The sequence below is a fragment of the Streptomyces sp. NPDC093591 genome, from assembly GCF_044764885.1.
Classification (GTDB): Bacteria; Actinomycetota; Actinomycetes; order Streptomycetales; family Streptomycetaceae; genus Streptomyces.
In genome coordinates, this window is record NZ_JBIWIY010000009.1 from 283,932 (window position 1) to 395,963 (window position 112,032).

The following is a 112,032-nucleotide window of genomic DNA, read 5'->3' on the forward strand; positions in this document are numbered from 1 at the left end:
CGCGCCGCCGGACTGCCGGTGTCGTTCGAGGTGACGGGGCATCATCTGTCGTTCACCGACACCGACACCCGGCGCCTGGGTGCCCGGACCAGGCTGTCGCCGTCGATCCGGGCCCAGAGCGACCAGGACCGGCTGTGGCAGGCGCTGGTGGCGGGCGACGCGGACACGATCGGCAGCGACCACGCGCCCCACACGGTCGAGGAGAAGACCCGCACGGTCCAGGAGTCCCCGCCCGGCCTGCCCGGTGTCCAGGAACTCGCGGTCGCGGTGTGGACGGGGATGCGCCGACGGCGGCCCGAGGAGCATCCCGATGTCGCCGTGACACGTCTGGTACGCCATCTCTCCGAGCGGCCCGCCGAGCTCTTCGGCCTGCCCGCCAAGGGCCGGATCCGCCCCGGCGCCGACGCCGACCTCGTGTTCTTCGCCCCCGACGACACCTGGATGCTGTCGGCGCACGACGTACAGGCGAAGTGCGGCTGGTCGGCGTACGAGGGCTGGACGATGACCGGCCGAGTCAGCAGGACGATACGGCGGGGGGAGACCGTCTGGGACGCGGACAGCGGGACGTTCGGCTCGTACGAGGGCAGGTGGATCCGATGACCGGCGCACGTACCGTCGTGATCGCGGGCGGCGGCATCGGCGGCCTCGCCGCGGCGGCGGCGCTGGCTCACTCCGGGCTCGCGGTCACCGTGGTCGAACGGGCCTCGCGCATCGAGGACGTCGGCGCCGGACTGATGCTCTATCAGAACGGCATCGCGGCCGCCGACGCCATCAGCACCCGGCTCGGCCAGGGCATCCGGGCGGCCGGACATGTGGTGGGCTCCGACGACGTACGGGTCCTGATGGACTCCACCGGCCAGGTCCTGGCCAGGGAACCGATCGGCGAGGTGGGCCGCCGCCTCGGCCTGCCTCAAGTCCCCATCCTGCGTACGGCGCTGCAGAACCTGCTGTTCCGGGAGGCGGTCGCGGCGGGGGCGGAGGTACGCCTCGGGACGGCCGTCGAGGGATACGACCAGGACAGCGCCGGTGTGACGGTGTCCCTGTCGGACGGCGGCGCGTTGGACGCCGAGGTGCTGGTGGCGGCGGACGGCCTCAACTCCGTTGTCCGCGCCGCCCTGTTGGGGGACGGTCCGCCGCGGTACCTGGGGTACACCTCGGTGCGGGGCCGGGTCGTGGACAGCGCGCTGCACCCCATGTCGTTCGTCGTCAACGGGCTCGGCGTGCAGATCTTCGTGGCGCCGGCCGATGCACGGACCCTGTACTGGACCGCGAAGATCACCGCCCCGCAGGGTGTCTGGCCGGCCATGGGGCAGGCGGCCGCGCTGTCGGTGCTGGCCGACCAACTCGCCGACTGGCACGAGCCGGTCGTCCAGATGATCCGTGACACGTCCGTGGCGGACGTCTCGGTGACCGACATCCACGACCGGGACCCGATCTCACGCTGGGTCGACGGCCGGGTGGCCCTCCTCGGCGACGCGGCCCACCCGATGGCACCGGCGATGGGGCAGGGCGCGAACACGGCGTTGGAGGACGCGGTGGTGCTCGCGCAGGCGTTGCGCTCGATTGCCGACCCTGGCGAGGCGCTGCTGCGTTACCAGTCCCTGCGGGTCGAGCGGACCACCGCGATCGTGCTGCACTCGCGCAGGCAGGGCGCGGTCGATCAGGGGGCGAGCCGGGAGGAGGCGGAGTCCCGGGACAGCGTCATGAGGTCGAGAGGGCGGAAGGACGAGGCGACGTTCGATGTCGTCGACTGGCGGCCTGATGAGGGCAGTTGCGGGGCGGAGACAGACGCCCAGGACCGGACCGATTCCCGCCCCCAGACGGACACTCGCGACGTCGCACTGGCCCACGGAACACGTCTCGGCGAGGCCCGCTCATGACATCGACGGAGGTTCTCGCAGTAGTGGACATACCGAACATCGTGCTGATCAGCGGCTCGCTCAGAGTGGGCTCGACCTCGGACCGCGTGGCGCACTGGTGCGCACGACGCTGCATGGAACAGGGCGCCGACGCCCGGGTGTTCACCGGGGCCGAGTTGCAGTTCCCCTTCTATCGGCCCGGCCTGTCCGAAACCGACGAGGTGATCGGCGAGTTCGTACGCGCACTTGAGCGCGCGGACGGGGTCGTACTCGTCTCCCCCACCTACCACGGCACCGTCTCCGGGCTCCTCAAGAACGCCCTGGACTACGTCAACGACATCGTCGCGCCCCGGATGTTCCTGGAGGGCGTGCCCGTGGGGTGCGTGGCGGTAGGTGCCGGCGCGCAGGGCATGGCGTCCACCCTGACCACCCTGCGTACGGTCAGTCACGCCCTGCGTGCCTGGCCGACCCCGCTGGGCGTGACCGCCCGTGTCTGGGACGACGACACGGGCCCGGCGGCGGTGGATGCCCTGTCGCCCGAACAGCGGCAGGCCCGCGAGCAGATGGCCGTAATGCTCACGCAGGTGCTCTCCATGGCATCCGTGAACGCCACCACCGCGGCCGAGCAGCGCCTCGCGCCCAGCCGTGGCTGACCGTCAGCAAACACCAACCAACAGGAGGAACCCCATGTCCGAGCAGCAGACCACCACCTTCACCGCCGGCCCCATCTGGCGGGACGCCAACGTCCGCTCCGGCCCCTCGCTGAACAGCCCCATCCTCCAGCTCCTGCTCCCGGACGACGGCGTGAGCTACGAGGCGGTCGGCTGGGCGCGTGGTGACGAGGTCATCGAGGGGACGATCATCAGCGACATCTGGCTGCTGCTGTCTCCCGGCCGCTGGTGCAGTGCCGTCAACTTCAACCAGGACACGATGGCCGGCATCCCCGCGGACGCGGAACTGGCCGGCTGATGAACGCCGTTGACAAAGATCGCTTGCCAAGCCGGGCCTTCGCTCGTACGCTGACGCTGACCAATATTCTAAAGATCAGCGGAATTAGAGAATGTGGGCGGGGGTTGGGGCGGTGAGTCGGTCACGCACGCTGCTGCGGACGCTCGGCGAGGATCTGCGGACCGTCGTCGAGCGGGACCCGTCGGTGCGCAGCCGTACGGAGGCCGTGTTGCACCCCGCGCTGCCCGCTCTGTGGAGCCACCGGGTCGCTCACCGGCTGCACCGGCGTGGACTGCGCGTCCCCGCGCGGGCGTTGATGGGTGCCGTCCGCGCGGTCACCGGCGTGGAGATCCACCCGGGCGCGGAACTCGGCCGCCGCGTCTTCATCGATCACGGCGCGGCCGTGGTCATCGGCGAGACCGCGCGGGTCGGCGACGATGTGACGATCTATCACCAGGTGACCCTCGGCGCGGTCGGCTGGTGGCACGACAACGCCCGGGCCGAGGGCGAGCGACGCCACCCGGTCGTCGGGGACGGCGTGGTGCTGGGCACCGGCGCGACGGTCCTCGGACCGGTGACCGTAGGGGCCGGCGCGATCGTCGGAGCCCAGGCGCTGGTCGTCAAGGACCTGCCGGAGAAGGCGCGCGCGCTGGCCCCGGCCGCGACGGTCACACCGCGCCGCGACAGCCCCCAGTACGCCATCGAACTGCTGCGTCACACCGCCTCGGCGGGCTCCTGGTGACCGGGTCCGCAGGGACCGAGAGATTGGAGAAGAACCCCATGCCCGAGTCACCGCCGAAGGTGCTGCCCGGTGCCCGGCCCCGTATCGCGGGCGACATCGGGGAGTTGATCGGTCATACGCCCCTGCTGGAGATCCCCGTTCCGGACGCGCCGGACGCCGCGCGGGTCCTCGCGAAGCTCGAGTCGGCCAACCCGCTCGCCAGCGTGAAGGACCGTGCCGCCCGGTGGATGCTGGACTCCGCAGCGGCGACAGGGCAGTTGGCTCCCGGCGGCACCGTCATCGAGGCGACGTCGGGCAACACCGGCATCGCGCTGGCCGCCCTGTCCGCGGCCCGCGGCTACCGCTGTGTGATCGTGCTGCCGGACAGCGCGACCAGCGAGCGGATCGGACTGCTGCGGGCGCTGGGCGCCGAGGTGGTGCTGACCGATCACGAACTCCGCTTCCAGGGCGCCATCGACCGCGCCGAGGAGATCCACCAGTCAACCCCGGGCTCCTGGTACGCCCGTCAGCACGAGAACGACGACAACGTCCGCGCCCACCGCGAGACCACCGGCCCGGAGATCTGGTCCGACACCGAGGGCCACGTCGACCTCCTGGTCTGCGGCATCGGCACCGGCGGCACGCTCTGCGGCACGGCCGGCTTCCTCAAGGAGCGCAATCCGCGGCTCAGGGCCGTCGCCGTGGAGCCGGAGAGCTCGCCGGTGCTGTCCAAGGGCTACGCCGGTACGCATGCCATTCCCGGGCTGACCGGCGGGTTCGTCGCCCCCACCACCGACCTCGACCTGATCGACGAGGTGCTGACGGTCACGGACGACGAGGCGATGGACACCGCCCGCTGGCTCGCCCGCGGCCTCGGGGTGCTCGCCGGTGTCTCCTCCGGCGCGGCCGTACACGCGGCGCACCGCCTCGCCCGGCTCCCCGAGAACACGGGCCGGACCATCGTCACGGTCCTGCCCGACACGGGGGAGCGCTACCTCAGCGTCTGGTCCCCGAGCACGGAAGGGTGAACCACCGCCCGCACCCGCCACTCCCCTGATCACCCCTGCCGCACATCACTCACAGGAAAGGAACGGCCGCTTGAACCCGGACACCACGCTGCTGCTCGTAGGAGCCAACGACGAGACCGTGCAGAAGGCGAAGCAACTCGGCCTGCACGTACTGCTGTTGCAGCATCCAAGCAAGCTCAGTGCCGAACAGGAGCGACTCGCGGATGTCGTCCGGGTCCTCGACTACACCGAGTGGGGCGAGGTGGAACCGGTTGCCCGGGAGCTGCGGCAGTCACCCGGGTTCGCGGCCGCCCTGTCCATCACCGAGGCGGGGCTGGAGAACGCGGGGCGGATCAACGACCTGTTCGGCCTCGGCGGCACCGGCTACGAGGTGGCCCGGCGCATCCGCGACAAGGTGGCCATGCGCCGGCACCTGGCCGAGCGGGACCCGGCGGCGATCGGCGCGGCCCCGCTCACCGCACGCGAGGACCTCGACGCCTTCGCGGCCCGCCACGGCTACCCGTTCATCGTGAAGCCGGCCGACGGCACCGCAAGCCTGGGTGTCTTCCGGGTCGGCGCGCCCGCCGACGCCGACCGGGTCTGGGCCGAGGTGGAGCGGCTGCGCGGCACCCGCACCGACCGGGTGTCGACGCTGTTCGTGCTGCGGGACTTCCTGATGGAGGAGTACATCGACGGGCCCGAGTTCAGCGTCGAGTCGTTCAGCTTCGCCGGCCGGCACGTCATCGTGGCGATCACCGAGAAGTTCGTCGACCCCGACCGCTTCGCGGAACTCGGCCATGCCGTGCCGGCCCGCGTGGACGCTGCCGTGGCCGACGAGGTGCGGGCACGGGTGAGCGGGTTCCTGGATCTGATCGGCATCAGGGACGGCGTCTGCCACACCGAGGTGCGGATCGGGGCGCGCGGCCCCGCGATCATCGAGAGCCACAACCGCATCGCCGGTGACGCCATCACCGACCTGGTGGAGGGGGCATACGGCATCGACCTGGTGACCTACGCCCTCGGCTGGCCGTTCGGTCTGGTGCCGGAGCTGCCGGACACGCCCGAGGCCAAGGGCGGGGCAAGCACCCGGTTCCTGGTCGGCGATCCGGGGCGGGTCGCGTCGGTGGCCGGGGTCGAGGAGGCCCTGACCAGCCCGGACGTCCTTGTCGTCCGGCTGAGCGTAAAGCCGGGTGACGAGGTGCGCGCCCTGAACGACAACTGGGACCGGCTGGGTTTGGTGGCCGTCACCGGGCCGGACGCCACGGCCGCGATACGGCGGGGCGCGGAGCTGATCCGCGACACGGTCGAGATCCGGATCACCGACGCCGACGGCAACAGCAGCCGCGGCCGGGTCGCCGAGGTCGAGAACCTCGCGTTCGTCACGGGGGGCACGGCATGAGCGTACTGATTCTGCACCGGAACCCGTTCGAGCCGTTCCCGTACGGGCGTTGGCTGCACGACCACCCGGGCGACATCGTGGTGCTGGCCGCCCGCGACAAGCTGACGGCGTTCGGCGAGGAGGTGCCGACCGGGGATCACGGCTTCACGCATCTGGAGGTCCTGGACGACTTCGAGGACGAGGACCTGGTGCGGGCGCGGGCCTTGAAGCTCGCGGCCGAGTTCGAGGTCCGGCATGTCGTCGCGCATCACGAGGGCGATGTGATCCTGGCGGCCTGGCTGCGCGAGTGCCTCGGGCTCGAGGGTGCCTGGACCGCCGATGTCCAGCCGTTCCGGGACAAGGCACTGATGAAGGAGCACCTGGAGCAGGCGGGCATCGACATCGCGCCCTACACGGTGCCGCAGAACATCACGGAGGTCCTGGCCTTCGCCGAGCAGCACGGATTCCCGCTGGTGCTCAAGGACCGGGCGGGTTTCAACGCGATCGGCCTGCGCATCCTGCGCGACCGGGACGAACTGCTGCGGGCCGCCGCGGAGGCCTTCGGCGGCGCGCCGCGCGACGACCTGATCCTGGAGTCGTACGTGCCGGGCCGGATGTGCCACGTCGACGGTCTCGTCCTCGACGGCCGCACCGCGGTGGCCTGGCCGTCCCAGTACCAGTACGACCTCGCCTCCTACGGCTCGGACCCGGGCGCCCGCGTCGATCTGACCCTCGACCCGGACGACCCGCTGACCGAGCGTCTGCTGTCCCTGACCAACCGGGTGCTGGCCGCCCTGCGCCGGCCCGACAGCAGGCTGCAGGCCCATGGCTTCCACGCGGAGATCTTCCACACCCCGGACGACCGTCTCGTGGTGTGCGAGATCGCCTGCCGGCCGGGCGGCGCCAAGGTCCGTGAGGTCTTCCACACGCTGTTCGGCTTCAACCTCGGCGAGTACGCGACCAGGGCGGGCCTCGGGCTCCCGCTTCCCCTGCTCGAACCGAGCCTGCACGGCGGCACCCGCCCACGGCCGCGGTCCATGTCGGGGCAGGTGCTGATGATGAAGCGGCCGGGCCACGTCCGCTCCCTGCCGGCCGTCCCGGCCGACCCCTGGGTGGAGCGCTTCTGGCTCTACGGCCAGGTGGGCCAGGTCATTCCGCCTGCCTCGGGCTCGTCGGACTTCCTGACCTGTGCCGTCGCGTCGGCACCCACGCGCGCGGAGTGCGAGCGCAGGCTGCGGGAGCTCGGTGCGCGCTTCGAGGCCCAGACCGAGATAGCGACGACGCCGTGAAGCGCCTCTCCGTGCAGACCCGCTACATGCTCGGCATGGTGGTCGACGCGACCGGTAGCGGCATGTATCTGCCGCTGTCGCTGCTGTACTTCCACCACGTCACCGGGCTGTCGGTCACCCAGGTCGGCGCGATCATGACCACCGCGGCGCTGCTGGGCCTGGCGGGCAACCCGATCACCGGCGTCCTCATCGACCGCTACGGCGCCCGGACCGTCGTGGTCGGCGGATATGTGCTGCGGGCCGCGGGCTTCGCCGCCTATCCGCTGGCGGACTCGGCGGTCGCGATGTTCGCCGTGGTGGCCGTGGTCGCCTTCGGCGATGTCTCGTTCTCGCCGTCGATCCAGTCGTTCGTCGCGGAGATCGTGCAGGGCAGCGCCCGGGACAAGCTGCTCGCGGCCCAGCGCAGTCTGCGCAACGCGGGGCTCGGCGCGGGTGGTCTGATCGCGGGTGCCGCGCTCGCGCTGGGCGCCGGCACCGCCTTCCAGGCGATCGTCGTCGGCACCGCCGTGGCCTATCTGGCCGCCGCCGCGCTGATCCGCTCGATCCCGCTGCCCCCCAAGCCGGACGGGCCGCCGCCCGCCCGCGCCAAGCGCGGCTACCGGCTGGTCGCGCACAACCGCCCGTTCCTGGGGCTGACGTTGCTGAACGTGCCGACGGCGTTCGGGTACATGGTGCTTTCGGTCAGCCTGCCGGTGTACATCACGCAGGAGTTGGACGCGTCGGACTCGCTGGTCGGTGTCCTGTACGCCACCAACACGGTGGGGATCGCGCTGCTGCAGATCCCGGTGACCCGGCTGCTCACCCGCTACCGGCGCACCCGGGTCGCCGCGCTCGGTGGCGGGGTGTTCTGCGTGGCGTTCCTGTCGTTCGCCGCACTGGGCCTGATCTCGGCCCGGACGCCGATCCTGATCGGCGTCTTCGCCGCCACCCTGCTCTTCACGCTGGGCGAGCTGATGCACGGGGCGACCGCGTCGGCGCTGGTGGCCAGTACGGCACCGGAGGCCACCCGGGGCCGTCATATGGCGGTCTACCAGTTGTCCTGGGCGATCCCGACCGCGCTGGCCCCCGCCGTACTGACCGGGCTGCTCCAATTGTCCCCGGCGGGCATGTGGCTGCTGCTCGCGGCGGGGGTCGCCGGTTCGGCACTGGCCCTGGTCCGTCTCGAACCGCGGCTGCCGGCGCAGGCGGTGCGGGCGGGGACGGCGGCCGAGCCGGCTGTCGTCAAGGAGGAGGCGGGGCCGCGGGCCCCGCAGTCGTGACGAGTTCCGGCCGCGGGAAGCGAGAATGACACCCATGGGAGAGTTCATCGAAGCCGAGGTCTACTCGCAGCTGGCCCGGATCGGGAAGGCCCTGTCGAACCCGGTACGGCTGCGGCTGCTGGACCTGCTGGAGAACGGCGAGAGCGATGTGGAGGGCCTCGTCACCGCCTCCGGCGTCGGCCTGAAGAACACCTCGGCCCAGCTCCAGCAGCTCCGCGCCGCCAACCTGGTGAGCACTCGGCGGCAGGGCACCCGGATCTTCTACCGGCTGGCGGGACCCGAGGTGTCACGGCTCCTGGGCACCCTGCAGTCCTGCGCGGAACTCCGGCTCGCGGATCTGCGCCTCGCGATAGACGAGCTGCTGGGCAACGCCGATGAACTGAAACCGGTCACGGTGGACGAACTGCGAGCGCACATCGACGACCCACGGATCATGGTGGTCGATGTGCGCTCGGCGGCGGAGTACGCGCGGGGCCACGTGCCCGGCGCGATCTCGCTGCCCGCGGCGGAGCTGAGAGAGAAGGTCGACAGCTTCCCGCAGGACGTGGAGGTCATCGCCTACTGCCAGGGTCCGTACTGCGTCCTCTCCCCCGACCTGGTCCGCCTGCTACGCGGACACGAGATCCCGGCCCGGCCGCTGGAGGGCGGGCTGATCAGATGGCAGCGCGAGGGTGGGGCGCTGGAAACGGACGAGGAGTCCGCGGACACGGCTGCGCCCTGACGGATTCCGGCGCACCACCGGTGAATTATTGGGCCTCTTCGTCGGTGAGCAGGAACGCCGGTTTGGTGCGGTCCCAACTCGGCACGTTCAGCTCATTCAGCGCCGAGACGATCCGCTTTTCCTCGTAGGTGAAGTGAGTCTCGATGAGCGCGGCGAGACTGTCCAACTCGCGCTGGAATTCGGTGGGATCCGTCTCCCGGTTCAGTTCACGGACGAGCGTCTCGAGCCGTTGCAGGGAGTCGTCCACGAGTTGATGGTCGCGCCGCAATTCGTCCAGCACGGGACGCAGTTCCGGGAACTGTTCGGCGACCTTGACGAAGGCGAAGTCGTTTTCACCGTTGTGGTGTCGGTCCAATGCCGAACAGAAGGTCAGGCAGTGGGTGCGCAACTCGCGGACTCGGGTGCCGCCGGCGAGATAGGCGTCGACGTCCTGGCGCAGCGCTGCGAGCTCCTCGCGGAGCCATAGGTGTACTTCGATCAGCTGGTTGCCGAACGCGGTCAGACGACCGTGGGATTTAACCAAGGTTGTTCCATAAGCTTCGACGCCTCCATGCCCTCGACGGTCTCTTCGCCGGGTGCACGCGACGCTGATCCAAGGTCCTATCAACGCCACAAACGGTCTGTCAATCGCAATGGCTCGAAACAGACGCCGACCTGAAGCCGTCCGAACCCGCCTTGAGCCATTCTCCGGCGCGTTCTGTGAGCCTCCGCAGCGACACCGACAACGTCACTCACGGGGGCTGGCATGCAGAACACGGCACTCACTCGGCGAGGGTTCCTCGGGCTCGGCGCGGCCCTCGGTGGCGCCGCCGCGCTCGGCACCGTAGGCGGGACGGCGCGGGCGGCGGCAGGGCCCCGGCGGGACCCGTGGCCCACCACGCTGCAGCTGCCAAACGGTTTCCATCCGGCCGGTATCGGCCTCGGCCGCGCACCGTACGCGTACTTCGGGTCCCTGCTCGGTGGCGCGATCTATCGCGTGAGCCTGGCGACCGGCGAGGGCAAGGTCATCAACCCCGGCCTGGGTGAGGGCCACAACGCCGTAGGACTGCAGGTGGACCCGTATGGGCGGCTGTTCGTCGCGGGCGGCTGGGGGCGGATCATCACCGTCATGGACGCGGCGACCGGCGCGGTGCTGAAGACCTACCAGGTGGGCACCACCAACACCGCGGTCAACCACGTGGTCGTCACGGCGCGGGCGGTGTGGTTCACGGACGCCTTCAACGGGCTGCTGTTCGGGGTGCCGTTCGGTCCGCGGGGTGAGCTGCCGGCCCAGGACGAGGTCATCACGCTGCCGCTGTCCGGTGACTGGATCCAGGAGACGCCGGAGCAGATCACCGCCACTGGCATTTCGGAGACACCGGACAAGAGCGCCCTCCTCGTGGTCAATGCGTCCGCCGACGGTGGCACGCTCTTCCGCGTCGACCCTGCTGACGGAAAAGCGCGCCGCGTCGAGCTCGGCGGGCTGAAGCTGCCGACCACGAACGGAATCGCCGTACGGGGATGCACGTTGTACGCGCCCCGTCAGTACGACCTCGCAGTGCTTCGCCTCGGTCGCACCGGTGAGAGCGGCAGGCTGGTCCAAGAGGTCTCCGACCCCCGGTTCGACGTACCGTGTGCGGTTGGGGTATACGGCAACAGGTTGTACCTGCCGAACTCGCGATTCCCCCTGAATCCGACACCGGATACGAAATACACCGCTGTCGCCATACCGGTTCCCGCGCAATAGAATAATCTCGCTCGAATCTCACTAGAGGCGGCAGGTCGCCAATTGGTGTGACCCCGGTCACAGTCTATTCGAGCATCCCTCGGGTACGATCCCGGACCGGGGATCGATTCGATTCTCAAAATATGGCTGGCTGATTTCAACGGTGACTTTCGACCGATTTCACCGAGCATTGGCCGGGATTTCATTCCGGCAGCCAGAAGGGGGAAAAATGGCAGGAGTGTCTGCCGCGCAAATTAATAGCGTGCCCATTGCCGCAGAGGCGAGGGAAGTGGCGGCGCGTCATGCCGTATCGGCCGAAAAGGAGTGGCGTCCCGCTCCCGAATCCATCGAGGCCGTGGTGGCCGCCGGCTTCGCCCGGCACTTCGTGCCCCTCGACTGCGGTGGCAACGCGGGTTCCTTCACGGCGCTGAGCCAGGCGGTCGCCGAGCTCGGCGAGGCCTGTCCCGCGACGGCCTGGTGCGCCTCGGTCACCGCCCATCTCGCGCGGATGGCTGCCTATCTGCCGGTCGAGGGCTTCCGTGAGATCTGGCGGGACGGCCCGGACGCGGTGGTCGTGGGCTCGCTGATTCCCGGCGGTCACGCCGAACCGGCCCCCGGCGGCTGGCGGTTGACGGGGCGTTGGTCGTACGTCAGCGCGGTCGACCACTCGGACTGGGCGCTGCTCTGCGGCATGATCCCGACCGAGGAGGGGCCGCAGGCCCGGATGTTCGCGGTGGCACGCGCGGACTACACCGTGGTCGACAGCTGGTCCGACATCGGCATGCGGGCCACCGGGAGCCATTCCCTGTTCGTGGAGGGCGTCTTCGTGCCCGAGCGGCGGGTGATGGACCGGAACATCCTGCTGAACGGGCGCTCCGCCGGCTCCCCGGCGCCGTGCCACGCGGTACCGCTGCGCGCGGTCAACGCGCTGTCGTTCGCCACTCCGGCACTCGGGGCGGCACGCGGCATGCTCAAGCTGTGGCAGGACGGCGTCGCGGCGAAACTGCGCAAGCCATCGCCCGGCCCCGGGGTCTCCCGGGCGCCTTACGAAACGGCGCTGGCGCGCGCCGCGGGTGAGATCGACTCGGCGGAACTGCTGCTGGACCGCGCGGCACGGATCGCGGACGGGACGAGCGAACTGACCGCACTGCTCGAGGCGCGCAACCTCCGGGACTGCGCGCTCGGGATGGACCTGCTGGTGACCGCGGCGGACCGTCTCTTCAGAACCGCGGGCACCAGCGCTCATTCCGTTGACGCGCCTTTGCAGCGTTACTGGCGCGACGTCCACTCGATGGCCTCACACGTCGTCCTGCAGTTCGATGCGGCGGCAGGCATTTACGCGAGGGAAGTATGGGAGACATCCGCAGGTACTCCGCTCGCCACTTAGTGGCCTGAGTCGGAGAATGTTTGTGCTACGGGGGAGGGGCGGAATGCCGATTATCCATTGACTCGCACAGTGTCCTCAGGAATTGGAACGCTGATCGCCGGAATTTGATTCCGGAAAAGTCGAGAAATGGTGCAGAATTGCATTCGATGGAAATTGATGTCCTGGGATCGGTATCGGTTCGCTGGCAAGGCAAGTCGATAGTCCCGACCGCGGGAAAGCCCCGGCAGTTGTTGCTGCTGCTGGCCCTGCACTGCGGCAGCGTCGTACCGGTGTCGACGCTGATGGAGGAGCTCTGGGGCGACGCGATACCCCGCAGTGGGTCGACCACGCTCCAGACCTATGTGCTGCAACTGCGCAGGCTGATCACGGAGTCGCTGCCGCCCGACTCACCGCACACCGCGAAGGAACTCCTGGCCACGCACTTCAACGGGTACCAGCTGACGGTGGACCCGGGCTGGTTCGACCTGAGGGAGTTCGAGCGGATGGCGGGCCGCGGTGACGCGGCGCTCGAGGCCAGCGACGCCGAGGGTGCCTCCCGGTACCTCTCGCAGGCGCTGAACCTGTGGCGCGGCCCGGCACTCATGGACGTGCCCGCCGGCCGGGTGCTCGCCATGGAGGTGATCGGTATGGAAGAGGCCCGGATGCGCGTGCACGAGCAGCGGATCATCGCCGATCTGAGCCTCGGCAAGCACGGGATGCTGATACCCGAGCTGTGCATGCTGGTCGCCCAGCACCCGATGCACGAGAACTTCAGCGGTCTGCTGATGATCGCCTTCCAGCGGTCCGGCGCCTCGTGGCGCGCGCTCCAGGTCTTCCAGCAACTGCGCAAGACGCTGATCGAAGAGCTGGGTGTGGAGCCGTCCGGCCGACTGCAGCGGCTGCACCAGGCGGTGTTGTCCAACACCCCGAACCTGTCGCTCCCGCAATTCAGCCTGTCCTGACCGGCACCGACCGCATCACGAGCAACGAGGAGATTCCCATGACCCCGACACGAAGAACGGTCGCCGGTGAACCCGTGCTGCAGGAAGTGGCCGACGGTGTCTTCGCCTACGTGCAGCCCGACGGCGGTTGGTGTGTGAACAACGCGGGACTCATCGTCTCCGGCGAGGTGTCCGCGCTCGTCGACACCACGGCGACCGAGGCACGTTCACGAAGGCTCAGGGAGCAGGTGCTGGCACGGGGGCGTCGCGCGCCCGCCATGCTGGTCAACACGCACTCCCACGGCGACCACACCTTCGGCAACTACCTCTTCCCCGAGGCGACGGTGTACGCGCACGCCGAGGCGCGGCGGGAGATGCAGCAGGCGGGACTGCATCTCACCCAGTTGTGGCCGCAGGTCGTCTGGGGCGACATCGAAGTGGCCCTGCCACAGGTGACGTACGAGGGCGGGATGACGCTGCACGTGGGCGAACTCGCGGTCGAGCTGCTGCACCCGGGGCCCGCGCACACGGTCAACGACACCGTTGTCTGGGTGCCGGAGCGCGGGGTGCTGTTCACCGGGGACATCGTCATGTCCGGCGTGACGCCGTTCTGCCCGCTGGGCTCGATCACGGGGTCCCTGAAGGCCATCGAGCAGTTGCGCGGCCTGGAGCCCGTCGTCGTCGTGACCGGGCACGGTCCGGTCGCGGGGCCCGAGGTCCTCGACGTCGCCGAGGACTATCTGCGCTGGGTCCAGGGGCTGGCCAAGCAGGGCCTGGACGCGGGGCTCGCGCCGAAGGAGATGGCCCGCGAGGCCGACCTGGGCGCGTTCGCCGAACTCCTCGAGAAGGAACGGCTGATCCCGAACCTGCACCGCGCCTACGCCGAGGAGCGCAACGCGGCACACGGCGAGGCCTTGGACATCGGCGCCATGATCAAGGAGATGGGCACCGTCTTTCAGGAGATGGTCGCCTACAACGGTGGCCCGCTGACCTGCCACGCGTGAACCACCGCGGTGCTCGCCCTGCCGAAAGACAGGGCGAGCACCGCTTTCACGCGCCGGCGGACAGCAGATGCTCGCCCGCCCGCCGCAGGGTGGTCAGGCTGTTGCCGCTCAGCAGCTCCGTTGTCCTGGCACGGGCCTGCTCGGGCGTGGTGCCGGCGCCGAAGACGTCCTCGAGAGCGGCCGGGTCCAGGGCAACCTCATGACGCGCGACCACGGTGACACCGCCGTCGGTGGGGACGAGCCGCCATTCCCCGCTGTGTGCGCGCAGCGGCCGCGGCACCGCCGTCTGCTTGTAGACGATGCGCTCGTCCGGGAAACACAGCCTGATGGATCGCGTGCTGTGCGTGCTCCCGTCCTTGCCCGTCGTCTCCATCGTCATCGTCTGCACCTCGGCCCCGGCGGTCAGTTCCGAAGCCGCGGCCGTCTCCAGATCCAGCGCCGCCACGTGCGGCAGCCGCTCCGGCCACAGATCGGCCCGTTGCAGGAAGTCGTAGACCGCCGACGCGGGGGCGGCGATGTGGACCTCCTCGCTGAAGCCGAAGACCAGGCTGTCGAAGTCGTCGCCGTACTCCGCCCACTCCCGCACCGACGCCGTCTCGGCGTTGCTGTTGCGGTCCAGGGCCTCCTTCGCCCACCGCTCCGACTCCGGCGTCGGGTCGCTCAGCGCCCAGGTGTGCGCGAGGACCAGCCGGGCACCGTCGTCCACCCGCCAGTGCCCGCCCATGGAGGCCAGCGGCGGCCGGCTGTTCTCCTGCTCGAAGTCGACCCGTGCGGCAGCGGCGTCCAGCCGCCGCCGGGAGGTCCAGCTGCGCACCGAGTCCCCGGTGATCGCCCACAGCCGGATACGGTCCGCGCCGGGCTCCCGTTCGAGGACCTCGGCGTGCACACACGGCGCGAACATCAAGGGCCAGCGCGTCACATCGGAAATCAGCTCGAAAACGCGGGAGGACGAGGCGTCGAATTCGATGTCGTGTTCCGCGTAGTGGCTTCGGGATTCAGTAGACGTCATGGTCGCCGAGCCTTCCGGAAGCAACTCGAGGCGACCTCAAGGTTCTGTCGAGCGGCGCCGGTCACAGTGGGCCGAGTTCCCTGACCTCTTTTATCCAGTGGAGACCGCGTGCCCATTCCGTCAACGCCGCAGAACGGTACTTTCACCGATCTCTATGTGGAGATCCAGCAGTTCTACGCCCATCAGGTGCACCACCTCGACGCGCTGCACGCCGAGGAGTTCGCCGCCACCTTCGCCGAGGACGGCGTCTTCCACCACTCCGTGGGCGCACCGCCGGCGAAGGGCCGGGGCGAGATCGTCGCGGCGATCCGCGCCCATCAGGAGCGTAAGTACGGCACCGATCCCGCGCAGCGCCGCCACTGGTTCAACATGCTCCAGGTGATGCCGCAGGACGACGGGTCGATCGTCACCGAGTACTACGCGCTGGTCCTCGTCACCCGGCCCGGCGAGCCCGTCGCGGTGACGGCGCCGAGTTGCTTCGTACGGGACGTACTGGTGCGGGAGTCGGGGCAGTTGCTGAACCTCGAGCGCACCGTCGTCGCCGACCACACGCTGTGAGCGTCGGGGGACGGCCATGGCTCACGGCCGTCCCCCGCCTCTTGAGCTACGAGCCGACGCCGGACAGTTCGAGTGCCTCGGTCGCCTGCCGCAGGATCTGCAGGCGGCCGTCGAGGGTGGTGTCGTTCGCCGTGACCAGGATGCTGAGGGTGGTGACGCCCGCCTCGGCGAAGGCCCGCATCCGCTCGGAGATCCGCTCGAGCGGCCCGATCAGCGCGGTGGCGTCGATGAACTGCACCGGGATCGCGGCGGCGGCGCCCACTCGGTCACCGGCCAGGAGACGTTCGCGGAACTCGTTGATCTCCCGGCCGAACCCCATTGTCCTGGCAAGCGCGCAGTAGAAGTTGTCCGCGGGGTCGCCGACGCCGAGCAGCAGCGCGTAGTGCGCACGGAGCCGGTCGGCGGCATCAGCGAGATCGTCGCCGACCTGCATCGGTACGAACGGGACGACCTCGAAGCCCGTCAGGTCGAGACCGGCCCGCTCACGGCCGGTACGGATCTCGGCCACCGATTTGGCCACCTGGTCCGGGGTGGTGAAGCCGCTCAGCCAGCCGTCCGCGATCTCCCCGGCGAGCTGCAGGCTCTTCGGGCCCACCCCGGCCAGATAGAGCGGGATACCCCGGTTCGGCCGCTCGGTGAACAGGTGCAGGGGCGCGCCTTCGCGGCCGTGCGCGGGCAGCGTGAAGTGGTCGCCGGTGTACCGCACGGGGCCACCGTCCAGGGCCTGCCGGACGATCTCCACGTACTCGCGGGTGCGGCCGAGCGGCCGGTCGAACCGTACGCCGTACCAACCGTCCGAGACGTGCGGGTTGGATACCCCGAGGCCGAGCCGGAACCGCCCGTCGCTCAGCGCGTCCAGCGTGGCCGCGGTGAGGGCCGCCGTGCCGGGCGGCCGGGCCGGGATCTGCATGATCCCGGAGGCCAGGCCGATGCGCTCGGTCTGGCCGGCGACAAGTCCGAGCACGGTCGCGGCATCCGAGCGGAAGCCCTCGGAGGCCAGCGCGAGGTCGTATCCGAGGCGCTCCGCCTCCCGCGCCAGCTCTCCGGCGCACTGGTAGACGAGGTTCACTCCGAGACGCATGAAAACCCTTCCTTGGTGGGCGGAATCTGGGGGTTGGGCCGGTTCAGACCAGGTGCGCGCCACCGTCGACCAGCAGGACCTGACCCGTGGTGTACGTAGCCCCGATCAGCGACTCCACCGCCTCGGCGACGTCCTCGGTCTGGCCCACCCTGCGCAGCGGCGTCAGCGCCTTGACCTGTTCGGCGATGGGCGCGAAGAAGTCCTTGCCCTGGGTCCACGGTGTCTCGACCAGGCCGGGCGCGACCGCGTTGACGCGGATGTCCGGGCCGACGGTCTTCGCCAGCAGCCGCGTCATGTGTTCCAGCGCGGCTTTGCTGACGGCGTAGGGGATGGAGCTGCCGGCGGGGCGGCTGCCCGCGATGGACGAGACGTTGACCACGACACCGTTGCCGCTCTTGCGCAGCGCGGGAACAGCGGCGACGGTCGTCTGCCAGGTGCCGAAGACGTTGACCGCGAAGATCCGCTGCCATACGGCGAGATCGGCGGCGTCGAGGTCGCTGTGCGGGATGGGCTGGGACACGCCCGCGTTGTTGACGAGGACGTCGAGGCGGCCGTAGTGCTCCACGGCCGAGGCGACCAACTGCCTGGCCTCGTCCTCGACCGCGATGTCGGCGCGCAGATACACCGCGTCGGGCAGCTCGGAGGCCAGTTTCTCGCCGGCCTCCACCGACCGGGCGGAGTTGATCACGATCCGCATGCCCCGGCCGGCGAGCCTTCGGGCCACTTCCGCCCCGATGCCCGACGAGGATCCGGTGATCAGGGCGACGCGCTTCTCGCTCACAGCACTCCTTGGGTGCTCGATGCCACTTCGGACAGGGGGGATTCACTGGACAGGCCCTCGTCCCGCAGTACCCGCAGGCAGCGTTCGACGGCGGCGCGCTCGGCCTCCGGGGTGCCGGGGCGGGCGGGCAGCAGGGCGGTCACCGCGCTGCGCCCGGCCTGGACCTCGGGGTGACGCCGGGCGAGCGTGGCCAGGCCCTGTCCGGGCCCGACGTCGGCCAGCAGGTAATTGCCGGTGCCGAGCAGCTTGTCCAGGGTCGGCCAGAACAGGACCGGTGCGGCGGGCTGGTCCGCCCACATGCCGGGGTCGATGGAGTCGACCGGCCCGGTGGTGAAGGCCGACCAGAGCGGGATCCGCGGGCTGCCCAGTCGGAACTCCGACAGGGGCCGCGGATCGGTGAACAACGGGGCCAGTACGGGGCTGTGGAAGGCCGTGGTGGCGGCCACCCTGCGGACGGTGAATCCCGCCGCGCGCAGGTCCTCCTCGACGGCCAGCAACGGACCGTCGAGCGCCGCGAGGGCGATCTGCCGCGGGGCGTTCACCGCGCCCACGGCGACGCCCGGATGCCGGGCCAGTACGGGCGCCACATCGTGCTCCGCCGCGGAGACGGTGAGCATGCCGCCCGGCGGGGTCGCCTCGAGCCGGGTGACACGGTCGCGCATGAGCGTGACGGCGTCACCGACACCGAACACCCCGGCCAGCGTCGCGGCTACGAGCTCACCGACGCTGTGGCCGAGCAGCGCGGCCGGCCTGGCCCCGCGGCTCAACAGCATCCGCCCCAGCGCGTAGCCAACGGTGAACAGCAACGGCTGCGCCAGGCGTACGTCGTCAATGGGCACCGACGGCCGCTCGGACAGCCAGTCCGCGCGCATCCGTTCGGCGTCCCCGAACCGCTCGAGTACCTCGTCCACGGTCTCGGTGAACACCGGATCATGAGCGTACAGCCCCGCTGCCATACGGACGTGCTGGGCCCCCTGGCCCGGAAAGAGCAACACCAGTTGCCGGGTGCTTGATCCCATGCGCCGAGGCTGACGGTCCCGCTTCGAGGTTCACTAGAGCGCAGCTCTAGCCGGGTTCCACACCGGACGATCAACCTGGGCCGTCGGCGAACCTGGGAGGACCGGCGTGCGGTGGGAAGATGTCTATGTCCGTTCTTGTGCGACCTGGCTCCCGCCGGTGATGCCTGCCGAAGAGGCCGTCGCCGAGGGTCTGGTCGAGGCCGAGATCGTACGGCGGGCGCAGGTCACCGGCGTCACGGTGGCCGATCGGTCGGCGCCGGACATGGCCGTGGACGCCGCGCGGGAGGCGATGGCGAGGTCCGGCTGCGCGCCGGACGACATCTCGCTGCTGCTGCACGCGTCGTCGTACTACCAGGGCCACGACATGTGGGCGCCGGCCTCCTATGTGCAGCGCCTCGCGGTGGGCAACCACTGCCCGGCCATGGAGCTGCGGCAGACCTCCAACGGCGGCATGGCATCACTGGAGTTGGCGGCGGCCCACCTCGTGGGGACCGGTGGCACGGCGGCGCTCCTCACCACCGCGGACCGGTTCAGCCTGCCCGGCATCGACCGGTGGCGGTCGGACGAGGGCACGGTGCTCGCCGACGGCGCGACCGCGCTGGTGCTGGCCCGCGGCTCGGGGTTCGCGAGGCTCCGTTCCCTCGTGCTGCTGAGCGAACCGGAGTTGGAGGAAATGCACCGGGGCGAGGACCCGTTCGCTCTCGCGCCGCTGTCGGTCCGCAGCCCGCTCAGCGTGGGGGAGACGACCAAGGCGTATCTGCGCACCCCGGAAGGGCAGCGGTCCGTCGTCCTCATGGCGGCCCGGCAGCGCGAGTCGGTCGCCCGCGCCCTCGAAGAGGCCGAGGCCGAACTCGCCGGCATCGACTGGTTCGTCCTGCCCCACTTCGGACGGCGTCGACTGGACGTCAACTACACCCGGCGGATGGGCATCGACCCCGCGCGCACCCTGTGGTCGTGGAGCCGGGGTGTGGGGCATCTCGGGGCGGGTGACCAGTTCGCCGGGCTCACTCATCTGATCGAGACCGGTGCCGTACGGCCGGGTGAGCGCTGTCTGCTCCTCGGGGTGGGCGGCGGCTTCACCTGGTCGGCCGCGGTGCTCGACATCGCGGATGTGCCGGAATGGACCTCGCCCTTTTCTGCCGGAACTCGAGTGGATCTTTAGCCCTGCCGAGCAGAGTCGGCCCGAACCGCTGGAACTGGAGGGGAATCCCATGACGATCGATGATCTCCGCAGGATTCTGACCGAGTGCGCCGGAATGGACGAGGGCGTGAATCTGGACGGCGACATTCTCGACACGTCGTTCACGGATCTCGGTTATGACTCGCTGGCGTTGATGGAGACCGCGAGCCGCATCAAGGAAGAGTTCGGAGTGCGGATCTCCGACGAGGAGATCGCCGTGGTGGAGACGCCCCGGCTCCTGCTCGAGGCCGTGGCACAGGCGGCATGACCCGACAGCGCACAGGCACCGTAGGGACCGGTGCGACCTCAGGACGGAGAGGACGGTCGTGGCACGACGCTCGGTGATCACGGGAATCGGGGTGGTGGCCCCCGGCGGAGACAACACCAAGGCGTTCTGGGAACTTCTCACCGCGGGGCGCACCGCGACCCGCCGGATCACCGCCTTCGACGCGGACGCGTTCCGTTCGCAGGTCGCGGCCGAGGTCGACTTCGACCCGGCGGCGCACGGTCTGACCCACCGTGAGATCCGCCGGATGGACCGGGTCACCCAGTTCGCCGTCACGTGCACGCGTGAGGCGCTCGCCGACAGCGGGCTGGACCTCGACGCGGTGGACCCCGGCCGGCTCGGGGTGAGCGTCGGGAGCGCGGTCGGCGCGGCCACCAGCCTGGAGCGGGAGTACCTGGTGCTGTCCGACACCGGGCGGGACTGGCTGGTCGACCACCGCTATGCGACGCCGCATCTGTTCAACCACCTCACGCCGACCACGATCGCGACGGAGGTCGCGTGGGAGGTGGGCGCCGAGGGGCCGGTGGGACTGCTGTCCACCGGGTGCACCTCCGGGATCGACTCCGTCGGTTACGCCCATCAGCTGATCAGCGAGGGCAGCGCCGACATCATGGTGACCGGGGCGACCGAGGCTGCGGTGTCGCCGCTGGCCGCTGCCTGCTTCGACGCGATCAAGGCGACCACCCCGCGCAACGACGACCCCGAGCATGCGGCCCGCCCGTTCGACCGCACCCGTAACGGCTTCGTACTGGCCGAAGGCGCGGCCATGTTCGTCGTGGAGGACTACGAGCACGCCCGTCGCCGCGGTGCCCGTATCTACGCGGAGATCGGCGGCTATGCGACCCGCTGCAACGCGTACCACATGACCGGTCTGAAGGTGGACGGCCGGGAGATGGCCGCGGCGATCACCGCGGCGCTGGACGAGGCGCGCATGCCGGTCGACGCGGTCGACTATGTCAACGCGCACGGTTCGGGCACCAAGCAGAACGACCGGCACGAGACCGGGGCGTTCAAGCGCGCGCTGGGCGACCACGCCTATCGGACGCCGGTCAGCTCCATCAAGTCCATGATCGGGCACTCGCTGGGCGCGATCGGCTCGATCGAGATCGCGGCGTGCGCGCTCGCCATCGAGCACGGGGTCGTGCCCCCGACGGCCAACCTGCACGAGAAGGACCCGGAGTGCGACCTGGACTATGTGCCGCTGGTCGCCCGTGAGCGCCGGGTCGACGCCGCGCTCACGGTGGGCAGTGGCTTCGGCGGTTTCCAGAGCGCGATGGTCCTGCGCAAGGGGCGAGGAGGGGACGCATGAAAACGGTCTTCACCGGGCTGGGCGTGATGGCGCCCAACGGGACGAGCGCGGAGGCCTACTGGGCGGCGACCCTGGAACAGCGCAGCGGCATCACCGAGCTGGAGCGCTTCGACGCCTCCGGGTATCCGGCCCGGCTCGCCGGGCAGTTGCGGGACTTCAAGGCCGAGCAGTTCCTGTCGAGCCGTCTGCTGCCGCAGACCGACCGGGTCACCCGGCTGGCGCTGATCGCGGCGGACCAGGCGCTGCAGGACGCCGGCGTGGACCCGAAGTCCTTCGACGACTTCGACATGAGCGTGATCGGTTCGAACGCCACGGGCGGCTTCGAGTTCACCCACCGCGAGATCCAGAAACTGTGGACGCACGGGCCCGAGCGGGTCAGCGTGTACGAGTCCTTCGCCTGGTTCAACGCGGCCAACACCGGCCAGATCTCCATCCGGCACGGCATGCGCGGCCCGGGCAGCGTGCTGGTGGCCGAGCAGGCGGGCGGACTCGACGCGATCGCCCACGCCCGACGGGTCGTACGCCGCGGGGTCCCGCTGTCCGTCACCGGTGGCGTCGAGTCGTCGTACGACCCGTGGGGCTGGGTCTCCCATCTGGCCACCGGCCGGATCAGTACCGTGCCCGACCCGCAGCGGGCCTACCTGCCGTTCGACGCGGCCGCCGGCGGCTACGTCCCCGGCGAGGGCGGTGCCTATCTGATCCTCGAGGACGAGCAGGCGGCGAAGCAGCGAGGTGCCGCCCGCATCTACGGTGAGCTGGCCGGGCACGCGTCCACCTTCGATCCCCGGCCGGGCTCCGGTCGCCCGCCGGGGCTGGCCCGGGCCATCCGCCTCGCGCTGGCCGACGCCCGGCTCGAGCCCGGCGACATCGACGTGGTCTTCGCCGACGCCGGCGGCATCCCGGAACTGGACCGGGCCGAGGCCGAGGCCATCGCGGACGTGTTCGGCCCGCGCGGTGTCCCGGTCAGCGTGCCCAAGGCCCTGGTCGGCAGGCTCTACGCCGGTGGCGGCCCGCTCGACCTGGTGTGTGCCCTGCTGTCGCTGCGCGACGCCGTCATTCCGGCCACCGCGCACGTCCGGGACGTACCCGCGGACTACCGCATCGACCTCGTACGGGGCGAGCACCGCAGCGCCCCGGTACGCACCGCTCTCGTGCTCGCGCGCGGCAACGGCGGCTACAACTCGGCGATGGTCGTACGTCGATAACACGTCGGCCAGACATACGTGAGGGAAGAACAATGGCTGTTTCCTTGAGTGATTCCTCGATTCGGGAAGAACTGCGCGTGCATCTCGCGGAGGTCCTCTATCTGGAGACCTCCGAAATAGACGACGAGGCGACCTTCGCCGATCTCAGCCTGGACTCGGTGCTGGGTGTCGAGCTCGTCTCGGTCATCAACACCAAGTACGGGCTGGATGAAAGCGTCGACGCGGTCTTCGAGCACCCGACGGTGACGAAGCTCGCCGACTACATCCGCGAGCGGGTGGCCGCACAGACATGACCTCGCCTGTGACCCTGCGGGCGCCGGTGCTCCTGGACGGCAGCTGCGTGGCCCGGCACGTGACGGTCTCTCCACACATGTGCGGCGGCAGCTCGTCGATCTTCGCGCAGCTGGGCGACTGGACCTGGGAGACGGTCGCCGCGACCTGCGAGACGAACGTCTACGACGCGCACACCGTCGACGGGCTGCCCGCCTACCTGTCGTTCTACTACTTCCATGTGCGGGGCAACGCCGAGGTCCACCCGCATGGGCTGACGTTCGGCGACGAACTGACCGTCACCTCGCGGGCGTTCGACTTCGGAGGGGAATCCGTGCTCACCCTGCACCGGCTGTCCAAGGCCGACGCGGCGCTCGATGTGCTGGACCCCGTGGAGTTCTACGAGCGGCCGCGGGCCGACAGCCTGTATGTGCAGAACTTCAACCGCTGGATCTCCCGGGGCCGGCCGGACAGCAACGAGGCGCTGGTCCAGTCCTCGCCGCCGGATTTCCGCCACGACCATCTGCCCGTACTGCCGGAGCGGTACTCCCCGCGCGGGATCGCCTCCCGCGCGCGGAAGAACGGGTCGTTCCACCCCGACGGCATCGCCGGATACGTCGCCGGGGAGGAGTTCACCACCGAGTACGACCTCGATGTGGTGCATGACTTCAACGGGGTGGGCCTGCTCTATTTCGCCTCGTACTTCTCCATCATCGACACCGCGCTGTTGCGGCTGTGGCGGGAACTCGGCCGCACCGACCGGGAATTCCTGGCCAGGCGAATCCTGGACCACAAGCTCGGCTACTTCGGCAACGCCGATTTCGGTGCCCGGCTCACGATCAGTGTGCGGCTCTGGCACAACAGCGACGCACCCGGTGACGAGATGGCCGATATCGCCGTGCGTGAGGCCCGTTCGGGGCGGCTGCTCGCGGTGTGTGTGATGCACCTTCTCAGGGAGCGGGCATGAGCCGTCGCAGTCAGGTCGAGGAGACGGTGCGGGCGGTGATCGGGGAGATCCTGCCGGACCTGCCCGCCACCGACGTCACCTTGGACAAGAACCTGCGCGACCTCGGCGCGGACTCGGTCGACCGGGTGGAGATCATCTCTCTGCTCATCCACCGGCTGGCGAGCAAGGAACCGATCTCCGACTTCGCCGACATCCCGCACATCGGGGCGCTCATCGACCATCTGAGCAAGGGGAGCGAGTGATGCGGCCGATCGGCATCGAAGGGCTGAACGCCTACTGCGGGCTCGCCCAACTGCCCGTGCCCGCCCTGTTCGAGGGCCGTGGCCTGGACCCGGACCGGATCGGCAACCTCATGGCGGACCACCGTTCGGTGCTCCTGCCGTGGGAGGACCCGATCACCAACGCGGTCAACGCCGCGAAGCCCCTGGTGGACGCGCTCGGTGCGGACGCGGAGCAGATCGAGCTGCTCGTCACCTCCACCGAGTCGGGAGTCGACTTCAGCAAGTCGATCGCGTCGTACGCCCACCGGTATCTCAACCTGTCGCCGCGCTGCCGGATCATGGAGGTCAAGCAGGCCTGCTACGGCACCACCGGGATGCTCCAGCTCGCCGCCGGATATCTGGCGGGGCAGCCGAACCCCGGTGCCAAGGCCCTGGTGATCGCCACTGACATCAGCCCGATGGACGAGCGCGCCCGGTACGCCGAGCCCACCATGGGCAACGGCGCGGTCGCGGTGCTGGTGTCCGCCGAGCCCCGGGTGCTGACCCTGGACCAGGGCCGGTCGGGTCTGCACACCTTCGAGGTCATGGACACCGCCCGGCCGGCCCCCGACCTGGACTTCGTCAACCCCGACCTGTCCCTGCTCAGCTATCTGCAATGCCTGTCGGCCAGTTACCAGGACTACGTCCGGCAGGCCCCGGAGACGGACTTCACCGGCACCTTCGATCACCTGGTGATGCATACGCCGTTCCCCGGCATGGTGAAGGCGGCGCACCGCAAGCTGATGCGCGAGGTCGCGCCGGCGAAACCGGCCGTCGTCGAGGCCGACTTCACCCGTCGCGTCGTCCCGTCGCTGACGTACGCACGCACCGTCGGGAACCTGTGCTCCGGGTCCATCTATCTCGCCCTGGCGAGTCTGATCGACCACGGGTCCGACGTCGAGGGTGCGCGGGTGGGGCTGTATTCGTACGGCTCCGGCTGTGCCTCGGAGTTCTTCAGCGGGGTCGTCACGCCCGGCGCCCCGCGGGTGCTGGCAGCGATGGGCATCGGGGACCGGGTGCGCGCCAGGCGGGAGATCACCTTCGAGGAGTACGAGAAGCTGCTGCCCGCGGCCCGCTCCTGCCTGGTGCCCCAGCAGGACCGCAGCGTCGACCTCTCCGCCTGCGACGAGTTCCTGGAGCCGTTCCGCTCGCACGGGCCGACGCTGGTGCTGACGGGGGTCGACAACTTCCACCGGGCCTACGCATGGCGCTGAGCCGCATCGCCGTCGACCGGTCACGGCCCCCCGTCGTCCGCGTCACCCTCGACAGCGAGGCCACCGGGAACCGGCTGGACGAGCCCATGCTTGCGGAGCTGACCGCCGTACTGGACGAGGCCGAAGCCACCCCGGGCGTCCGGGTGTTCGTCCTGGACGCCGTCGGGGACACGTTCTGCGCCGGCTGGGCGCTGGACGCCCTCGAATCGGCCTGGCGCGAGCGCATCGCGGCGGTCGGCGGGCTGCTCACCCGGCTCATGGCGTCGCCCCTGATCACCATTGCGTCGGTGGACGGAGCCGCCCTCGGCGGTGGCGTCGGGCTGGCGGCGGCCTGCGACCAGGTCGTCGTCGGGGAGCACGCCACGTTCCGGATGACCGAGGTCCTGCTGGGGCTGATCCCGGCGGCGATCCTCCCGGTGGTGGCCCGGCGCGTGGGCGGGCATCGCGCCTACGGGCTGGCGCTGACCGCGCGGGAACTGTCGGGGCCTGAGGCCGTCGAGGCCGGGCTGGCGGACCGTCAGGGCGGGAAGGCCGGGCTGCGCCGGATCCTGCTCGCGCTGCGTGCCGCCGATCCCGCGGCGCTGGTGGCGCTCAAGCAGTACTACGCCGAACTGGTCCCGGCCCCGGCACAGCAGGAAGAACTTTTCATCGAGGCCCTCGGCCGGCGGCTCGCCGATCCTCAAGTGCACCGCAGGCTGGCCGAGTTCCGGGAACAGGGGTTGATAGCGTGACCGCCACTGCAGCAGTCGTCCTCGAGGTGGACGGGCCCCTGGCCACCGTCCGGCTCGGGGACGCGGCCGGACACAACCGGCTCTCCGCCGAACTGCGCACGGGAATGACCGACGCGCTCCGGGACGCGGCTGCCGATCCGCGGGTGCGGGTCGTCGTCCTCGAAGGGCTCCCCGAGATGTTCTGCGCGGGCGGCTCCATCGACCAGATGCTGAGCCCCCATGAGCAACGCATCGTGCCCGTATGGCAGTTCCTGCGCGCCGTGGTCGACTGCCCGGTGCCCGTGGTCGCCGCCGCGCAGGGCCACGCCCTGGGGGGCGGGTTCCTGCTCGCGCTCTACTGCGACGTCGTCGTCCTCAGCGACCGGTCCCGCTACGCCGCGAACTTCCTCACCTACGGCTTCACGCCCGTCCTCGGCGCCACCTATCTGCTGCCCGCCAAACTGGGTGCCGCGCTGGGCTCCGAGATGCTGTACTCGGCCCGCAGCTACCGCGGCCGGGAGCTCGCCGAACGCGGCGCCGGCGTGGCCGTGACGGCTCATGACAAGGTCCGCGCCGAGGCGCAGCGGACCGCGCTGCGGATCGCCCAGGCACCGCGGGACGCTCTGGAGCGGCTGAAGGCACAGCTGCGCGAGGAGACCCTCGGGCGCGCGGAGGCGGCGCTGGCCCGGGAGATCCCGGACCACGAGGCCACCATCGGCGGCGCCGAGGCCCGCCGCCGCATCCGGACCCTGCACGGCGAGCGGATCGGCGCAGGCCAGGGGCCGTCCTGATGCGCACCGCCCCCGACAATCCCATCCCGTTGACCCGGCAGGCCTCGTGTCGCCGTACCCAGGTTGGTGGTCCCCGATGAAAGACGATGACCTCGTACCGATCGCGATCATCGGCATGTCCTGCCGGGCGGCCGGCGTCGAAACGCCGGCCGCGCTGTGGGACATGCTGGCGAAGGGCGAGCGGCGCTTCATGCCGGTCCCCGAGGACCGCTGGCACGGTCTCGACCCGGGGATCGAGCTGCCGACCCCGCCCGCCGCGTCGCTGCTGGACCGGATCGACACCTTCGACGCCCGGTTCTTCGGCATCGCGCCCCGGATGGCGGCGTGGATGGATCCGCAGCACCGGATGATGCTGGAACTGGCCTGGCACGCCGTGGAGAACGCCGGCATCGATCCGGACCGCCTCGACGGCGAGCCGGTCGCGGTGTTCGTCGGGTCGTTCATGTCCGACTACCGCGAGCGGATCAACGCCCGCGGCCTCGCCGACAGCGCGGCCTTCCCCGGCGGGATGACGGCGTTCAGCGCCAACCGGGTCTCCTACCAGTTCGGCTGGACCGGGCCGAGCATGGTGATCGACTCGGCCTGCTCGTCCAGCCTGACCGCCCTCGCCCTCGCGGTGCAGGGACTTCAGCACGGCGCGTACCCGATGGCGCTGGTCGGCACGCCGAGCGTGATCAGCAACGGCTTCTACGCGAACACCGCCTACCGCGGCGGTGCCCTCTCACCCACCGGGGACTCGGTTCCGTTCGGCACGGAGCGGGACGGCTATGTGCGGGGCGAGGGCGGCGCGTGCGTCCTGCTCAAGCGCCTCGACCAGGCGCTCGCCGACGGTGACCCCGTGCACGCGGTCATCCGGGCGGTCGACACCGCGCACAACGGGCGGGGTGGCGGGCTCACCGGCACGGACATCGACTCGCAGGTGCAGTTGCTGCGCCGGACCGCGGCCGCCGCCGGCCGGTCGGTCGCCGACATCGGCTACCTCGAGGCACACGGCTCGGGCACGCCCAGCGGTGACGCGGTCGAGGTGGCCGCGCTCGCGGAGGCACTGACCGGCCCTGATGGGCGTACGGCCACACCGGCCGGGCCCGGTGGCAAGGTCTGGGTCGGCTCGATCAAGGCCAGCATCGGCCATCTCGAAGCGGCCGCCGGTCTGATGGGCCTGGTCAAGACGGTGCTGGTGCTGCGGCACGGCCGTATCCCGCGGATCGCGGGCCTGACCGAGGCCGATCCGGAACTGCCCATCGCGGGCACGGACGTCGCCATCGCCGTGGACGACGTGTCCTGGCAGCGCGGCGACGTGCCCCGGCTCGCCGGGGTCAACTCCTTCGGCCTCGGCGGCGGGATCTCCCATGTGCTCCTTGAGGAGGCCCCCGTGGTCCGGGAGCCCGAACGGCACGGGCGGTATGTCGTGCCGCTGTCAGGCCAGGACGAGGCATGCCTGAAGGAGCTCGCCGACCAGCTGCTCGCGGAGCTCGACGGCGCCGAACCGCCGAGCCTGGCCGCGGTGGCGCGGTCCCTGCAGAGCGGTCGCCGTGCGCAGGCGGTGCGGGCGGTCGTCGTCGCCGAGGACCTGTCACAATTCCGCGACGGACTGCACGAGTTGTCGGCGGGCAGGGTCCCGGACGGTGCTGAGGACCCGGTGGCGCAGGCGTGGCTGCGGGGGGAGCAGGTGGACTGGGAGACCTTGTGGGAGCCGGGCGAGTCCCGTGCGCGCGCGCATCTTCCGGGGTCGCCGTTCCGTCGCCGGTCGCACTGGTTCGACAGGATGCCGCCGGGCGCTGCCGCCGGGTGAACCAGAGCGAGTGAATCCCCTGTGAATCCAGACATTCTGAGTGATTTCAGCCAGTGGGTGGTCGCGGAGTTCCGGGCGAACAGGGGCCGTGTGGGCCGCCCGTTCGCCCATGAGCACCTGATCCTGCTCACCAGCGGTGGCCTGCGGACCGGTCGGCCGCGCACGACGCCGCTTCTGTACGTCCCGGACGGCGACGGGATCCTTGTGGTCGCGTCGGCGCCGGGTACGTCCGGCCATCCGGACTGGTATCTCGACCTGGTGGTCGATCCGCGGGTCACCGTGGAGGCCGGCGTGGAGATCTACACCGCGCTCGCCACGGTCATGGAGGGCACGGAACGCGACCGCTGTTTCGCCCTCGTGGTGGCGAGCCTGCCCGGCTTCGCCGAACGCCGGACCGGGAGTTCGCGTGTCCTGCCCGTGGTGCGGCTGCGTCCGGTGGAGCGGGACAGCTGCGTGCCGGGGACCTGGACCCGCGGCGACGAGGTCCTGCTGTGCTGCGAGCGGCAGCGCCGTACCGCGCTGGGCGTCTGCGTCGCACTCGCCGGGGTGGTCGCCGCCGAGGGTCCCGCCGCCCGTCCGGGACCGGACCTGCTCGCCTCCTGCCGGGCCGTGTGCGACACCCTCCGCCAACAGCAGCTGAGCCAGGACGCCGAGTGGTACGCCGAACTGGAGCAGCGGCTCCCGGAGTTCGCGCCGGTGCTGGACCGGCTGCGCCGGGAGCGCCAGGTCATCGAGGTGATCCTGGACGAGCTGCAGCAGAGCCTGAGCCTGCCGGGCGGCTGCCCCGCCGCGGCCGCGAAGGCCGGGTTCGACCGGCTGTGGGCGGTGCTGGCGCATCACCTCGCGGTGAAGGAGGCGCATCTGGTGCCGGCGTTGAACGCGCTCGACTGACGTCTGTAGCGGCACGCCCCGTGTGATGGGCGTGCCGCTCCTCTGCGTCTCAGGGGTTCACGCGTCCGCGCGGTTCCGCAGAGCCAGATCCACCGCGATCCTGTCGAACACCGCCGCAGGGCTCGGCTGCCCGGCGATCTCCGCCCGCACCTCCGCCGCCGCGTCCGCGAACGCCTTCTCGGAGAGCAGCCGTTCAACCGCCGTACGCACCGTCGGGACGTCCACCTGGGACGGCTCGATGGACAGGCCCACCTTCCGGTCCACCACCCGCTGCGCGCACAGCGCGTTGTCCGCGCCGCCCGGCACGACCAGCTGGGGCACCCCGTGGTGCAGGGCCGCCGCGGTCGTACCCGAGCCGCCGTGGTGCACGACCAGCGAGCAGTCCCGCAGGATCCCCGACAGCGGCACGAAACCGGCCGGGTGGAGGTTGTCCGGGAGCGTGCCGAACTGGCTCAGGTCCGTCTCGCCGTCGGCCAGCATCACATCGGCGTCCAGGCCGGACAGTGCCTCGATCAGCAGGCCGAGCCCTCCGCCCCCGGGAAGCAGCGGCGCGACGGTCCCCAGGGTCAGGCAGATCCGCGGCCGGTCCGGCCGGCGCATGGCCCAACTCGGCAGTACCGCGCCCCCGTTGAAGGGGACGAAACGCATGGGGCGCCACGGCACTCCGTCCGAGACATCCGGTTCCTCCTGGGCCAGGCCGCCCATGCTGGGCGCACGGGGGTCGATGCGCGCGACCAGGTCGGGCACGGTCTCCCGCAGCCCGAGCCGCTCGCGCAGCGCCGTCACCACCGGAGCGTCGTCGGGCAGGATGCCCGTACGGGCGTTGTGCTCGCGGCCGTCACGGAACTCCTCGTCCCGCATGGACCAGGACACCCGGTTGCCGACCTCCAGCGCGGGCACTCCCAGTGCGATCGCGGCCAGCTTGCCCGCCATGTGGTCCGAGCAGTAGACGACCAGGTCGGCGTCGAACTCACGGCCCGCGGCGATCGTGCCCTCGGTCATGGCCAGCGTGAACAGCTCGAAGGGCCGTACGGCGCTGACCAGTTCCCAGTAGCCGGGCGGGGCGTCGTCGGTGGCCTCCGCGGTGCCGGCGGCGCCCGCGACCAGGTCCGAGCCGATGTCCCGCGCCGGGAACACGTCGGCGACCGCCAGGCCCGATTCGGCACCGACCTCCTTCATATGGGCCGTGGTGGCGAGCAGTACCTCATGTCCGGCCGCGCGTGCGGCCCAGGCGAGCGGGACGAGCGGGAGCATGAGTCCGTATCCCGGTGCAGCGGTGAACAGGACGCGCATGTCGGAACCTTTCTGGGGGTGCGGGCCGGCGTTCGGTCACAGGACGCCGATGCTTCGGTAGGTGGCTTCGACGAGGTGGCGCGCACGGTCGTCGATGCGGCCGATCACCTGCGTGCCCGCGTTCTGGACATAGGCGAAGGCGAGTTCGTTCTCCGGGTCGGCGAAGGCGAAGTTCCCGTTGGCGCCGCCGAGTCCGAAGGCACTGCCCAGTCCCGACGAGGCGGGGAACATCGGTCCGTCGGGCAGCATGAGGCCGAGGCCCCAGGTGCTGGGCAGCAGCGTCGTACGGCAGGTGCCGGTGGAGTGGACGGTACGGAGCTGCTCGGTGGTCTCCGGCTTGGTCAGCCGGAAGCCGCCGATCTCGCCGATGAACGAGGCGTGGAAGCGGGCGAGTGACTGTGCGCTGGCCAGCCCGTCGTACGACGGGTTCTCGACCACCGGGTCCGGTGTGAGATCCAGCGACATGCTGCCGAGCACGGCCCGATACGTCAGGGACGTCGGGTCGCCCAGCGCGACCATCATGGCCATGCCGTCACCCGGGTCGGCGCCCGCCATCAGCTCCTCCGCCCTGGACTCGAGCATGGTCGCCAGGTGGGCGGCGTCAGGGTCCTGCAGGCCGATGTGGCAGTCCAGGCCCAGCGGGGTGGCGATCTCCTTGGCGAAGAAATCACCGACGGTGTGGCCGGTGCGGCGGCGCACCAACTCGCTGATCAGATGGCCGAAAGTGGTCGCGTGATAGCCGTGCGCGGTGTCCGGTTCCCACTCCGGGCGGGCGGCGGCGAGGGCCTCGGCGATCGGGGTGTGCGCGCGCAGATGTTCCTCGACGATCGGGGCGTGGTCGAGACAGACCACCCCGGAGCGGTGGGCCAGCACCATGCGCAGGGTGATCCCCGCCTTGCCGTGGGCCGCGAACTCGGGCCAGTACTCGGCGACGGGCGTGTCGAGGTCCAGCAGGCCCCGGTCGACCAGCAGCAGGGCCGCGCCGGTGACCAGCGCCTTCGTGGGGGACGCCAGGATGCCCATGGTGTCGGGGCGCCAGGGATCGGTGCGGGCCTCGTTGGCGAAGCCGCCCCACACGTCCACCACCGGCCGGCCGCGGTGGTAGACGCAGACGCCGGCGCCGACTTCGGCGCCCGAGTCGAAGTTCTCGCGGAAGGCCTGGGCCACTTCGGCGAAGGAGGGCTCCGCCGTCCCCCCCTGCGGGAAATCTCTCACTGGGTGTGAACCTCCATGTCGCGTACCTACTCATCAAGAGCTTCTGGCCTGTGCGCTCGGCGCCCGCTCGAATTTCGCTCATGCCGTACTCGGGTACGTACGGAATCCGGCAGGAGAGGGCAGACCGGACGCCGCACATCTGGCAAGGTCATCTCCATGCGGATCCGCCGGCAGGCCAAATGCCCGGAAGCGTACGGGAAGCCGATTCCGTCGCTGGAGGTGACCAAATGTTCTCCGCGATAGCGGATTTTCATGTCTGGTACCGGAATCGGTGCCGGGCCCAGCAATACCGCACGACCAAAATTCCGTTGGAGGAACTCGACGGCTGGGCGGCCGATCCCGAATCGGGCAATCTCGTCCATCGCACGGGGCGGTTCTTCGCCGTGGAAGGCCTCGATGTGTCCCGCTCCGGGCGGGGGGTGGAGGCATGGCAACAGCCGATCATCGTCCAGCCGGAGCAGGGCGTACTGGGCATCCTGGTGAAGGAGTTCGACGGCGTCCCCCATTGCCTTCTGCAGGTCAAGATGGAACCGGGCAACGTCAACGGATTCCAGCTGTCCCCGACGGTCCAGGCGACCCGGAGCAACTTCACCGGTGTGCACGGCGGGAAGCGGGTCCCGTACCTCGACTACTTCACCGCGCCGCGCAGCGGGCGGACCCTGTCCGATGTGCTCCAGTCGGAGCAGGCGTCCTGGTTCCTCGCCAAGCGCAACCGGAACATGATCGTGCAGGTCGAGGACGACGTCCCGGTGCTGGACGACTTCTGCTGGCTGAGCTACGAGCAGATAGCCGGGCTGCTGCGGGAACCCAATCTGATCAACATGGACACCCGCACGGTCCTGGCGGGCCTGGCGTCACAGCGCTACGACGACGCCGAGGAGCCGACCGGTGACGGGTTCCGTGCCGCCCTGGCCCGCTCCTGGTCGCCCCAGGGTCGTGCGCTGCACTCCACCGTGGAACTGCTGAGCTGGTTCACCGAGGCCAAGGGCCGCTGCACCCTGACCCGGCGCGGTATCCCGCTGGCCAAGGTGGACGGCTGGTCGTGGGTCGACGGCGAGATCGTGCACGACCGGGGCCAGCACTTCGCGGTCATCGGGGTCGACGTCGAGGCCAGCAGCCGCGAGGTGACCGGCTGGCAGCAGCCGATGTTCGAGCCGACGAGCCAGGGCGTCATCGCCTTCCTCAACCGCCGTATCGACGGGGTGCTGCATCTGCTCGTCCAGGCCCGGATCGAGACCGGCGCTCTCGACGGCGTCGAAATGGCGCCGACCGTGCAGTGCCAGCCGGACAACTACCGCTTTCTGCCCGATGAACAGAAGCCGCTGTTTCTCGATGAGGTTCTCGGCGCACCGCCCGGGCGTATCCACTTCGACAGTGTCCATTCGGAGGAAGGGGGGCGCTTCTACCATGCGCAGAACCGATATCTGCTCGTGGAGGTCGCCGATGATTTCCCCCTCGAAGTCCCGGAGAACTACTCGTGGGTCACGCTGCGCCAGCTCGCGGAGTTCGTGCGCTACGGCAGCCACCTCAATGTGGAGGCCAGAAGCTTGCTGACATTTCTCGGTTTCCACAAGGAGGACGACAGGTGACCACCCACGTCTGGGACTACCTCGCGGAGTACGCGGCGGAGAAGGCGGACATCCTCGATGCGGTGCAGAAGGTCTTCGGCTCCGGCCGGCTCGTGCTCGGCGAGAGCGTGCGGGGGTTCGAGGCCGAGTACGCGTCGTATCTCGGTGTGTCCCACTGCGTCGGCGTGGACAACGGCACCAATGCCGTGAAGCTGGCCCTGGAGGCGGTCGGTGTGGGCCCGGGTGACGAGGTGATCACCGTCTCCAACACGGCCGCTCCCACCGTCGTGGCCATCGACGGGACCGGGGCCACCCCGGTGTTCGTCGACGTCAGGGCGGAGGACTACCTGATGGACACCGACCTGGTCGCGGCGGCCGTCACCCCGCGCACCAAGGCCATCGTTCCCGTCCATCTGTACGGGCAGTGTGTCGACATGGCGCCCCTGGAAGCGCTGGCCGCGGAGCACGGTCTGACGATCGTGGAGGACTGCGCACAGGCCCACGGAGCGCGCCGGAACGGCCGGCTCGCCGGGACGATGGGCCGGGCGGCCGCGTTCTCCTTCTACCCGACCAAGGTGCTCGGCGCCTACGGCGACGGCGGCGCCGTGGTCACCGACGACCCCGACGTCGACCGTGCGCTCCGGCGACTGCGCTACTACGGCATGGAGGACGTGTACTACGTCGAGCAGACCCCCGGCCACAACAGCCGCCTCGACGAAGTGCAGGCCGAGATCCTGCGCCGCAAGCTCGGCCGCCTCGACACCTACATAGCACGACGGCAGGCGATCGCCGACCGCTACGCGGAGGGCCTCGGGGACCTGTGCGGGCCGGGCGGCCTGGAGCTTCCGGCGGTGACCGACGGCAACGACCACGTCTACTACGTCTATGTGGTCCGCCACCCCCGCCGGGACGACATCATCAGGACGCTCAGAGAGCGTTTCGACATCTCACTGAACATCAGCTATCCGTGGCCGGTGCACACGATGCGCGGGTTCGCCCATCTCGGCGTGGCGCAGGGCTCGTTGCCGGTCACCGAGGCGCTGGCGGAGCAGATCTTCTCCCTGCCGATGTATCCGTCCCTGTCGGAAGGGCTGCAGGACAAGGTGATCGCCGCCCTGCGCGACGTACTGCGCACTCTGTGACCACGCCAGCGAGGAGGCATTCCATGACGACCAGTACGGACACTCTGATCTACCGGCGCGCCGACGTCTACCACGACTTCTACCAGGGCCGCGGCAAGGACTACAGGGGCGAGGCGGCGGCGGTGCTGGCCCTCGTCCACGAGCGGGTGCCACGGGCCACGTCGCTGCTCGACGTCGCCTGCGGCACCGGCGCCCATCTGCGCGAGCTGAGCGGCTCCTTCGGCGAGGCGGTCGGCGTCGACCTCTCTCCCGAGATGCTGGCCGTCGCCGCCCGGAACAACCCCGGACTCCCCCTGCATCAGGGAGACATGCGCGACTTCCGGCTCGGGCGCCGCTTCTCCGCGGTCACCTGCATGTTCAGTTCGATCGGCTATCTGCGGAGCACGGCCGATCTGAAGCAGGCCGTACGCAACCTCGCCGACCATCTCACCCCCGACGGCGTGCTCGTCGTGGAGCCCTGGTGGTTCCCGGACACGTTCCTCACGGGCTGGGTCGGCGCCGATGTGGTGACCGCGGACGGTCGGACCATCTCCCGGGTCTCGCACTCGGTCCGCGAAGGCTCCGCCAGCCGGATGGAGGTCCACTACACCGTGGCCGCACCCGAGACGGGCATCGAGCACTTCACCGACACGCATGTCATGTCGCTGTTCGACCGCGAGACCTATGAGGCCGCGTTCCGCGAGGCGGGCCTCGAGCCGCACTACACCAGGGACGACGCCGCCAGCCCGGGCATCTTCGTGGGCACGCGCGAGAGTGCCTTGGCATGAAGGTGCGCGAGCTGAGTATCCCGGGCGCCTACGCGTTCACCCCCGAGGTGTTCCACGACGACCGCGGCGCGTTCACCTCGCCGTTCCACGAGGACGCCTTCGGTGAGACGCTCGGCCGGCCGCTCTTCCCCGTGGCGCAGGCCAGCACCAGCCGGTCAAGGCGCGGAGTGGTGCGCGGCGTCCATTTCACGGCGTTGCCGGGTTCGATGGCCAAGTACGTGCAGTGCGCGGGCGGTCGGGCGCTGGACTTCGTCATCGACGTCCGGGCGGGATCGCCGACCTTCGGGCGCTCCGAGGCGGTGGAGCTGGCCGCCGACGAGGGGACCGCGCTGTATCTGCCCATCGGCGTGGGGCATCTCTTCGTGGCGCTCGAGGACGACACGACCATGGTGTACCTGCTGTCCGCGGCCTACCGGGCGGAGAAGGAGCGCGCGGTTCACCCCCTGGACCCGCAGCTGTCCCTTGAGTTGCCGGCCGGCCTGGAGCTGTCGATGTCCGAACGCGACCGGACGGCGCCGACGCTGGCCGACGCCCTGGCTCAGGGGCTGCTGCCGGACTACGGCGCCTGCCTCGCGGAGGAGACCGGTGATGGCCGCGACTGACCGACCGCTCGTCGTCGTCCTCGGCGCCTCGGGGTTCCTGGGCTCCGCGGTCGTCCGGGCGCTGGCGGAGCTGCCGGTGCGGGTGCGCGCGGTCGCCCGCCGGGAACTCGAAGTGGCGGGCTCCGTCGAGGTTCGCCGGGCGGATCTGGCCCGGCCGGGCGCCCTGGCGGAGGCGGTGGCCGGCTGTGACGCGGTGTTCCCGTTCGCCGCGCACATCCGGGGCGCCTCCGGCTGGCGGATCGCGGAGGGCGACGCGGTGGCCGAGCGCATCCACGTCGGCCTCGTCCGAGACCTGGTGGCCGCCCTGCGGGGCCGTGGCGACGGGCCGCCCCCGGTGGTGGTGTTCCCCGGCAGCAACACCCAGGTCGGCAAGGTCACGGCGGACCGCATCGACGGCAGCGAGGAGGACCGCCCGGAAGGCGTGTACGACCGGCAGAAGCACACCGCGGAACGACTGCTCATGGCCGCGACCGAGGCCGGGCACATCCGTGCGACCAGCCTGCGCCTGCCGCCCGTGTTCGGCCCGCCCGCCGCCGGTACTACGGACGACCGGGGTGTGGTGTCAACCATGATCCGCAAGGCCCTGGCAGGCGAACCGCTCACCATGTGGCACGACGGCACCGTGCGCCGCGACCTGCTGAACATCTACGACGCGGCGCGCGCGTTCGTCACCGCCCTGGACCACGCCGACGAACTGGCCGGACGCCACTACCTGCTGGGCACGGGCCAGGCTCCGGCCCTCGGTGACGTGTTCCGCGCCATCTCCCGTACCGTCGCCCGGCACACCGGCAAGGAGCCCGTGCCGGTGGTCTCGGTGCCGCCGCCCCCGCACGTCGAGGGCTCGGACTTCCGTAGCGTCGAGGTCGACCCGTCGGCGTTCACGGCGGTCACGGGCTGGACCTGCCGGGTGCTGCTCGAGGAGGCGCTGGAGCGCACGGTGGCCGCGTTGGCCGAGAGCTGAGCCCATGACGCCGTTGAGAATCGCCGTCATGGGGTGCGCGGACATCGCGACGCGCCGCGTACTGCCCGCCATCGCGCGCTCCGACAAGGTCGACCTGGTCGCTCTGGCCAGCCGGGACCCGGAGAAGGCCAGAGCCACCGCGCGCCCCTACGGGTGCCGTGCGGTGCACGGATACCCCGGGCTGCTGGAGGATCCCGACGTCGAGGCGGTCTATCTCCCGCTGCCCTGTGCCCTGCACGCGGACTGGGTGGAGGCATCGCTGCGGGCGGGCAAGCACGTCCTCGCGGAGAAACCGCTCACCCCCGAGCCGGAGCGGACGGCGGCGCTGTTCGCGCTGGCGGACGAGCGCGGTCTCGCGCTGATGGAGAACATCATGTTCCTCCACCACCCCTCGCACACGGCCGTGTCCGGTCTGGTGGCGCAGGGGATCATCGGCGAACCGCGTTCGTTCCGCGCCGAGTTCACGGTGCCCCGGCGGCCCGCGGGTGACATCCGCTACCAGTCGGCGCTGGGCGGCGGGGCGTTGCTGGACACCGGGGTCTATCCGATCCGGGCGGCCGTCCAACTGGTCGGCGCGGAGCTGACGACGGTGGCGGCCACCTTGGTGCGCGGCCCCGGATTCGAGGTCGACACCGGCGGCGCGGCCGTACTGCGCACCCCGGAAGGTGTGCTCGTGCAGATCGCCTTCGGCCTGGACCACGGGTACCGGTCCGCCTACGAACTGACCGGAACCCATGGCCGTATCACCGTCGACCAGGCCTTCACTCCGTCGGCCGACCACGAACCGGTGCTCCGTCTGGAGCGGCGGTCGGGCACCGAGGAGCGGCGGCTGCCCGCACACGACCAGGTCGTCGCGACGCTGGACGCCTTCGCGCACGCGGCGGCCGTCGGCAGATCCCCCGACCCGTACCGGAGCATGCGTCTGGCCGCGCTGCTGCACGACATACGCGAACATGCCGGGAGCCCGTCCTGAGCGGACGGGCTCCCGGGCTCTCGCTCACTCCTGGGTATCGGCCTTCAGACCGTCCCCGCCCCATTCGACGTTGGTCATCTCCTCGTACGTCATCCGGGTCCGGGGGATCCAGGACGGGCTGGGGCCCTCCTGGTTCACGCCCTTGTCGAAGATCGCGAGACTGCGGTAGAAGTGCGCGCCCGTGAGGGTGCGTGAGATCTCGTCCGGCTCGACCCCGCCAGCCTCGTGGTCCTCGTGGGCGAGGCCGTCCAGCAGCTTCTTCAGGTAGCCCATGCTGGTGGCCGGGTCGTCCCGCCGCACGGAGCTGCCGCCGTATCCCTCCCAGTACGACGTCTGCAGATCCTCCACGACGTAGAGTCCACCGGGCCGCACCAGCCCGAACATGGCGCGGAACGCGGAGATGACGTCCGGGCAGTAATGGCTGCCGTCGTCGATCACGATGTCGATGGGCCCGATCTCCTCCCTCAGCGACGTGAGGAAGGCCGGGTCGGAGAGGTCGCCCTGGATGGTGTTGATGCGCGGCTCCCGCAGCGCCGACTTGTCGAAGATGTCCACGCCGTGGATGACGGCACGCGGGAAGTACCGCTTCCACATCCGCAGCGAGGCGCCGCCGGCCGCCGGGTCGCCGTATCCGCCGATGCCGAGCTCGACGATGGTCAGGGGGCGGTCCCGCAGCGGGCCGAAGTGCCTTTCGTAGTGGGGCGTGTAGTAATGCAGCCCCCATTTGTCGGACCCGTTGCGCAGCGACAGTTCCGAGAGGTCGGCCTGCTGCTCCGTCGTACCGCGGACCAGGCGCTGCACGACGTGGAAGACGTGCATGGAAGAGCTGAGCGCCGCGATGTCCTCGATGTCGTTCCACCGGATGCGCAGGTTCTGGCAGCCCGGCGAGCGCCAGCCGCCGAAAGTGGCCCGCAGCAGTTCCAGCAGGCCGACCTCGATCGTGGCGTGGGCGGCCTTGGGGGCGCCCGGGTGGTGCTCGGCGGACTTGCCCGCGACGACGTGGTGCGACACGGTGCCGCCGTCGAAGGCGAGCTCGAAGGCGACCGTGATCGGCGTCTGGTTCAGCCCCGGCACCTCGTCGAGGTCGGCCCGGTCGATGAGCTCGCCCACCAGCAGGGCTGCCGTCCGCGGCGCCCCCACCTCACGTACGACCTGCTCGGCATCGCCCTCCGCAGCGAGGATGAGCGCCCGGACATCATGATGCGCGCGATTGGTTGTCATGTCGGCCGATGCTGGTGGGCGGGGCTATAGCCCGCCTCGAGCTGCCATGGACGGCAGCCTTCGGTCCGGTCAGGGGCGACGTGCCAGCACGATGTACACGCTGCCGCCCTTGAAGACCTCCTGCTGCTCGTACTCGACCTGGAAGCCCTTGTCCTTCAGCAGGTCCACGGTCTGAGCGAGCCTGTCCTCCACGTCGTGCACCTCGACGGCGATGTTGCGGATCCTCGGCCAGTTGGCCTCGCCGACGCCGCGCAGCACCGCGAGTTCGGACCGCTCGACGTCGATCTTGAGCAGGTCCACGGACTCGACCTGGTGCTCGGCGATCAGTTCGGCCACGGTGGTCACGGGCACGGTGTAGCGCTCGACCTTGCTGCGGAAGTTCTCCCAGTAAGCGGCCTGTTCCTTCTCGCCGACCCCGAGGTTGGTCAGCACGGCCTCGATGTTGCGCTGGTCGTCGCGCTCGTCCTCCTCGAGCGTCGCCATGGTCTCGTCGGCCGGGTAGAAGGTGAACTCGGCGCTACCCGGCTTGTCGGCGACGGCCTTGTTGAGCGCGATGCCGCCCGGCAGATGGTCGGCGAAGTTCTGGGCGAGGCACGCGAAGGTGGCACGGGCCGGCTCGCAGGCGATGACCCGGACGCCGGGCACCCGGTCGGAGACGAAGAGCGAGCTGAGGCCGAGGTGGGCGCCGATGTCGATGACCGTGTCGCCCTCCCGCAGGTGCTGAAGGTCGGTCAGGTAGATGCTGGTGGAGACCTCGTGCCAGACGATCTTCGTGGTCTCCGCGTTCAGGCCGCTGATCACACGGCCGTCCGGCAGCGTGTAGTTCTCGGCGGGGTCCGGGATGCTCTCCGTCATGGCGGGCACGGCTCCTTCACTTCAGTTCACTGGAAACCACTTCGCCGACCCAGCCTGAGGCCCCGCACTAGCGGATGGCTCGACCGAGCCTCGTGACCCCTCTCGACACAGGATCCAGCGGTCTTCAAGCAGCCATGCACATCCTCGGCTGGGTTGTTCGATGTGAAGTGGGAGGGTGGCATGTCCGAGGCGACCAAGCGGGTAGCCCTGGTGACCGGTGGTACCAGCGGGATCGGGCTGGAGATCGCCTCCAGACTTGCCGCGGGCGGAGTCGGCGTCTACGTATGCGGCCGCCAGGCGGACGCGGTGACCGCCACGGTGAAGAACCTTCGGGACGAGGGCTGGGAGGCCGACGGCTCGACCTGCGACGTGTCCCGGCCCGAGGAGCTCAAGCGGCTCGTCGCCGACGTGGTCGCGCGCTACGGCCGGGTGGACATCCTGGTCAACAATGCCGGGCGGAGCGGGGGCGGCCCCACCACCGGCATCACCGACGAGCTGTGGAACGACGTCGTCGCGACCAACCTCACGAGTGTCTTCCTGCTGACCAGGGAAGTGCTCACGGCCGGCGGGATGCTGGCGGCGGGACACGGCCGGATCGTCAACATCGCGTCGACCGGGGGTAAGCAGGGCGTGGTGTTCGCCGCTCCCTACTCGGCGTCGAAGCACGGTGTGGTGGGCTTCACCAAGGCGCTCGGCCTGGAGCTGGCGCGTACCGGAATCACCGTGAACGCCGTGTGCCCCGGCTTCGTCGAGACGCCGATGGCCGCCAAGGTGCGCGAGGGATACGCCGATGTGTGGGGCGTCTCGGTGGACGAGGCCCACGACCGCATCACGACCAAAGTGCCGATGGGCCGGTATGTGCAGCCCAGGGAGGTGGCCGCCATGGTCGAGTACCTGGTGGGCGACGATGCCGCCGCGGTGACGGCCCAGGCGCTCAATGTCTGCGGTGGCCTCGGAAACTACTGACCGAAGGTGGAAGAGACGCCCATGCATCTGGCATTCCTCACTCCGAACGCCTACGGGCATGTCACGCCCGCGCTGCCGCTGGCGCGCGAACTCGTCCGGCGGGGTCACCGCGTCAGCTTCGCCGTCGGGCCCGATCTGGAACATCTGGTCCGGCAGACGGGCGCGGAACCGGTGGTGCTGCCGACGGATCTGCAGAACCCTCCGATGTTCGAGCACTTCACCACCGAGGACCTCACCGAGGTGCTGCGGATCGGGCTCGCCGAGCGGCGCACGTCGATGCCGGTGCTGATGGACTACTACCGCGACAACAAGCCGGACGTCGTGTGCACCGATCAACTGGACTACCACGGCCAGCTGCTCGCCGAGGCGCTCGACGTGCCGTACGCCTACCTCGTGCCCACCATGGCGACCAACGAGGAGGACTCGCTCACCGACCTGCTGATGTCGGAGCCGCTGGACTTCACCTACCCGCCGCTGGTCCAGGCGCAGCAGGAGTGCCGCGACTTCTTCGCGGGCTACGGCGTGTACAAGGAGCTGAACGCCGCGGAGCCGGCGCGGCTGAACCTGGTCTTCGTACCGGACGAGTTCCAGACCAACGCGGAAAAATTCGATGACACCTTCCACTTCATCGGGCCTGGGATCGGCGACCGGAGTCAGGAGGGCGAGTACCGGCCGAAGGTCCCGGGCGCCCGGCTGCTCTACATCGCGCTCGGCACCATCTGGAACGACCGGCCGGAGTTCTTCCACAACTGCATGGACGCCTTCGCGGACACCGACTGGCAGGTGGTGATGGCGGTGGGCGGCAAGGTGGACCTCGGGGGCCGTGTCCCGCCGGCGAACTTCGACATCCATCGGCATCTGCCGCAGCTCGCGGTGTTGCGGCAGGCCGATGTGTTCCTCACCCACAACGGCATGGGTTCCACGATGGGCGCGGTGTACTGCGGGGTGCCGATGGTCTCCGCCGCCCAGGTCCCTGAGCAGATGGCCAACGCCCGGCGCGTCGAGGAACTCGGGCTCGGCCGCAGGCTGTCCGACACATCCGCCGATGGGATCTTCGCGGCGGTCCGGGACGTGGCCGACGACGCCTCCATCCGGGCCAATGTGGCGGAGCTGTGCCACCGCGTGAACAGCAAGGCCAACGGTGCGGCGCTCGGCGCCGACCTCCTGGAGGCGTTCGTGCGATGAAGATGCTCTTCCTCACCGGCGGCAGCCCGGCAACGGTGTTCGCCCTGGCTCCGCTCGCGACCGCGGCCCGGCTCCAGGGCCATGAGGTTCTCGTCGCCTCGCCCGACGAGATGGTCGCGTTCGCGTCCGCCGTGGGCCTGCCGACCGTTCCCGTCACCGACGGAACCATGCGCCGGTTCATGTTCAGCGACCGTGACAACCGCGCCCTCGACCTCCCGGCGGGCCCGCAGGAGCGCCTGCACTTCAACGGCCGCGGCTTCGGCAGGTTCGCCGCCGCGAGCCTCCCCGCCCTGCGCGAGCTGGTCGCGGACTGGGCCCCGGACCTGGTGGTCGGCGGGTCGCTCTGCTACGCGGCTCCGCTGATCGCCCACGAGATCGGCGTACCGTTCGTCCGGCACACCTGGGACCTCGGCGAGCCGCCGGGCATCGACGCCGGCGCCGCCGACGAGCTCGCCCCGGAGCTGTCGGCGCTGGGCCTCGCCGGGCTCCCCGAGACCCATCTGTGGGTCGACATCTGTCCCCCGAGCCTGCGCGCCCCCTCCTCGCTGGGGCCGCGGCAGAGCATGCGGTTCGTCCCGTACAACGAGCAGCGTGCGCTGAAGCCCTGGATGTACCGGAGCGGCGACCGGCCGCGTGTGTGCGTCACCGCGGGCAGCAGGGTCTCGCACGAGGCCGAGCTGGCGTATCTGCAGGAACTCCTCGACAGCGTCGCCGACCTGGACGTCGAGCTGGTCGTCGCCGCGCCGGAGGCGGTCGCCAAGGACCTGAAGGCGGACCCGGACCGGGTGCGGGCCGGCTGGATTCCCCTCGATGTCCTGCTCACCACCTGTCGGCTGATCGTCCATCACGGCGGCGGGCAGACCTCGCTCACCGCGCTGAACGCGGGCGTCCCCCAGCTGCTGATCCCGAACATCCCGAAGATGCTGCCGCCGTGCGAGCGCATCTCCGACCGGGGCGCGGCCATCACCCTGCCGGAAGACCGACAGACCCCGGCCCGGCTGCGCGCCGCCGCCGAGGAGATCCTGCACACCCCGTCCTACCTGGCCTCGGCCCGCGCGATCCGCGCGGAGATCGCGGAACAGCCCGTTCCCGCCGAGGTGGTGGCCGGGCTGGAGGCTCTCGTCCATGGATAGCCGGGCCACCGAGCCGGCCCCACCGGCCGTGTGCGACGACGTCACCTGCGAAGGAACCGAGGGAGCCGAATGAAGGCGCTGGTCTTGGCAGGCGGGACTGGTACCCGTCTGCGACCCATCACCCACACCTCCGCCAAACAACTGGTGCCGGTGGCCAACAAACCCGTTCTCTTCTACGGCCTCGAGGCGATCGCCGAGTCCGGCATCACCGAGGTCGGCGTCGTCGTCGGGGACACCGCGGACGAGATCCGCGGTGCTGTGGGGGACGGCTCCCGGTTCGGCATCGACGTGACCTACATTCCGCAGGGTGCGCCGCTCGGGCTCGCGCATGCCGTGCTCATCGCCCGGGACTTCCTCGGTGACGACGACTTCGTGATGTACCTCGGCGACAACTTCATCGTCGGCGGGATCACCGGCCTGGTAGCCGACTTCCGGGCCGGCCGGCCCGACGCGAGCATCCTGCTGACGCGGGTGCCCGACCCGCGGTCGTTCGGGGTGGCGGAGCTGGATTCCGGCGGCCGGGTTGTGTCGTTGACGGAGAAGCCGGAGTTCCCCAAGAGCGACCTCGCACTGGTGGGCGTCTATCTGTTCACCCCGGCCATTCACGACGCGGTACGCGCCATCACGCCGTCGCAGCGCGGCGAGCTCGAGATCACGCATGCCATCCAGTGGCTGATCGACCAGCGCCGGGACGTCCGGTCGACCACCATCTCGGGCTACTGGAAGGACACCGGCAACGTCACCGACATGCTGGAGGTCAACCGTTCGGTGCTGGAGGGCATCGAGTCCGGCGTGGAGGGAACGGTCGACGACCACACCGAGATCATCGGCCGGGTCCGGATCGAGAAGGGTGCGCGGATCAGCGGCAGCCGCATCGTCGGTCCCGCGATCATCGGGGCCTCCACCGTGGTCCGCGACTCCTACGTCGGCCCCTTCACCTCCATCTCGGAGGGCTGCCGTATCGAGGACAGCGAGATCGAGTACTCCATCGTGCTCCGTGACTCCGCACTCGCGGGCGTCCGTCGCGTCGAGGCCTCGCTCATCGGCCGGGGCGTGCGCGTCCTGCCCGCCCCACGTAACTCTTCCGCCCATCGGCTGGTGCTGGGTGATCACAGCGAGGTGCAGGTCCCGTCATGACAACGCGCATTCTGGTGACCGGCGGTGCCGGTTTCATCGGGTCCCACTACGTCCGTACGCTGCTGGGTCCGCGGGGGCCCCGGGACGTGTCGGTGACCGTGCTGGACAAGCTCACCTACGCCGGAAACACCGCCAATCTGGACGCGGTGCGCGGGCATGAGGCATTCGGCTTCGTGCGGGGCGACATCTGCGACGCGGAGCTGGTCGCGCGGCTGATGGGCGAGCACGACCAGGTGGTGCATTTCGCGGCCGAGTCCCATGTGGACCGCTCCATCGACGGCGGCGCGGAGTTCGTCCGCACCAATGTGCTGGGCACGCACACGCTGGTCGACGCCGCCCATCGGGCCGGCGTCGAGACCGTCGTGCACATCTCGACGGACGAGGTGTACGGGTCGATAGCAGAAGGTTCGTGGACCGAGGACGAGCCGCTGCGGCCCAATTCCCCGTACTCGTCCTCGAAGGCATCCAGTGACCTGATCGCGCTGTCCTACCACCGCACACATGGCCTGGACGTACGCGTGACCCGCTGCTCCAACAACTACGGTCACCATCACTTCCCCGAGAAACTGATCCCGCTCTTCGTCACCAACCTGCTGGACGGCAAGAAGGTGCCCCTGTACGGCGATGGCGGCAACGTCCGGGACTGGCTCCATGTGGACGACCACGTCCGAGCCATCGAACTCGTGCGCACCCGTGGCCGCGCGGGCGAGGTCTACAACATCGGTGGTGGGACCGAGCTCGCCAACAAGGAGCTCACCGCCCTGATCCTCGACGCGTGCGGGGCTCGGTGGGACGACAGCGTGATGTATGTGGAGGACCGCAAGGGCCACGACCAGCGGTACTCCGTCGACTGGACCAAGATCCGCGAAGAGCTCGGTTACCAGCCCCGGGTGAAGCTCGAGCAGGGCCTGCGCGAGACCGTGCAGTGGTACCGCGACCAGCGTGTGTGGTGGGAACCGCTGCTGGAGCGGGCCGCACTGTGACGACCCCCGATGAGCCGGTCTGGCTCGTGACCGGAGCCGACGGGATGCTGGCCCGCGATCTCCTGCCCCGGCTGGAGCGGGCCGGCATCCGCGCGGTCGGGGTCGGCCGTTCCGGCCTCGACATCACCGACCCCGACGCCGTACGGAGTGTCCTCGAGGCCCACCGTCCGGCCCTGGTGGTCAACTGCGCGGCGTGGACCGCGGTGGACGAGGCGGAGGAGAAGGAGGCCGAGGCGCACGCCGTCAACGGGACGGGCCCCCGCCTCCTCGCCGAGGAGTGCGGCGCCCTGCGCGCCGTACTGCTGCAGGTCTCGACGGACTACGTCTTCGACGGCACCGCCACACGGCCGTACCCCGAGGACGCGCCGCCCGCTCCGCGGACCGTCTACGGCCGAAGCAAGCTGGCAGGGGAACGGGCCGTACTGGAGGCACTCCCTCACACCGGCTACGTGGTGCGCACAGCGTGGCTGTTCGGGGAGCATGGGAACAGTTTCGTGCGAACGATGATCCGGCTGGCGGGCGGGACGGGCCCGGTCGAGGTCGTCGACGATCAGCGGGGCCAGCCCACCTGGACGGGAGATCTCGCCGATCGCCTGGTCCTGCTGGGGCGCGCCGCGCTTGCGGGGACCGCCCCGTCCGGGATCTATCACGGCACGAGCAGCGGAGACGCCACGTGGTTCGAGCTCGCCGCGGAGGTCTTCACCCTGCTCGGCGCGGATGCCTCACGGGTGCGCCCCGTCTCCAGTGACAGGTTCGTGCGACCCGCGGCCCGGCCGGCGTACAGCGTGCTGGGGCACGACCGCTGGCAAGAGGCCGGCATGGAGCGGATGAGCCATTGGCGGGAGGCGGTGGCCAGGGCCTGGCCCGGCGTATGCCGCGCCGAAGCGGCTGCCATACGGAGCTCTCCGCGCACCCGCCGTCCTTAGACCACCGCACACCGCCCTACCGAGGTGCCCATACCCATGCGACCGCTCTCCATCGAAGGCTCGTGGATTCACGAGCCGAATGTCTTCCCCGATGAGCGGGGGAGAGTCCACGAGTTGCTGCAGGGCAGCATCTTGCGTGGAGCCCTGGGCCAGGAATTCAAACTCGCCCAGGCGAACTGCTCCATTTCCCGGCGCGGCACCCTGCGCGGCATTCACTTCGCCGACGTCCCACCGGGCCAGGCGAAATACGTGTCCTGTGTGAGGGGCGCGGTGCTGGACGTCATCGTGGACATCCGCGTCGGTTCACCGACCTTCGGTGAGTGGGAGGGCGTACGCCTTGACGATCAGGCCCATCACGCCGTCTACCTCTCCGAGGGCCTCGGGCACGCCTTTCTCGCGCTGACCGACGACGCCACCGTCGTCTATCTGTGCTCGGAGGGCTACAATCCGGTCCGCGAACACGGAATCCACCCCCTCGATCCAGATCTCGCCATCGAGTGGCCCGACGACGTTCCCTTCCTGATATCGCCGAAGGACGAGCAGGCACCGACGCTCGCGTCCGCAGGGCGAAGCGGTCTGCTGCCCGTGTACGAGCACTGCGTGGCTTTCCGCCGCGGGCTGCGCGACAGCTGAGCCGCATGCCAGTGGGGCACGGGCGGAGTTCCGCCCGTGCCCCACTTGGTCGTTCAGCCGCGCTCGGGCGCGGGGCCCATGGCGTTCAGCGCGGTGACGAGTTGGTGTTCCTCCTCGTCGAAGTGCGCTTCGAGCCGGCTCGCGAGGTCTTCCACCTCCGCGCGCAGCCGCACCGGATCGTCCCGGTCGGGAGCGAAGTCCTCGACCAGTGCCTTGATCCGGTTCTGCAGTTCGACCACGACCTTGTGTTCCTCGGCGAACTTGTCCAGCACCGGCGCCAGTGCCGGGAACCGCTCGCGCAGCACCGGGAAGGCACCGATGTCCTCGCCGGCGTGGTGGATGTGCAGCGCGTGGCAGAAGTCCAGGCAGTGCGACCGCAGTTCGGCGAGTACGCCGCCGTCCTCGCCCTCGGCCGGGGGCGCGACGCCGTCGGCCCTGCCCTCGACCACGTCGTCGATCCGCTTGCGCAGGTCCTTGAGTTCGCCGCGCAACCAGTCATGCATCTCGACCAGTTCGTCGCCGAGGTGCTTGACGCGGTCGGGTGCGAGGTCGACCGGGTGCAGTGCGACGACCGGAATGATGCGTTCGGTCTTCGTCTGGTACTCGCCGTACCCGGGCTCCTGCTCCACGATCGCCGCGAAGAGCCGGTCGCGCTCCTCGCCCGGAGGGATCGAGGCGATCGCCCGGAACGGGCGATCACCCTTCTCGACCGTCACGATCGGGTTCTTACGGATGTTGTGGTACCAGGCCGGGTGGGTCGGGGCGCCGCCCGCCGAGGCGACGACCAAGTCCTGTCCGTCGACCTGCATCAGGCCGAGGGGCTGGGTGCGGGGCCGGCCGGTGCGCGCCCCCGTCGTGGTGAGGAGGCAGAGGGTGGAGCCTTCGAACATCCCGCCGACTTTGCCGTCGTTGGCGCGGAACTCGTCGATGATCCCCTGCTGGAATTTGAAGAATTCCTCGAGTTGATTCTGGTCTGACATGTGGTGGGAAACCCCTGAAGGTTTGTGCCCGCCCACCGCGTACCCTGCGGGGTACGCCGCCTGCGGGACACGGTCGGGAGGCTATCACCGACCCGCGCCGGCTGCGCCGGCCGCGTCGGTCGTCGCCAGGTCGCGCGGGGTGGAGACAGCGAGGGACCAGCGTGGTCTGCCGAACTTGCGCATCAGCGGGCGTTCCAGGCCGACGAACATGGCCAGGCCGATCAGCTGCGTGACCACGAACAGCACGATCACGATCAGCGTCGCGGTCCAGAACCCGAAGCGGTCGGTCTCACCCGTGAGGTAGCGGGCCAGGCCGAGCAGCGGGAAGTGCACCAGGTAGGCCGCGTAGGAGGAGTTGCCGAGCAGCACCATGGGCCGGTTGTCCAGCCACGACGGCTTCCCCTCGATGTCGCGCGCCGCGATCAGCGGGACGAACAGGGCGATGCCGAGGGTGAGCAGTCCACTGCTGCGGAACGTCGCGGGGAGCACATGCAGCAGCCCCCAAAGGCCCACGCACAGCAGGGCGATCCACCACACGTTCACCCGGGGCCACCACCGCCCGGTCTGCACGATCCTCGCCAGGAGCACGCCCATCAGGAACTCGGGCAGGCGGCTGAGCGGGAAGAAGTAGGTCAGGAACGCCTGCCAGAAGGACAGCGGCGCCCAGTAGTCCCACACCGGCCCGGCGAGGAACAGGTGCGTCGCGGTGGGGATGGCGATGAGCGAGGCGGCCGTCACACCGAGCCACAGCCACAGCCGGTCCGCGCGGATCTTGAGGATCGGCCGGATCAGCAGCGGCAGCAGCAGGTAGAACGCGATCTCGCAGGACACCGACCAGTTCACGCCGTACACGCTGAACAGATAGGGGATGTCGGGTATCCACGCCTGCACCAGGAACAGGTTGGCCACCACCGGACCGGCCGAGGTCTCGGCGAGCGAACCCATCAGCAGCATCGGGCCGATCAGCCACAGCATGAGCAGCGTGGCCGCCCAGGTGATCACATGCCCCGGATAGATCTTGAGCACGCGACGCCACCAGAAGTTGCGCACCGTGCTGCGCCATGGCTCACCCCACGTGAGCACGAAGCCGCTGAGCACGAAGAACGTCGAGAGGGCCGAGGTGCCGTACGGCAGGATGGTGCCGAGTTCATTGATGTCGGCGTCCGCGTAGAACTGGCCCGCGCCGAGCGTGTGCGTCAGGAATACGGCGACGAACAGGACCGCGCGGTAGCCGGTCAGTGAGGGCAACTGGCGGATCGGTGGTGAGGCAGCGGTCATGTACGCATGCTCCTGTGATCGTCGGTTTCACCGGGACGGTTTCACCGGGAACGGGCGAGGGAGATCGGTCGCGCAGACGGCCGTCCGCCGCGCATCGCCACGGGACGCTAGGCCGGATCGCTCGACTATCGCTGGAAATCGACTGTGGGTGGCGGGCCTGCGCTGGACCGGCGTGGGGTCCGCCCTCGAGTCAACTCCTAGCGCCCGCGCATAGCTTCCACAGGCCTGTCGGCACCAGACCAAGGAGTTCCCGTGACGACGACCCCGGAGCAAGGCATCCCGGAACCGGCGATACCGGCGATGAAGTACCCCTTTCCCGACGGCCACCGGCTGGACGTACCGCCGGAGTTCGAGGAGTTGCGTGCGAAGTGCCCGGTCCGGCGAGTGGAGTTGCCGTACGGCGGTGAGGGCTGGCTGGTGACGCGGCAAGCCGAGGTCAAGACGGTGCTCGGCGACCCCCGCTTCTCGCGGGCCGCCAGTGTGCAGGCGGACATCCCGCGGACGCAGGAATGGCTGAACCCGGGCGGCGACATCCTGTCCCTGGACCCGCCGGAGCACTCCCGGATGCGCAGGCTGATCTCGGGGGCGTTCTCACGCCGGAACGTCGAAGTGTGGCGGCCCCGCATCGAGGAGCTCGTCGGCGAGCTGGTCGCCGGCATGCGGGCCGCCGGTTCGCCGGTGGACCTGGTCGACTCGTTCTCGATGCCGCTGCCGATCACGGTGATCTGCGAGATGCTGGGCGTGCCCGCCTCGGACCAGCACTTCTTCCAGCGCTTCTCCGAGCTGGTGTTCAGCGGCGTCGGCGTCCCGGCCGAGGATGTCGAGGCCGCCAGCGACGCGCTGATGTCCTACCTCGCCGAACACATCGCCCGTCACCGAGCCGAACCGCAGGACGACCTGCTGTCCGAACTCATCGCCGCGCGCGACGAGGACGAGGGACGGCTGTCCGAGGAGGAGCTGGTGACCCTGGGAGTGACCATTCTGGCGGCGGGCCACGAGACCACGGCCAACGCGATCGCCAACTCCGTCCTCACGCTGCTCGTCGACGGCTTGTGGACGGAGCTGGCGGAGCACCCGGAGCGGATCGACACAGCGGTCGAGGAACTGCTGCGGTTCATCCCGCTGGGCGGCAGCGAGTCGCTGCCGAGGATCGCCGCCGAGGACGTGACGCTGGGCGATGTGACCGTGCGCGAGGGAGAGGCGGTCTTCCCCGCGATGGTCTCGGCCAACTTCGACGAGGAGGTGTTCACCGAGCCCAAGGTCCTCGATCTCGAGCGGTCGCACAACCCGCACCTGGCCTTTGGCTTCGGCCCGCACTTCTGCCCCGGCGCCCAGCTGGCCAGAACCGAGATCCGGGTCGCCCTCGCGACGCTCCTACGGGAGTTCCCGGACCTCCGCCTGGCCGTCCCCTCAGCCGAAGTGCCCTGGCGCGAGGACACCGCGTTGATCCGCGGCCCACGCCACCTCCCGGTCGCCTGGCACCCCTAGTAGTGCTTGGTCAGGTTGAGGGTCCTGAGCTGGTTCTTCCGAGGCGCTGGCTCGGAGCGGAGGCGAAGCACCGTCGACGGCGGCCGGGTGACCGACTGGTGGAACGGCGTGGTCGATCCGGAACGCGACACCGGGCCACTCAGGATGGCGGTCCATAGCGTGCAGTGATCGCGGCTGCGCGGTTGCACAGGGAGGTGCGCAGCCACTGCGGGGCCAGGACTTCCGCGTCGGTGGCGTGCTGCCACAGGGCCCATTCGGCATGGCGCGAATCCTGGAAGATCACGTTCAGCCGCAGCCAGCCGTCCGCGTCGGCTTCCTCGGCGCAGACGGCCAGGGCGGTGCCCACGAGGTGTTCCCGCCGGGCCGGGTCCACCCGTACCAGCACGGCGACCTTGTCACCGCCGGTCCGGAACCGGGCGTTACGTTCCTGCCAGGCTCGGTCCAGGTCGACGGTGTCCGGTCGCTGCGCGGGTTCGTCGAGTTCCTCGGCGGCCAGTACCCGGGACAGCCGGTAGGTGCGGTCCTCGCCGGCCCTCTTGGCCAGCAGGTAACCCTGTTCGCGTACGGTGACCAGGCCGACCGGGTCCACCGTGCGCCACCTCGGGGCCTGGTCCACTGCCGCATAGTGGATGCGCAACTTGTGTCCGGCGAACACCGCGCGCCGGACCTCGGCCACGATGGCGTCGGACATCTCCTCGACGGCCACGCGGCGCGAGAGGAGGTCGGTCTCCGGGTCGATGAGTAATCGCTGCGCCGCATCGGCCGCCCTGTCCCGAAGTCCCTCGGGCAACGCGTCGACCACCTTGAGCATGGCCGAGGCGAGCGCCGAACCGAGGCCGAACAGCTGTGCGCCGCGCCGCGATCCGGCCACGAGCAGGGCGAGCGCCTCGTCGTGATTCAGTCCGGTGAGCGCCGTCTGGAAGTCGGGCAACAGTGCGAAACCGCCGTGTCGGCCGCGCTCGGCGTACACCGGGACGCCTGCCGCGGACAGCGCCTCTATGTCGCGCAGCACTGTACGGGTGGATACCTCAAGCTCGCGAGCCAGTGTCTCCGCGGTCATCCGTCCGCGCTGACGCAACAGGAGCACCAAGGAAACCAACCGGTCAGCGCGCATGCGAAAACACTAAGCAAATACATGACCAAGGATGTCACGTTTTGCTGGAAGGCTCCTTTGTGCGACGACAAAGCCCGGCGGATGCCGAGTAGTTGAGCGTACGTAATTCAGTGAACCGAATGGATGGAGCGAGTCGGCAATGGAACGTAGCGCGGTCAACCCGGTGACGTGGTCGGTCGAGATGGGCTTCAACCAGGGTGAGGTCGTCTCCGGGCACTCGCGGACCCTGTACATCTCGGGGCAGACCGCGATGAGCAAGGAAGGCAGGCCCGAGCACGACGGCGACATGGCGGCGCAGCTGGCGCTGAGCATCGACAACATCGAGGCGGTGCTCGCCGAGGCCGGCATGTCCCTCTCGAACCTCGTCCGGCTCAACGTCTACACGACCGACGTCGACCTGCTCTTCCAGCACTACGGTGTGCTGGCGGGTCGGCTCGGCGCCGCCAGGGTCGCGCCGACCACCACCATGCTCGGTGTGACGCGCCTGGCGATCCCCGGCCAGATGGTCGAGCTCGAGGGCACCGCTGTCGCGTGATGTGACCCCGTCTCCTCCGCCGCCCGTGCCCGTGAACCGGCACGGGCAGCGGGCACGTGGTGAATGCCGAGTCTCATAGCGGTGATGTCCACGCCACAGGCTTCGACCACGGACCCTGTCTGCGACGACTGCGGCACGTGGACACCCGCCTGCTGCTCGACGCTCGGCGCCCGCCCGGACGTCGGCCATGGCTTCGTCAATGCCGGTGATCACCGCGTTCGACTTCGGCGCCATGGCCAGGTGCATGATGGCCTGTGCCAAGGCGAGGCGGGCCTCGGGCATGCCGATGAGCTGAACCGTCTGTGCACCGCGACGGCGGCCTGCAGTGCCGTGGGGTCGGCCAGCCCGACATCCTCACTGGCGTGCACCACCAGCCGCCGCGCGATGAACCGCGGGTCCTCCACGGCCCGGCGCAGCAGCTCGCGGACCTCGTCCTCGGTCAGGGACTGGAGTTGCAGCACCAGTAGGCGTGAGAGCAGCCGCGACGAGCAGCACGAGCCTGTCCTCCACGGCGCCGAGAAGCGCGTCCTGCTGGGTCTTGGAGAAGCGGTGCACCTTGTCGATGAACAGCACGGTCTGCCGGTTCTGGCGGTCGCGGCGACGCCGCGCGTCGTTCATCACGGCCGTAGAGCAGCACCGACGCCGCCTCCCCGCCCTCAGCCAACCGCCGCAGCGGCGCGCCGGCCCGCACGGGCTCGGCGGGCGGAGTGTCGTCCGGCGTGGGTAACGCGAACAGCCCGTCGTCCTCGGCGGTCATCACTCCACCCGTCCTTCGGCGCGGAGCACGCCGTGTTGCCGTGGCCGACCGGTCGACCGAGGACCTCGGTTGCCCCGGCCTGGCGCGACCCGGATGATCGGCCGCACCTCGGGACGGTCGAGGGACGATGCTCTGCTGGACACGTGCGGCGGCCCTTCCTCTGGGACAGGTCACTCATACGTTCTTGGCGGCTACGCGTACAGCGTCCCCCGGGCGACGACCACGGCAGCCCCCGACACCTGGACCGAATCGATCCGTGTGTGAGACCCACGGCGGATCGGTACACGGCCGCCGCCCGAAGGCGGCTCCACCGAAGCCCGGGGACCCGTCAACTCGTCGGCTCAGGACAGCCCGTTAGGCTGCCATGCGCACACGGGAAACCAACCTCGAGGCGGGCAGTGGCAGTGACGGGGGAGAGTCGTGCGAAGGGTGACGGCAGGCTGATCGCCGGCCGGTACCGCACAGTGGAGCGGCTGGGGCGCGGTGGCATGGGCACCGTGTGGCGGGCCGTCGACGAAACCCTCGGCCGCCAGGTCGCGGTGAAGGAACTCCGCGACTTCGCCGACGACCACGACGCGGACAGGCTGGCCGGGCTGCGGCAGCGCATGCAGCGCGAGGCCCGTGCGGCGGCCCGGATACATCACCCCGGTGTGGTGGCCGTGCACGACGTCACCGATCACGACGGCCACCCCGTCATCGTCATGGAGCTGATCGAGGGCGCCTCCCTGGACGAGGTGATGCGCCGGCAAGGCGCCCTCGACCCCCGGCACGCGGCCGAGATCGGCTCCAAGGTCCTCGACGCCCTGGCCGCCGCCCACCGGGTCGGCGTACTCCATCGCGATGTGAAGCCCGCCAACATCCTGCTCGAACACGGGGGGCGGGTGGTGCTGACCGACTTCGGCATCGCAGCCATCGACGACCCCGACCACGCCGACACCCAGCTCACGCGCAGCGGCGAACTCGTCGGCTCCCTCGACTACCTCGCGCCCGAGCGGGCTCGCGGGGAGCAGCCGGGACCCCCTTCGGACGTCTGGTCACTGGGCGCCACTCTCTACGCCGCCGTCGAGGGCGGTACCCCCTTCCGCCGCACCTCCACCTGGTCGACCATCACCGCGATCGTCACCGAACCGCTGCCCGAGCCTCGCCGGGCCGGACCGCTCACCCCCGTCCTGCACGAGCTGCTGGCCAAGGACCCCGCGTCCCGCCCGGACGCCGCCCAGGCGGCACAGCTCCTCGGCGCGATCGCCACGGGCCGGTCCGTGCCCTCCGCGTCCTCCGACGCACCCGGCACCGCGCAGCCCGACCCGGCGGTCACGATGCACCTCGGCCGCTCCGCCCCATCGGCGCGGACGCCCGAGGCGCCCTCCGTCCCGTCGGCGCGGACGCCCGACACGCCCCCCACCCCTGCGGCCCCCGAGCGGGAGAACGTACGTCCTCCCGCACCAGCGGGACCGTTCGGCCCGCCGCCCGTCCTCAACCACGATGCGGCGCCGTTCCGGCCGCAGCCCGACACAGCGGCCGTCGACGAACGAGCCTCCACCGGCCCCCGTTCCGGTCGCAGCCGTTCACTGACGATCGCCGCCGCCGCGCTCGCGGTGCTCCTCATCGGTGGTGGCGTCACCTACCTGGCCGTCGGCGCCGGCTCCGACGACAACGACGGCAAGGGCGCGGCCGCCGCCTCCGAGGCCGACCGCGCATCGGCCGCGGGGGACGACAACACCCCGTCGCAGCAGCCCAGCAGCGCTCGGCCGAGCAAGTCCGGGGACAAGGGTGACAAGGACGGGAAGGAGGCGGGAGATCAGGGCAAGGCCGTGGCGGATCCCGCGCAGAGCCCGGCGCCTTCGGCCGACTCCCCTGACTCCACTGCCTCTTCCGGCGAGGCGGAGGCGGCCCCGAGCGCCTCGGCCTCCGAAGCGACGGGGAACGGGACCACGTACCGGCTCGTCAACGCCAAGAGCGGGAAGTGTCTGTCCCTCGACAACGGCGGCAGCGCGGTGAACGGCACCAGCGCCATCCAGTGGGCCTGCAACGGAGGGGACGAGCAGCGGTGGTACTGGGCCGGTCCCTCGTCCGACATGCTCAAGAACGTCAAGACCGGTAAGTGCCTGTCCATCGCGGACCACGGCAGCACCGCCAACGGCGCCCGGGCCATCCAGTCCACCTGCATCAGCGACTGGGACGCTCCCGAGCAGCGATGGGCCAGGGCCACGGGCGGCCAGATCAAGAACGGCAAGAGCGCCAGGTGCCTGTCGATCGAAGGCGGCGGCAACACCGACAACGGCGCGCAGGCCATCCAGTCGACCTGCATCACCGAGTGGAACGCCCCCGAGCAGCAGTGGAAGCTGACCAGTTGAGGACGGCGCCGGAGCTGGGCGGCCCGACCACGGCTGACGACGCCAACTGTTCCGTACCGCAAGGCCGTTGACCCGCCCCACCCGTACCAGCAGAATGACCCCCGCACTCATGAGAGCGCTCTCAAAGCCCGGCAAGGGAGACCCATGGACGGCACAGACGGCACGAACGGCATGACCGACAGTCGAGGCCCGGCGTTCAGCCGTCGCACCCTCATCGGGGCCGCGCTCGGTGCCGCCGTGCTCACCTCGGCCGGGGCGGGCACCGCCCACGCCGACACGCCCTCCGCCCAGCGCCGCGCCCGCGCCTTCCTCGCCGCCGCCATGGACGCCTACCCCGAGCACGGCAGCATCCGGCTCGCCCAGAGCTACACCGACCAGGCGGGGTTGTTCAGTACCGCTTTCACCTACGACAACGGCCTCGCGATCCTCGCCCTCCTCGCCACCCGCTCCACCGACGGACGTGCCCGGGCCGTCGTACTCGGGGACGCGCTGCTGTACGCCCAGGAGCATGACCCGGTCCATGACGACGGCCGACTGAGGCAGGCCTACAACGTGGGGCCGTACACCTTCTACGACGGCTCGCGGCAGCCGGACGGGTTCGTGCGGGCGGACGGGACCGCCAACGTCGGGACACAGTTCGGGTTCACGGGGACGGCCGTGGGCGACATGGCCTGGGCCGGGATCGCGCTCAGCGCGCTCGCGCGGCGGACCGGGGAGCGGCGGTTCCTCGACGGGGCCGTGCGGATCGGGGAGTGGATCGAGCGGAACGGGCGTACCGAGGAACCGCTCGGGGGTTACAAGTTCGGGGTCAACGGGGCCAACGAGAAGCTGCCCTTCACCTCCACCGAGCACAACACCGACCTCGTCTGCCTCTTCGGGCGGCTCGCCCGGCTCACGGGGGACCGGGAGTGGCTGGCGCGGCGGGCGCGTGCCGAGGCCTTCGTCAGGAAGATGTGGGAGCCCTCCGGCGGGTTCTTCTACACCGGGACCAACGACGGGACGACGATCAACACCTCTCCCGTTCCCGAGGACACCCAGACCTGGACCCACCTCGCCCTCGACTCCCGTGCCCACGCCCGTTCGTTGGACTGGGCCGCGCGTGAGCTGGCCGTTGTCGACCATGCCGAGCGGCGCAACAGCACGGTGCCGGCGGGGCAGTCGTACGAAGGTGTCACTTTCAGCTCGGCCAGCCTCCTCGCGAACGAGGACGCTCCGATCGCCGACTCCCAGCCCAAGCCCGACCGCAACGGTGTGTGGTTCGAGGGGACCGCTCATCTCGCGCTCGCCCTGCGGGAGCGGAGCGGGCGGGGTGACGAGGCGTGCGCCCGGCGGCTGATCGGCTCCATCGAGCGGGCCCAGGACCTGCTCGGGGGCGGGCAGACCGTCGGCGGGTGGGCGCTTCCCGGGAGTTGCGGGGTCGTCGCGGCGAGCAGCCCGCTCGACACCGGCTTCGGATTCGGCTACTACCCGTACCGGCACACGGGGGCGACCGCCTGGTATCTGATGGCGGCCACGCGCTTCAATCCGCTCGGAGTCTGACGTCCCGTTTCCCGGTTCTCCGAGCGGCACACCCGGCTCACCCCCGGACGCTGCCCGCGGTCAGTCCGCCGACGATGAAGCGCTGGAACAGGGCGAACACGCAGACCACGGGCACGCTGATGAGGGTGGCCGTGGCCATCAGGGCGCCCCACGCTGTGCCGTGCTGTCCGATGAAGGCGTTCAGCAGGACGGTGACGGGCTGGACGTCCGGACCCTCGGCCAGCGTGAGGCCGAACAGGAACTCCCCCCAGCCGATCAGGAAGCACAGCCCGGCCGTGGCGACCAGGCTCGGCGCCATGAGCGGCAGGACGACCCGCAGCAGTACGCCGGGCAGCCCGCAGCCGTCGACCAGCGCGGCCTCCTCCAACTCCGGTGGGAAGGACCGCAGTACGGGGCGCAGCACGATCACCGCGAAGGGGAGAGTGAGGGTCGTGTCGGCGGCGATCAGGCCCAGGTAGGTGTCGTCGAGACCGGCCCGGCGTTCGAGGATGAACAGCGGTGCCGCCAGCACGATGGCGGGCGGGAGCTGGGCGACCAGCAGGGCGAGCACCATCACGCCCGAGCCGCGCATCCGGACGCGGGCGAGCGCGTAGGCGAGCGGGACGCCGAGCAGAAGGGTGAGTGCCACGACTCCGCTGGAGATCACCACGCTGTTGAGGAGGGCCCGGGGCAGGCCTTCGTAGTCCAGGGCCGTCCGGTAGTTCTCGCCGGTGAGCGGGGCGGGCAGCCACTGCGGGGTCGGGGACTGGATCCGGTCCGGGCGGGTGAGGCTGGTCTTGGCCATCCAGTACACCGGCAGCAGGAAGGCCCCGGTGATCAGCGCGGCGAACGCCGAGAGCAGCCAAGGGTGTTGGGGATGTTTCACGTGGAACCTCCCACCGCGTCCTCGCGCCGCAGTCGTCGTACGTAGAACACGCCCGTGAGCAGCGGTACGACGAGCAGCAGCAGGCCGGCGGCGGCGCCCTCGCCGAACCGGAAGAACCGGAAGAAGACCTCGTAGACGTAGAGCGAGAGCACGCGGGTGGCGTCGACCGGGCCGCCGCCCGTCATGGCGAAGACCAGGTCGAAGACCTTGAAGGTGTAGATGAGACCGAGCAGGAGGACGGTCACGGAGACCGGGCGCATCAGCGGCAGGGTGATGCGGCGAAAGCGCTGCCAGGCGCTCGCTCCGTCGATGGCGGCGGCCTCGTGCAGTTCGGGGTCGATGGTGTGCAGTCCGACCAGGAGCAGCAGCATGTTGAAGGGCACGCCGATCCAGATGTTGGCGAGGATCACGCCGGCCAGGGAGGTGGCCGGGTCGGTGAGCCAGGCGTGGGAGAGGGCGTCCAGGCCGACCGCCCTCAGGAGGGCGTTGTAGGCGCCGGATTCCGCGTCCAGCAGCCAGCGGAAGAGGGTGCCGCTGACCACGGGAGGCAGCAGCCAGGCCACCAGGAGCAGGGAGCGCAGGAGGCCGTTCAGGGGGAACGGGCGGGCGAAGAGCAGGGCCAGGGCGAAGCCGAGCGTGAACTGGCATGCCAGGGAGGCCAGGGTGAACAGCAGCGACAGGCGTACGGAGTGCCAGAACGCCGGGTCGTCGAGCACCGCCCGGTGGTTGGCGAGGCCGTTGAAGCGTTCGGCCCCGCCGAGCAGGCCGCTCAGCCGTACGTCGTGGACGGAGGTCCAGGCGTTGTAGAAGAGCGGGTAGGCCAGGAAGAGGGCGAGGAAGGCCAGCCCGGGGAGGCAGAAGAGGTAGCCGGCGCGGCGGCGGCGCGCGGAGGGGGAGAGGTGGCCCGGCGGGCGGGCGGCCCTTCTGCGGTGGACCTCCAGCGCCAGGCCCTGACGCCCTCGCATCACCCGCCCAGCGCCTTGTCGATCTTGCCGGCCGCCGTCCTCGCCGCCGCGGAGGGGGACGCCGAGCCGGTCAGTACGGCCTGTTCCGCCTCCGCGACGGCCTGGGAGGCGTCGGCGTAGTGCGCGCCGTACTGGCGGGGACGGGCCAGGGGAAGCTGGTTCAGGAAGAGCCGCAGGGCCGGGTCGGAGGCCCAGGTGCCTCGGTCGGCGAGGTCCTTGCGGGCGGGCAAGTTGCCGAAGGAGACGAGGTACGGCGTCAGCACCGACGGGCGCTGGGTGTACTCCAGCACCTCCCACGCCTTGTCCAGATGGTCGCTGCTCGCCATCAGCACCCAGTTCTCCCCGCCCAGACAGGTGGCCGCCTCCTTGTCGCGGGGCAGGGCGACGACCGCCCAGTCGAAGTCGGCCTCCTTCAGCGTGGGGATCTGCCAGGGGCCGTTGATCTGCATGGCGGCACGCTGGTTGAGGAACCGGGTGTTGACGTCCTGCTGCGTCCAGCCCACGCACTGTTCGGACAGGGAGCCCTTGGCGATCAGGTCGTCCAGGAACGACAGGGCGGTGGCGCCGTCGGTGGCGAAGGTGTCCAGGTCACCGCCCGCCTGCCACAGGAACGGCAGGAACTGGAAGACGCCCTCCTCGGTCCTGATCGCGCTCAGCGCCAGTCCGTACCGGTCGCCGCTCGTCAACCGCTCGGCGGCGGAGGCCAGCTCGTCCCAGGTGGTGGGGGGTTCCACGCCGGCGTCCTGGAGCATCCGGGTGTTGTAGTAGAGGGCCAGGCAGTTGCTCTGGTTGGGGATGCCGAGCGTCTTGCCGCCGACCTGGCAGCCGTCCCAGGGGCCCTTGTAGTACTGGTCGGCCTGGCCCCACTCCTCGACCCGGTCGGTGAGGTCGGCGAGCAGATCGCTGCCGCCGAGCGTGTTCATGGAGACGTTGTCGACGATCGCGATGTCGGGCAGGTCGCCCGAGATCGCGCCCAGGGTGATCTGCCGCTCCAGCTCCGCGAACGGGAAGGTCCGCCGCTCGATCCGTACGTCCGGCACCCCGGCCTCGATGTCCTTGATCAGACGGGTCATGCCGGGTTGGAAGTTGTCCAGCGTGAAGTAGTCCCACCAGGTGAGGGTGGTCGTGCTCGGCTCGTCGGAGCCACAGGAGGCCAGGGCCCCGCCGAGGCCGAGCACAGCGGCTCCCGCGCCGGCGGTACGCAGAAGGCCGCGGCGGTCGAGCGGGTATGGCATGCTCCCCTCCCAGGGGGTGTGATCAGCGGACGGGAATCGGCGGCCTGCATCAGCGAGCGTGGAACCCGCGGACATGGCGGAAACCGGCGTATCAGAAATTCACGTCGAAATCGGGGAATTCCGGCTCGGGTTCCGAACCGGGCACCGGATGGCACCGTCCCGTGCTGGAGCGCAGGGTGATGAGGGGTTTCAGCAGGATGTGCCGGGGTGTCGAGCCGGGGGAGCGCAGACGTTCCACCATCAGTTCGACGGCGACCCGGCTCATCTCCTTGGCGGGGATCTCGGCGGCGGTGAGCTGCGGCGTCACCTGCTCGGCCCATGGGCTCGCCGCCACGCCGACGACCGAGAAGTCGCGTGGCACGCTGCGGCCGTGCCGGGTCAGCCCGCGGTAGACGCCCTCCAGGGCCGCCTCGTTCATGGTGACCAGTGAGGTGGTGGCCGGATCGTCCGCCAGGATCCGGGACACGACCTCCTCGCCCGAGGCGAGGTCGTCGCCGCACAGGTAGGCGTGCGGCTCGTACCCCAGGTCGGTCATCGCGGTGACGTATCCCTCCTGGCCGAGCCGGGCGAACCCGTAACCGCTGTTGTAGAGCTGCTCCGACCGGTTGACGAAGGCGATCCTGCGATGTCCCAGGTCGGCGAGGTGCCGTACACAGCCGATCGCCAGCCCTGCGAAGTCCAGATCGACCCAGCCCACCTCGTCGGCGCGGTGGTTGCGGCCGATGGCGACGAACGGGAGGCCCGCCTCGGCCAGATACTCCACCCGGTCGTCCTCGCGGAGGATCTCCATCACGATCACGCCGTCCACACGGGGCCGGCTGTCGCCGTGCCGTTCGGCGCCCGCACGTGGTTCGCCGGCCCTGACCGGCTTGCCACCCGCTCGCCGCTCACCGCCCGTATCCGGCTCGCCGCCCCCGCCCTCCTCCCCGCCCGCACGCCGCCCACCGGTCCAGCGCCCTTCCCCGGCGACCGGCCGCTCCCCGACCATCCGCCGGAACGAGTCGTCGGCGTTCTTGCCGGCCGGCGAGAGCAGCACGTCGTAGCCGTACTGCGCCGCGGCCTCGGCGACGCCGCCGATGAACGCGAGCTGCATGGTGGTGTAGTCCCCGGCCCGGCCGGCCGGCGGGTAGAGCAGCCCGATCGTTTGCGTGGCGTCCCCACTGCCGGCCCGCGGTGCCGTCGCCCCGCCCGTGCGCGCGGTCATGGTCAGCCGACGGGAAGGGGCTGTTCGGCCCAGATCGTCTTGCCGGTGGGGGTCTGGCGGGTGCCCCAGCCCTGGGTGAGCTGGGCGACCATGTGCAGCCCGCGGCCGCCCTCGTCGTAGGTGCGGGCGCGGCGCAGGTGCGGGGCGGTGCTGCTGGCGTCGGACACCTCGCAGATCAGGGTGCGGTCCCGGATCAGGCGCAGCCCGATCGGTACGTCGCCGTAGCGGATGGCGTTGGTGACCAGCTCGCTCACCACCAGCTCGGTGACGAACGCGGCCTCCTGAAGCCCCCAGGCGGCGAGCTGCCGGGAGGCCTGCGCGCGGGCGTCGGCCACGATCGCGGGGTCGGACGGCAGGGCCCAGGCGGCGACCTGGTCGGCGTGCAGGGCGCGGGTACGGGCGAGCAGGAGAGCCACGTCATCGGCGGGATTCTCGGGGAGCAGCGCCTTGAGGATGGCGTCGCAGGTGACCTCCAGCGACGGCACCGGGGAGGCCAGGGCAGAGCAGAGCCGTTCCAGGCCGACGCCGACATCGCGCTCCCGGGCGAGCAGACCGTCGGTGTAGAAGGCGAGCAGGCTGCCCTCGGGCAGCTCCAGCTCGGTCGCCTCGAAGGGCAGCCCGCCGACGCCGAGCAGCGGACCGGGGGTGAGGTGGACGACGCTGACCGACCCGTCGGGCAGCAGCACGGCGGGCGGCACGTGGCCGGCGCTGGCGATGGTGCAGATCCGGGAGACCGGGTCGTACACGGCGTACAGGCAGGTCGCGCCGACCCCTCCGGTGTACGGCAGCTCCCGCACGACGCTGTCGTCGTCCGAGGTGAGATGGCTGACCAGGTCGTCGAGGTGGGTGAGCAGCTCGTCCGGGGGCAGGTCCACGTCGGCGAGAGTGCGTACGGCGGTGCGCAGCCGCCCCATGGTGGCGGAGGCATGGATGCCGTGCCCGACGACATCGCCGACCACCAGGGCGACGCGGGTGCCCGACAGCGGTACGACGTCGAACCAGTCGCCGCCCACCCCGGCGCCGGTGCCGGCGGGCAGATAGCGGTACGCCACCTCCACGGCCGCCTGTTTCGGCAGGTCGCGGGGGAGCAGGCTGCGCTGGAGGGTGAGCGCGTTGGTGCGCTCGCGGGTGTAGCGGCGGGCGTTGTCCACGCCGACGGCCGCCCGGCCCGCGAGTTCCTCGGCGAGGATCAGGTCGTCCTGCTGGAAGGGCGGGGAGTTCTTGCTGCGGACGAAGACCGCGACCCCGAGGGTGATGCCGCGGGCCCGCAGCGGGGTGGCCATGACCGAGTGGAAGCCGTGTTCCCGGACGATGGCGGCCCGCGCCTCGTGCGCGGCGACCCACCGCTGGAAGTCGGGGTCGGCCTTGCCGCTGAGGACCGGGCGGCCGCTGGTCAGGCAGCGAGCGGGCGGTGAGAACGGGGGATAGGTGTCGATCCCGCCGAGCTCGACGGCGGCCTCCGGCACACCTCCGCCCTCGGCGGCCGACTGATGGGCGATCCGGCGCAGCACCACGGCCGCGTCGACCGGCCCCGGCACCGGCTCCTCCCCGCGGATCACCGAGTCGAGCAGGTCCACGCTGGCGAAGTCGGCGAGCCGCGGCACGGCCAGATCGGCGAGCTCCTGGGCGGTGCGGCCGACGTTCAGTGTGGTGCCGATGCGGGTGCCCGCCTCGTTCAGCAGGGCCAGCCGCTGCCGGGCGGCGTACTGCTCGCTGCTGTCGAAGGCGGCGGTGCCGACCCCGGCCACCTCGCCGGACTCGGGATCCCGCACGGGCCACAGCTCGACGATCCAGGAGCGCTGCCGGGCAGCCGCGGCCTGGGCCGGGGCGAACCCCTCGTACCGCATCGGCATGGCCTCCTCGGCGACCCGCCTGACACACCTGAGGAACCCCGCGTCGGAGCGCGCTTCCCCGAGCGGGTCGGCCTCGGCGCCCGCGTTCAGCCGCCACGATCCCGACGCGGCGCTGTAGGTGGACAGGGCGATCGAGGACTGGGCGAAGGCCCACTCCACCATCCACCGGTCGCGCTGGGAGGCGGGGGTTCCGGTGGTGGCGGTGACGACGAACGCCTGGGTCGCGCCGTCGCCGTCGAGGGAGGGCTGGGCATGCAGCGTCAGTTCGACGCGGTGTCCGTCGCGGTGCCGCAGCGTCGCCGTGCCGCTCCACTCCTGGGAGCCGACGGGCGAGAAGCCGGTCGCCTCCCGGTCCACCAGGAGGTCGGCCGCGGCCCGCCCCACGACCTCGGAGGCGCGGTATCCCAGCAGCCGCCGGGCGCCCTCGCTCCACCCCGTGACGATGCCCTCCAGGCCGATCGTGGCTGTCGCGGCATCCGGTGACCACCCGTAGTGACCGAGGTTCTGATCAAAAGTGGTCATTATGGCTCACTTCGCAGTGGTGATGTTACTCACGGTTCCAGCGTGCGCGTTGCGCGAGAATCGGACAAGTCGGATTCCTATGCATGAATTCTCGTGCTTGAGGGGGGTCGCCATGGGCTACTCCAGTACGCCGCTCGCCAAGAAGATCGGCATCAAGCCGGGCCACCGGGTCCGCCTCCGCCACGCGCCGGCGCGCTGGGACATTCCCGGACTGCCGGAGGGGTGCGAGGTGGCCGAGGGAGGCCCGCGGGGCGCGGACGTCGCCGTCGCGTTCTACCGGTCGTACGGCGATCTCGTCGCCGAAGGCCCCGGGCTGGCCGGCGACCTCGCGGACCACGCCATGCTCTGGATCGCCTGGCCCCGCCGGGCGGCAGGCCACGTCAGCGACATCACCGAGAACGCGCTGCGGGACCTCTTCCTCCCGCTCGGTGTGGTCGACGTGAAGGTCGCGGCGCTGGGGGAGGACTGGTCGGGCCTGAAGTTCGTACGGCGCAGGGAGAACCGCGGCGCATGACCTGCCGAGGCGGGAGCGGGGCGCGGAGGGAAGGGACGCGGGTCCCGGTCGCTCACCTCCGGCGACCGGGACCCGCCTGCGTCCCCGGATCCGGCCGCGGCGGCGACACTCCCCCGAGTTGCGCGTCGTACGCGCGCGCCGTCGGGCCAGATCCGATGAAGTGATCACATCAGGTCGCGCCAACGGATCGCTAACATATGGCCAACGGCGTTCCGCTTCGAGGCCGTTCGGTTGGCGTGAAGTCGACGGACGGTAACGGGAAAGGCCCAGCGGGGAACGGTTTCCCTGCGGAGGGCGTCGAGAAGGGTGGCGGGAAACCGTCGTAACGGGGGCGGATCTCCGCCAGGCGCGGCATTTTCGCCGTGCTGTGTGGATGTTCGTCGTGGAGCGCGGGTGCGAGTGCGGGCCCGCCGCGCGGGAAGGCAGTGGGCGGCGTGAAGCGGTGCGGGCTGCGGTTCGGACTGCTGGGGCCGCCGGTGGTGTACGAGGACGGCAGCGATTCCGGCGATGGCGGGGACGCTGACGGCCGGGGCTTCGGCGGGCGGGAACCTGACGGCCGGGACCCTGGCGGCCAGGATCTCGGTGGTCAGGACTCTGACGGCCGGGATCTCGGTGGTCGGGCGTCGAGCGGCCGGAACCTCGACGGTCAGGATGTGGACGACGTCCAGGGCCGCGACGCCGACTCGCCGGCCGTGACCGGCCGCGTTGTCCGGACCATCCGCAGCCCCAAGGTGCGTGCCCTGCTCGCCGCGCTGCTGCTCGAAGGCGGCCGGGTCGTCTCCGTGGAATCGCTGACGGACGTGCTGTGGGGCGGGGCGCCGCCCGCGTCCGCGCGTGCCTCGCTGCACAACCATGTGGCCCGCCTGCGGCGGCTGCTCGACGACCCCGAACGGCTGCGGGCGGTGCCGCCCGGCTATGTGCTCCGCGTCGACGAGGGCGAGCTGGACGTCGACGTCTTCGTGAGCCGCGTCGCCGCGGCCCGCGCCGCGCATGCCGCGCGGGACTGGGAGCGCACGGTGCGCGAATGCACGGCGGCGCTCGCGCTGTGGCGGGGCACGCCCCTGGCCGGTCTGCCCGCCGACGTGGGCGGCTACGCGCTCGGGCAGCGCCTGCGGGAGGCGCGGCTCCTGCTCCTGGAGTGGCGCTACGACGCCGAGCTGGCCCTCGCCGGTCCACGACTCGACGGCCTCGTGCCCGAACTGGCGGCCCTCGCCGCCGAACACCCCCTACGGGAGTCCTTCCACCGCCACCTGATGCTCGCCCTGCACCGCACGGGCCGGCGCGCCGAGGCCCTGGCCGTCCACCGCGATCTGCGCACGCGCCTGATCGAGGAGCTCGGTGTGGAGCCGGGGGCGGGGGTGCGAGAGGCGCATATAGAGGTGTTGCGGGGGACCGGGGACGCCGGTGGTGCGGGGGAGCCGGGGGCGGTGGGCGGCGCAGGTCGCGGGGTGCGTGGCGTAGGCGCGGCGTCCGGTGACTACGAGGTGAGTGGGACTGAGGAGGCTGCGGGAGGATCAGCCGGGCGGGAGGGTGACGTCCTTCGGCGCGTCGCCGAGGCCACCACCGCCCACGCCGACAACGTGCTCCACGGCGCCGCGCCCCTTGAAGCTACGCGCGATGACGACGCCGTCCGCCACCCGACATCCGCCGACGGCTTCCACGGGACGGCAGCTCCGGCCCGCCGCGAGACGGAGGCCTCGGCTGCCCAGCCGATCCCGGAAACGGACGTGCCCGCGAGCTCGGCCCGCCACGAGACGGACGCCCCGGTTGCCCAGTCCCTCCGGCATGCGAACCCACCCGCCGTCCCGACCCTCCGCACGACGGACACCTCGACCGCCCCGATCCCCCGGGATTCCGACGCACCCGCCGCCCCGGCCTCTCCCCAGCCGGAGGACACACCTCCCACCCCGGCCTCTCCCCACCAGCCGGAAGAGACACCCCCGACCCCACCTCAGCAACAGGGCCCCCCTCCACCACCCCGCCCCGCCCAACTCCCCCCACCCCCCGCCTACTTCACCGGCCGTACCGCCGTACTCGACGACCTGCGCCGCACCCTCGCGCCCGCGCCCGCGCCTCAGCCCACCGTCGCGGTAGCCGTGATCAGCGGTATGGCCGGCGTCGGCAAGAGCGCGCTCGCGCTGCAGGCCGCGCACGGGCTGGCGAATCGTTTCCCCGACGGTCAGCTCTACGTCAACCTGCACGGCGCCACCCCCGGCATGCCCCCGCTCACCCCCGGCCAGGCGCTCGCCGCACTGCTGCGCGACCTCGGCGCCGACCCCCGCTCCATCCCCGAACACCCGGACGCGGCCACCGCCTTGCTGCGCTCGCTGCTCGCCCCGACCCGCACGCTGATGGTCCTGGACGACGCCGCGAGTGCCGCGCAGGTACGCCCGCTGCTCCCAGCCGGCCCCGGCTGTGCCGTGATCGTCACCAGCCGCTCCCCGCTGACGGCCCTGGACGGCGTCCGCCGCATCCCGCTCACGCCCCTGACGGCGGAGGACAGCGCGGCCCTGCTGAGGGCGGCGTCGGGGCGCGACGCGCAGGACGTGCAGGGCACGCGCCCCCGGCACGACGCACAGAACTGGCACGACCCGCAGGACCACCACGCCCCGCAGCACCGGCACCACGCCCCACAGCACCGGCACCACGAAGGCGACCAGCGCACAGGACCAGCCGCCCACCACGCTCACGACGGCCTCGACGCCGCCCACCCCCTCATCGAGCTGACCGGCCGCCTCCCCCTCGCCCTGCGCGTCGTCGCCGCCCGCCTCGCCGCCCGCCGTGCCCTCACCCTCGACGTGCTCGCCGATCAACTGGCCGCCGCCGAGAGCCGGTTGCACCACCTGGAGTACGACGACCTCAGCGTGCGCCGCTCCCTCGCCGTCGCCCACGACGCCCTCGCCGCCTCCGACCACGAGGCCGACCGGGACGCGGCCCTCGCCCTGCGCCGCATCGGCGCCGTCGACCTGCCCACGTACGGCGCACACCTGCTGGCCCGCCTGACCGGCACCGATGAGCGCCGGGCCGAGGCCGCCCTCGACCGCCTCGTCGACGTGGCCCTCCTGGAGGAGATCGCGTACGGCCGCTACGCCCCGCACGACTTGGTGCGCGACTTCGCCCGTGAGCTCGCGGGAGCGGAAGCGGACGGCGAGACGGACACCGCGGAAGCCGCCCTGCGCTGGTACGCCGCCGTCGCCGAACGCACCCTCACCGCCATCGTCGAACCCGGTCTCGACCAGGACGACCGTTGCAGGCCGACGGCCGCACAGCCACCGGAGCACACGGCCGACGTGCGCACGGCCGCTCCCTTCGGCAGCCCCGAAGAGGCCTTCGCCTGGGGCGACCTGGAGCTGGGGAACGTCGTCGTGCTGGTCGAGCGGTATGCGAACGCCGTCGGCGACGGCACCGCCGCCCACATCTCCACCCTCAGCCGCCTCCTCTTCCCGTGCGTCCAACGCGCCGGCCGTGTCGCCGAGATGGAGGTGCTCGGCCGGGCCGCCCTGCGCGTGGCGCGACGGCTCGGAGACGAGGCCGCGGAGGCGTACGCGCTGGGCGACCTCGCCGGCCTGCACTTCCTGACCGGCCGCAACAACGAGGCCCTCACCCTCAACGACCGGTCCCTGGCGATCTGGCGGCGGCTGGACGTGGCCTCCCGGATCTGGCGCTGCCTCAACAACCGGGGACTGCTGCTGGAGAATCTCGGCCGGTACGCCGAGTCCGGGCAGGCGCTGCGCCAGAGCCTGGAGTACTCACGGCAGTTGGACGACCCCTACGGCGAGGCCGTGACGTACCAGCACCTCGGCAACCTCTACGAGCACACCGACCCCCGGGCCGCCATCGAGCAGCACCGGCGCTCGCTCGCGATCGGCGACCGGATCGGCAACGTCGTCGTGCGGCACTCCGCCCACTGCAACATCGGCTACGCCCATGTCACCCTCGGCGAACCGGCCGCCGCCGTACCTCACTTCGACGAGAGCCTGCGCATCCTCGGCGGCCACAGCGACTGGCACGGCGAGTCGCAGACCCGCCTCGGTCTGGTCCGCGCCCTGCGCCTCCTCGGCCGCGGCGAACGCGCCGAGCGCGAGTGCGCCGAGCTGCTCCACCGCGCCGACGCCCGCGCCGACCGCTACACCGCCGGCCTCGCCCGCCACCTGCACGGCCTCCTGCTGCGCGAACGCGGACGTATCCAGGAGGCGTACGACGCCTGGCGCACGGCCCTGGAGGCCCTGGACGGCACGGACGAGAAGACGGTCCTCACGGAACTCAGGGAGCTGCTCGCCGACGACGGGCTCGCCGAAACGAAGTCCGCCGACCCCGGACACCACTGATCACTGGGCGTCCGCATAACACTCCACCACAGCCGTGGTGAACGGAAACCGCACCGGCGTCTCCCCGAACGTCAGCCGCCCCGCCAGCTCCGCCGCCTCCCGGATCGCCGTCACGACCGCCTCGGCCTCCTCCTCGGGACAGTGCACGATCACCTCGTCGTGCTGGAAGAAGACCAGTTCCGCCGCCATGCCCGCGCAGGCCTGTCGCAACGCGGCGAGCAGCAGCAGGGCCCAGTCGGCGGCGCTGCCCTGCACGACGAAGTTGCGGGCGAAGCGGCCCCGGGCGCGGGCGTCGGAGGAGGCGTAGCCCGGCACCCACTCCTGCGGACCGGAGCCCCCGGCCGCCGACTCGTCCGGCCCGTCCAGGCCCGGGATCCCCGCCTCCTCGGCGGTGTCGTCCGCCGCCCCGACCGCCGGCGGACACGTCCGCCCCAGCCACGTCCGCACGAGCCGCCCCTCCTCCCCGGCCCGCGCCGCCTCGTCGACGTACGCCACCGCCTTGGGGAAGCGGCGTCTGAGCGCGGCGAGGTTCTTCAGTCCGTCGCCGGAGGTCTGTCCGTAGACGGCACCCAGCACGGCGAGCTTGGCCTGCGCACGGTCGCCGGAGAAGGCCCGGTCGGAGACGGACTGGTAGAGGTCGCTTTCCCGCCCGGCCACCTCCATCAGCCCGGGATCACGGGAGATCGCGGCGAGCACCCGCGGTTCCATCTGGTCGGCGTCGGCCACCACCAGCCGCCAGCCGGGGTCGGCGACCACCGCACGCCGGATCACCTTCGGGATCTGCAGCCCGCCCCCGCCGTTGGTCACCCACCGCCCGGTGACCGTCCCGCCCGCGAGGAACTCCGGACGGAACCGCCCGTCCCGCACCCAGTCCTGCAGCCAGGACCAGCCGTGGGCCACCCGGATCCGGTACAGCTTCTTGTATTCGACGAGCGGCTTCACCGCCGGATGGTCGAGGGACTCGATCTCCCAGCGCCGGGTCGATCTGATCTTGATCCCGGCCTGCGCGAAGGCCTTGATCACATCGGCCGGCAGATCGGGCCGCACCCGGCGCCCGAACGCGGCCGACACCTCGTCCGCCAGCTCGGCGAGGCGCCGTGGCTCACCGCCGCCCGCGTACCGCTCGCCGAGCAGCTCGTGCAGCACCCGGCGGTGCACCTCGGCGCTCCAGGGCAGCCCGGCCCGGTTCATCTCGGCGGCCACGAGCATCCCCGCCGACTCGGCCGCCGTCAGCAGCCGCATCCGCTCCGGGTGCGCGGCCAGGTCGTGCCGGCGCTGCTGGTCGGCGTACACCTCGACGAGGTCGGCCAGCGGCACATGGACGGCCTGCGGCTCGAAGAGCGAGGACTGCGAGCCCGGTTCGGCCGCCCGCTGGGGCGGATCGGGCGGCACGGGGCCGCCCCGGAGCCGGGCGAGGGCGGCGGCGGCCGACCTCGGTTCGCCGTACCGCCCCTCGTGGCCGAGCAGGAGCGTCTCCGCGTCCTCGATGTCGTAGCACCGCTCCACCCGCACCCCCGTGGCGAGCAGCCGCGGATAGACCTCGGCGGTGGACCGCCACACCCACCGCGCCACCTCGGGCCGCCCCCGCACGGCCTCACCCAGGTCCGCCTCCCACCGCACCGGCCCCGCGGGCAGCCCGTCCGGACCGAGGGGGGCGATCTCCACGCCACCGTCCTCGGCCGGAGCGAGCGCCCACCGGTCGGCCATGGAAGCGAGTGTGGCACCCGGGTCTGACAACGGCCCTAGCTCTGCGCCTCCCCCTCCTCCCGGGCCGCCTTGCTCGTCTGCTCACCGCTCTTCAGGAACTGAGAGAGCATCTCGACGACGTACTCCTCCACCGCCTGCTTGGTGAGGCCGAGGCCGGACAGGACGCCGGTGCCGTTCTCGAACTCCAGCAGGGCCAGCAGGATGTGCTCGGTGCCGATGTAGTTGTGGCCGAGGCGCAGGGCCTCGCGGAAGGTGAGCTCCAGCACCTTCTTGGCGTCGGAGCCGTAGGGGACGAGGTCGGGGACCTCGTCGGCGGCGGGCGGCAGTGCGGCGGTGGCGGCCTGGCGTACGGCGTCCAGGAGGATGCCCCGCGCGGTGATCGCCTTCGCGGCCAGAGCGTCCGGCTCGGCCAGCAGGCCGAGGACCAGGTGCTCGGGCCGGCCCTCGGCGTTGCGGGCCGCGATGGCCTCGTTGTGGGCGGCCATCACCGTGTTGCGGGCACGCGGCGTGTAGCGGCCGAAGCCCTGCTGGGGGTCGAGGTCGGCCGACTCCTTCGGCACGAACCGCTTCTGCGCGGCCTGCCGGGTGACGCCCATGCTCTTGCCGATGTCGGTCCAGGAGGCGCCCGATCGCCGGGCCTGGTCCACGAAGTGGCCGATCAGGTGGTCGGCCACTTCACCGAGGTGATCGGCGGCGATCACCGCGTCCTGGAGCTGGTCGAGGGGCTCTTCGTGGACCTTCTTGATGGCCGCGATGAGTTCGTCGAGACGTACGGATGACGTGATGGTCGGGTTCGTCGACATGTGTCAACCGTAGGTTGACACCCCCACTCTGTCAACCTGTGGTTGACATCCGTCGCCCGGCGCGCGGTCACAGCGGCTTGGCGAAGCAACGGCTGTCGGAATAGCCCCTGTAGGGACCGAAGTTGGCCGTCGGGACGTATCCGCAGGCGACGTACAGCCCCATGGCCTCGTGCAGCGGCGTCCCCGTCTCCAGCACCATGCGGCCCCGCCCGGCGTCCCGCGCACTGTCCTCCAGCGCCCGAAGAATGCCGCGGGCGAGCCCCCGCCCCCGCGCCTCGGGCACCACGAACATCCGCTTGATCTCGGCGTCCCCGTCCGCGTACCCCTCGTCGCCCGCCTCCTGGGCACGCCAGCCGCCGCAGGCCACGGGCTTGTCGGCGCGGTACGCGATGAGGAAGAGGCCGTCCGGCGGGTCGAAGTGGGCCGGGTGCAGCGGGGTCATGTCGTCGTAGCCGTAGCGCCGCAGGTACTCGGCCTGCACGAGGTCGGAGAGCTTCACGGCGTCGGGATGGTCGAAACGTACGGGGCGAATCTCGTCCATGGGCCGGAAGCTAGGCGTCGCCCACCCCGCGCCTCAACGGGATTTCGCCGGCCGCCCCAGCCGGGCCGCGCCCGCCCCGTGGCACCATCGCCGGGTGAGCAGCACGAACAGTTCGAGCGGTACGCCCGGCCCCGTCGACCGGGCCTTCGAGCACGCCCTCTACGCCGACACCGACACCGCCCTCGACACCGGCGCCTCCCTCCTCGCCGCGGACCCCGCCACGGACGCCGAACTCACGCGGCGCGGCATCGAGTTCGTCGCCGCGGCCTGGCGGCGCGGCTGGCAGCCCGCCGACGTCGTACGGCTGGTGCGCCGCGACCTGGACGACGTACACGTACGACTGCTCTCGGCGCTGATCCGCTCCCAGACGCCGTACGACCGCCCCCGCGGCCCCCGCTGGACGGCACAGCTCGACGACCTGCCCACCGAAGCCCCACCCCGGACCGACCGCTTCTCGCACGCGACGGCCGTCCTGGAGCTGTACCGCCTCCTGCTGCGCCTGCCCGCGCTGGAGCCCCTGGAAGAGCAGGCCGAGCAGCCCGCAAGGGGCCCCGGGCACCCCAGGCCCGAGTCCCGCATGCTCACCCGCATCCGCGCGCTGCTGGCGAAGGCGGAGGCGACCGGCTTCCCGCAGGAGGCGGAGGCGCTCAGCGCCAAGGCGCAGGAGCTGATGGCCCGGCACAGCATCGACGAGGCGCTGCTGGACGCGCAGGCGCCGTCGCACGACGCGCCCGGCGCCTGCCGGATCGGTGTGGAACCGCCGTACGAGCAGGCGAAGGCCGTCCTGCTGGACGCGGTGGCGACCGTCAACCACTGCCGTGCCGTGTGGAACGAACCGTTCGGCTTCTCCACGGTCGTCGGTTTCGAGGCCGACCTGGAAGTGGTCGAACTCCTCTACACCTCGCTCCTCGTGCAGGCCCAGGCGGCGATGACCAAGGCGGAGGCCGCCCAGCGCGCGGGCGGCCGCAAGCGGACCAAGACCTTCCGGCAGTCGTTCCTGGCGGCCTACGCCCACCGCGTCGGAACCCGGCTGCGGGCCGCCGCCGAGGCGCCGGTGAGCGACGACCTGCTCCCGGTCCTCGCCTCCCGCGAGGTGGCGGTCGCCGACCGGCTGGACCGCATGTTCCCGGAGACGACCACGACCCGCCTGCGCGGCGTCAGCGACGAGGCGGGCTGGGTGGAGGGCGCGGAGGCGGCCGACCGGGCGCAGATGGCCCACCGCCGACCGCTCGACTGAACCCGCGCGCCGAACCCCGTCAGTCCCCGGACCGCTGGAACCCGCTCACCGAGGCTTCCGGCGCCTGCCCGTCGCTCTTCAGCGCGACATCGCCGTACGACCACTTGAAGCTGTGCGTCTCGGCGGACCCGGGCAGATGGATCTTCACCTGCCGCACGGCGAGGCTCGTGCTGCCGCCCTTCTCGCCCCGGACGTAGGTGAGGGTGAAGGACGTGACCGCCTCCTTCGCGAGGACCGTCTTCTTCGCCCCCGCGGCCTTGTCGGTCGGGACGTCGGTCACGGTGTTGCCCGCGGAGAGCTCGACGGCGGGCAGCCCGTCCAGGGTGCACTCGGCGCCGCTGCGGTTGGTGATCGTGACCGGCACGTTGCCGGTGTCACCGGCGGCGGGGGCGGCGTTGGCGGGCCCGAACTGCACGGCCACCTCGTCGGCGCAGACGGAACTGGCCGCACTGTCCTTGCTGTCGTCCCCGCCCCCGCCGTCGTCGCAGGCGGTCAGGAGGAGGGCCGCGGCGAGGGCGGCGACGGTGAGGGGAGTGGCGCGCATGGGTCCTCTTGGAGTCACGCCGGTGATCGGACGGCGATCACCGAACTGATCGGGGCTCACTGATCGGACATCAGGATCCCAGACCGGCCGTGGCCAGGCCCGTAGGCAGCTTCCCGCCCTGCGCCCTGGTGTAGGTCTCCGCGCCGAGACCGCCCTCGCCCTGCCAGGTCACCTTCAGCCGCGTCTTGCCGACGGAGTCGACCATCCCGACGGCCCGGTCCTTGCTGCCGTCGGGGCACTTGAAGCGGATCATCCGCATCCCGTCCTGCTCACCGGCGGTCCCGCTGCACACGGTCCCGCCGGTCGAGAAGAGCGCGGCCTCCGTGCCGGTGACGACCAGCGCGATCGCCTTGCCGTCGGTCGTGGCCAGCCAGCTGCCCTCCAGGCCACCGGATGCCGACGCCGACCCTCCGGTCCCGCCGCCGGTGTCGGCACTGGCGGACGCGGAAGCGCTGGGACCGGAGTCGCCCTCGGCGTCGGAGCCGCCGTCGCCGCTGCACGCGGTCAGCGCGAGCGCACCCGCCAGGGAGGCGGCCACGGCCGCGACCCGCATCCGCCGGCCCGACATCGTGCGCGCACGCGAGAAATTCGCCGAGGTCACTGGAGGCTCCCAAGCTGTAGCGGTCGGCATACGGCCGAGCCGGCCCACCGGGCCGAGACGACCGCAGCAAGTTACCAGGCAGTCGTAGCCGATCTTCAGGAACTCCCGGACCCGCCCGGCCTACCAGGACGACTTGCGCACGCCCGGCAGATATCCCGCGTGCGCCTGCTCCCGCAGCGAGACCCGGGACAGCCCGAACGCACGGAAGTACCCGCGCGGCCGCCCGTCCACCTGGTCCCGGTTGCGCACCCGCGTCGCGCTGGCGTCCCGCGGCTGCCTGCTCAGCTCCTGCCGTGCCGCCAGCCGTTCGGCGTCGGTGGACGACGGCCGACGGATGATCTCCTTCAGCTCGGCCCGCCGCTCGGCGTACCGCGCGACGATCTCCTGCCGCCGCTCGTTCTTCGCGATCTTGCTCTTCTTCGCCATCAGACCTTCACTCCCCGCGCGCGGATACGGGCGACGGCCGCCTCGACACCGATGACGTCGACCGTCTTGATCCCCTTGGCACTCAGCCGCAGCCGCACATGCCGGCCCTCGCTCGGCAGCCAGTAGCGCTTGGTCTGGATGTTGGGGTCGAAGCGGCGGGAGGTCCGCCGATGGGAGTGGGAAATGGTGTTGCCGAAACCGGGCTGGGCGCCGGTCAGCATGCAGTGGGCGGACACGGTGACGAACCTCTCCTCAGACGCAGCTGTTAATGGAATTCATTTTCAGTAAGATAGCAGCATGGCACGCAACGAACTACGCCCGGTCATCAAGCTCCGGTCCACCGCCGGCACCGGCTACACCTACGTGACCCGAAAGAACCGCCGCAACGACCCGGACCGCATGACCCTGCGCAAGTACGACCCGGTCGCCGGCCGCCACGTCGACTTCCGAGAGGAGCGCTGACCACCGCCATGCGCAACGGAATCCACCCCGCCTACGGCCCCGTCGTCTTCCGCGACCGAGCCGCGAACCACGCCTTCCTCACCCGCTCGACGCTCGCCGGTGTCCCCACCGAAAAGACGATCGAGTGGGAGGACGGCAACACCTACCCGGTCGTCGACGTCGAGATCTCCAACGTCAGCCACCCCTTCTACACCGGCACGGCCCGCGTCCTGGACACCGCCGGCCGCGTGGAGCGCTTCGAGCGCCGGTACGGAAAGCAGGGCTGAGCCTTGCCCGACCTCTCCGTCGTGATCGTCGGCGGGCTGCACACCGAGGCCCGCAGGGCGGCCGTGGCGCAGCTGCTCGCCGACGTCCCCGACAGCGTCGTACTCCACCACGACCTGGCGACGGCCACCGCCGGCACGGTCGTCCGCACCATCCGCGACGCCACCGGAATCGTGACCGCCGGCGAGACCCCCCTCGTCAACGACTGTGCCTGCTGCGCCCTGCGCGAGGACCTGGTCCCGGAGCTGATCCGGCTCCGGGACGCCGGCGCCACCCGTATGGCGATCGTCGAATTGTGGGACTCGGTCGAACCCAAGGCCATGGCCGAGGTGGTCACGGCCGGCGGACTGACGCTCACCGGCGTGGTCACCGCGGTCGACCCGGCGCTGGTCCTGCCCTACCTGGGCAACGGCGACGACCTGGCCGAGCGGGGCCTGGCGGCGGCACCGACCGACCAGCGCACGGTCGCCGACACCTTCGCACGCCAGCTGGAGTACGCCCCCGTCCTGGCCGTCACCGATTCCCCGGAGGCGGACGAGGAGGACCGCGAACTCCTCGCCCAACTCCACCCGACGGCCCGCCAGGTCCCGATCAACACCGGCGACGACCTGACGGTGCCGCGTCCACGCCACGGCTCCCCTCTCTCCCAGGCGGCCCTGGCGGGCTTCGACGTCGAATCGGCCGCAGCCGCCCAGCACCCGGCGTGCGCCCTGCTCCCCGCCGAGGCGGACGCGCACGGAGTCTCCACCCTCGTCTGGCACCGTCGCCGCCCCTTCCACCCCGAGCGGCTGTACGAGGCACTGGAAGACCTCACCTGCGCGGCCGCCCGCAGCCGGGGCCGCTTCTGGCTGGCCGACAAACCCGACGTCCTCCTCCACTGGGACGCGGCGGGCGGCGCCCTGTGCGTGGAGAGCGCGGGCCCCTGGCTCGCCTCGCTCCCCGACGCGGCCTGGGACATGGTCCCGCCGGTCCGCCGGGCCGCCGCCGCGCTGGACTGGCACCCCGAGCACGGCGACTGCTGCCAGCACCTGGTCTTCACGTCCCCCGCCCTGGACCGCGACGGCCTGGAGCACCTCCTCGAGTCCTGCCTCCTGACCGACGCCGAGTACGCCGCCGGCCGCGACGCCTGGAAACAACTCCCGCCCGCCTTCGACACCCTCCTGGAGGTCTGACCCCATGCCCCGCAAGCCCGAGCGCAAGCCCGCCAAGAACCGCCCCAACCCCCTGGACCAGGCCAAGATCACCTACATCGACTACAAGGACACCGACCTCCTGCGAAAGTTCATCTCCGACCGAGGCAAGATCCGCAGCCGCCGAGTCACCCGAGTCACGGCCCAACAGCAGAAGCAACTGGCCAAGGCCATCAAGAACGCAAGGGAAATGGCCCTCCTGCCCTACGCGAGCCGCTGACCCCGGCCCGCGCCCAACTGAATAGCCCCCTTCACCTTGAAGGGGCCTCCCCCTCAAACGCCGGACGGGCTGAATGCCCGGACCGGCGTTGCGAGTTTTCGGGGCATGACGCGCACCCCCACCACCCCGCAGCCGCCCGCGGCGGGAAGGGGACGTGCCGGGGGGTGTCCGCCCGCAGAGTCCGGTGTCAAGAAACGGCACCTCCTGGCAGTACGCCCACCACCGAACCGAGGACGGACACCCCCCGGCACGGCCCCGACCCACACCCCACCCCCACGCGCTACGCGCACCCCCACCCCACAGCAACAGGCCGCCGCAGGCATGGAACAGAAAGGCCGCGGAACGCGTCTGTTCCAGTACGCGAGGGGATTAGGACCCGCACGCCCCACTCAGCTGACGCTGGAACGAAAACAGGGCCGCGTACGTCACAGGAGTAACCGCAGCAACACCCCGCGTGCACGTGCATCTGCTCATGCAGCTGCACGTGAAACACAGCTATGATCCGGGAGCAGTTGACGACTGCACCACCACTGCAATCACTGCACCACCTCTCGCATCAATGGCATCAGCCACCGCACCACCGGGGAGCGACCTGTGGACCACGACGTGTACAACGGCATGGCAGCCACGGATCTGAACGGGGTGGCCTGGCAGAAGAGCAGGCACAGCAACTCACAGGGCTCCTGCGTGGAGTTCGCCCGCCTGCCCGGCGGAGACGTGGCCGTACGCAACTCGCGCTTCCCGGACGGCCCGGCCCTCGTCTACACCCGCGCCGAGATCGAGGCCATGCTCCTGGGCGTCAAGGACGGCGAGTTCGACCACCTGGTCGCGGGCTGACGCAGGCCCACCCGGCACGCCCGGCCCCAACCAGCGGCACAACTCGGGGCAATCAGCACCAAGCGCCCCAGTAACGCGCGTAGAACCGCGGCAATCGAGCACCGCGGTTCATTCAGTCCCCAGCCCCAGCCCCCGCCGCCCCCGCGCCGGGCCCCGTCGGCAGCCGGAACAACGCCCAGACCACCTTCCCGCTCAACGCCCCCGCGAGCGGATGCCACCCCCAGCTGTCACTGAAGGAGTCGACAAGGAACAACCCCCGCCCCGACTCCGCCGAGAAGTCGTCGGAGTCGCGCGCGACCGGACTGTCGTGGCTGGGATCACGCACCGCGCACACCAGCCGCTCGGTCCACCGCATCAGATGCAGCCGCACGGGCGGCGCCTGCTCGGGTATGCGCTGCGCACCCGCCGGCAGCGCATGCCGCAGCGCGTTGGTCACCAGCTCGGAGACGACGAGGCACACGTCGTCGAAGCGATGGCCCAGTTCCCACTGGTCAAGGGTGCGGCGCGTGAACTGCCGCGCCTCGCGCACCGCTTCGTAGCGGGCGGGCAGAGCACAGGAGGCGGCGTTGGAGACGGCTGCGGGATCCAGCGGCGGAAGGCCCTGCCGTAACGGCTCGAGCATGGTCGATCCATTCGTCCCCATGCGAGGCACTCCCGGGAGTTCGCGGTCGTTGCGATGCAGCGGTTGCGCGGGACCATGGTTTCCGATGCGCAGAGCAGATGCAAGGGCAGATGCACGTGCACGTGACCGAATTGGACGCTCCCGTACCGCTTGTTGGCCATTTTTTCCGCCAACTTCACTCCCTCTCCTTGTCTTCCGCTCACCGTTTCCTGACAGGAATCATTGGCTTCTTTCCATCTCTGTAATCGGACGAGTACTGCTCGAAGTGATTTAGTGGCAGACTGCGGGCCCTGAAGACGGTTGGGGAGGCTGGCGAACGTGAGCGCGGGAGAGCCCGGATCGGTGGTGCGGCGCATGCTGCTCGGCTCGCAACTGAGGCGACTGCGGGAAGCGCGCGGGATCACGCGCGAGGCGGCGGGTTACTCGATCCGCGCCTCCGAGTCGAAGATCAGCCGGATGGAGCTGGGCCGGGTGAGCTTCAAGACGCGGGACGTCGAAGACCTGTTGACGCTGTACGGCATCTCGGACGAACAGGAGCGTGCCTCGCTCCTCTCCCTGGCCCGCGAGGCCAACGTCGCGGGCTGGTGGCACAGCTACTCGGACGTCCTGCCCAGCTGGTTCCCCACCTACGTCGGCCTGGAGGGCGCGGCCAGCCTCATCCGCGCGTACGAAGTGCAGTTCGTGCACGGCCTGTTGCAGACCGAGGCGTACGCCCGCGCGGTCGTCGAGCGCGGCATGAAGGGCGCGAGCAGGTCCGACATCGAAAAGCGCGTGGCGCTGCGGCTGGAGCGGCAGAAGTACCTCGTCGCCGAGAGCGCTCCCGAGTTCCACATCGTCCTGGACGAGGCCGCCCTGCGCCGCCCCTACGGCGACCGCGAGGTCATGCGCGGCCAGCTCCAGCACCTGATCGAGATCTCCGAACACCCGAACGTGCGCCTGCAGATCATGCCGTTCAGCTTCGGCGGCCACTCCGGCGAGTCCGGCGCCTTCACCATCCTCAGCTTCCCCGAGTCCGACCTCTCGGACGTCGTCTACCTGGAGCAGCTCACCAGTGCGCTCTACCTCGACAAGCACGAGGACGTCGCCCAGTACGAGCGGGCGCTGAAGGAGCTTCAGCAGGACAGCCCGGGTCCGGACGAGAGCCGGGATCTTCTCCGGGGACTCCTTCAACTCTCTTGAAACACAAGTACGATGACGTGTGATCAGACCGTGAAGACGATCAAGGCCGATCAAGCCCGATCGAGGCGATCCAGGCGTCCGTGATCAGTCGATCGGGTGTCCGCTAGGGATTGAGGGATCACATGTCGTCCTACTTCACCGACCTGGCTCAGCAGTACATCGACGGTGAGTGGCGCCCGGGCACAGGCTCCTGGGACATCATCGACTTCAACCCGTACGACGGCGAGAAGCTGGCGTCGATCACCATAGCCACGGTCGACGAGGTGGATCAGGCCTACCAGGCGGCCGCCCGCGCCCAGAAGCAGTGGGCCGCGACCAATCCCTACGCCCGTCGCGCCGTCTTCGAGAAGGCGCTGCGCCTGATAGAGGACCGTGAGCAGGAGCTCAGCGAGGCGATCATCGCCGAGCTCGGCGGCACCCGGTTGAAGGCGGCCTTCGAACTCCACCTCGCCAAGGAGTTCCTGCGCGAGGCGGTCCACCTGGCGCTGCGCCCCGAGGGCAAGATCATCCCGTCGCCGACGGACGGCAAGGAGAACCGCGTCTACCGCGTTCCGGTCGGCGTCGTGGGCGTCATCAGCCCCTTCAACTTCCCCTTCCTGCTCTCCATCAAGTCGGTCGCCCCGGCCCTCGCGCTCGGCAACGGCGTGGTCCTCAAGCCGCACCAGAACACCCCGATCTGCGGCGGCTCCCTGGTCGCGAAGATCTTCGAGGACGCGGGCCTGCCCGCCGGCCTCCTCAACGTCGTCATCACGGACATCGCGGAGATCGGCGACGCCTTCATCGAGCACCCGACCCCGAAGGTCATCTCCTTCACCGGCTCCGACAAGGTCGGCCGCCACGTCGCCACCGTCTGCGCCTCGCTCTTCAAGCGCTCGGTCCTCGAACTCGGCGGCAACAGCGCGCTGGTGGTCCTCGACGACGCCGACATCGACTACGCGGTCGACGCGGCGGTCTTCAGCCGGTACGTCCACCAGGGCCAGGTCTGCATGGCCGCCAACCGGGTCCTCGTGGACCGCTCGGTCGCGGACGAGTTCACCGAGAAGTTCGTCGCCAAGGTGAAGACCCTCAAGGCCGGCGACCCGCGCGACCCCGAGACCGTCATCGGCCCCGTCATCAACTCCTCGCAGGCCGAGGCGATTTCCGCCACCGTCGAGCAGGCGATCGCCGAGGGCGCGACGGCCCTGGTGCACGGCACGACGACGGACAACCTGGTCGAGCCCTCCGTCCTCACGAACGTCCCCGCCGACTCGGCCCTCCTCCGGCAGGAGGTCTTCGGCCCGGTCGCCTTCCTCATCCCGTTCGACGGCGAGGAGGAGGCCGTACGCCTCGTCAACGACACCCCGTACGGCCTGAGCGGCGCCGTCCACACCGGCAACGTCGAGCGGGGCGTCGCCTTCGCCAAGCGGATCGACACCGGCATGTTCCACGTGAACGACGGCACCGTCCACGACGAGCCGATCGTCCCCTTCGGCGGCGAGAAGCACTCCGGTCTCGGCCGCCTGAACGGCGAGACGATGCTGGACGCGTTCACGACGATCAAGTGGATCTCGGTGCAGCACGGGCGGAGCGGGTTCCCCTTCTGAGCCGGTCGGCTTCCATATGCCCCGGCAGGCATGCATCCAGGTGTTCACCGGGTGCATGCCTGCTACCTGTCCCGTCGCCGAGGCACAGCACAAGCTCGGCGAACTCGTCCGCCGAGCGGCCCGGCACGAGCGCATCACGCTGACGGACCGCGGTGTCCCGGTTGCCGTTCTCGTCTGCCTGGCCGAGCTGGAGAACCTCCAAGACGCCCTGGCCTTGGCCCGCCTGGAGCGTGACCGCGCACACGGCCGAACCGAGCTGTCCGTCCCGCATGCCCCGGCGCGCCGAGCACTGCTCCGGGCGGCCGGGAGGGGCGAGTGACCTGGCGGGTCCTCTGGGAACCGGCCGCGCGTCCCTGGACGGCGCCACCGCCTCGAACCGGTGGTCGAGAGCAGGGCGCTTCCTGGGGCTGATCTCCGCCCCCACCCGCCCCCGCCCTAATCTGGACCGCATGTCAGCGATCCGTCTCCTCGTGCTCGGCGCCGTCCGTCAGCACGGGCGGGCCCATGGCTACCAGGTGCGCAACGACCTGGAGTACTGGGGCGCGCACGAGTGGTCCAACGCCAAGCCCGGCTCGATCTACCACGCCCTGAAGCAGATGGCGAAGCAGGGACTGCTGCACGCCCACGAGATCGCGCCGTCCACGGCCGGCGGGCCGCCGCGCACGGAGTACGAGATCACCGAGAAGGGCACCGAGGAGTACCTCGGGCTGGTGCGCCAGTACCTCACGGCCTACGACCAGCGACCGGACGTACTCACCGCCGCGCTCGGTTTCATGGTCGACCTGGACCGCGAGGAGGTCCTCGCCCTCCTCGAGGAGCGGGTGCGCAGCATCGAGGAGTGGCGCAAGGCCGTCACCGAGTACTACACGCCCGAGGACGGCCCCGGCCAGCTCGGGCACATCGGCGAGATCATGAACTTCTGGGTCCACTCCGCCGACACCGGCGCCGAGTGGACCCGCGGCCTCATCGAACGCATCCGGGGCGGCGCCTACACCTTCTCGGGGGAGGGCGATCCGTTCGTCGGCATCCTCGCCGAGGACCAGGAGAACCCGTACGCGACGGGGGAGCGGCATCCGGAGGACCGCCACTAATCAAGTTTGACTATGCCTATCTCCGGGCACTAGCTTCGAGCTGGTAGTCAAGTTTGACTAGCGAGGGGGTCTCAGTGGCCGACACGGCGATCACCGTCGAAAAGGCACGCAAGAAGTACGGCGGCAAAGCCGGCAAGAACGCACTGGACGGGCTCGACCTCACGGTCGCGCGCGGCACGGTGCACGGAGTGCTCGGGCCGAACGGCGCGGGCAAGACGACCCTGGTCCGGATCCTGTCCACCCTCCTGCGGCCGGACAGCGGCCGCGTCGAGGTGGCCGGGCACGACGTGGTGCGGCAGGCGTACGAGGTACGCCTCCGTATCGGCCTGCTCGGCCAGCACGCCGCCCTGGACGAGGAGTTGGGCGGCCACCAGAACCTGGAGATGTTCGGCCGCCTCTACCACCTGGGCGCCCGCCACGCGCGCGTGCGCGCCGGTGAGCTCCTGGACCGCTTCGGGCTCGCCGACACCGGCCGCAAGCCGGTGAAGCAGTACAGCGGCGGCATGCGCCGGCGACTGGACCTGGCGGCCTCGCTCATCACCGACCCGGAGGTGCTCTTCCTGGACGAACCCACCACCGGCCTCGACCCGCGCGGCCGCACCGAGGTCTGGTCCGCGGTCCGCTCCCTGGTCGGCGGCGGTACGACGGTCCTGCTCACCACCCAGTACCTGGAAGAGGCCGACCAGCTCGCCGACCGCATCTCGGTCGTCGACGCCGGCCGCGTGGTCGCCGACGGCACGGCGGACGAACTCAAGGCGCTGACCGGCGGCGACCGCATCGACGTCGTCCTGCGCGACGCCGGTCAGCTGGGCGCCGCCGTGGCCCTGTTGCCCGTACCGAAGGCCGACATCTCCGTCGACCCCGACCGCCGCCTGCTCAGCGCCCCGGTCACCGACCGGATGACGGCGCTCTCCGGCGTCGTACGGGCACTGGAGGAGGCCGGAATCGAGGCGGAGGACGTCGCGCTGCGGCGGCCGACGCTGGACGAGGTGTTCCTGCACCTCACCGGGGACCGCCGACGTGTGAAGGAGGCCGTGTGACCGCGTACGCACTGACCGACTCCTGGACCATGACCCGCCGCGAACTCGCCCACTGGGCGCGGCAACCCGTGCAGGTCGTGGTCAACCTGGCCTTCCCCGTGATGCTGCTGCTGATGTTCGGCTACCTCATCGGCGGCGGCCGGGGCGTCCAGGGTTCCTACATCGACTACGTCCTCCCCGGCATGCTCGCGCTCACCATGGCCTTCGGCCTGGAGGGCACGATGATCGCGGTCACCCAGGACCTCAACAAGGGCGTGATCGACCGCTTCCGGTCCATGCCGATGGCCAACGGCGCGGTGCTGGTGGGCCGTTCGGTGGCTGACATGCTCCAGTCGGCGCTGACCCTGTGCGTCCTCATGGGCGTCGGACACGCGCTCGGCTGGCGCGCGGACGGCGGCGCGGGGGCCTTCCTGGGCGCCGTGGGACTGCTCCTGCTCTTCCGCTTCGCCATGCTGTGGATCGGCATCCACCTGGCACTGGTGGCCGGCAAGCCGGAAATGGTGCAGGCGGTGCAGATCCTGGTCTGGCCGATCGGCTTCCTGTCCAACGCCCTCGCCCTGCCCGACACCATGCCCGGCTGGCTGGGCACGGTCGTCGAGTGGAACCCGATGTCGCACACGGCGACCGCCGTACGGGACCTGTTCGGCGGTACGGGCACGGACCATGCGGCGGCGGCGATCGTATGGCCGTTGGTGCTCCTGGCAGTGTTCTTCCCGTTGGCGGTACGGCGGTTCGCCCGCCTGAGCCGTTAGCGGCCGACGGGCACGGCTCCCCGAGGGGAAAACGGGCTTGCACCTCACGTCGCGTGAGGACTCACTGTGGAGTGCGTACCGAGAAGGGAGCGGAAGTGAGCTACTCCGTGGGACAGGTCGCCGGCTTCGCCGGAGTGACGGTGCGCACCCTGCACCACTACGACGACATCGGCCTGCTCGTACCCAGCGAGCGCAGCCACGCGGGCCACCGGCGCTACAGCGACGCCGACCTCGACAGGCTGCAGCAGATCCTGTTCTACCGCGAGCTCGGCTTCCCGCTCGAGGAGGTCGCCGCCCTGCTCGACGACCCGGACGTGGACCCGCGCGCGCACCTGCGCCGGCAGCACGAGCTGCTGACCGCCCGGATCGAGAAGCTGCGGAAGATGGCGGCGGCCGTGGAGCACGCCATGGAGGCACGCAAGATGGGGATCAATCTGACGCCGGAGGAGAAGTTCGAGGTGTTCGGGGACTTCGACCCGGACGAGTACGAGGAGGAGGTGCAGGAGCGCTGGGGCAACACCGACGCCTACCGGCAGTCCCAGCAGCGCGCCGCCTCCTACACCAAGGAGGACTGGCTGCGGATCCAGCGCGAGGCCGAGGAGCTCACCCAGCGTTTCGTCGCGCTGATGGAGGCCGGTGAGCCGGCGGACTCCGAGGCGGCCATGGACGCCGCCGAGGAGCACCGCCAGGGAATCGCCCGCAACCACTACGACTGCGGGTACGAGATGCACACCTGTCTCGGCGAGATGTACGTCGCCGACGAGCGGTTCACGCGCAACATCGACAAGGCGAAGCCCGGCCTGGCGGCCTACCTGAAGGACGCGATCCTCGCCAACGCCGCCCGCCACACCTCGTGATGCCTGGCCCGGGAGCGACCTCGTACGGGGTCACTCCCGGGCCAGGACCACCGCGGTCCCGTAGGCGCACACCTCGGTGCCCACGTCGGCCGCCTCGGTGACGTCGAACCGGAACGCCAGCACGGCATTCGCGCCACGCGCGCGTGCCTGCTCTACGAGCCGCTCCATGGCCTGGTTGCGGGTCTCCACCAGCGTCTTGGTGAGCCCCCTCAGCTCGCCGCCGACCAGCGACTTCAGCCCGGCGCCGATCTGACTGCCGAGGTGGCGCGAGCGCACCGTCAACCCGAAGACCTCGCCGAGAACCTCTGTGACCCGGTGGCCGGGAACGTCATTGGTGGTCACCACCAGAACGTCGGGTTGGGGCCCCTGACCGCCGCCGTACTCTTCGATGCCCATGAATCACAGCTTTGACCCAGCAGGGGCACAGTGCATCCTGAGGGGGTCCATGGAACCTGGGCGGCCGGTGCAGCGTTGATAATTTGAGCAGCCAGCCTCAGCCCGCCCGCCCCCATCCAGCAGGAGCCACAATCCCGTGACCACGCTTGCGCTCGGCCCCGAGTGGCTCGACCCGAACTATCTGATCGAGACCTTCAGCCTCCCCGGCATCCTGCTGATCGTCTTCGCCGAGTCCGGCCTCTTCGCGTTCCTGCCGGGTGACTCGCTGCTGTTCACGGCGGGCCTCTTCGTGGCCCAGGGCCAGTACATCAGCCAGCCCCTGTGGCTGGTCTGCACGCTCATCGTCCTGGCCGCCGTCATCGGTGACCAGGTCGGCTACATGATCGGCAAGTTCCTCGGCCCGAAGCTCTTCAACCGCCCCAACTCCAAGCTCTTCAAACAGGAGAACCTGGAGAAGGCGCACGAGTTCATGGAGAAGTACGGCCCCAAGGCGATCGTCCTCGCCCGCTTCGTCCCGATCGTGCGCACCTTCGCCCCCATCGTGGCGGGCGCCGGCCGCATGCAGTACCGCACGTTCTTCACGTACAACGTCATCGGCGGCATCGCCTGGGGCACCGGCGTCACCCTCGCGGGCTACTGGCTCGGCCAGATCGAGTTCATCAACAAGAACGTCGAGGCGATCCTCGTCCTGATCGTCTTCGTCTCCGTGGTCCCGATCATCATCGAGTACCTGCGAGAGCGCGCCAAGAACAAGCGCGCGGCGGCGGAGACCCCGGCCCCCGCCCAGCAGCAGCACATGGTGATGGACGACGCGACGACCCAGCTCCGCCGCATCCCGTCCGACGACCAGCCCCAGCCTCAGCAGCACTACGGCAGCCAGGGCCACCAGCAGTACGGCAACCAGGGCCAGCAGCAGTACGGCAACCAGGGCGGACAGCAGTACGGCTACGACCAGCAGTACTACGACCAGCAGCCCCAGCAGCAGCCGTACGCCCCGCAGTACCCCCAGGGCTACGGCCAGCAGAACCAGCAGTACCCGCCGAACCAGGGGTACTGACACGCCCTCCAGGGGCGCGGGGCCGTATCGGATATGCGGCTCCGCCGCGTGGGCGCGACAAGCCACACACGACCCGCAGCCGCGGTCTGTCCGGACGAACCGAGCCCGTAGGCACCCGGCGTCAGAATCCCCGCGTCCGCTTGGCGGCCCGCCGCTTCTCGGGCGACCCGATCCGCAAGAACAACCGAGAGATCTCGGACCCGAGGTTCACCCCGATAGCGATGGCCATGGCCAAAGAAGCAGCCGTGGCCAGCGAAACAAGCCCCGCGTCCACCTTGTTCTGCGCGATCGACAACAGCCCGAAATACGTGGCCGACCCCGGCAACAGGGGCCCGATCGCCGCCGTCGTGTACGGCAACGCCGACGCGAACCGATACCGGGCCATCAGCTGCCCGAACAACCCCACCAACCCCGCGGCGACAGCCGTGGAGGCAACAGGCGACAGGTCGCCGGCGTAGTGCAGCGCGCCGTACACCACCCACGCGACACCCCCGTTGAGGGTCACGGCGAGCACGGTGGACCGTTCCTGCTGAAGCAGCACCGCGAAGGTCAGCGACAGCAGCATCGACGCGGCGATCTGCCAGTACGGCCGCTCGGAGACGTTCAGCAGCGTGTCGGGGTCGGGGCCGGCGCCCAGGTTCACCCCGAGGTACAGGATCACCAGCACCCCGACGACGATGCCGACGAAGAAGTACATGACCTCCAGCAGGCGCGCGGCCGCGGTGATGTAGAAGCCGGTCAGCCCGTCCTGCACGCCCGCCACCAGCGCCCGCCCGGGCAGCAGCGCGAACAGCCCACCGGTGATGACCGCGGACCCGTTCACGTCGACGTGCGCGAGCGTCAGCGCGACCCCGATCGCGGCCGGCGGCATCGCGGCCACCGCGAACTGGTAGAACTCCGGCAGCCCGCGCCCCGCGCACAGCCACGCCAGCCGGTCGCCGAGCATTGCGCCCAGCATCGCCGCGATGAAGACGATCACGTCACCGCCGACCAGCACGGAGGCCGCGCCCGCGAGCAGCCCGCTCGCCCCGGTCAGCACCCAGGTCGGGTACGGGTGCCGGTTGCGGCGGATCTCCGCGAGCCGCCCGTAGGACTCCTCCAGGGAGATGTGGCTCTCCGGATCGCTGAGGTCGTCGACGAGCTGGTACACGGCGGCCAGGCGCGTGTAGTCGGTGCCGCGCCGCCGCACCGTGCGCGACGCCGACACCGGGTCGTCCACCAGTGACGGCTGGTACGAGATCGACAGCAGGGTGAAGGTGACGTTCGGCTCGCAGCGGTCCAGGCCGTAGGACCGGCAGACCGCGAACATCGCCGCCTCGACGTCCTCCGCGCCCTCACCGCCCGCCAGCAGCAGCTCGCCGATACGCAGGGTCAGGTCGAGCACGCGCGGGACTGCCGGACCCTCCTCCTCCGCCTTCGGCATCCGCTCCGGAGCGGGCCGCTCGGCCACCGGCATGCGCAGCATCGTCCGCATCCGGTCCTGCCAGGGCAGGTCCTTGGTCAGGCTGATCTTCGGTATGCCGGTCGCGGGGGTGAACGCGGGTGAGGCGTCCTCGACGCTGTAGCCGCTCGGCGCCCGGAACGCCGAGCCCTCGGGTTCCTGGACCGGCGGCTGCGGTACACCCAGCCCCTTGGGGAGGGCGAACTCGGACGTGGTCTCCGACTCGTTGTCCCCGACCTCGACGCCGACGGGCGGCGTGAAGGCCATCCTTGCCTCGTCCGACTGCGGCTTGTGGTCCTCCGCGTCCGTCACGTGCGTAGCACTCCCTGTACGACACCTCCTGCCGCACTCAGTATGCGCACAGACACGCGAACGGGCTGCACGCGCACGCGTGCAGCCCGTTCACATGGCTGGAAGCAGCTGGTGCCTCAGACCGGTGGCTCAGTGGCCGCCCTGGTCCTTGAAGCGCTTGTAGGACCGCTCGATCTCGGCCTCGGCCTCGGTGCGGCCCACCCAGTCGGCGCCCTCGACGGACTTGCCGGGCTCCAGGTCCTTGTAGACCTCGAAGAAGTGCTGGATCTCCAGGCGGTCGAACTCCGAGACGTGGTGGATGTCACGCAGGTGCTCCACACGCGGGTCCGTCGCCGGCACGCACAGCAGCTTGTCGTCGCCGCCGGCCTCGTCCGTCATCCGGAACATGCCGATCGCGCGGCACTTGATGAGGCAGCCCGGGAAGGTCGGCTCGTCCAGGATGACCAGCGCGTCCAGCGGGTCGCCGTCCTCGCCGAGGGTGTTCTCGACGAAGCCGTAGTCGGTCGGGTAGGCGGTCGAGGTGAAGAGTCGACGGTCCAGGCGGATCCGACCGGTCTCGTGGTCCACCTCGTACTTGTTCCGCGAACCCTTCGGAATCTCGATCGTGACGTCGAACTCCACCGGTGGCTCCTCCATGATCAGCACATAGTTCTGGTGGTTAAGTGTCCCTCACGCAGGTGTGTGATCGCGAAAGGGGCTGGTGGTAGTGCCAGAGCTGAGGCCGTGGCGAGCCGCGAGACCGCATGTGACGCGGGTCGCGAGCGCCGTACGACCGCGTCTGGCACGGGCCGCGGACGCCGTGGGCCCCCGTCTCGCACGCGCCGCGACGGCCGCGAAACCACGGGTCGTACGGCTCGCGCGAGCCGTCTCCCCGCAGGCCGCGCGGACATACAAGCCGAAGACCTGGCAGTACACCGCGGGCGCCGCCACCGCCGGACTGGCACTGGCCGCCGGAGTGGTGACCTCCGCCGGCCCCTGGGACTCCACCGGTCAGCGTACGGCCGAGCGGGACTGGGCGGCCGCCCAGGAGCGCACGGGTGGCACAGATCACGGCCGTAATGCCGATACGTCCGATTCCGCGGATACGGCCGGCGACGCGCCCCGCCCCGCCCCCAGCGCGGCCTCCGTCCTCACCGGCCTGGGCGGCGGCGTGAAGTCGGCCCCGAACGGCAAGGCGCTCGCCGCCCTCCTGGGCCCGCTCCTGGACGTCCCGGAGCTCGGCACCCGCAGGACGGCGGCGATCGTGGACGTGGCCACCGGCAAGCGCCTCTACGGCGACGGAGCCGCCGAGCCCCTCATCCCCGCCTCCACGACGAAGATCGCCACCGCCGCGGCCGCACTCGCCGCGCTGGGCCCCGACCACCGCCTCACCACCCGCGCCGCCCTCGAACTCGACACGAAGGAACTGGTCCTGGTCGGCGGCGGCGACCCCACGCTGACGGCCCGCAAGGAGGCCGACGGCTGGGCGAGCCTGCGCGAGCTGGCCGACGAGACGGCGGCGGCGCTGAAGAAGCGGAACGTGCGCCAGGTCACCCTCTCGTACGACAAGACCCTTTACGCCGGTCCCGAACTGCACCCCATCGGGGTGAACGACAACCTCGCCCCGGTCAGCGCCCTCATGGCCGACGAGGCCCGCACGGACGACTCCACCAGCGGCCCGGCACCCCGGGTGACGGACCCGGCGAAGGACGCCGCGGCCCGGTTCGCGACCTTCCTCGCGGACCACGGCATCAAGACGACGTCCCCCGGCCCGTCCAAGGCGACGAACCGGGCCCAGCCCCTCGCCGAGGTCTCCTCGCCCCCGCTCTCCACGCTGGTCGAGCGCATGCTCACCAACAGCGACAACGACATCGCCGAGGCCCTGGCCCGCCAGACGGCCGTGGCGAGCGGACAGCGCGCGGACTTCGACGGCGCGGGCGAGGCGATCCGGGCGCGGCTGAAGAAACTCGGACTCCCGGTCTCCGGCGCCGCCTTCAAGGACGGCAGCGGCCTCAACCGCGACGACAGACTCACCGCGGACCTTCTTACGTCCCTCCTCGCCAAGGCAGCCGACCCGACCCGCCCGCAACTGCGCGCGACCCTGACCGGACTCCCGGTGGCAGGCTTCACCGGCACCCTGACCAGCCGCTACACGGACGGCGCGGCAGGCGTCGTCCGGGCCAAGACAGGCACCCTGACCGGCGTGAACGCCCTGGCCGGCACGGTGGTCGACCAGGACGGCCGCCTCCTGGCCTTCGCCTTCCTGGCAACCGACACGACGGACCCGACGGCGGCCCAGTCGGCCCTGGACAGAACGGCAACGGCCCTGTCGGCATGCGGCTGCGGCTGACGCCCCGCCCCGCCTGGCCAAGGGCCCGTCCCGCCGGGATACCGCCCTGCCCCGCTGAGCTGCTATCGCCCCGCTGTCCTCACGTCCCGTCCCGGCTTCGCCCCGGCAGCGGCTCCCTCCCCCGCCGTGGGCAGTCGTTCCGCTGGGGCGGAACGGGTGGGCACGGCCTGCAACGCCGGGTGCCGCCCGAACACGCGCCGGCCCCTGCCGACCCAAGTACGCCCCCACAACGCCGAGCACGTCCCAAAAGCACCGCGGCCCCGCCAACCCCCACGGCCTGCCCCAAGTGGGAACGCTCACGTACGGTTGACACATGACGAGCATCGGTGGTGCCGAGATGGTCGACTGGAATCTCGCGGTGGCGACCGCGACCCGGCTCGTACGGCCGGGCCCCGAGGTGAGCCGCGACGAGGCCCGGGCCGTCGTCGCCGAGCTGCGCCGACATGCCAAGGCCTCGGAGGAACACGTCCGGGGCTTCACTCGTATGGGCACGGAGGACACCCACGACACCCCCGTCCTCGTCGTGGACCGCCCCGGCTGGGTGCGGGCGAACGTCGCCGGGTTCCGCGAGATCCTCAAGCCCCTGCTCGAAAAGATGCAGGAGCGCCGCAGCGGCAGCACCGGTGGCGCGGTCCTCGGCGCGGTCGGCGGCAAGGTCACCGGCGTCGAACTCGGAATGCTGCTGTCCTTCCTGGCCTCCCGCGTCCTCGGCCAGTACGAGACCTTCGCCCCCGCCACCCGCGAACTCCCGGCGGGCCAGAACGGCGGCGGCCGACTCCTGCTCGTCGCCCCGAACATCGTGCACGTCGAGCGCGAACTCGACGTACAGCCCCACGACTTCCGCCTGTGGGTGACCCTGCACGAGGAGACGCACCGCACGCAGTTCACCGCCGTGCCCTGGCTGCGGGACCACCTGGAGGGCGAAATCCAGTCGTTCTTGGGGGAGACGGACGTCGACCCCATGACCGTCCTGGAGCGCATCCGAGAGGCCGCGCAGTCGCTCGCAGGCGGCCGGCCCGAGGCCGAGGAGGACGACGGCGGACGGTCCTTCGTCGAATTGGTACAGACCCCGGCCCAGCGGGAGATCCTCGGCCGCCTCACCGCCGTGATGTCCCTCCTGGAGGGCCACGCCGACTTCGTGATGGACGGGGTCGGCCCCCAGGTCGTCCCGACCGTCGCCGAGATCCGCGAGAAGTTCCAGCAGCGGCGAGCCAAGGGAGCGTCGAGGCTCGACATGGCCCTGCGCAAGCTGCTGGGTCTGGACGCCAAACTCAGGCAGTACCGCGACGGCGAACGCTTCGTACGGGCGGTCGTGGACCAGGTCGGCATGGACGGCTTCAACCGCGTGTGGACCTCCCCGAACACCCTCCCGACCAAGGCGGAGATCGCCAAACCGGCGGATTGGATCGCGCGGGTGCACCGCAAGGCGGAGTCGTGAATCAGGCGCCGAGGCGTGCATCTCATACGAACGTCGTGAACCGAAATCCGGCCGACGGCAGGCGAACGCCCCTTCAATCACCCGTCCGAGGGACCGTGAGCGATGGGTAGGCGTGCAATGCTCGGGGAACGGCCCGGTTCTGTCACCATCTACACACTCTGAGTGACCGACCTCGGGCTCACCCCCCGACAATTTCATGAAGGGAACCGGACAATGGGTCCCCATCCTGCGGTCGCGGCGATACGCCTGGCGGTCCGCCGCGTCCTCCACGACATCCTCAACGAACACAGTCACCCCACCGAGGCCCCCGCGCCCGCCACCGTGCGCGCGACCTCGTACGAGATCCCGCACATGGCGCTGCCCATGGCGCCGTCCGTGACCTCGACCGGCGTCATGCCCGCCCCGTACGACACGGCGCGCGAGCCGTCGTACGAACTCCCCGGCCAGACCCCGCAGGAGCCCCCGAGCACCGCCCCGCACGAGCGACCCCCCTCCCCGCTCGTGCTCGTGGCATGCTCCGGCGGCGCCGACTCCATGGCCCTCGCCTCCGCGCTCGCCTTCGAAGCCCCCAAACTCGGCATCCGCGCCGGCGCCATCACCGTCGACCACGGTCTGCAGCCCGGCTCCGACCTGCGCGCCGAGGAAGTCGTCCTGCGCATGCGCGAACTCGGCCTGGACCCGGTCGAGTCCATCGCCGTGACCGTCGGCCGCCAAGGCGGACCCGAGGCCGCCGCCCGTGACGCCCGCTACGCCGCCCTCGACGCCGCGGCCGTCCGCCACGGCGCCGTCGCCGTCCTGCTCGGCCACACCCGCGACGACCAGGCCGAAACCGTGCTGCTCGGCCTCGCCCGCGGCTCCGGCATCCGCTCCCTGTCTGGAATGGCCGCGGTCTCGGGGGCCGGCGGCCGTTACCGTCGCCCCTTCCTCCAGCTCGACCGGCAGACCGCCCGCAAGGCCTGCATGGTCCAGTCCCTCCCGGTCTGGGACGACCCCCACAACTCCGATCCCGCCTACACGCGGTCGCGCCTGCGCCAGGAAGGCCTGCCGGCGCTGGAGAAGGCGCTCGGCAAGGGGGTCGTGGAGGCCCTCGCCCGCACCGCCCAGCTCTCCCGCGACGACGCCGACGCCCTCGACGCCTGGGCCGGCCAGGCCGAGGCCGCCGTACGCGACTCGGCAGGCCTCCTGGAGTGCGCCAAGCTGTACGCCCTGCCGCCCGCCGTACGCCGTCGGATCCTGCGCCGCGCCGCCATCGAGGCCGGGGCGCCCGCCGGTGCGCTGTTCGCCCGCCACATCGAGGAAGTCGACCGCCTGATCACCGGCTGGCGCGGCCAGAAGGCCATCAATCTCCCGGGCAAAGTCGTCGCCCAGCGCCAGGGTGGCAGACTGGTGATTCGGCAAGGCTGAAACCGGACCCTCCCACCGGCCCTCGATCGGGTCGTGAGAGCGGCACGGACCAGCCGGTGGGACGACCGAAAGTGATGCGGGTGGACGCGAAAGACATGGGTGCCGAGCTCCAGCAGGTGCTCATCACCAAGGAAGAGATCGACGCGAAGCTGGCCGAGCTGGCCGCGAAGATCGACGCGGAGTACGCGGGCAAGGACCTGCTCATCGTCGGCGTCCTCAAGGGCGCGGTGATGGTCATGGCCGACCTCGCCCGGGCGCTGTCCACCCCCGTCACCATGGACTGGATGGCCGTGTCGTCGTACGGCGCGGGCACCCAGTCCTCCGGTGTCGTGCGGATCCTCAAGGACCTCGACACCGACATCAAGGGCAGGCACGTCCTGATCGTCGAGGACATCATCGACTCCGGCCTGACCCTGTCCTGGCTGATCTCCAACCTCGGCTCGCGCGAGCCCGCCTCCCTCAAGGTGTGCACCCTGCTGCGCAAGCCCGAGGCCGCGAAGGTCGCCATCGACGTGGAGTGGGTCGGCTTCGACATCCCCAACGAGTTCGTCGTCGGCTACGGCCTCGACTACGCCGAGAAGTACCGCAACCTCCCGTTCGTCGGTACGCTCGCGCCCCACGTCTACGGCGGCTGAGTCCGACGGTCCGGGGTACCGGACCCGAAGGGCCCAAGCGCCGTACGAAGATCGGGAACCCCAGCGGGCCTCGCGCCGTTGGAGCATGCAGACGGGCTTGCCAGCCGTCCCGTGCGGCTACGGTCGTCAAAGCTGGGGTACCGTCAGAAGAACTGTCTTATCAAACTCACTATGGCAGGAGGGACGGGGCGGCACCGCTCCGTATGGATGGACGTGAAGCGATACTTCCGTGGGCCGGTCATGTGGATCGTGCTGGCCGTCCTTGCCGTGGTCGTGTTGATGCAGGTCGTCGGCTCGTCCGGCGGCTACAAGACGGTGGACACCGGCCAGGTCGTCCAGGCGATCAATGACAACAAGGTCGAGTCGGCCAAACTGACCACCGGCGACGAGCAGATCATCAAGGTCCAGCTCAAGGACGGCGAAAAGGTCGAGGGCGCCACCAAGATCCAGGCGAGCTACATCGGCGATCAGGGCGTGACCATCGCCAGCACGCTGCAGAACAAGTACCAGGACAAGCAGATCCCGGACGGCTACACGGTCTCGCCGTCCAAGCAGAACCCGTTCGTCGGCATCCTGCTCTCCCTGCTTCCCTTCGTCCTCATCGTGGTCGTCTTCCTGTTCCTGATGAATCAGATGCAGGGTGGCGGCTCCCGGGTCATGAACTTCGGCAAGTCCAAGGCGAAGCTCATCACCAAGGACACCCCGAAGACGACGTTCTCGGACGTCGCCGGCTCGGACGAGGCCGTCGAGGAGCTCCAGGAGATCAAGGAGTTCCTCCAGGAACCGGCGAAGTTCCAGGCCGTGGGCGCCAAGATCCCCAAGGGCGTGCTGCTCTACGGGCCTCCCGGTACCGGTAAGACGCTCCTCGCGCGCGCCGTCGCCGGCGAGGCGGGCGTCCCCTTCTACTCGATCTCCGGTTCCGACTTCGTCGAGATGTTCGTCGGTGTCGGTGCCTCCCGAGTCCGTGACCTGTTCGAGCAGGCCAAGGCGAACGCCCCGGCGATCGTCTTCGTCGACGAGATCGACGCGGTCGGCCGCCACCGCGGCGCCGGCCTCGGCGGCGGTCACGACGAGCGCGAGCAGACCCTGAACCAGCTGCTCGTCGAGATGGACGGCTTCGACGTCAAGGGCGGCGTAATCCTCATCGCCGCGACGAACCGGCCCGACATCCTCGACCCGGCCCTCCTGCGCCCCGGCCGCTTCGACCGCCAGATCGCGGTCGACCGCCCGGACATGCAGGGCCGTCTGGAGATCCTCAAGGTCCACCAGAAGGGCAAGCCGGTCGCCCCGGACGTCGACCTGTCGGCGGTCGCCCGCCGCACGCCGGGCTTCACCGGCGCGGACCTGAGCAACGTCCTCAACGAGGCCGCGCTGCTCACGGCCCGCTCGGACAAGAAGCTGATCGACAACCACATGCTGGACGAGGCGATCGACCGCGTCGTGGCGGGCCCGCAGAAGCGGACCCGGATCATGTCGGACAAGGAGAAGAAGATCACCGCGTACCACGAGGGCGGACACGCCCTGGTCGCGGCGGCCTCCCCGAACTCCGACCCGGTCCACAAGATCACGATCTTGTCGAGAGGCCGTGCCCTCGGCTACACGATGGTGCTCCCGGACGAGGACAAGTACTCGACCACGCGCAACGAAATGCTGGACCAGCTGGCCTACATGCTGGGCGGCCGCGCGGCCGAGGAGCTCGTCTTCCACGACCCGACCACGGGCGCGGCGAACGACATCGAGAAGGCCACGGCCACCGCCCGCGCGATGGTCACGCAGTACGGCATGACCGAGCGTCTCGGCGCGATCAAGTTCGGCGGCGACAACACCGAGCCGTTCCTCGGACGTGAGATGGCTCACCAGCGCGACTACTCGGAAGAGGTCGCCGCCCTGGTGGACGAGGAAGTCAAGAAGCTCATCGAGAACGCGCACAACGAGGCCTGGGAGATCCTGGTCGAGAACCGCGACGTCCTCGACAACCTGGTGCTCCAACTGCTGGAGAAGGAGACGCTGGGCAAGGAGGAGATCGCCGAGATCTTCGCCCCCATCGTCAAGCGCCCGCCCCGGCCCGCCTGGACCGGCTCCTCGCGGCGCACGCCGTCCACCCGCCCGCCGGTGCTCTCCCCGAAGGAGCTCGCACTGACGAATGGCGCCAACGGCTCGACTCCGGCGATCAGCACCGCCAAGTCGACGGCGACGGAGCCCGCGCCTGTGGCCGAGCCGGCTCCCGAGGATCGTCCGGAGAGCTGACGCCCCGGCTCCGGTGGCCCCACCGGCCCGGAATGGATGCCGCGCCCCCCTGGTTCTAGCCTGGGGGGCGCGGCATTTTTGTATGCACGCAGTTCAGACGCGCACGTGGCCCACACGCGCGCGACCCGCAGAGGAACGAGGCACCACATGACCGACCCCGTGACGCTGGATGGCGAGGGCTTCATCGGCGAGTTCGACGAGAAGCGCGCCGAGAACGCCGTACGCGAACTGCTGATCGCGGTCGGGGAGGATCCGGACCGTGAGGGGCTGAAGGAGACGCCGGCGCGGGTGGCGCGGGCTTATCGGGAGCTTCTGGCGGGGCATACGCAGGAGCCCGAGGATGTGCTGACGACTACGTTCGATATCGGGCACGACGAGATGGTCCTGGTCAAGGACATAGAAATCGTTTCCCTATGTGAACATCATATGTTGCCATTCCATGGCGTAGCTCACATTGGGTACATTCCGGCGGAAAGTGGCAAGATCACCGGCCTGTCCAAGCTCGCGCGGCTGGTTGAGGTGTTTGCTCGTCGCCTACAGGTGCAGGAACGACTCACCACTCAGGTCGCCGACTCCCTCATGAAGATCCTTGAGGCCCGGGGCGTGATCGTCGTCATCGAGGCCGAGCACATGTGTATGTCGGTGCGAGGGATCCGTAAGCCCGGTGCCAAGACCACGACGTCGGCGGTGCGTGGACAGCTTCGGGATGCTACGACCCGTGCCGAGGCAATGAGCCTGATACTGGCGCGCTGACCTGATTGTCAGTGGTGCCCGATACCGTCTTTGATCGATGAGTTGATCGCTGATCAAGGGGGCGCGGTGGCGTATGGGCTGCCGAGCAAGCAGACGGTGAACGCTGTCGACGGGCGCCTGCAAGCGCGGAATGTGCGTGTGGGCTGCCGTCTTTGGACGCTTGTCGGGGAGCGTACGGTCCAGACCACAGTTCGGTCGGTCGAGACCGTCCAGGTCCGCGAGGTCGTGGACGTCGTGACCGATCATGTGACATTCACCGTGGCACCGGATCAGATGCTGGGCACGCCCGATGGGTGGGTTCATGCGAGAGATGCAGCCGGGACCGTGGTCGCCTGGACGCATGCGCGGAAGTTGTGCCGCAAGCGGTTGATCATCAAGTTCCACGACGAGGCATTCGCCGCCCGGTATGCCGCATGCCTCACAGCGGCAACCGGGTTGCCTGCCCGCCTGGAAGCGGTGACACGACCCTCCGGTTACCTTCAGCGGGACGCGCCCGGCTTCCGAGTGCGTGTGGTCTCGTCGTACCTGGCCGACTTGATGAGGCAGTACGTGGGCGGGGACGCGCACCATATGCGGCAGCGGTTTCCTCGAGTTGTTCTCCGGGACGGGGAGACCTTCGAAGGCTTTCTGCAGGGATACACGGACGGCGATGGATTCCGTTCCAAGGCGTGGTCGGGGCGTTTGCTCGTCAGTGGCAACACGCCGTTTCTTTCGGAACTGGCGCAGGTCGTGGGCGCGAGATTCACTCCCCGAGTCAAGGGGCTGGCATCACACCTTGTCGTAGCTGACAGTTGGTCCTCACGAGGAACCTTCAAGCCGGAGCAGCACCCACTGCAACTCCGAGAGTACGGCTGGGTGCAGGTCCACGAGGTGCGGCGGCGGACTTCCACGAACAAGCTGCTCAACCTCTACAGCTACCGCCTCGACCCGTACCTCGGTTTCCTGGTCAACGGCCACCTCGCCCGCGAGCCCTGGTGAACCCCGGCGGGGGTCACACCGTCGGCGCCGCCCCCGCCCCGTTGTGCTCGTCGTCCTCCGGCAGCTTGCACACGCGTTCCAGGAAGATGGCCGCCGCTATCACGCCGATGCCCGCCACCACCGAGAAGCCGGCGTAGATGGCCTGGTCGCGGCGGGCGGGGATGTCGAGGAGTTCCAGGAGGAAGGCGCCGGTGCCGCCGTACATGCCGGCGACGAGGGCGGCCACCAGGGCGCTGGCCTGGCCGAAGACGACCGCGCGGGCGGCCATCAGGGGGTCGACGCCCTTGGCCTCGGGGTCGCGTTCGCGCTGGGCCTTCAGGCGGGCGCGGATCGAGAGCGCCGTGGCGAGCAGGACCACGGCGATCACGGCGAGGACGATGGGGGCGGCCAGGGGGACACTCGGCAGGGTCCCGATCGAGTTCCAGAGGCGGGCGCCCGCCCAGGACAGGACTCCGGCGACGAGGAAGATGCCGGCCAGCATCCTGATGCGCAGCTCTCTCACGGTGTCCCTTCAGCTCCCCCGGGTCCCCACGGACTGTGGTCGTCTTGACCTTAACGACTACTCGGGCAGCCGGAGTTCCAAGTCCGCGCGCGGTTCGACACCGTGGCGGGTGACACCGGCCAGCAGATCGGCCACCGGACCGCGGCCCGGCAGCTGTGCCTGCGGCTCGACGTCGTGCCAGGGGGCGAGGACGAAGGCGCGTTCGTGGGCGCGCGGGTGGGGGAGGGTGAGGGCCGGGTCGTCGGAGATGACGTCGGCGTACGCGACGATGTCGACGTCGAGGGTGCGTGCGCCCCAGCGTTCGTCCCGTACCCGGTGGAAGGCCTCCTCGACCGCTTGCGCGCGCTCCAGGAGGGAGGACGGGGGGAGCGTGGTCTTCAGGACGACGACCGCGTTGAAGTAGGACGGCTGGCTTCCCGGCTCCACGCCCCACGGCTCCGTCTCGTACACCGGGGAGACCGCCTTGATGCGGACGCCGGGGGTGTCCTCCAGCGCGTCGATGGCGCCCTGGAGGGTCTCCAGGCGGTTGCCGAGGTTGGAGCCGAGGGAGATCACGGCCCGTTTCGGGTTGTGGAGGGTGGTGTCGGCGGCGTCGACCTTCTCGACGACGGAGGCGGGTACCGGCTGTACGGTCGGGTCGCTGTGACCCTCGGTGAAGAACGCGGTCATACTCGGCTCCGGGTGATGGTGACGGTCACGTCGTCGAAGGGGACCGTGATCGGCGCGTCCGGTTTGTGGACGGTGACCTCGACCTCTTGGACCCCTTCGTGCTTCAGGCAGGCCTGGGCGATGCGTGCGGCCAGCGTCTCGATGAGGTTGACCGGCTCGCCCTCGACGACGGCCACGACCTCCTCCGCCACGATGCCGTAGTGCACGGTCTTCGCCAGGTCGTCGTCGGCGGCGGCCGGCCGGGTGTCCAGGCCCAGGACGAGGTCCACGACGAAGGTCTGGCCCTCCCTGCGCTCCTCGGGGAACACACCGTGGTACCCGCGGGCCTTGAGGCCGCGCAGCGCGACACGATCCACGCGAATCACTCCTGCAATCGTCGGTGACGGCCGGTCGGTGTCGCGTGCGGGCTCCACACCGGCCTCGAACGAATCTACCTGCGGGCACTGACAGGGCCGGGCCGCGGGGGCGTGGGCCCGGTCCGGGGCCAGGAGGATTCATCGAGTGTTTCCCCTGGGGAACCCGGCGGCTCATGGCTTGGTAGCCGCGCCTACCCGCAGGGGCGTGATTCCAACCACTCCTTGGTCTCGGCGGGCCAGGCAGGTCCCCTTGCGGGTGGCTCCGCGAGTGTCGGGCCTGGGGTGTGCCGGTTGCGGCCGCTGGGGGCGCCCTCAGGGGCCGCCTACCCACTCAGGCGGGAGTCTCGTCGCTGTCTTCCTCGTCGTTTTCGGCCAGAACGGGCGACGCGTGGTGCGACCAGATCTTCCAGCCGTCGGGTGTGCGGCGGAACACGTTCGTGGCGACCACCAGCTGGCCCACGAGCGGGCCGAGCTCCTCCCCGCCCTCGGGGGCGGGGCCGCCGCTGAGGATGTTCTCGGTGCAGGTCACCAGGGCGGTGTCGCCGGTGACGGAGACGTGCACGTCGGTGAGGAAGAACTGGATGTAGTCGGTGTTCGCCATGATCAGCGCGTACGACCTGAGGACCTCGCCGCGTCCGGTGAGCACCGGCCAGCCGGGGTGCACGCAGGAGATCACGCCGGCGTCGGCCGGGTCGTGGTACGTCTCGTCGATGCCCAGGTCGGAGGGGGTGAGCCAGAGCGAGGACAGCTTTTCGAAGTCGCCGCTCTCCAACGCCTCGTAGAAGGCGGTGTTGGTGGCCTCCACCTGCTCGACATCGGTGTGGGGGGCGCTCACCGGGCTCCTTCAGAGCTGTGCGTGCCGTTGTGCTCGGCGTTCGCGCCGGGCGCGTTCCGGGCGTCACGCGCCTCTTCGATCGCGCGCGCGACGCGCACCGCGTCCGCCGTGGCGCGCACTTCGTGCACGCGCACCGCCCACGCGCCGGCTTGCGCGGCGAGCGCCGATACGGCGGCCGTGGCGGCGTCGCGCTCCCGGGCGGGCGGCGGCGCGCCCTGCGGTCCGGCCAGGACGCGGCCGAGGAAGCGCTTGCGGGAGGCGGCGACGAGGAGGGGGTGGCCGAGGGCGAGGAGGCGGTCGAGGTGGGCGAGGAGGACGAGGTCGTGCTCGGCGTCCTTGGAGAAGCCGAGGCCGGGGTCGACGACTATGCGGTCGGGGGCGATGCCGCCCTCCAGAACGGCCTCCACGCGCGCGTGGAGCTCCTCGACGACCTCGGCGACGACGTCGCCGTACACGCCCTTGACGTTCCCGCCCTGCAGGAAGCCGCGCCAGTGCATGACGACGAAGGGGGCGCCCGCGTCCGCCACGACCGGGATCATCGCGGGGTCGGCGAGGCCGCCGCTGACGTCGTTGACGAGGGCGGCGCCCGCGGCGAGGGCCTGTTCGGCGACCGAGGCGCGCATGGTGTCGACGGAGATCGTGACGCCCTCGGAGGCGAGGTCGCGGACCACGGGGACGACGCGGCGCAGTTCCTCGGCCTCGTCGACGCGGGTGGCGCCGGGGCGGGTGGACTCGCCGCCGACATCGACCAGGTCGGCGCCCTCCTCGACCAGGGCGAGGCCGTGCTTGACGGCGGACGTGGTGTCGAACCAGCGGCCGCCGTCGGAGAAGGAGTCGGGGGTCACGTTGACGACTCCCATGACCGCGCACCGGTCCCACTGCGGAAGGCCCGTGACGCGCCCGCGTCCGCTCTGCTTGCTCATATGTTCAGCGTAGGCCCATGGGAGGTCCGGGACGTGCGGTGGCCCGAGCGGGAGCCCTGGGACGGGGGCGGGGGCGGGCTGCCGCTCGGGCCGGTCATGGCGGGCCGGGTCAAGCCGCCCCGGGACGGCCGCGTCATGCCGCGCGGACGTCCCGTTCCGCCACCGAGTGGGGGCACGGGCGCGGGGCGGTCGTACGACGGCGCAGGAAGCGCGGCAGCGGCAGGGCCAGGTTCACGAAGCCCTCCGCCTGCATGGCGGCGAAGCCGAGGCGGGGCAGGTCGCCGGAGGCCCGGTAGACGACGAAGCGGGGCTCCCAGCGGGGCTGGAACTTGGCGTTGAACTTGTACAGGGACTCGATCTGGAACCAGCGGGACAGGAACACCAGCAGTCCGCGCCAGGCGCGCAGTACGGGGCCCGCGCCGATCTTCTCGCCGCGTGCCAGAGCGGAGCGGAACATGGCGAAGTTGAGGGACACGCGCGCGATGCCGAACTTCGGGGCGGCCTGGAGGGCGGCCACGATGAGCAGTTCGTTCATGCCGGGGTCGGCCGAGCGGTCGCGGCGCATCAGGTCGAGGGACACCCCGTCCGTGCCCCACGGCACGAAGTGGAGGATCGCCTTGAGGTCGCCGTACGGTCCCGGCTCCTCGTCGGCCTTGTGGGCGGTGGCGATGAGACAGTCGCCGTCGGCCGGGTCGCCGACGCGGCCCAGCGCCATGGAGAAGCCGCGCTCGGTGTCGGTGCCGCGCCAGTCCTCGGCGGCGCGGCGGATGCGGTCCAGCTCGGCCTCGCCGAGGTCACCGACGCGCCGTACCCGGGTTTCGTAACCGGCGCGCTCGATGCGTTTGACCATCTGACGTACGTTGCGCATCGCGCGGCCGGCGAGCGAGAAATCCGGGACGTCCACCACCGCCTCGTCGCCCAGTTCGAGGGCGTCGAGCCCGGTCTCGCGGGTCCACACCTCGGCGCCGGTCTCGGAGCAGCCCATGACGGCGGGGGTCCAGGAGTGGGCCTTGGCCTCGTCCATGAAGCGCTCGATGGCGCCGGGCCAGGCCTCGACGTCGCCGATGGGGTCGCCGCTGGCGAGCATCACGCCGGAGACCACCCGGTACGTCACCGCCGCTTTGCCGCTGGGGGAGAAGACGACGGCCTTGTCGCGGCGCAGCGCGAAGTGGCCGAGGGAGTCGCGGCCGCCGTGCTTGGCCAGCAGGGCGCGCAGGCGTGCCTCGTCGTCCTCGGTGAGGTGGGCGGCGGGGTGTTCGGGGCGGAAGGCGAGGTAGATCGTGGTGACCGCCGTGATCCAGCCGAGGGCGCCCAGGGAGAAGGCGACCGTCCAGGAGGTGTTGCCCTCGTAGGCGACCGGGCCCTCGAAGCCGAACAGGCCGTAGATGACGTGCGCGATGCGGTCGGCCAGGCTCGGGTCGCCGACCAGGGTCTCCGGGTGGGCGCTGACGATGACCAGCCCGAGGGCGAGGGAACCGGCGCTCATGAGGACGAAGTTGGCCAGCGCGCGCCACCTGCTGCGCGGGTCGGGCAGCGCCGCGAACTGGTCGCGGTGGCGCAGCAGCGCCCAGAGCAGCACGAGCGAGATGAGCACGCCCACGAGGGAGTGGCGGTACGTGAACTGCGCGACCGCGCCGGCCGGCAGCAGGACGACCGCGGCGCGCCAGGCCCGCCGCTTGCCGCGCTTGAGGCCGTGGGCGAGCAGGAGCAGCAGCACGCCCGCGCTGAGCGACAGCGCGGCCGCGAACGGGCCCATCGCGCCCGGCAGCACCTCGGCGATGGCGTGCATACGGCTGTGCCGGAAGCGCGGGAAGACGCCCGCGGCGATGTCCAGCAGGCCCACCAGGGCGCAGGCCCTGCCGACGAGCACGGGAACGGCTTCCGGGCGCGGGCCGCGGAGCAGATGCCGTACTCGGCCCGGCAGGTGCCGTACCTGGCTCGATCGTTGCGGAACCCCGCCCGACATTTCCACATCTGTCCTGACAGACATCGCATCCCATTAGTTCTGCGAGAGACCTTGGATCCGGTGCCGATTCGGGCATCCGGCGACATTGCGCCCTCTAGGACGGTGTCTCGAGGGGAGAGGTTCACTCGGCTCCCCAAAACCGTTTCAAAGGCCAAGGAAAGTCCGGGGCAAGCCCTTGCGAAGGAGCGGGGGAGGCAGCGCGGAGGAAGCGCGAACCGGGCGGAAAGCGCGGGCAGGTAACCATCGATGGGTCTCACGAGCGACAAGGTGCTGGCGCTGGCGGTCGCGGCCGCCGCAGGGCTGTTCGTCGGCACGGTGTGGCTGTGGCCACGGCTGGCGCGGCGCGGCTGGCGGAACGTGGGCGGGCGCGTCGGTCTGCTGCTCTCGACCCAGGTGATGATCTTCGCGTCGGTCGGTCTCGTCGCCAACCAGGCGTTCGGGTTCTACGCCGGCTGGGCCGACCTGTTCGGGCAGGAGACCGACCAGGGCGTCGTCGTGGACCACACGCCGGCCGGCGGGCCGCTGGAGGTCGTCGACACGCGGCGGGTGCCCGGGGCGGCCAGTGCCCGGCCGCCCATGGGCGGACAGATCCAGAAGATCGACATCGTGGGCCGTACGACGCACATCGCGACGCCCGCGTACGTCTATCTGCCGCCGGAGTATTTTCAGCCGCAGTACCGCACGCGCACGTTCCCGGCGGCCGTCGTCCTCACCGGTTATCCGGGAACGGCCCAGGCGCTGGTGGACAAGCTCGACTATCCGCGTACGGCCGCGCGGCTCGCCGAGGACGGTCGTATGCAGCCGATGATCCTGGTGATGATGCGGCCGACCGTGGCGCCGCCGCGGGACACGGAATGCGTGGACATCCCGGGCGGCCCGCAGACCGAGACGTTCTTCGCCAAAGATCTGGTCGAGGCCGTGAGCGGCCACTACAGGGTGGGTGTCACACCGGGCAGCTGGGGCATCATCGGTGACTCCACGGGAGGCTACTGCGCGTTGAAGCTCGCCATGCACCATCCCCGGGTGTACGCCGCCGGGGCAGGGCTTTCCGCGTACTACAAGGCGCCGATCGACCCGACGACGGGTGATCTCTTCCACGGCGACGAGGAACTGCGCAATCGCGCGAACCTGTGGTGGTACCTCAAGCACATGCCCGCGCCGGACACTTCACTGCTCGTCAGCAGCAGCAAAGTTGGAGAATCCAACTACAAGGACACGTTGAAGTTCATTGAGCGCGTGAAGGCCACGAAGCTGACGCGGATCTCGTCGATCATCCTGGAAAGCGGCGGCCACAACTTCAACACCTGGCGGCGGGAGATTCCGGGGACGCTGGAGTGGATGAGCGGGCGGCTGAGCGGCAGGTGACTCGACCGGTGACGTGACAGGTGAAGCGGCGGGTGAAGTGGCCGGTGACTTGACTGTCCAAGCTTTGTGATCTTGGTTGTCGGTCAATTCGGTGGCGGATCTGATTGCTGATGCCCTGTGAACGACTTGGGATGGCTGTGTTTTTACGGGGCGGGGCAACAAGATTCGCCTACGCGCGGTAAGTTTCTGGCCATGCCACGTGGACGTCACCGTCATTCCCCGCCCTTGCACAGGCTGCTGCCCCCGTCGGCGATCGCAGGCGTCTCCCTCGTCTGGGCCCTCGCCCCCTGGGTGTTCACCGAGCCCGTGGTGCTGCGCGGCCTTGCCGCGGCCGCCGCGGCGACGGCGGTCGTGGGCGCGGTCGTCATGCGCCGCTGGGACACGCAGGCGGGCAAGCGGGTCGCCGACCTCACGCGCGCGCGTGCGAGCGACGAGTGGCGGTACGAGGAGCGGGTCGCCGAACTGGAGACGGACCTCGAGGAGTCGCGCGAGCTGCGCGTCAAGCTGGAGCAGCGGCTGCGGGCCAAGCGGACGGAACTCGCGGGGCTGCGCAACGAGCACGCGGCGCTGCTGCGCCGGTACGCCACGGCGGAGACCGAGCGGGCGAGCGTCCTGGAGGAACGCCGGGTTCTGGAGATAGAGGCGGCCACGCCCGCGCGCGCGTTGCCGCCGGCGGCGGTCGACGGCGCGGCTTCGGCCAGTGCGGCTTCCGCCGCTGCGGAGGGGGCTGTGGCTGCCCCTGCCGGGACGGAGGGCGCGGACACCGAGGGCGTCGGCACCGAGGACGTCGAGGAGGCGGCGGAGACTCCGGCCGTCTTCTCGCCGGAGGGGTCCCGGTTGTTCCTGCGGGCCAACGCCGCGCTGGCGCGGTTCACCGGCGAGGAGGCCCTGGGGGCGGAGACGTCGGAGACGTCGGAGGATGCTCCGGAGGCGTCGGAGGGGGACGGCCCGGGCAAGGGCGGAGACCGCTCGGTGAAGGACAGCGAGCCCTCCGAGAGCGAGCCGAGGAACGATTCCTCGAAGAACGACCCGCTGAAGAACGACCCCCCGAAGAACGATCCCCCGAAGGGCGACGGCCCCTCCCACGACGAGTCGGCCGAAGCCGGCCCGGATGCCGTCGAGACGGCGGTCACTGGCGGGTCCGAGACGGAACCCGCGCTGGAGGACGAGGCGCAGGGGAAGTCCGAGGCGGTCGACGGGCACGAGCGCGCGGCCGCCACCCCCACGGCAGACGCGGTCGCCGAGGCCCAGCCGGCCCTGCCCGCGGCCCGGCAGCCCGCGGGGCACTTCATCGCGCCGACCGCGGTGGCCGTCGTACCGGCAACCCCCGTACGGCGCCCGGCGGTCGAAGGCGGCTTCGACTTCTTCGGTACGAAGCAGGGGGCGGCGCCCGCCGCGCTGGAGTCCGTCCAGAACGAGGACCTCGCCGACGTCGTCGGCCAGGAGGCCCTCGCCCTCCACAAGGCCGAGTCCGAGGCCGAGTTCAAGCCGGCCGACGAGGAGTCCCGGGGCATCGGCCAGGTCATCGACCTGACGGCTCATGACGAGACGGAACAGATCGATGTGCAGGGGCTGCGGAGCGCGGTTTCCTGACGCTCACCCGGTCGCGCACGCCGTAACGGACGCTCAGGCCATCCACCGGTCCGGCCGGGCGTCCCTCCGTCCCGTGTGCGACCGCTCAGCCTGTCCGCGCAGCAGCTCCGCCGCCTCCCCCGCGTCCCGCAGCCGGGCGGTGACTGTCTTGTTGGCCCCGGTGTCCACGCGTACGTCGGCCACGCCCCACAGCCGCTCCCACGGGCCCTGAGTCAGCCGTACGCTCTGGACCTTCGCGTGCGGCACGAGCGCCAGGCTCCGCCGGAACAGGCCGGTCCGGGCGGCGAACACCGCGTCCGTGACGGCCAGGCCGTACCCGCGCCACCACACCGGCACACACCGGCCCGCCCGCCGCGGCGGGCGCGACAGCGACGCCCGCGGCGGGACCGTCACCCCGGGCAGCACGCGCGCGACGACCGATTCGGCGACCTCGCGCGGCGCGACCGGCAGCAGGACCGAGTTCGACGAGCCCGCCACGTCCAGCTCCACCCGCACCCACCCGCGCCGCCGCCACAGCAGCGGTTCGACGATCCGTACGGTCTGCACACGGCCGGGCGGCACCGTCTCGTGCGCCCGGTCGAGCAGGCCGTGGTCGAGACGCAGCCCGTCTGGCGACTCGCCCACGGTCCAGTCGTACTCGGTGACGAAACGCCCCACGCTGCTCGCGCCCGCCGCGCCGAACAGCGGAACCGCGGTCGCGAGGACCGTCCAGGCGCTCTCCGTGGCCAGCCAGAGGACGGCCGGTACGACGACCGCGGCGGCCAGCGTCGCCCAGGTGGCGCCGGTCAGGACGAGCGAGACGGCCAGGACACCCGGTGGCACGCGCAGCAGCTCTTGAGACGGCGCCTCGCCGACCTCGTGCGCCGTCTCGGGCGCGAAACCGGCGGCGCGCGCCAGGAGTTCCGCGCGCAGCGCACGCGCCTCCTCCGCGCCCAGGAAGGCGAGTTCGTCCTTCTTGTCCGTGCCTATGACATCGAGCTTGAGTTTCGCCACGCCCGCCACGCGCGCGAGCAGCGGCTGGGTGATGTCGACGGCCTGGATGCGTTCCAGCCGGATGTGCGCGGTGCGCCGGAACACCAGTCCGGTACGGATGCGCAGTTCGCTGTCGGTCACCGCGAAGTGCGTGAACCACCAGGTGAGGAAGCCGTACAGGGCGGCCGCGGGGACGAGCACGGCGAGTGCGAGCAGAATCGTGGTGGTCGTCAGCCTGGTCAGCTGGCGCTGCGCCTGGTCGGGATCGTGCACCGCCCACCCGATGAGCACGGCGACCGGCGCCCACGCGCGCCTGAGCGGCGTCACGGGGTGCAGCCGCCGGTCGGTCACGGGTCGCTTCTCGCGTATGGCGTCCTCGGCGCCGGGCGTCGTCACAGCCCCGCCGATCGTGCCTCGCCCAGCTCGGTGAGCCGGTCGCGCAACCGTTCCGCCTCGGCCGGGTCGAGGCCGGGGATGGTGGCGTCGGTGGCCGCGGCGGCCGTGTGCAGCTGCACGCTGGCCAGGCCGAAGTGCCGCTCCACGGGGCCGGAGGTGACCTCGACCAGCTGCATCCGGCCGTAGGGCACGACCGTCTCCTCGCGCCACAGCACGCCCCGGCTGATCAGCAGGTCGTCCGCGCGCTCGGCGTATCGCCACGAACGCCAGTTGCGGCCGAGCATCACCCAGCCCCAGGCCATCAGGGCCAGCGGCACCAGCGCGAAGGCGGCCCAGCCGGCCCCGACGAGCAGCCCGAGCAGCAGCGCCAGGCCGATCGTCAGCAGTCCCAGCCACACCACCAGCAACAGCCGCCGCATCTTCAGCAGCCCCGGCGGCAGCCCGGTCCACCCCGGCTCGCCCTCCACCCGTTCGTCCCCCACCCGCTCGTCTCCCGCCGTCCCCGTGTTGTCCGGGCTCCCCGTCTCCATGAGGTCAGCGTACGTAGGGGAGACTGTGTCCATGACTCCTACGACGGAGACCATGGTCGGTATCGGCGGCGCCGCGGAGAGCACCGACATGGTGCTCAACATCGGCCCCCAGCACCCGTCCACGCACGGCGTGCTGCGCCTCAAGCTCGTCCTGGACGGCGAGCGCATCACGCGCGCGGAGCCGGTGATCGGCTATATGCACCGCGGCGCGGAGAAGCTCTTCGAGGCCCGCGACTACCGCCAGATCATCATGCTCGCCAACCGCCACGACTGGCTGTCGGCCTTCTCCAACGAGCTGGGCGTCGTCCTCGCCGTGGAGCGCATGCTCGGCATGGAAGTGCCCGAGCGGGCGGTGTGGACGCGCACGCTCCTCGCGGAGCTGAACCGGGTGCTCAACCACCTGATGTTCCTGGGGTCGTACCCGCTGGAGCTGGGCGGGATCACGCCGATCTTCTACGCCTTCACCGAGCGGGAGGAACTCCAGCACGTCATGGAGGAGGTCTCCGGCGGCCGCATGCACTACATGTTCAACCGGGTGGGAGGCCTGAAGGAGGACCTGCCGGCCGGGTGGACCACGCGCGCGCGTACCGCCGTCGCCGACGTGCGCTCGCGCATGGACCGGTTCGACGACCTGGTCCTCGGCAACGAGATCTTCCGCGGGCGCACGCGGGGCGTGGGCGTCCTCGCGCCGGAGACCGTGCACGCGTACGGCGCGAGCGGGCCGATCGCGCGCGCCTCGGGCGTCGACTTCGACCTGCGCCGCGACGAGCCGTACCTCGCCTACGGCGAGCTGGGGGACGTCCTGAACGTCGTCACCCGCGAGGAGGGCGACTGCCTCGCCCGGTTCGAGTGCCTGCTGGAGCAGACCCACAACGCCCTCGACCTCGCCGACGCCTGCCTCGACCGGCTCGCCGAGCTGCCGCCCGGGCCGATCAACCAGCGGCTCCCCAAGGTGCTGAAGGCGCCCGAGGGCCACACGTACGCGTGGACCGAGAACCCGCTCGGCATCAACGGCTACTACCTCGTCAGCAAGGGCGAGAAGACGCCGTACCGGCTCAAGCTGCGCTCGGCGTCGTACAACAACATCCAGGTGCTGGTCGAGCTGTTGCCGGGAACGCTGGTCGCGGACATGGTGGCGATTTTGGGGTCGATGTTCTTCGTGGTGGGGGACATCGACAAGTAGCGGGTCGCCTTAGGGCTTCGTCGTAAGGGGTGGTCGTACGGGGGCGTCGTAGGCGTTCGTTCGGAATTCCAACTGACTCGGACGCTCGGTCCGCCAGTGCATCCGGAATTCCAACTGACTCGGACGCTCAGTCCGCCAGTACGTCCGGAATTCCAACCGGCTGCACCAGCCAGCCGAAGTCCCCGAGCCCGCCCGTCGCCGTGAGTTCGGCGGCTTCGCCGGCGCTCGCGAGGGCGCGTACGTATGCGGCCGGGTGCGTGGAGGCCAGTTCGAGTGCGGGGCGTGCGCCTGTGATGCCGAGGGCGCGCAGCGCCTCGCGTTGGGACAGCAGGCGTGCGCCGGGCAGCGCGCACGCGTCCAGCGCCACATGGGCCGTGATGTCGCACGAACCGTCCGGCACGGGCGCCGTCTCCCGCCCCTCGCGGAAGCCGGTGAGCGTTCCGAAGGGCGGCCGGGCGGCCACCGTGTGCGCGTAGTCCACGGCGACCGCGAGGCCCCGGTCCAGGGTCGCGACGGCGGCGGCCCAGGCCTCGTCCCGGGGCAGCCCGATCTCGGCCCGCAGCCCTTCCGCGGCCGGCTCGCCCTCGGTGGCCCGCGCCTCCTGCGCGCCCCCCAGCGGCCACCACCGCGCCAGCCACTCCGCCTCCGCCCCGGCGACCGGCTCCCCGAGGCGCTCGGCCCCGTCCCGCCGTACGAGAACCAGGCGCGCTGCGCCCGTGGCGTCCACCTCCGCGACCTCCACGGGGACGTTGTCCAGCCACTCGTTGGCGAACAGCAGGCCCGAGATCCGCTGGGGCGGCTCGGGCAGCCACTCGATCCGGTGATCCAGGGTTCGCGGGCGGTCGGCGACCTCGACGGCGTACGCACGCGTGCGTGCCGCCACTTCGGCGGGGAGCGCGGCCAGTACGCGGGTGACCAGCTCGCCCCGCCCCGCGCCCATGTCGACGAAGCCGAGCGAGGCGGGCCGGCCCAGCGCCTCGTCGACCCGGCACAGCAGCCGGGCCACGGCACCGGCGAAGAGCGGCGAGGCGTGGACGGACGTACGGAAGTGGCCCGCCGGGCCCTCGGGGCGGCGATAGAAGCCGTCCGGGCCGTAGAGGGCGGCTTCCGCTGCCGCGCGCCACCCGAGCCACTCGTCCGCCGCCTCTGCTGTCACCGGCCCAGGCTAAGCGCACAGGGGAACGCAGCCTCCACCTTGCGGAGTACGCGCGCGTGATGCGGATCGGCCCTCCGGTTGACCCCTGCACGCATCTCGCTTCCCTACGCTGGGTTACGTGCAACGCCTCTATGACTTTCTCCGCAGGCACCCGACATGGGTCGACGGCTTCTGGGCCGTCTTCCTTCTCGGGATCTCTGTGCTCACCGTGTCCGTCGGGCAGGTGGACGGGCAGGAGAGTCGGGGCACCGGATCCGAGGCCGTCATCGTCCCGGTCGTCATCCTGCTGTGCCTGGTGATCGCGTTGCGCCGGCGCATGCCGGAGAAGATGCTGCTGCTGGCCATCGGCGTGGGGCTGGCGCAGCTGGTGCTGGACGTGGCGACGACGCCCGCCAACTTCGCCTTCCTGGTGATCACCTACACCGTGGCCGCGACCGGCGCCCGCTGGGCCTCCCGGCTCGCACTGGGTGTGTCCCTGTTCGCGGCGCCCCTCGCACAGGTGCGCTGGCCGGAGAAGGACTCGAGCGTCCTGGGAACCGTGGCGCTGATGGTCTTCATGACGGTGCCGTTCGTGCTCGCCTGGGTGCTCGGCGACTCGATCCGCACCCGCCGCGCCTACTACGAACAGCTCGAGGAGCGCGCGACCCGGCTCGAAAAGGAGCGCGAGGCGCAGGCCAAGGTCGCGGTCGCCGCCGAACGCGCCCGGATCGCGCGCGAGCTGCACGACGTCGTCGCGCACAACGTCTCGGTGATGGTGGTGCAGGCCGACGGCGCCGCCTACGTCCTCGACGCCGCCCCGGACCAGGCCAAGAAGGCCCTGGAGACCATCTCCTCCACCGGCCGCCAGGCCCTCGCCGAGATGCGCCGCCTGCTCGGCGTGCTGCGCACCGGCGAGCACCAGGAGGGCGGCGAGTACGTCCCGCAGCCCGACGTGGAGCAGATCGACGACCTCATCCAGCAGTGCCGCACCTCCGGCCTGCCGGTCGACTTCAAGGTCGAAGGCACCCCACGCCCGCTGCCCAGCGGCGTCGAGCTCACGGCGTACCGCATCGTGCAGGAGGCGCTCACCAACACCCGCAAGCACGGCGGCCCGAACGCGGGCGCGAGCGTGCGGCTGGTCTACTTCGACGACGGTCTCGGCCTGCTCGTCGAGGACGACGGCAAGGGCGCCCCGCACGAGCTGTACGAGGAGGGCGGCGCCGACGGCCAGGGGCACGGCCTGATCGGTATGCGCGAACGGGTCGGCATGGTCGGCGGCACCCTGGACGCGGGGCCACGCCCGGGCGGAGGATTCCGGATCAGTGCGCTGCTGCCGCTCAAACCAGCGCACTGACGCCTGCGCATGCCCTTTGTTGACACCTGTAACGGCCCTGTAGAACGCCCTGCAGACCCAGAACGCCCTGTAGACGGATACGGAAGACACGGAAGAGGACCCCGATGACGATCCGCGTGATGCTCGTCGACGACCAGGTGCTGCTGCGCACCGGGTTCCGGATGGTGCTCGCCGCCCAGCCGGACATGGAGGTCGTCGCGGAGGCGGGCGACGGCGTCGAGGCCCTCCAGGTGCTGCGCTCGACCCCGGTCGACGTCGTGCTGATGGACGTGCGCATGCCGAAGCTGGACGGCGTGGAGACCACCCGCCGTATCTGCTCGGAGCCCGACCCGCCCAAGGTGCTGATCCTGACCACCTTCGACCTCGACGAGTACGCCTTCTCCGGGCTGAAGGCGGGTGCCTCCGGCTTCATGCTCAAGGACGTGCCGCCCGGCGAACTCCTCGCCGCCATCCGCTCCGTGCACAGCGGCGACGCGGTGGTGGCCCCGTCGACGACCCGGCGCCTGCTGGACCGGTTCGCGCCCATGCTGCCCTCCACCGGCAAGGAGCCCCAGCACAAGGAGCTGGAGCGGCTCACCGACCGCGAGCGCGAGGTCATGGTGCTGGTCGCCCAGGGCCTGTCCAACGGCGAGATCGCCGCCCGGCTGGTGCTGTCCGAGGCGACGGTGAAGACCCACGTCGGCCGCATCCTGACC

109 protein-coding genes and 1 pseudogene (2 of these 110 running past the window's edge) are annotated in these 112,032 nt (G+C 70.6%); 72 read left to right on the top strand and 38 right to left on the bottom strand.

Translation table 11 applies throughout. The features are described from left to right. From ACIREI_RS21130 to ACIREI_RS21175, 10 genes are all read left to right on the top strand, one after another. Positions 1 to 600, top strand: the final stretch of a protein-coding gene (locus tag ACIREI_RS21130) for a dihydroorotase family protein (RefSeq protein WP_403334794.1). It extends 765 nt beyond the left edge of the window; only the last 600 of its 1,365 coding nucleotides appear in the window; its start codon lies off the left edge, out of view; its stop codon occupies positions 598 to 600. Next, positions 597 to 1,880 (top strand): FAD-dependent monooxygenase, encoded by a 1,284-nt coding sequence (locus ACIREI_RS21135; protein WP_403334796.1) that lies wholly within the window; start codon positions 597 to 599, stop codon positions 1,878 to 1,880. Before ACIREI_RS21130 ends, ACIREI_RS21135 begins: the two co-directional genes overlap by 4 nt. A 23-nt stretch (positions 1,881 to 1,903) precedes the next feature. After that, the gene (locus tag ACIREI_RS21140; protein WP_403334799.1) at positions 1,904 to 2,512 is read left to right on the top strand and encodes an NADPH-dependent FMN reductase; all 609 of its coding nucleotides are present in this window, start codon (positions 1,904 to 1,906) and stop codon (positions 2,510 to 2,512) included. A gap of 34 nt (positions 2,513 to 2,546) precedes the next feature. Beyond that, positions 2,547 to 2,828 (top strand): hypothetical protein, encoded by a 282-nt coding sequence (locus ACIREI_RS21145; RefSeq protein WP_403334802.1) that lies wholly within the window; start codon positions 2,547 to 2,549, stop codon positions 2,826 to 2,828. 130 nt (positions 2,829 to 2,958) lie between these two features. Further along, positions 2,959 to 3,549 carry a serine O-acetyltransferase EpsC gene (epsC, locus tag ACIREI_RS21150; RefSeq protein ID WP_403335110.1) on the top strand — a complete coding sequence of 197 codons (591 nt, stop codon included), beginning with the start codon at positions 2,959 to 2,961 and terminating at the stop codon, positions 3,547 to 3,549. Between the two features lie 38 nt (positions 3,550 to 3,587). Beyond that, complete coding sequence (locus ACIREI_RS21155; protein WP_403334804.1) at positions 3,588 to 4,556, top strand: PLP-dependent cysteine synthase family protein; 969 nt, start codon at positions 3,588 to 3,590, stop codon at positions 4,554 to 4,556. Between the two features lie 70 nt (positions 4,557 to 4,626). After that, on the top strand, positions 4,627 to 5,934 hold the full coding sequence (locus tag ACIREI_RS21160) for an ATP-grasp domain-containing protein (RefSeq protein WP_403334806.1): 1,308 nt from the start codon (positions 4,627 to 4,629) through the stop codon (positions 5,932 to 5,934). Next, positions 5,931 to 7,202, top strand: a complete 1,272-nt coding sequence (locus ACIREI_RS21165; RefSeq protein ID WP_403334808.1) for a hypothetical protein — start codon at positions 5,931 to 5,933, stop codon at positions 7,200 to 7,202. The genes ACIREI_RS21160 and ACIREI_RS21165 overlap by 4 nt, the downstream gene beginning before the upstream one ends. Continuing rightward, positions 7,199 to 8,461 (top strand): MFS transporter, encoded by a 1,263-nt coding sequence (locus tag ACIREI_RS21170; protein ID WP_403334811.1) that lies wholly within the window; start codon positions 7,199 to 7,201, stop codon positions 8,459 to 8,461. The genes ACIREI_RS21165 and ACIREI_RS21170 overlap by 4 nt, the downstream gene beginning before the upstream one ends. A 34-nt stretch (positions 8,462 to 8,495) precedes the next feature. Next, complete coding sequence (locus tag ACIREI_RS21175) at positions 8,496 to 9,182, top strand: ArsR/SmtB family transcription factor (protein ID WP_403334814.1); 687 nt, start codon at positions 8,496 to 8,498, stop codon at positions 9,180 to 9,182. 25 nt (positions 9,183 to 9,207) lie between these two features. Here the strand turns inward: ACIREI_RS21175 and ACIREI_RS21180 are convergent, their stop codons facing one another. Beyond that, positions 9,208 to 9,705, bottom strand: a complete 498-nt coding sequence (locus ACIREI_RS21180) for a hemerythrin domain-containing protein (protein WP_403334816.1) — start codon at positions 9,703 to 9,705, stop codon at positions 9,208 to 9,210. A 222-nt stretch (positions 9,706 to 9,927) separates the two neighbouring features. On the opposite strand from ACIREI_RS21180, the gene ACIREI_RS21185 reads away from it, so the two are divergent. The 4 genes from ACIREI_RS21185 to ACIREI_RS21200 all read left to right on the top strand — a co-directional run bounded on the left by ACIREI_RS21185 (position 9,928) and on the right by ACIREI_RS21200 (position 14,198). Continuing rightward, entirely contained in the window at positions 9,928 to 10,908 is a 981-nt protein-coding gene (locus ACIREI_RS21185) for a superoxide dismutase (RefSeq protein WP_403334819.1), read from the top strand. A 241-nt stretch (positions 10,909 to 11,149) separates the two neighbouring features. Further along, positions 11,150 to 12,274, top strand: a complete 1,125-nt coding sequence (locus ACIREI_RS21190; protein WP_403334822.1) for a hydrolase — start codon at positions 11,150 to 11,152, stop codon at positions 12,272 to 12,274. 146 nt (positions 12,275 to 12,420) lie between these two features. After that, a complete protein-coding gene (locus ACIREI_RS21195; protein ID WP_403334825.1) occupies positions 12,421 to 13,215 on the top strand; it encodes a BTAD domain-containing putative transcriptional regulator in 795 nt (264 codons plus the stop codon). Between the two features lie 38 nt (positions 13,216 to 13,253). Further along, positions 13,254 to 14,198 (top strand): MBL fold metallo-hydrolase, encoded by a 945-nt coding sequence (locus tag ACIREI_RS21200; RefSeq protein WP_403334827.1) that lies wholly within the window; start codon positions 13,254 to 13,256, stop codon positions 14,196 to 14,198. A gap of 46 nt (positions 14,199 to 14,244) precedes the next feature. Here ACIREI_RS21200 and ACIREI_RS21205 read toward each other — a convergent pair whose 3' ends face one another. Beyond that, on the bottom strand, positions 14,245 to 15,207 hold the full coding sequence (locus tag ACIREI_RS21205) for an aromatase/cyclase (protein WP_403334829.1): 963 nt from the start codon (positions 15,205 to 15,207) through the stop codon (positions 14,245 to 14,247). A gap of 108 nt (positions 15,208 to 15,315) precedes the next feature. Here ACIREI_RS21205 and ACIREI_RS21210 point away from each other — a divergent pair, with 108 nt between their 5' ends. Further along, positions 15,316 to 15,765, top strand: coding sequence for a nuclear transport factor 2 family protein (locus ACIREI_RS21210; RefSeq protein WP_403334832.1), 450 nt, complete (start codon positions 15,316 to 15,318; stop codon positions 15,763 to 15,765). A 46-nt stretch (positions 15,766 to 15,811) separates the two neighbouring features. On the opposite strand, the gene ACIREI_RS21215 is transcribed toward ACIREI_RS21210, so the two are convergent. The 3 genes from ACIREI_RS21215 to ACIREI_RS21225 are packed head-to-tail and all read right to left on the bottom strand — an operon-like array spanning position 15,812 to position 18,646. Continuing rightward, the gene (locus ACIREI_RS21215) at positions 15,812 to 16,846 is read right to left on the bottom strand and encodes an LLM class flavin-dependent oxidoreductase (RefSeq protein ID WP_403334835.1); all 1,035 of its coding nucleotides are present in this window, start codon (positions 16,844 to 16,846) and stop codon (positions 15,812 to 15,814) included. A gap of 43 nt (positions 16,847 to 16,889) precedes the next feature. Next, positions 16,890 to 17,627, bottom strand: coding sequence for an SDR family NAD(P)-dependent oxidoreductase (locus ACIREI_RS21220; protein WP_403334837.1), 738 nt, complete (start codon positions 17,625 to 17,627; stop codon positions 16,890 to 16,892). Continuing rightward, complete coding sequence (locus ACIREI_RS21225) at positions 17,624 to 18,646, bottom strand: acyltransferase domain-containing protein (protein ID WP_403334840.1); 1,023 nt, start codon at positions 18,644 to 18,646, stop codon at positions 17,624 to 17,626. The genes ACIREI_RS21220 and ACIREI_RS21225 overlap by 4 nt, the downstream gene beginning before the upstream one ends. A 160-nt stretch (positions 18,647 to 18,806) precedes the next feature. Between ACIREI_RS21225 and ACIREI_RS21230 the strand changes: the two genes are divergently transcribed. From ACIREI_RS21230 to ACIREI_RS21285, 12 genes are all read left to right on the top strand, one after another. After that, positions 18,807 to 19,808, top strand: coding sequence for a ketoacyl-ACP synthase III family protein (locus tag ACIREI_RS21230; protein ID WP_403334843.1), 1,002 nt, complete (start codon positions 18,807 to 18,809; stop codon positions 19,806 to 19,808). A 49-nt stretch (positions 19,809 to 19,857) separates the two neighbouring features. Then, on the top strand, positions 19,858 to 20,094 hold the full coding sequence (locus ACIREI_RS21235) for an acyl carrier protein (protein ID WP_403334846.1): 237 nt from the start codon (positions 19,858 to 19,860) through the stop codon (positions 20,092 to 20,094). A 58-nt stretch (positions 20,095 to 20,152) separates the two neighbouring features. After that, positions 20,153 to 21,421, top strand: a complete 1,269-nt coding sequence (locus ACIREI_RS21240; RefSeq protein WP_403334849.1) for a beta-ketoacyl-[acyl-carrier-protein] synthase family protein — start codon at positions 20,153 to 20,155, stop codon at positions 21,419 to 21,421. After that, positions 21,418 to 22,626: a ketosynthase chain-length factor gene (locus ACIREI_RS21245; RefSeq protein WP_403334851.1), complete on the top strand. Its 1,209-nt coding sequence runs from the start codon at positions 21,418 to 21,420 to the stop codon at positions 22,624 to 22,626. Before ACIREI_RS21240 ends, ACIREI_RS21245 begins: the two co-directional genes overlap by 4 nt. 44 nt (positions 22,627 to 22,670) lie before the next feature. Continuing rightward, on the top strand, positions 22,671 to 22,919 hold the full coding sequence (locus tag ACIREI_RS21250; protein ID WP_403334854.1) for an acyl carrier protein: 249 nt from the start codon (positions 22,671 to 22,673) through the stop codon (positions 22,917 to 22,919). Then, positions 22,916 to 23,863, top strand: a complete 948-nt coding sequence (locus ACIREI_RS21255) for an LnmK family bifunctional acyltransferase/decarboxylase (protein ID WP_403334857.1) — start codon at positions 22,916 to 22,918, stop codon at positions 23,861 to 23,863. Before ACIREI_RS21250 ends, ACIREI_RS21255 begins: the two co-directional genes overlap by 4 nt. Further along, positions 23,860 to 24,105: an acyl carrier protein gene (locus ACIREI_RS21260; RefSeq protein WP_403334860.1), complete on the top strand. Its 246-nt coding sequence runs from the start codon at positions 23,860 to 23,862 to the stop codon at positions 24,103 to 24,105. The genes ACIREI_RS21255 and ACIREI_RS21260 overlap by 4 nt, the downstream gene beginning before the upstream one ends. Then, complete coding sequence (locus ACIREI_RS21265; protein ID WP_403334863.1) at positions 24,105 to 25,337, top strand: hydroxymethylglutaryl-CoA synthase family protein; 1,233 nt, start codon at positions 24,105 to 24,107, stop codon at positions 25,335 to 25,337. Before ACIREI_RS21260 ends, ACIREI_RS21265 begins: the two co-directional genes overlap by 1 nt. After that, positions 25,328 to 26,068 (top strand): enoyl-CoA hydratase-related protein, encoded by a 741-nt coding sequence (locus tag ACIREI_RS21270; protein WP_403334866.1) that lies wholly within the window; start codon positions 25,328 to 25,330, stop codon positions 26,066 to 26,068. Before ACIREI_RS21265 ends, ACIREI_RS21270 begins: the two co-directional genes overlap by 10 nt. After that, positions 26,065 to 26,838, top strand: a complete 774-nt coding sequence (locus tag ACIREI_RS21275) for a polyketide synthase (protein ID WP_403334869.1) — start codon at positions 26,065 to 26,067, stop codon at positions 26,836 to 26,838. The genes ACIREI_RS21270 and ACIREI_RS21275 overlap by 4 nt, the downstream gene beginning before the upstream one ends. 76 nt (positions 26,839 to 26,914) lie before the next feature. Beyond that, positions 26,915 to 28,630, top strand: a complete 1,716-nt coding sequence (locus tag ACIREI_RS21280) for a beta-ketoacyl synthase N-terminal-like domain-containing protein (protein ID WP_403334872.1) — start codon at positions 26,915 to 26,917, stop codon at positions 28,628 to 28,630. A 57-nt stretch (positions 28,631 to 28,687) separates the two neighbouring features. After that, a complete protein-coding gene (locus ACIREI_RS21285; protein ID WP_403335112.1) occupies positions 28,688 to 29,521 on the top strand; it encodes a nitroreductase/quinone reductase family protein in 834 nt (277 codons plus the stop codon). 57 nt (positions 29,522 to 29,578) lie between these two features. Here ACIREI_RS21285 and ACIREI_RS21290 read toward each other — a convergent pair whose 3' ends face one another. Together ACIREI_RS21290 and ACIREI_RS21295 are read right to left on the bottom strand one after the other, a co-directional pair. Further along, a complete protein-coding gene (locus ACIREI_RS21290; protein WP_403334874.1) occupies positions 29,579 to 30,814 on the bottom strand; it encodes a nucleotide disphospho-sugar-binding domain-containing protein in 1,236 nt (411 codons plus the stop codon). Between the two features lie 36 nt (positions 30,815 to 30,850). Beyond that, positions 30,851 to 32,029, bottom strand: coding sequence for a serine hydrolase domain-containing protein (locus tag ACIREI_RS21295; protein ID WP_403334877.1), 1,179 nt, complete (start codon positions 32,027 to 32,029; stop codon positions 30,851 to 30,853). A gap of 227 nt (positions 32,030 to 32,256) precedes the next feature. On the opposite strand from ACIREI_RS21295, the gene ACIREI_RS21300 reads away from it, so the two are divergent. From ACIREI_RS21300 to ACIREI_RS21325, 6 genes are read left to right on the top strand one after another with little or no spacing between them, the layout of a single operon-like run. Next, positions 32,257 to 33,618, top strand: coding sequence for an NDP-hexose 2,3-dehydratase family protein (locus ACIREI_RS21300; protein WP_403334879.1), 1,362 nt, complete (start codon positions 32,257 to 32,259; stop codon positions 33,616 to 33,618). Then, positions 33,615 to 34,739 carry a DegT/DnrJ/EryC1/StrS family aminotransferase gene (locus tag ACIREI_RS21305; protein ID WP_403334882.1) on the top strand — a complete coding sequence of 375 codons (1,125 nt, stop codon included), beginning with the start codon at positions 33,615 to 33,617 and terminating at the stop codon, positions 34,737 to 34,739. The genes ACIREI_RS21300 and ACIREI_RS21305 overlap by 4 nt, the downstream gene beginning before the upstream one ends. A 23-nt stretch (positions 34,740 to 34,762) precedes the next feature. Further along, on the top strand, positions 34,763 to 35,506 hold the full coding sequence (locus tag ACIREI_RS21310) for a class I SAM-dependent methyltransferase (RefSeq protein ID WP_403334885.1): 744 nt from the start codon (positions 34,763 to 34,765) through the stop codon (positions 35,504 to 35,506). Continuing rightward, on the top strand, positions 35,503 to 36,108 hold the full coding sequence (locus tag ACIREI_RS21315) for a dTDP-4-dehydrorhamnose 3,5-epimerase family protein (RefSeq protein ID WP_403334888.1): 606 nt from the start codon (positions 35,503 to 35,505) through the stop codon (positions 36,106 to 36,108). The genes ACIREI_RS21310 and ACIREI_RS21315 overlap by 4 nt, the downstream gene beginning before the upstream one ends. Next, positions 36,095 to 37,069 (top strand): NAD-dependent epimerase/dehydratase family protein, encoded by a 975-nt coding sequence (locus ACIREI_RS21320; protein WP_403334891.1) that lies wholly within the window; start codon positions 36,095 to 36,097, stop codon positions 37,067 to 37,069. Before ACIREI_RS21315 ends, ACIREI_RS21320 begins: the two co-directional genes overlap by 14 nt. Positions 37,070 to 37,073: 4 nt before the next feature. Further along, positions 37,074 to 38,042, top strand: a complete 969-nt coding sequence (locus ACIREI_RS21325; protein ID WP_403334894.1) for a Gfo/Idh/MocA family protein — start codon at positions 37,074 to 37,076, stop codon at positions 38,040 to 38,042. A gap of 24 nt (positions 38,043 to 38,066) precedes the next feature. Here ACIREI_RS21325 and ACIREI_RS21330 read toward each other — a convergent pair whose 3' ends face one another. After that, a complete protein-coding gene (locus ACIREI_RS21330) occupies positions 38,067 to 39,263 on the bottom strand; it encodes a hypothetical protein (protein WP_403334896.1) in 1,197 nt (398 codons plus the stop codon). 69 nt (positions 39,264 to 39,332) lie between these two features. Then, complete coding sequence (locus ACIREI_RS21335; RefSeq protein ID WP_403334899.1) at positions 39,333 to 40,118, bottom strand: FkbM family methyltransferase; 786 nt, start codon at positions 40,116 to 40,118, stop codon at positions 39,333 to 39,335. A gap of 180 nt (positions 40,119 to 40,298) precedes the next feature. Between ACIREI_RS21335 and fabG the strand changes: the two genes are divergently transcribed. From fabG to ACIREI_RS21370, 7 genes are all read left to right on the top strand, one after another. Beyond that, complete coding sequence (fabG, locus tag ACIREI_RS21340) at positions 40,299 to 41,084, top strand: 3-oxoacyl-ACP reductase FabG (protein WP_403334902.1); 786 nt, start codon at positions 40,299 to 40,301, stop codon at positions 41,082 to 41,084. Between the two features lie 21 nt (positions 41,085 to 41,105). Then, entirely contained in the window at positions 41,106 to 42,269 is a 1,164-nt protein-coding gene (locus ACIREI_RS21345; RefSeq protein WP_403334905.1) for a macrolide family glycosyltransferase, read from the top strand. Next, the gene (locus ACIREI_RS21350) at positions 42,266 to 43,402 is read left to right on the top strand and encodes a nucleotide disphospho-sugar-binding domain-containing protein (RefSeq protein ID WP_403334908.1); all 1,137 of its coding nucleotides are present in this window, start codon (positions 42,266 to 42,268) and stop codon (positions 43,400 to 43,402) included. Before ACIREI_RS21345 ends, ACIREI_RS21350 begins: the two co-directional genes overlap by 4 nt. A gap of 69 nt (positions 43,403 to 43,471) precedes the next feature. Beyond that, positions 43,472 to 44,539, top strand: coding sequence for a glucose-1-phosphate thymidylyltransferase (locus ACIREI_RS21355; protein ID WP_403334911.1), 1,068 nt, complete (start codon positions 43,472 to 43,474; stop codon positions 44,537 to 44,539). Beyond that, entirely contained in the window at positions 44,536 to 45,522 is a 987-nt protein-coding gene (gene rfbB / locus ACIREI_RS21360; RefSeq protein WP_403334914.1) for a dTDP-glucose 4,6-dehydratase, read from the top strand. Before ACIREI_RS21355 ends, rfbB begins: the two co-directional genes overlap by 4 nt. After that, on the top strand, positions 45,519 to 46,448 hold the full coding sequence (gene rfbD / locus ACIREI_RS21365) for a dTDP-4-dehydrorhamnose reductase (RefSeq protein ID WP_403334917.1): 930 nt from the start codon (positions 45,519 to 45,521) through the stop codon (positions 46,446 to 46,448). The genes rfbB and rfbD overlap by 4 nt, the downstream gene beginning before the upstream one ends. 36 nt (positions 46,449 to 46,484) lie before the next feature. Continuing rightward, positions 46,485 to 47,081 carry a dTDP-4-dehydrorhamnose 3,5-epimerase family protein gene (locus ACIREI_RS21370; RefSeq protein WP_403334920.1) on the top strand — a complete coding sequence of 199 codons (597 nt, stop codon included), beginning with the start codon at positions 46,485 to 46,487 and terminating at the stop codon, positions 47,079 to 47,081. A 53-nt stretch (positions 47,082 to 47,134) separates the two neighbouring features. Here ACIREI_RS21370 and ACIREI_RS21375 read toward each other — a convergent pair whose 3' ends face one another. Both ACIREI_RS21375 and ACIREI_RS21380 read right to left on the bottom strand, forming a co-directional pair. Further along, positions 47,135 to 48,061, bottom strand: a complete 927-nt coding sequence (locus tag ACIREI_RS21375) for a nitroreductase/quinone reductase family protein (protein ID WP_403334923.1) — start codon at positions 48,059 to 48,061, stop codon at positions 47,135 to 47,137. Positions 48,062 to 48,145: 84 nt separating this feature from the next. Further along, the gene (locus tag ACIREI_RS21380) at positions 48,146 to 49,339 is read right to left on the bottom strand and encodes an acyltransferase family protein (RefSeq protein WP_403334926.1); all 1,194 of its coding nucleotides are present in this window, start codon (positions 49,337 to 49,339) and stop codon (positions 48,146 to 48,148) included. 252 nt (positions 49,340 to 49,591) lie between these two features. On the opposite strand from ACIREI_RS21380, the gene ACIREI_RS21385 reads away from it, so the two are divergent. Further along, positions 49,592 to 50,827, top strand: a complete 1,236-nt coding sequence (locus ACIREI_RS21385; RefSeq protein ID WP_403334929.1) for a cytochrome P450 — start codon at positions 49,592 to 49,594, stop codon at positions 50,825 to 50,827. Positions 50,828 to 50,966: 139 nt separating this feature from the next. Here the strand turns inward: ACIREI_RS21385 and ACIREI_RS21390 are convergent, their stop codons facing one another. Further along, a complete protein-coding gene (locus ACIREI_RS21390) occupies positions 50,967 to 51,941 on the bottom strand; it encodes a helix-turn-helix transcriptional regulator (protein ID WP_403334931.1) in 975 nt (324 codons plus the stop codon). A 139-nt stretch (positions 51,942 to 52,080) separates the two neighbouring features. On the opposite strand from ACIREI_RS21390, the gene ACIREI_RS21395 reads away from it, so the two are divergent. After that, positions 52,081 to 52,476, top strand: a complete 396-nt coding sequence (locus ACIREI_RS21395) for a RidA family protein (RefSeq protein WP_403334934.1) — start codon at positions 52,081 to 52,083, stop codon at positions 52,474 to 52,476. A gap of 168 nt (positions 52,477 to 52,644) precedes the next feature. Here ACIREI_RS21395 and ACIREI_RS21400 read toward each other — a convergent pair. Continuing rightward, a pseudogene (locus ACIREI_RS21400) lies at positions 52,645 to 53,100 on the bottom strand (replication-associated recombination protein A); the annotation flags it as partial. A gap of 537 nt (positions 53,101 to 53,637) precedes the next feature. Here ACIREI_RS21400 and ACIREI_RS21405 point away from each other — a divergent pair. Together ACIREI_RS21405 and ACIREI_RS21410 are read left to right on the top strand one after the other, a co-directional pair. Further along, positions 53,638 to 55,587, top strand: a complete 1,950-nt coding sequence (locus tag ACIREI_RS21405) for a protein kinase (protein WP_403334937.1) — start codon at positions 53,638 to 53,640, stop codon at positions 55,585 to 55,587. Between the two features lie 171 nt (positions 55,588 to 55,758). Continuing rightward, positions 55,759 to 57,126: a Tat pathway signal sequence domain protein gene (locus ACIREI_RS21410; protein ID WP_403335115.1), complete on the top strand. Its 1,368-nt coding sequence runs from the start codon at positions 55,759 to 55,761 to the stop codon at positions 57,124 to 57,126. 37 nt (positions 57,127 to 57,163) lie between these two features. Here ACIREI_RS21410 and ACIREI_RS21415 read toward each other — a convergent pair whose 3' ends face one another. The 5 genes from ACIREI_RS21415 to ACIREI_RS21435 all read right to left on the bottom strand — a co-directional run bounded on the left by ACIREI_RS21415 (position 57,164) and on the right by ACIREI_RS21435 (position 63,770). Then, a complete protein-coding gene (locus ACIREI_RS21415) occupies positions 57,164 to 57,991 on the bottom strand; it encodes a carbohydrate ABC transporter permease (protein ID WP_403334940.1) in 828 nt (275 codons plus the stop codon). Beyond that, positions 57,988 to 58,956 carry a carbohydrate ABC transporter permease gene (locus ACIREI_RS21420; protein ID WP_403334943.1) on the bottom strand — a complete coding sequence of 323 codons (969 nt, stop codon included), beginning with the start codon at positions 58,954 to 58,956 and terminating at the stop codon, positions 57,988 to 57,990. Before ACIREI_RS21420 ends, ACIREI_RS21415 begins: the two co-directional genes overlap by 4 nt. Next, entirely contained in the window at positions 58,956 to 60,191 is a 1,236-nt protein-coding gene (locus ACIREI_RS21425; protein WP_403334946.1) for an extracellular solute-binding protein, read from the bottom strand. The genes ACIREI_RS21420 and ACIREI_RS21425 overlap by 1 nt, the downstream gene beginning before the upstream one ends. 91 nt (positions 60,192 to 60,282) lie before the next feature. Then, positions 60,283 to 61,395, bottom strand: a complete 1,113-nt coding sequence (locus ACIREI_RS21430; RefSeq protein WP_403334949.1) for a LacI family DNA-binding transcriptional regulator — start codon at positions 61,393 to 61,395, stop codon at positions 60,283 to 60,285. 2 nt (positions 61,396 to 61,397) lie between these two features. Further along, positions 61,398 to 63,770, bottom strand: a complete 2,373-nt coding sequence (locus ACIREI_RS21435; protein WP_403334952.1) for a SpoIIE family protein phosphatase — start codon at positions 63,768 to 63,770, stop codon at positions 61,398 to 61,400. A gap of 112 nt (positions 63,771 to 63,882) precedes the next feature. On the opposite strand from ACIREI_RS21435, the gene ACIREI_RS21440 reads away from it, so the two are divergent. Together ACIREI_RS21440 and ACIREI_RS21445 are read left to right on the top strand one after the other, a co-directional pair. Next, positions 63,883 to 64,284 carry a DUF3052 domain-containing protein gene (locus ACIREI_RS21440; protein WP_403334954.1) on the top strand — a complete coding sequence of 134 codons (402 nt, stop codon included), beginning with the start codon at positions 63,883 to 63,885 and terminating at the stop codon, positions 64,282 to 64,284. 653 nt (positions 64,285 to 64,937) lie between these two features. Next, positions 64,938 to 68,612 carry a BTAD domain-containing putative transcriptional regulator gene (locus ACIREI_RS21445; protein ID WP_403334956.1) on the top strand — a complete coding sequence of 1,225 codons (3,675 nt, stop codon included), beginning with the start codon at positions 64,938 to 64,940 and terminating at the stop codon, positions 68,610 to 68,612. Here ACIREI_RS21445 and ACIREI_RS21450 read toward each other — a convergent pair whose 3' ends face one another. From ACIREI_RS21450 to ACIREI_RS21460, 3 genes are all read right to left on the bottom strand, one after another. After that, entirely contained in the window at positions 68,613 to 70,319 is a 1,707-nt protein-coding gene (locus tag ACIREI_RS21450) for a bifunctional 3'-5' exonuclease/DNA polymerase (RefSeq protein WP_403334959.1), read from the bottom strand. It lies immediately after the preceding gene. Between the two features lie 35 nt (positions 70,320 to 70,354). After that, positions 70,355 to 71,122, bottom strand: a complete 768-nt coding sequence (locus ACIREI_RS21455; protein WP_403334962.1) for a Clp protease N-terminal domain-containing protein — start codon at positions 71,120 to 71,122, stop codon at positions 70,355 to 70,357. Between the two features lie 67 nt (positions 71,123 to 71,189). Beyond that, entirely contained in the window at positions 71,190 to 71,663 is a 474-nt protein-coding gene (locus ACIREI_RS21460; protein WP_403334965.1) for a GNAT family N-acetyltransferase, read from the bottom strand. Positions 71,664 to 71,757: 94 nt separating this feature from the next. Here ACIREI_RS21460 and ACIREI_RS21465 point away from each other — a divergent pair, with 94 nt between their 5' ends. Then, positions 71,758 to 72,900, top strand: a complete 1,143-nt coding sequence (locus tag ACIREI_RS21465; RefSeq protein ID WP_403334968.1) for a DUF2786 domain-containing protein — start codon at positions 71,758 to 71,760, stop codon at positions 72,898 to 72,900. A 19-nt stretch (positions 72,901 to 72,919) separates the two neighbouring features. Here ACIREI_RS21465 and ACIREI_RS21470 read toward each other — a convergent pair whose 3' ends face one another. The 4 genes from ACIREI_RS21470 to rpmB form a co-directional block, all read right to left on the bottom strand. Then, positions 72,920 to 73,444: a DUF4232 domain-containing protein gene (locus tag ACIREI_RS21470; protein ID WP_403334971.1), complete on the bottom strand. Its 525-nt coding sequence runs from the start codon at positions 73,442 to 73,444 to the stop codon at positions 72,920 to 72,922. A 70-nt stretch (positions 73,445 to 73,514) separates the two neighbouring features. Next, complete coding sequence (locus ACIREI_RS21475) at positions 73,515 to 73,997, bottom strand: hypothetical protein (RefSeq protein WP_403335118.1); 483 nt, start codon at positions 73,995 to 73,997, stop codon at positions 73,515 to 73,517. Positions 73,998 to 74,165: 168 nt separating this feature from the next. Then, positions 74,166 to 74,471, bottom strand: coding sequence for a 30S ribosomal protein S14 (gene rpsN, locus ACIREI_RS21480; protein WP_403334974.1), 306 nt, complete (start codon positions 74,469 to 74,471; stop codon positions 74,166 to 74,168). Continuing rightward, a complete protein-coding gene (gene rpmB / locus ACIREI_RS21485; protein WP_126393989.1) occupies positions 74,471 to 74,707 on the bottom strand; it encodes a 50S ribosomal protein L28 in 237 nt (78 codons plus the stop codon). Before rpmB ends, rpsN begins: the two co-directional genes overlap by 1 nt. Before the next feature lie 61 nt (positions 74,708 to 74,768). Here rpmB and rpmG point away from each other — a divergent pair, with 61 nt between their 5' ends. From rpmG to ACIREI_RS21510, 5 genes are all read left to right on the top strand, one after another. Then, positions 74,769 to 74,933, top strand: a complete 165-nt coding sequence (gene rpmG / locus ACIREI_RS21490; protein ID WP_030573688.1) for a 50S ribosomal protein L33 — start codon at positions 74,769 to 74,771, stop codon at positions 74,931 to 74,933. Positions 74,934 to 74,941: 8 nt separating this feature from the next. Next, positions 74,942 to 75,199: a type B 50S ribosomal protein L31 gene (locus ACIREI_RS21495; protein ID WP_403334977.1), complete on the top strand. Its 258-nt coding sequence runs from the start codon at positions 74,942 to 74,944 to the stop codon at positions 75,197 to 75,199. 3 nt (positions 75,200 to 75,202) lie between these two features. Further along, positions 75,203 to 76,369 (top strand): CobW family GTP-binding protein, encoded by a 1,167-nt coding sequence (locus tag ACIREI_RS21500; protein ID WP_403334979.1) that lies wholly within the window; start codon positions 75,203 to 75,205, stop codon positions 76,367 to 76,369. Positions 76,370 to 76,373: 4 nt separating this feature from the next. After that, the gene (gene rpsR, locus ACIREI_RS21505; protein ID WP_403334982.1) at positions 76,374 to 76,607 is read left to right on the top strand and encodes a 30S ribosomal protein S18; all 234 of its coding nucleotides are present in this window, start codon (positions 76,374 to 76,376) and stop codon (positions 76,605 to 76,607) included. 618 nt (positions 76,608 to 77,225) lie between these two features. After that, positions 77,226 to 77,444 carry a DUF397 domain-containing protein gene (locus tag ACIREI_RS21510; RefSeq protein ID WP_052032434.1) on the top strand — a complete coding sequence of 73 codons (219 nt, stop codon included), beginning with the start codon at positions 77,226 to 77,228 and terminating at the stop codon, positions 77,442 to 77,444. Positions 77,445 to 77,556: 112 nt separating this feature from the next. Here ACIREI_RS21510 and ACIREI_RS21515 read toward each other — a convergent pair whose 3' ends face one another. Next, positions 77,557 to 78,066, bottom strand: a complete 510-nt coding sequence (locus ACIREI_RS21515) for an ATP-binding protein (protein ID WP_403334985.1) — start codon at positions 78,064 to 78,066, stop codon at positions 77,557 to 77,559. Positions 78,067 to 78,420: 354 nt separating this feature from the next. Here ACIREI_RS21515 and ACIREI_RS21520 point away from each other — a divergent pair, with 354 nt between their 5' ends. The 7 genes from ACIREI_RS21520 to ACIREI_RS21550 all read left to right on the top strand — a co-directional run bounded on the left by ACIREI_RS21520 (position 78,421) and on the right by ACIREI_RS21550 (position 84,568). Then, positions 78,421 to 79,245: a helix-turn-helix domain-containing protein gene (locus ACIREI_RS21520; RefSeq protein WP_403335121.1), complete on the top strand. Its 825-nt coding sequence runs from the start codon at positions 78,421 to 78,423 to the stop codon at positions 79,243 to 79,245. 122 nt (positions 79,246 to 79,367) lie between these two features. Then, complete coding sequence (locus ACIREI_RS21525; RefSeq protein ID WP_403334988.1) at positions 79,368 to 80,828, top strand: aldehyde dehydrogenase family protein; 1,461 nt, start codon at positions 79,368 to 79,370, stop codon at positions 80,826 to 80,828. A 55-nt stretch (positions 80,829 to 80,883) separates the two neighbouring features. Further along, the gene (locus ACIREI_RS21530; protein WP_403334991.1) at positions 80,884 to 81,147 is read left to right on the top strand and encodes a type II toxin-antitoxin system prevent-host-death family antitoxin; all 264 of its coding nucleotides are present in this window, start codon (positions 80,884 to 80,886) and stop codon (positions 81,145 to 81,147) included. Positions 81,148 to 81,277: 130 nt separating this feature from the next. Then, entirely contained in the window at positions 81,278 to 81,919 is a 642-nt protein-coding gene (locus tag ACIREI_RS21535) for a PadR family transcriptional regulator (RefSeq protein ID WP_403334993.1), read from the top strand. A 74-nt stretch (positions 81,920 to 81,993) separates the two neighbouring features. After that, a complete protein-coding gene (locus ACIREI_RS21540) occupies positions 81,994 to 82,959 on the top strand; it encodes an ATP-binding cassette domain-containing protein (protein ID WP_403334996.1) in 966 nt (321 codons plus the stop codon). Next, entirely contained in the window at positions 82,956 to 83,711 is a 756-nt protein-coding gene (locus tag ACIREI_RS21545; RefSeq protein WP_403334998.1) for an ABC transporter permease, read from the top strand. The genes ACIREI_RS21540 and ACIREI_RS21545 overlap by 4 nt, the downstream gene beginning before the upstream one ends. Before the next feature lie 95 nt (positions 83,712 to 83,806). Beyond that, entirely contained in the window at positions 83,807 to 84,568 is a 762-nt protein-coding gene (locus ACIREI_RS21550) for a MerR family transcriptional regulator (RefSeq protein ID WP_403335000.1), read from the top strand. Between the two features lie 30 nt (positions 84,569 to 84,598). On the opposite strand, the gene ACIREI_RS21555 is transcribed toward ACIREI_RS21550, so the two are convergent. After that, the gene (locus tag ACIREI_RS21555) at positions 84,599 to 84,964 is read right to left on the bottom strand and encodes a YbjQ family protein (RefSeq protein ID WP_403335002.1); all 366 of its coding nucleotides are present in this window, start codon (positions 84,962 to 84,964) and stop codon (positions 84,599 to 84,601) included. 136 nt (positions 84,965 to 85,100) lie between these two features. Here ACIREI_RS21555 and ACIREI_RS21560 point away from each other — a divergent pair, with 136 nt between their 5' ends. Next, the gene (locus ACIREI_RS21560) at positions 85,101 to 86,021 is read left to right on the top strand and encodes a DedA family protein (protein WP_403335005.1); all 921 of its coding nucleotides are present in this window, start codon (positions 85,101 to 85,103) and stop codon (positions 86,019 to 86,021) included. Positions 86,022 to 86,142: 121 nt separating this feature from the next. Here the strand turns inward: ACIREI_RS21560 and ACIREI_RS21565 are convergent, their stop codons facing one another. Both ACIREI_RS21565 and ACIREI_RS21570 read right to left on the bottom strand, forming a co-directional pair. Continuing rightward, positions 86,143 to 87,774, bottom strand: coding sequence for a threonine/serine exporter ThrE family protein (locus ACIREI_RS21565; RefSeq protein WP_403335008.1), 1,632 nt, complete (start codon positions 87,772 to 87,774; stop codon positions 86,143 to 86,145). A 129-nt stretch (positions 87,775 to 87,903) separates the two neighbouring features. Next, complete coding sequence (locus ACIREI_RS21570) at positions 87,904 to 88,395, bottom strand: inorganic diphosphatase (RefSeq protein WP_031487466.1); 492 nt, start codon at positions 88,393 to 88,395, stop codon at positions 87,904 to 87,906. 79 nt (positions 88,396 to 88,474) lie between these two features. Here ACIREI_RS21570 and dacB point away from each other — a divergent pair, with 79 nt between their 5' ends. The 7 genes from dacB to ACIREI_RS21605 all read left to right on the top strand — a co-directional run bounded on the left by dacB (position 88,475) and on the right by ACIREI_RS21605 (position 97,558). After that, a complete protein-coding gene (gene dacB, locus ACIREI_RS21575) occupies positions 88,475 to 90,103 on the top strand; it encodes a D-alanyl-D-alanine carboxypeptidase/D-alanyl-D-alanine-endopeptidase (protein WP_403335011.1) in 1,629 nt (542 codons plus the stop codon). 313 nt (positions 90,104 to 90,416) lie between these two features. Beyond that, on the top strand, positions 90,417 to 91,541 hold the full coding sequence (locus ACIREI_RS21580) for a zinc-dependent metalloprotease (RefSeq protein ID WP_403335014.1): 1,125 nt from the start codon (positions 90,417 to 90,419) through the stop codon (positions 91,539 to 91,541). Positions 91,542 to 91,754: 213 nt separating this feature from the next. After that, entirely contained in the window at positions 91,755 to 92,945 is a 1,191-nt protein-coding gene (tilS, locus tag ACIREI_RS21585) for a tRNA lysidine(34) synthetase TilS (protein WP_403335016.1), read from the top strand. A 74-nt stretch (positions 92,946 to 93,019) separates the two neighbouring features. Next, the gene (gene hpt / locus ACIREI_RS21590; protein WP_403335124.1) at positions 93,020 to 93,580 is read left to right on the top strand and encodes a hypoxanthine phosphoribosyltransferase; all 561 of its coding nucleotides are present in this window, start codon (positions 93,020 to 93,022) and stop codon (positions 93,578 to 93,580) included. A gap of 207 nt (positions 93,581 to 93,787) precedes the next feature. Next, positions 93,788 to 95,827, top strand: a complete 2,040-nt coding sequence (gene ftsH / locus ACIREI_RS21595) for an ATP-dependent zinc metalloprotease FtsH (protein ID WP_403335019.1) — start codon at positions 93,788 to 93,790, stop codon at positions 95,825 to 95,827. A 147-nt stretch (positions 95,828 to 95,974) separates the two neighbouring features. After that, on the top strand, positions 95,975 to 96,580 hold the full coding sequence (folE, locus tag ACIREI_RS21600; protein ID WP_403335021.1) for a GTP cyclohydrolase I FolE: 606 nt from the start codon (positions 95,975 to 95,977) through the stop codon (positions 96,578 to 96,580). Between the two features lie 30 nt (positions 96,581 to 96,610). Next, positions 96,611 to 97,558 (top strand): hypothetical protein, encoded by a 948-nt coding sequence (locus ACIREI_RS21605; protein WP_403335024.1) that lies wholly within the window; start codon positions 96,611 to 96,613, stop codon positions 97,556 to 97,558. A gap of 13 nt (positions 97,559 to 97,571) precedes the next feature. On the opposite strand, the gene ACIREI_RS21610 is transcribed toward ACIREI_RS21605, so the two are convergent. From ACIREI_RS21610 to ACIREI_RS21635, 6 genes are all read right to left on the bottom strand, one after another. Continuing rightward, on the bottom strand, positions 97,572 to 98,060 hold the full coding sequence (locus ACIREI_RS21610; RefSeq protein WP_403335027.1) for a DUF3180 domain-containing protein: 489 nt from the start codon (positions 98,058 to 98,060) through the stop codon (positions 97,572 to 97,574). Between the two features lie 57 nt (positions 98,061 to 98,117). Then, positions 98,118 to 98,729, bottom strand: a complete 612-nt coding sequence (folK, locus tag ACIREI_RS21615) for a 2-amino-4-hydroxy-6-hydroxymethyldihydropteridine diphosphokinase (protein WP_403335030.1) — start codon at positions 98,727 to 98,729, stop codon at positions 98,118 to 98,120. Further along, entirely contained in the window at positions 98,726 to 99,085 is a 360-nt protein-coding gene (gene folB / locus ACIREI_RS21620) for a dihydroneopterin aldolase (RefSeq protein ID WP_274241749.1), read from the bottom strand. The genes folK and folB overlap by 4 nt, the downstream gene beginning before the upstream one ends. A gap of 331 nt (positions 99,086 to 99,416) precedes the next feature. Next, entirely contained in the window at positions 99,417 to 99,920 is a 504-nt protein-coding gene (locus ACIREI_RS21625) for a nuclear transport factor 2 family protein (protein ID WP_403335033.1), read from the bottom strand. Beyond that, positions 99,917 to 100,843: a dihydropteroate synthase gene (gene folP / locus ACIREI_RS21630; RefSeq protein ID WP_403335035.1), complete on the bottom strand. Its 927-nt coding sequence runs from the start codon at positions 100,841 to 100,843 to the stop codon at positions 99,917 to 99,919. Before folP ends, ACIREI_RS21625 begins: the two co-directional genes overlap by 4 nt. Before the next feature lie 133 nt (positions 100,844 to 100,976). Continuing rightward, a complete protein-coding gene (locus tag ACIREI_RS21635; protein ID WP_403335126.1) occupies positions 100,977 to 102,809 on the bottom strand; it encodes a phosphatidylglycerol lysyltransferase domain-containing protein in 1,833 nt (610 codons plus the stop codon). A gap of 246 nt (positions 102,810 to 103,055) precedes the next feature. Between ACIREI_RS21635 and ACIREI_RS21640 the strand changes: the two genes are divergently transcribed. After that, positions 103,056 to 104,174 carry an alpha/beta hydrolase gene (locus ACIREI_RS21640; RefSeq protein WP_403335038.1) on the top strand — a complete coding sequence of 373 codons (1,119 nt, stop codon included), beginning with the start codon at positions 103,056 to 103,058 and terminating at the stop codon, positions 104,172 to 104,174. Between the two features lie 192 nt (positions 104,175 to 104,366). Next, positions 104,367 to 105,767, top strand: a complete 1,401-nt coding sequence (locus tag ACIREI_RS21645) for a hypothetical protein (RefSeq protein ID WP_403335040.1) — start codon at positions 104,367 to 104,369, stop codon at positions 105,765 to 105,767. Positions 105,768 to 105,800: 33 nt separating this feature from the next. Here the strand turns inward: ACIREI_RS21645 and ACIREI_RS21650 are convergent, their stop codons facing one another. Both ACIREI_RS21650 and ACIREI_RS21655 read right to left on the bottom strand, forming a co-directional pair. Then, positions 105,801 to 107,135 carry a PH domain-containing protein gene (locus tag ACIREI_RS21650; protein WP_403335042.1) on the bottom strand — a complete coding sequence of 445 codons (1,335 nt, stop codon included), beginning with the start codon at positions 107,133 to 107,135 and terminating at the stop codon, positions 105,801 to 105,803. Beyond that, positions 107,132 to 107,665 (bottom strand): PH domain-containing protein, encoded by a 534-nt coding sequence (locus ACIREI_RS21655; RefSeq protein ID WP_403335045.1) that lies wholly within the window; start codon positions 107,663 to 107,665, stop codon positions 107,132 to 107,134. The genes ACIREI_RS21650 and ACIREI_RS21655 overlap by 4 nt, the downstream gene beginning before the upstream one ends. 31 nt (positions 107,666 to 107,696) lie before the next feature. Between ACIREI_RS21655 and ACIREI_RS21660 the strand changes: the two genes are divergently transcribed. Further along, positions 107,697 to 108,848 (top strand): NADH-quinone oxidoreductase subunit D, encoded by a 1,152-nt coding sequence (locus tag ACIREI_RS21660; protein WP_403335048.1) that lies wholly within the window; start codon positions 107,697 to 107,699, stop codon positions 108,846 to 108,848. A gap of 127 nt (positions 108,849 to 108,975) precedes the next feature. Here ACIREI_RS21660 and ACIREI_RS21665 read toward each other — a convergent pair whose 3' ends face one another. Further along, positions 108,976 to 110,004, bottom strand: coding sequence for an SAM-dependent methyltransferase (locus ACIREI_RS21665; protein ID WP_403335050.1), 1,029 nt, complete (start codon positions 110,002 to 110,004; stop codon positions 108,976 to 108,978). Positions 110,005 to 110,122: 118 nt separating this feature from the next. On the opposite strand from ACIREI_RS21665, the gene ACIREI_RS21670 reads away from it, so the two are divergent. Together ACIREI_RS21670 and ACIREI_RS21675 are read left to right on the top strand one after the other, a co-directional pair. Beyond that, a complete protein-coding gene (locus tag ACIREI_RS21670; protein WP_403335053.1) occupies positions 110,123 to 111,337 on the top strand; it encodes a sensor histidine kinase in 1,215 nt (404 codons plus the stop codon). Positions 111,338 to 111,441: 104 nt separating this feature from the next. Then, positions 111,442 to 112,032: the 5' portion of a response regulator gene (locus ACIREI_RS21675; protein WP_403335056.1), read on the top strand. The gene runs 81 nt beyond the window's last position; the window shows 591 of its 672 coding nt (coding positions 1–591); its start codon is at positions 111,442 to 111,444; its stop codon lies off the right edge, out of view.

Excerpts from the sequence above, each read along its gene's own strand:
- ACIREI_RS21135 (WP_403334796.1), top strand. The coding sequence starts at position 597 with ATGACCGGCGCACGTACCGTCGTGATCGCGGGCGGCGGCATCGGCGGC.
- ACIREI_RS21145 (WP_403334802.1), top strand. The coding sequence starts at position 2,547 with ATGTCCGAGCAGCAGACCACCACCTTCACCGCCGGCCCCATCTGGCGG.
- ACIREI_RS21155 (WP_403334804.1), top strand. The coding sequence starts at position 3,588 with ATGCCCGAGTCACCGCCGAAGGTGCTGCCCGGTGCCCGGCCCCGTATC.
- ACIREI_RS21165 (WP_403334808.1), top strand. The coding sequence starts at position 5,931 with ATGAGCGTACTGATTCTGCACCGGAACCCGTTCGAGCCGTTCCCGTAC.
- ACIREI_RS21175 (WP_403334814.1), top strand. The coding sequence starts at position 8,496 with ATGGGAGAGTTCATCGAAGCCGAGGTCTACTCGCAGCTGGCCCGGATC.
- ACIREI_RS21185 (WP_403334819.1), top strand. The coding sequence starts at position 9,928 with ATGCAGAACACGGCACTCACTCGGCGAGGGTTCCTCGGGCTCGGCGCG.
- ACIREI_RS21195 (WP_403334825.1), top strand. The coding sequence starts at position 12,421 with ATGGAAATTGATGTCCTGGGATCGGTATCGGTTCGCTGGCAAGGCAAG.
- ACIREI_RS21200 (WP_403334827.1), top strand. The coding sequence starts at position 13,254 with ATGACCCCGACACGAAGAACGGTCGCCGGTGAACCCGTGCTGCAGGAA.
- ACIREI_RS21205 (WP_403334829.1), bottom strand. The coding sequence starts at position 15,207 with ATGACGTCTACTGAATCCCGAAGCCACTACGCGGAACACGACATCGAA.
- ACIREI_RS21215 (WP_403334835.1), bottom strand. The coding sequence starts at position 16,846 with ATGCGTCTCGGAGTGAACCTCGTCTACCAGTGCGCCGGAGAGCTGGCG.
- ACIREI_RS21225 (WP_403334840.1), bottom strand. The coding sequence starts at position 18,646 with ATGGGATCAAGCACCCGGCAACTGGTGTTGCTCTTTCCGGGCCAGGGG.
- ACIREI_RS21230 (WP_403334843.1), top strand. The coding sequence starts at position 18,807 with ATGCCTGCCGAAGAGGCCGTCGCCGAGGGTCTGGTCGAGGCCGAGATC.
- ACIREI_RS21235 (WP_403334846.1), top strand. The coding sequence starts at position 19,858 with ATGACGATCGATGATCTCCGCAGGATTCTGACCGAGTGCGCCGGAATG.
- ACIREI_RS21245 (WP_403334851.1), top strand. The coding sequence starts at position 21,418 with ATGAAAACGGTCTTCACCGGGCTGGGCGTGATGGCGCCCAACGGGACG.
- ACIREI_RS21255 (WP_403334857.1), top strand. The coding sequence starts at position 22,916 with ATGACCTCGCCTGTGACCCTGCGGGCGCCGGTGCTCCTGGACGGCAGC.
- ACIREI_RS21260 (WP_403334860.1), top strand. The coding sequence starts at position 23,860 with ATGAGCCGTCGCAGTCAGGTCGAGGAGACGGTGCGGGCGGTGATCGGG.
- ACIREI_RS21265 (WP_403334863.1), top strand. The coding sequence starts at position 24,105 with ATGCGGCCGATCGGCATCGAAGGGCTGAACGCCTACTGCGGGCTCGCC.
- ACIREI_RS21270 (WP_403334866.1), top strand. The coding sequence starts at position 25,328 with ATGGCGCTGAGCCGCATCGCCGTCGACCGGTCACGGCCCCCCGTCGTC.
- ACIREI_RS21280 (WP_403334872.1), top strand. The coding sequence starts at position 26,915 with ATGAAAGACGATGACCTCGTACCGATCGCGATCATCGGCATGTCCTGC.
- ACIREI_RS21290 (WP_403334874.1), bottom strand. The coding sequence starts at position 30,814 with ATGCGCGTCCTGTTCACCGCTGCACCGGGATACGGACTCATGCTCCCG.
- ACIREI_RS21300 (WP_403334879.1), top strand. The coding sequence starts at position 32,257 with ATGTTCTCCGCGATAGCGGATTTTCATGTCTGGTACCGGAATCGGTGC.
- ACIREI_RS21310 (WP_403334885.1), top strand. The coding sequence starts at position 34,763 with ATGACGACCAGTACGGACACTCTGATCTACCGGCGCGCCGACGTCTAC.
- ACIREI_RS21315 (WP_403334888.1), top strand. The coding sequence starts at position 35,503 with ATGAAGGTGCGCGAGCTGAGTATCCCGGGCGCCTACGCGTTCACCCCC.
- ACIREI_RS21320 (WP_403334891.1), top strand. The coding sequence starts at position 36,095 with ATGGCCGCGACTGACCGACCGCTCGTCGTCGTCCTCGGCGCCTCGGGG.
- ACIREI_RS21325 (WP_403334894.1), top strand. The coding sequence starts at position 37,074 with ATGACGCCGTTGAGAATCGCCGTCATGGGGTGCGCGGACATCGCGACG.
- ACIREI_RS21330 (WP_403334896.1), bottom strand. The coding sequence starts at position 39,263 with ATGACAACCAATCGCGCGCATCATGATGTCCGGGCGCTCATCCTCGCT.
- ACIREI_RS21335 (WP_403334899.1), bottom strand. The coding sequence starts at position 40,118 with ATGACGGAGAGCATCCCGGACCCCGCCGAGAACTACACGCTGCCGGAC.
- fabG (WP_403334902.1), top strand. The coding sequence starts at position 40,299 with ATGTCCGAGGCGACCAAGCGGGTAGCCCTGGTGACCGGTGGTACCAGC.
- ACIREI_RS21345 (WP_403334905.1), top strand. The coding sequence starts at position 41,106 with ATGCATCTGGCATTCCTCACTCCGAACGCCTACGGGCATGTCACGCCC.
- ACIREI_RS21350 (WP_403334908.1), top strand. The coding sequence starts at position 42,266 with ATGAAGATGCTCTTCCTCACCGGCGGCAGCCCGGCAACGGTGTTCGCC.
- ACIREI_RS21355 (WP_403334911.1), top strand. The coding sequence starts at position 43,472 with ATGAAGGCGCTGGTCTTGGCAGGCGGGACTGGTACCCGTCTGCGACCC.
- rfbB (WP_403334914.1), top strand. The coding sequence starts at position 44,536 with ATGACAACGCGCATTCTGGTGACCGGCGGTGCCGGTTTCATCGGGTCC.
- ACIREI_RS21370 (WP_403334920.1), top strand. The coding sequence starts at position 46,485 with ATGCGACCGCTCTCCATCGAAGGCTCGTGGATTCACGAGCCGAATGTC.
- ACIREI_RS21375 (WP_403334923.1), bottom strand. The coding sequence starts at position 48,061 with ATGTCAGACCAGAATCAACTCGAGGAATTCTTCAAATTCCAGCAGGGG.
- ACIREI_RS21380 (WP_403334926.1), bottom strand. The coding sequence starts at position 49,339 with ATGACCGCTGCCTCACCACCGATCCGCCAGTTGCCCTCACTGACCGGC.
- ACIREI_RS21390 (WP_403334931.1), bottom strand. The coding sequence starts at position 51,941 with ATGCGCGCTGACCGGTTGGTTTCCTTGGTGCTCCTGTTGCGTCAGCGC.
- ACIREI_RS21395 (WP_403334934.1), top strand. The coding sequence starts at position 52,081 with ATGGAACGTAGCGCGGTCAACCCGGTGACGTGGTCGGTCGAGATGGGC.
- ACIREI_RS21410 (WP_403335115.1), top strand. The coding sequence starts at position 55,759 with ATGACCGACAGTCGAGGCCCGGCGTTCAGCCGTCGCACCCTCATCGGG.
- ACIREI_RS21420 (WP_403334943.1), bottom strand. The coding sequence starts at position 58,956 with ATGCGAGGGCGTCAGGGCCTGGCGCTGGAGGTCCACCGCAGAAGGGCC.
- ACIREI_RS21425 (WP_403334946.1), bottom strand. The coding sequence starts at position 60,191 with ATGCCATACCCGCTCGACCGCCGCGGCCTTCTGCGTACCGCCGGCGCG.
- ACIREI_RS21430 (WP_403334949.1), bottom strand. The coding sequence starts at position 61,395 with ATGACCGCGCGCACGGGCGGGGCGACGGCACCGCGGGCCGGCAGTGGG.
- ACIREI_RS21435 (WP_403334952.1), bottom strand. The coding sequence starts at position 63,770 with ATGACCACTTTTGATCAGAACCTCGGTCACTACGGGTGGTCACCGGAT.
- ACIREI_RS21440 (WP_403334954.1), top strand. The coding sequence starts at position 63,883 with ATGGGCTACTCCAGTACGCCGCTCGCCAAGAAGATCGGCATCAAGCCG.
- ACIREI_RS21450 (WP_403334959.1), bottom strand. The coding sequence starts at position 70,319 with ATGGCCGACCGGTGGGCGCTCGCTCCGGCCGAGGACGGTGGCGTGGAG.
- ACIREI_RS21455 (WP_403334962.1), bottom strand. The coding sequence starts at position 71,122 with ATGTCGACGAACCCGACCATCACGTCATCCGTACGTCTCGACGAACTC.
- ACIREI_RS21460 (WP_403334965.1), bottom strand. The coding sequence starts at position 71,663 with ATGGACGAGATTCGCCCCGTACGTTTCGACCATCCCGACGCCGTGAAG.
- ACIREI_RS21470 (WP_403334971.1), bottom strand. The coding sequence starts at position 73,444 with ATGCGCGCCACTCCCCTCACCGTCGCCGCCCTCGCCGCGGCCCTCCTC.
- ACIREI_RS21475 (WP_403335118.1), bottom strand. The coding sequence starts at position 73,997 with ATGCGGGTCGCGGCCGTGGCCGCCTCCCTGGCGGGTGCGCTCGCGCTG.
- rpsN (WP_403334974.1), bottom strand. The coding sequence starts at position 74,471 with ATGGCGAAGAAGAGCAAGATCGCGAAGAACGAGCGGCGGCAGGAGATC.
- rpmG (WP_030573688.1), top strand. The coding sequence starts at position 74,769 with ATGGCACGCAACGAACTACGCCCGGTCATCAAGCTCCGGTCCACCGCC.
- ACIREI_RS21495 (WP_403334977.1), top strand. The coding sequence starts at position 74,942 with ATGCGCAACGGAATCCACCCCGCCTACGGCCCCGTCGTCTTCCGCGAC.
- rpsR (WP_403334982.1), top strand. The coding sequence starts at position 76,374 with ATGCCCCGCAAGCCCGAGCGCAAGCCCGCCAAGAACCGCCCCAACCCC.
- ACIREI_RS21510 (WP_052032434.1), top strand. The coding sequence starts at position 77,226 with ATGGCAGCCACGGATCTGAACGGGGTGGCCTGGCAGAAGAGCAGGCAC.
- ACIREI_RS21515 (WP_403334985.1), bottom strand. The coding sequence starts at position 78,066 with ATGCTCGAGCCGTTACGGCAGGGCCTTCCGCCGCTGGATCCCGCAGCC.
- ACIREI_RS21520 (WP_403335121.1), top strand. The coding sequence starts at position 78,421 with ATGCTGCTCGGCTCGCAACTGAGGCGACTGCGGGAAGCGCGCGGGATC.
- ACIREI_RS21525 (WP_403334988.1), top strand. The coding sequence starts at position 79,368 with ATGTCGTCCTACTTCACCGACCTGGCTCAGCAGTACATCGACGGTGAG.
- ACIREI_RS21530 (WP_403334991.1), top strand. The coding sequence starts at position 80,884 with ATGCCTGCTACCTGTCCCGTCGCCGAGGCACAGCACAAGCTCGGCGAA.
- ACIREI_RS21535 (WP_403334993.1), top strand. The coding sequence starts at position 81,278 with ATGTCAGCGATCCGTCTCCTCGTGCTCGGCGCCGTCCGTCAGCACGGG.
- ACIREI_RS21555 (WP_403335002.1), bottom strand. The coding sequence starts at position 84,964 with ATGGGCATCGAAGAGTACGGCGGCGGTCAGGGGCCCCAACCCGACGTT.
- ACIREI_RS21580 (WP_403335014.1), top strand. The coding sequence starts at position 90,417 with ATGACGAGCATCGGTGGTGCCGAGATGGTCGACTGGAATCTCGCGGTG.
- tilS (WP_403335016.1), top strand. The coding sequence starts at position 91,755 with ATGGGTCCCCATCCTGCGGTCGCGGCGATACGCCTGGCGGTCCGCCGC.
- hpt (WP_403335124.1), top strand. The coding sequence starts at position 93,020 with ATGCGGGTGGACGCGAAAGACATGGGTGCCGAGCTCCAGCAGGTGCTC.
- ftsH (WP_403335019.1), top strand. The coding sequence starts at position 93,788 with ATGGACGTGAAGCGATACTTCCGTGGGCCGGTCATGTGGATCGTGCTG.
- folE (WP_403335021.1), top strand. The coding sequence starts at position 95,975 with ATGACCGACCCCGTGACGCTGGATGGCGAGGGCTTCATCGGCGAGTTC.
- folK (WP_403335030.1), bottom strand. The coding sequence starts at position 98,729 with ATGACCGCGTTCTTCACCGAGGGTCACAGCGACCCGACCGTACAGCCG.
- folP (WP_403335035.1), bottom strand. The coding sequence starts at position 100,843 with ATGAGCAAGCAGAGCGGACGCGGGCGCGTCACGGGCCTTCCGCAGTGG.
- ACIREI_RS21635 (WP_403335126.1), bottom strand. The coding sequence starts at position 102,809 with ATGTCGGGCGGGGTTCCGCAACGATCGAGCCAGGTACGGCACCTGCCG.
- ACIREI_RS21640 (WP_403335038.1), top strand. The coding sequence starts at position 103,056 with ATGGGTCTCACGAGCGACAAGGTGCTGGCGCTGGCGGTCGCGGCCGCC.
- ACIREI_RS21645 (WP_403335040.1), top strand. The coding sequence starts at position 104,367 with ATGCCACGTGGACGTCACCGTCATTCCCCGCCCTTGCACAGGCTGCTG.
- ACIREI_RS21655 (WP_403335045.1), bottom strand. The coding sequence starts at position 107,665 with ATGGAGACGGGGAGCCCGGACAACACGGGGACGGCGGGAGACGAGCGG.
- ACIREI_RS21660 (WP_403335048.1), top strand. The coding sequence starts at position 107,697 with ATGACTCCTACGACGGAGACCATGGTCGGTATCGGCGGCGCCGCGGAG.